Genomic DNA, 94011 nt, shown 5'->3' on the forward strand with positions numbered 1-94011 from the left:
AAGTGCATCTTTTTCTTTTAATACTTCTACCCGAAAAGTCGCAATTGTCGCTGATAAATATTCCTTGCGAGTGGTAATTAAAACCTGAAAGCGTTTGTCTTCTTGCGGTGGTAAATAATCCCTAATTTGCTGATAATCCCGCACATCATCAAAGATAATTAGGACATTTCCCGCTAACCAGTTTTGCCAACAATAACGAATTTTTACGTCTAATTCTCCCTCATCCGGTAAAGTTAATTTGAGATGTACCCGCGCAAAATCTAAAATAGAAGTACCGATAAAACCGCCGTCACTCTCTGCCACATTTAACCAACATATACCCCCGGGATAGGCTTTTTCTCGCCATTCTTGCCAGCCAAACTGTCTGGCTAGTTCGGTTTTACCTATGCCTCCCATTCCCGTTAAGGTAGATATAGCAAGCTTTTGGGATTGTTGTAATTGCTTTTTTAAGTCAATTAATTCCTGATCCCTACCAACAAATTTAGGGATATTACTATTAGATAAATTGTGAGGATGTTGTTTAACCTGTTCCTTAACAGGCGGCTGCAGTCAGGTTTTATTGATGTTTATATTTTCTGCTTGATAAACTTCACTAACCTGACCCTGATTCTGTAAATTTTGACCTCCAGAATTAGCCTGGTTCATACTACTACTATCCTGAATTTTCAAGGATTGAATTTCTGTTGCTAAACCCTTGACTTTTTCGGCGAAATCTGCTTCATCATTCATGGCAACCTTTAAATAATCTGCTACTTTTTCTAGATCAGTTTTTGACCCTTTTTCAGCAGCTTGTAAAGCTTTTTAAGCATTAGGATTAGCTTTAAGTTTATTCCAGATGATTTGCCGCAAAGTATTAATTTTTTCTAGAGCAGCTTCGGTAAATTTTTCTACAGTAGTCTGAAATACCAAAGCAACAATTGTCGCCACTGTTATCGGTTCCATAGATAAAATCGGGGTGATGAGGGTTAACTTATTTATCGGGTTTTTGGGGGTATAAGTTGCCAACAATTAAACAACTCTTACCCCCATCATAGAACTTGTAATTTCATTTAGGCGGGTACTTCAATTTTACCCTGTCCAGCTAATCCAAAAGCGGCGTGAACCACTTGTAGGGCCCTGACTCCATCTTCCTGATTCACCACACAACTGATTTTTATATCAGAAGTAGCAATCATCAAAATATTAATTTTCTCCTTTGCTAAAGCTTCAAAAAAGCGTGCTGCTACCCCCGGTTGTCCTTCCATTCCCGAACCAACAATGCTCACTTTGGCCACATCATTATTAACCACCACTTCCTGTAAACCCAAACTTTCCGATAGTTCTAAGAGGATTTTTTGGGCTAAATTAGCATCAGCTTGGGGTAAAGTAAAAGCGATATCCCGTCGGGGAATACCATCGACAATGCGACAGCGTTGGGATTGAATAATCATATCAACACTGACATTTTTTGCCGCTAAAACCGAGAAAATTCTCGCCGCCATCCCGGGGCGATCGGGGACGTTACGAATGGCCATTTGGGCCTGATTATTATCTAGGGCCACTCCCCGTACTGGGACTAAATTTTTAGGGATTTCGCAATGAGCAACTTTAGCAGAATACTCCACTTGAAAAGCATCACAAAGGACTTTAATTGCTTTTTCTCCGTCCGCTTCATCGATGACACAACTGACTTTTACTTCAGAAGTGGAGATCATTTCGATATTAATTGCCGCTGCGGCCAAAGTGCTAAATATTTGGGCAGCAATTCCCGGCCGGCCGATCATACCGGCGCCGGTAATGGCGATTTTAGCGGCCCCGGATTCGATGATCACTTCCGCTTCCTCTGTATTAGTGGGATGGGAACGTAAAACTGGTGCGATCGCTTCGGCCACGGATTGGGCTTTTTTCAAGGCATTTCCCATCACCGTAAAGGCGATATCGTTGCTGTCACCCTCGTGAATCGATTGAATAATTAAATCCACGTCCACCTGTTGATGGGCAATTTCCCCGAATAAACGGGCAGCGATACCGGGACGATCCGGAACCCTTAAAAGGGCGATTTTCGCCTGATTACCCTCAAATTCCACCGCATCCACTGCTTTTGTCAATTCCAATCCTTGCAGGGTGCGCGGTTTCGGTGCCGGGGATGTCACCCAAGTACCCGGATCCTCTGTCCAACTGGAGCGGACAACCAAGGGAACCCCGAAGTTTTTAGCGATTTCCACCGCTCGCGGGTGGAGAACTTTCGCCCCTAAACTGGCTAATTCGAGCATCTCATCGCAGGTGATTTGGTCTAAAAGACGCGCTTCGGGGACTAAACGGGGGTCAGTGGTGAGAATACCGGGTACATCGGTGTAAATTTCGCAAAAATCGGCTTTTAAGGCGGCTGCTAGGGCCACGGCCGAGGTATCGGAACCACCGCGCCCTAGGGTGGTAATCTCTAATTGATCGCTATCGCTAACACCTTGAAAACCGGCGACCACAACTACTTTACCCTCCGATAGATGACGGGAAAGGCGATCGGTTTTAATTTCTAAAATACGGGCCCGACTATGTTCGGATTCCGTGACAATTCCCACTTGAGCGCCGGTTAGGGAGATGGCCGGTTGTCCGATTTCCTCTAGGGCCATACTCATCAAGGCGATCGTTACCTGTTCCCCCGTGGATAATAACATATCCATCTCCCGGCGCGAGGGTTCGGCGGCGATTTGTTTGGCTAAATTGACCAATCCATCGGTGGTTTTACCCATGGCAGAAACGACCACCACCACGGTGTTTCCTGCTATTACCGTATTTTTGACCCGTTGAGCGACCGATTGAATGCGTTCCACGGAACCTACCGATGTACCACCGTATTTTTGGACAATTACAGCCATAGTTGTCAGCGCTAGAGACTTTCTATCTTTGTTCAATCTCCAACTTATCAAAATTCCTTAACGATAAGTGGTTTTGGTTAACATTCCTTATGTTTTATCAAATGCCGACTATCTGAATTAATCTTTAAGGAGGCAGTCCGAGCATTTGTACTAAAATGTCAATACTCAGTTTAAATACAGTACATTTATGCTATTAATAATATTTTGGCTCTCTTAGGTTTGGTGGGTATTATGTATTCTAAGATATAGTCCTGCTGGCGAGTGAATGGAACGAACCACAAAGACACAGAGGACACGAAGATTGATCGCTACTTATTTCTGCGTTTATTGCGTTTATTAGGTGGGTATTATGAAAGATATTTTAATGTTAGATACAGTAATAATTATCAATTCTGATCCCCCCGCCTATCGGCACCCCCCTTATCAAGGGGGGCAGGGGGGATCGAATCTTTAAGAGCAGCAAATAAATAATTAGCTAAAGTTACTCCATCTACTCCTAATTCTGTCCTTTCTTTGGCTGCTAAAATGCCAGCTTGAGCGTGTAAATAAGCCGCTAATGCGGTTGCTTCCGGGGCATTATCCGGCATTTGGGTCAAGAATCCGCCGATTAGTCCTGTTAGGACATCACCGCTACCACCTCGCGCTAGAGCGGAGGTACTTTCGGGGATTATATACATTTTCCCTTCCGGGGAGGCGATTATAGTTCTGGCTCCTTTTAATAAAACAATTGCACCACTTTGTTGAGATGCTTCTTGAGTGATATTAATCCTATCTTGAGAACCTGATAAGTTAGGAAATAAGCGTTTAAATTCTCCCCAATGAGGCGTTAAAATTGTCTTATTCTGGCGAGATGATAATTTTTCTATACCGAATTGAGCCAAAATATTTAAAGCATCGGCATCGAGTATAATCGGTTTATCACTATCTAAAACCTGTTCGATAATAGCAGGATTTTCTGTGGTTAATCCAGGACCACAGGCGAGGACATGATAATTATTTAATTCTAGGGGAAGTTCGGCAATAGCTCCCGTGGCAGTTTCGGGACAATCGATAATTAATGCTTCTGGTAAATGACTAATTAATAAAGATTTAAGGGCAGCAGGAACGGCAATAGAAAGCATTCCCACACCACTACCTCGCGCTCCTAATCCGGTGAGAATTGCCCCCCCCGCATAACGACGAGAACCACAGATAATTAATAAATGTCCCTGCTGATATTTATGGGTAAGGAGAGGACGGGGTAAGGGTAAATAAGGGCGAATTAGATCGGGATTAACCCTTAGAATTGGCTGTGAATCTTGTAAAATTGTTTCTAGGTCAAGGGGACTAATTCCGATATCAATTAACTCCACTTTACCCAGATAGGGTAGGGCTAAATCCTGGAAAAAAGCTCGCTTCCAGAGTCCCAAACAAAAGGTATGAGTGGCTTTAATTGCCGTGCCTAAAACCTCTCCGGTGTCGGTGTGAATTCCCGAAGCAATATCGATACTAATTACCGGTTTTTGCCAACTATTAATTTTATCGACTAATTCGGCAATCTCTCCCGATAAAGTCCTTTCTAAACCAAAACCGAAAAGACCATCGATAATTAACTGACAATCCTCTAAAGATTCTAAAGTTTTCTGAAAAATTAAGCCTAAATGCTTGACATAATTAGCCTGTTGTGCTGTTAAATCCTTGAGTTTGGCGATCGGACAAAAAAGAGATACTTGATAACCAGCGAGATGTAATTCTCTAGCAATCACGAGAGCGTCGCCGCCATTGTGACCAGGGCCAACGATAACGCCGATTTTGGGGAAATTAGCCAAAGAATAGGACTTTTTAAGCTGTTGTGCCGTTAACAGGGCTGCCTTTTCCATCAAAGCGGCCACAGGCATACCGGAGGCAAAAATTGCCCCTTCAATGCGACGCATCTGCTCGCTATTAACCACGTTTAACCGATAATTGTAGCTCATTGCAGGGATAAATTGCCTGTTAACAGGTCTAGATAACTTTTTTGCCGAAAAACTGCCAATTAGCCCGCATTTTCACCAGCTAAAGGCTGGGTTGGGTGATAATAGCCAGATCATTCTGTCTAGTTTCCGCTTGACGGTGAGCAGTGGATATATTAATTAAGTAGGTAGGCGTTAAAAACTATCAGATGCCCCCCTTATTAAGGGGGGATTAAGGGGGGATCGGCACCCCCCTTATTAAGGGGGGATTAAGGGGGGATCGAACCTAAAATCCATTTTTAATTTAATTATAACCAGCTACTTAATATTATCATTTTATAGGATAATTGTCTTATGCCTATCACTGCCGCCCAACTAAAAACTATTGTTACTGGCGATGAGTCCGCTAGAGCCGAATCTCTGCGAACGATCCTTAACTATCCCGTACTAGAAAGGGACTCCCAAGGGTCAAGGTTTTGGTATTTGCGTCCGGGGGGCAACCCAGAAGATGCCGCAGAAACTTGTCCTATTGCTGTTGGTTTTTATCAGGAATTAAATCGAGGAACAGACCAAGAAATTAAGCAGTTTCTCACTTCAGAGCCACAGCAACAGGAAATCTATGGTCACTATATTGGCAGAATTGCTGAGGATCAACCTGTCATGTATTTACTTTTCCCATTTTCCCCTTTTGAAGAGGAGTTAGGGGGAATTAAAAATCAAGCTAGAGTAGCTTTTATCTTACCCACTGAGGGGGGATTACGGCAGCGGGGGATTCAAACTTTTGCCTTTGAGGATGAGGATTTAAGGGCGAGGTTAGCACGGTTACATTGGGATGAATTAGCAGATAAAATTCTTGAAAAAGCTCTTAATTTAATCCCGCAAGTTGATTGGATTTTCTATAAACCTGCTGAAACTGCTCAGGAGTTAGCCCACGAATTAGCCGCAGTTACCCAACGCATTGAACGGGCGATACCTGATGTTTATAGTCAGGAAAATCAAGGGGGTTATTTACATAAATTATTAGAGAGTTTTCGGAAAGAGTTATTGCCCAATCTCAAGCTAAATTCTGAGGATCAGAAAGATTATAGTTTTAGTGATATTTACGCTCAAACTATTGCTTATGGTTTGTTTACGGCGCGGGTATTTAGTTATGTCAAGAATCCGAAACGAGATTTTAATCGCTACCATACCTGGCAAGAATTACCAGAAACTAACCCTTTTTTAAGGCAGTTATTTAAAGATGTTTCCCAGCGTCCGGCGGCGGAGTTGGGGGATGAGTTAATTGATAGTATCGGTGAGGCGTTTGGCATCCTCAGAGCGGCAAAAATGGAGGCAATCTTAACGGATTTTCGCAATAAGATGAACCGCGAGGATATTGTTATTCGCTTTTATGAGGACTTTTTAGCGGCTTATAAGCCTCAAATGCGGGAGAAAAGGGGGGTTTATTATACTCCTGAACCTGTGGTGTCTTATATAGTGCGTTCCGTTGATGAGTTGATTAAGGATAAGTTTAATAAACCGTTGGGAATTGCGGACCCAGAGGTGATGATTCTTGACCCTGCTTGTGGGACGGGGACGTTTTTATTATGGGTATTTCAGTTGATTCATAAGCGGTTTGAGGAGAATCCGGTCGCGTTGACGGCAGGGTTAGCAGATAAGTCTTGGTCGGGGTATGTTTCGGAAAGGTTATTACCTCGGATTTTTGGCTTTGAATTGTTGATGGCTCCCTATGCAATTTGTCATCTAAAGTTGGGGTTATTTCTGGAGGAGACAGGTTATCAGTTTGCGAGTGGCAAGCGGTTAGGGGTTTATCTGATTAATACTTTAGAGGATATTAAGTTAAGGGAAGAAAAGCAGCAGTTAACTTTAGCTTTCCCCCAAATGGAGGAGTTAATAGCAGAGGAAGCAAAAGCAGGTTCTCGGATTAAGAAAAATGAACCGATTATGGTTGTTATTGGCAATCCTCCCTATTCTGGTCATTCGGAAAATAATAATGAGTGGATCAAAAATTTAGTTAATGATTATTACTTTATTGATGGCAAGGGTTTAGGTGAGAAAAATACGAAATGGTTACAGGATGATTATGTTAAATTTATCAGGTTTGCACAGTGGCGAATTGATAAAAGTCAAAAGGGAATTTTAGCTTTTATTAATAATCATGGTTTTTTAGATAATCCTACTTTTCGAGGCATGAGACAACAGTTAATTAATACTTTTGATGAGATTTTTATTTATGATTTACATGGTAACAGTAAGAAAAAAGAAACCGCTTTAGACGGTAGTAAAGATGAAAATGTTTTTGATATTCAGCAGGGGGTTAGTATTGGTATAATGGTAAAAAGCATGGATGTAAGTTAACTCATGGCTTTGCTTGATCCTAAGACGGTTATTTCTCCAGCTAAATTGAAAGATTATCTTTTAGTGTTATTGCCTAAAGATGATAAATCACAATATTTAGCTCAAGCTGGTTATAATCAAGATAATTGGGTACAATTAGAAAAAGATTTAAGAGAGCAAATCCTTACTTTAGAAGCAACTCCTACCACTAAAACTAAATATGGTCAAAAATATGAAATTATTGGTAATTTAAGAGGAGTTAATAATAAGATTCTCTCAGTCAAAACCATTTGGATGGTTACACCTACTGAAACAAAATTTGTTACTTTATTTCCGTTTGAAGGAGGTTAGAGCATGAAATTTAGTTTATTTACCCAAGTTCGTTTAATTGAAGATTTACCTGAGTATGGTTTAAGTCAGGGTGATTTGGGTACTATTGTTGAACATTATCCCAATCCTGAAGGAGAAGATGGTTATAGTTTAGAGGGGTTAATTCCTCTAAATACGGTAGAAGTGTCTGAATCTCAAATTGAGTTGGTGTCCATGGGGATAACGAAAAAACAAGCAGTTTCTTTTTAGTGTTATTTTTGTATGACAAGTTCGGTAGAACCCAAATATGTTCTAATATAATGGAGTAAAAATATGAACCTTTTGCTAGAGATGAAGCAAAAGCAACAAGTGATTTAGATTTATTAGTAGAATTTCAAAGAAAAGTTACCTTTGATAAATATATGGAAGTTTTTTTTAGAAGATAATTTGGGTTTGTCTGTAGATTTAGTAACAAAAAAAATGTTAAAAACCCAAGTTATTAACTCTATCAAAGAGGAGGCTATTTATGTCTCGTAGTTTAAAGCTATATTGTGATGATATCTTAATTAGCGGTTGGGGGTTTATTTAATTAACACTCTAGAGGATATTAAGTTAAGGGAAGAAAAGCAGCAGTTAACTTTAGCTTTACCCCAAATGGAGGAGTTAATAATAATCATGGCTTTTTAGATAATCCTACTTTTCGAGGCACGAAACAAAAGTTAATTAATACTTTTGATGAGATTTTTATTTATGATTTACATGGTAACAGTAAGAAAAAAGAAATTTGTCCTGATGGTAGTAAAGATGAAAATGTCTTTGATATTCAGCAGGGGGTTAGTATTGGTATAATGGTAAAAAGCTTAATGACACCATGAAGCTACCGAACCCTGAAGGAGCTATACTAGGAGATAAGCTAGAATGTTATTGTTTGAATTTTCAGCATAGCGTAGGCAAGTATAAAGCCTTTCGGTTAAACTAATGTTTGTATTGTTTATCAGTGGGGTACACTAATGAATACAGTTGAATTAAAACAAGCAAAAAATCAATTTAATGATTTATTGGAAGCTGTCCTGAAAGGTGAAGAAATTATTATTACAGAAAATAATCAACCTGTAATTAAATTAAGTCCTGTCAAGTTAGCCAAGAAACCACCGCGTCAACCCGGAAGTGCTGCGGGAAAAGTTTGGATAGCCGATGATTTTGATGCTCCTTTAACTGATTTTGCAGATTATATGTAATTATGCTCAAAGTTTTAATAGATACTCATGTATTTCTTTGGTATGTCACTAATAATAAACAATTGCGAGATAACCATAAAATTATGATTAATGAAAGAGAAAATCTGGTTTATCTTAGTCAAGCTAGTATTTGGGAAATAGCTATCAAATATAGTCTAAGAAAATTAACTTTTGATACACCTTTTCGAGAATTTATTGAGTCACAAATTCAGATAAATGATTTTCAGATTTTGCCTCTTAATTTACTACATTTTGAACAAGTAGCTCAATTACCTTTTCAGCATCAAGATCCTTTTGACCGGATGATTATTGCTCAAGCAATAGCCGAAAATGTTCCTGTTATTAGTTATGATCAGGTATTTGATTGTTATATAGTTAAACGTTTATAAAAAGAGGAGGTTTAATCATGGCTAAAATCTATCACGCTCATTTATACGGTTTAAGAGAAGATAAATATCAAATATTAAAAGAAAATACGGTTAACTCTACTAATTTTCATGAGGTTAACCCTCAATCTCCTTTTTATTTGTTGATTCCTCAAGATACTGATTTATTTGGTGAATATGAACAAGGATTTAAACTAACAGAGTTTATGAACGAATATTCTTTGGGATGTCTTACCAAAAGAGATAAATTAGTAATTAATTACTCTATTAATTCAGTAAAAAAACAAATCGCCAGTTTTCTTGATCCAGAGAAAACGGACAATCAGTCTGCACAAGAATTTAATTTAAGACTTGTTGATAACGATATGTGGAACACAAATATGGCAAGAAAATCTGTAGATGTTAATCAAATAGTTAAATATATTAAATCCGAGTGTTTTAGACCGTTTGATAATAGATTTATTTTTTATCACGAAAAGTTTGTTGCTCGTTTAAATCGTCGTATTATGCAACATTTAGATCAGAAAAAGAATATAGCATTAGTAACTGTTCGTCAGTTAGCTTCATTACCATTTGAGCATATATATGTAACTGATAATCTTACCGATCAACATATTATCTCTGTTAGAACAAAAGAAGGGGGGGTAATTTTTCCCCTCTACCTCTACCCAGACTCCGATAAAGCTCAAGAACTCCAACAAGAAAAACGTCCCAACTTCTCCCCAGACTTTCTCAAAACCCTAGAAACAAAACTCGGTTACTTACCTACACCAGAAACAATCTTTTACTACATCTACGCCGTCTTTCATTCTCCCACCTATCGCAGCCGTTACGCCGAATTTCTCAAGATAGACTTTCCCAGAGTACCCCTCACCAGCAACGATAACCTATTCCGTCAACTCGCAGAATACGGAGAACAACTGGTACAGCTTCACCTGATGACATCTCCTAAACTTGATCCTCCCTTAGCCCCCTCTTCAAAAAGGGGGGGAGTGGAAGCCCCCCTTATTAAGGGGGGTTGGGGGGATCTATCTTTTGTGAGTAAAAGCGATAGAATTGTAGCGGCAGGACATCCCAAATATAGCAAAGGAGAAGTCCACATTAACAAACAAGGAGACTGTTTTAGAGGAGTACCTGAAGCAGTTTGGAACTTCTATATTGGCGGTTATCAAGTTTGTCAGAAATGGTTAAAAGACAGAAAAGGACGCACCCTATCAGATGAGGATATACTGCACTATCATAAGATAGTAGTAGCCCTAGCCGAAACCATCAAATTAATGCAGTTAATCGATGCTGCGATTCCGGGTTTTCCTATTGAGTAATTAAGGAAAAATTATCATGAATAATATCGAAATTAAGCAAAAAATAAACGAAAAACTTGACCTACTAAACACAGAAGAATTAACTCTGATCGACAATTTATTAAATCAGATTACCTCTTTTATCACAACAAAAAAAACTCTGAATATTCCAGCAAAAGATGGTTTAGACAATGAGGATCCTTTAGCAGACTTAAGAAATAGTGATTTTATTGGTTGTTTTGCTGATGAACCAGATTTAGCGGCAAAATCAGAGGAAATCGCCCAAGGTATTTTGTCCAGAAAAGATATTGGGTAATTATGATTATTGCTGATACAGGTTTTTTTGTTGCTTTAGGGAATAAAAACGATAATTTTCATGCCAAAGCCAAACAAAAACTTGTCACATTAAAAGAGCCATTAATTACCACTTATCCAGTGGTGGTAGAAACCAGTTATCTTCTTTGGGAAAGATGCGGAAATGATGCTCAATTCAAATTTATACGTCAATTAACTCAAGGGAGTATTAAAATTTTTCATCTAGAAAATATTCATTTAGAACGAATGCTAGAATTAATGATAAAATATTTGAATTTGCCAATGGACTTAGCTGATGCTTCTTTAGTAGTATTAGCTGAAACAATTCAAGAGAACAGAATATTAACCACAGATAGGCGAGATTTTACTGTTTATCGTTGGCTAAATAATCAAACATTTGAACTTTTACTTTAAGAAGAGATGAAAATGACAGCGATTGAATTACAAAGAAAGGGATTTAAGGCTTTAGTTGATGCTTTAGGTATTGTGGATGCTATGCGCTTTATTCATCAATATGATAGCGGTAGTGGTGATTATACCAAAGAGTGCCATCAGTGGTTAGATCAGTTAACAATTGATGATTTCCATAATTATGTTCGACAAAAACGCCAAAGCCAAAAATAAATAAAACCGCTAGGGACGCACCCTATCAGATGAGAACATACTGCACTATCATAAGATAAAGGAGATGATTAGATTATGACTGCTACTGTTATCGATATTGGAACTTTAATTATTAGTAGCCCTGAAACTTGTGGTAATCGGCCTCGCATTGCCGGGACGCGAATCACAGTTGGGCGTATTGCAACGCTATGGAAACAAGGACTTAATGCTGAAGCGATTCAAAATGAATATCCCCATATAGAACTGGCAAAAATTTATGCCGCTTTAGCTTATTATCATGCTAATCGAGAAGAAATTGAACAACTTTTGGCTCAAGACCAGACAGATTATCAGCGATATAGTCAACTTTATTCACAGTCGCCAGGTTCTCATTCATGACCCAACTGAGGCTATATCTGGATGAAGATATGATGTCACACTCGTTAGTTCAAGCTTTAGCTAATCGAGGTGTCGATGTAACGACTGTCTTAACAGAGGGTCGAGAGGGTTTGAGTGATGAGGAACAATTAAAATGGGCAGCGTCTCAAAACCGTGTTATTTGCACAGCCAATGTTGCTGATTTTGTGCAATTACATATTCAATTCATTGAGACTAACGAAACTCATAGGGGAATTTTGATTATTCCTCAACAGCAGTACTCAATTAGTCAATGCTTGCGGGGTTTAATGACATTCATCTCTGCTTATAAGCCTGAGTCCGTAACCAACCAAATTTACTTTTTAAGTAGTTTCTTGATATCCCCATGACCCAAATCTACCACAGACACCTCTACTGCACCCGCGACAGCAATTATGACTGGTTACTGCATCATGTTCACTACTACTATATTGGCGGTTATCAAGTCTGTCAGAAATGGTTAAAAGACCGCCAGGGACGCACCTTGTCAGATGAGGACATATTGCACTATCATAAGATAGTGGTCGCCCTAGCCGAAACCATCAAATTAATGCAGTTAATCGATGCTGCGATTCCGGGTTTTCCTATTGAGTAAATTTAGATTGATAAAGGATAAAAAAATGACAAAACAATTAACCGTTATTTTTGATGGTAAAGTCTTTCATCCTGAGACAGATATAGACTTAAAATCTAATACCCGTTACCTTATTTCCATCGTCTCAGAAGCAGAAATACCAGAAAAACCTTCAGGAGATGCTTGGGACATTTTAGAAGATATGGCTGGAACTATTGAAGCCCCAGAAGACTGGTCAAAAGAACATGATCATTACCTTTATGGAACACCGAAACGAGAGGTAAATGATGAGTAAAGAAAGACTGTTTATCGACACAGCATTTATTCAAGCAGTTCTGAATAAGCAAGACCAATATCATGCCCAAGCCTTAAAATTATTACCTAAGGTTAAAAATGCCTTAGAAGTTTGGACTACTGAGGCAGTTTTAATGGAAGTAGGGAATGCTTTAAGTACATTTAATCGTCAAAAAGCTACTAATTTTATCAAACAATGTTACCATACACAAAACATGAGAGTTGTCAATATTAGTCCTCAACTTTTTCATCAAGGATTGACTCTTTATGAATCTCGATTAGATAAAAACTGGGGATTAGTTGATTGTATTTCTTTTGTTGTTATGGAGCAACAACATTTAACCGATGCTCTAACGACTGATCGTCATTTTATCCAAGCAGGGTTCCAAGTTTTATTAGTTTAGTAAACCTTTAATAATATTTCACATACCGAGGGAGATAAGGAGACATATCGATAATTTATTAAATCAGATTACCTCTTTTCTCATATCTTGGCGGTTATCAAGTTTGTCAGAAATGGTTAAAAGACAGAAAAGGACGCACCTTGTCAGACGAGGATATACTGCACTATCATAAGATAGTAGTAGCCCTAGCAGAAACCATCAAATTAATGCAGTTAATCGATGCTGCTATACCTAGTTTTTCCATCAAGTAAATATAGTCAGCAAGATTTATGCTCGAAACCGTAATCCAAGACTTGATAAAACAACAACGCCCCTACTACCACCCTCAAGGGGATTACATCAAAGGAATTAATAATAACTATTGGCTGATTTTTAAACATCGAGATGCAGAGAACCTTTTACAAAATATAGTGAGTTTTTTGGGATTAAAAAAACATTCTACCTATAAGCTATTTCGGATAGATATTAATATAGCCCATATCTTTGAATATACCCCCAAACGAGAGGGGAATATCCCCAGCATTGCCTTGCTACGCACCAGTAAATTAACCATTATTGAACAATTCTTAAACCTCGAAAATGCCAGCAAAGAAGAAAGCTTAATTCGTGGAACATTTATCGAAATAGAACATAAAAAAAGACGTAGATTTAATTTACCCGAACAGCTAGACAAATACAATCAATTTATTGCTGCCTATTTAGAACGTACTAAAATCTATAGAAGAAGTACCGCCTACTTTAATAGTGGAGTTCTCAAACTTTATGAAGAACCTCTTTTTAATTTAGTCTTAAATGAAGGTCAGATTAAACTCTTAATGGACTGGCAAGGCTTCACCAATAAACGAGATGTTCAAGAATTAGAAAAACTCCACAACCCCGAATATCGTCAACAATATATTACCCGAACTTTAACCGAATGTTTACAAGGACTAGCTGATAAAACCTTTAGCAGTACCACTATTCTAGCGGAATTAGTTAGGTTGGGAATCCTTACCATCAAACTTGTTAAAATGCAAGAAACTAGAGGTATTTATCATAAAAAAACAGGGATTTTAACCGATAGTTTAGGTAACTCTATTTTACATGAAGGCTCAGATAACTTCACTGGTGCTGCTCATAGTAGTAACGCCGAGAGTATCACCTTTTTATATTACTCAGACTCCTTAGATTTAGAGACAATTCAACAGTCAATAATCGAATTTGACCAAGAATGGCAAGAGCCAGAATTAAGCTTTGATTTAACTCAAGAATTTTTGCAACAAGTCTTAGCAGAAAAACAGCGCCGACAACAACAAATTCAACCTCAAATAGAGACAATTAGTCCTCAAGAATTTCCCGCAGGCGCAACTACAAATATTAAAATTAAGGGTAAAAACCTAGACAAAATTGAAGAAATTGAGATTCCCGATAATCCCTTAATCGCAGTAGAAATAGAGGAAAAACAACCCCATCTCCTAACAGGAACTGTCACCGTTGATCCCGAACATCCCTCCACTTCTTTAAAAACTTTTAGAGTCAAAGAGAAACAGGGAACTTATCAGATTACGCCAAATCAAGCCCCAACTATTAAACAAGAAATAACCTTACCTGAATGGGAAGAAATAGCCGGATTTAAACAAGCGATTGAACTAATCCTACAGGGAAAACAGGGAACCCCCGATGATTTTCTCTACTGGTTAGCCCAACAACGCCCCCACCTGCTCAACATTCAATCCAGTAACATTTTAGATCGACTGGTTAATCAAGACATCCTGTTTGAACATCAAAAATCCGGCGCACAACATTGTTTGAGAGTCATGCAGAACTTTGGCGTAGTGGTTTGTGCCGATGCGGTAGGCTTAGGAAAAACCCGCCTTGCGGCTGCGGTAACAAAACTCTACCTAGAAGAAAATCCTCAAACTAAAATTGCCATTATTGCTGCCAAAAAACTCCACCCGAACTGGGAGAGAGAAATGGCAGAATTAGGATTGATCGCCAAGAAACACTACGAACTCTACAATAAAAACCTAATGAGTCGTGGCGGCGATCGCTTTTATGATGAATTTACCCGCCATGGGGGTGCGGCAGATTTAGTCATCATCGATGAAGCTCATGAAGGCATCCGTAACTATAACAACCGCATCCATAAAACCTGCCTGCAAATTAAAGAACACGATCGCCAGATTGAAAGACAAAGATATTACCTGCTCCTGACGGCAACCCCTTGGAACAACCGCCGCGAAGACATCTATAACATCCTTTCTCCCTTTCTCACCCGTCCCGAAGGCTTCCAAGAATTAGGCTTTCCCCCCGAAGTCAAAGAATGGTTTGCCAGCCGAGAAATAGGAATAGAAAACTTTACCGATACCACCAATATTTTCCGGCGCACCTATCGAGAACTCTTCTTACAGCGTACCCGCAAGATGTTGAGAGAAGCCACCCCAGACTTACAACTCTATGCCCAACGCCTTGCCCAATGGCTGCCCGTCCAATTTGAACCAGAAACCGAACAAGCATTAGAACGGATCTTCAGTCAGTTTGAAGATAATCTGTTTATTCCCTTTGCCGACCCGATCCGTTACTTAACCAGCACAGTGGAACAGCGTTCTTTACTGAAAAACCAGCGCCGGATGTTTTTACAACGGGCAGAGTCTAGTATGTATGCTCTACGACGAACCATTAAAAACTTTAGCGATCGCATTTCCTTACTCAAACAGCAACTCGAACAAGTCACCCCGGATGCCGAAGGGTTAAAACAATTTCTCTTACAACATTACAAATTTCAAGCTGAAAAAACAGGAAGAGAAACCGACTGGTTGGGGATAGAAGAAAATGGGGATGAGGATTATTGGGAAGACGAAGAAGATGAAGAAGAAACTGACAGCAACAAAGGGGAAAAACGTCAACAGTTACGCCGCTCTATTGACCTAGCCACCGATAAACTGAAAAATAATCCCCTAGAAGCTAAAAATATCTATAACCGCATTCTCGCTGACTGTCATAGTGATTTAGAGCAACTACAGCAGATTTCAGTCCTCTTAGCCAATGAATTTGTCACCGACCACAAACGACAGCAAGTTAGCCGGAAAGTCATGGAATTAGTTGCTGATGGTCACAAAGTTTTACTAATTTCTACTTTCTCCGATACCGTCATTGATTACTACCGCTACATGAGCCAAAATCAGGTCATTGCCTCCAAAGGAATTGGCATGGCAATGGGCAGTCACAAACTTTACTACATCGATGAAAAATCGGTTAAGATTGCGCCAAACAACGCCCTCAAAGGAAACAACCAGCAAACCGGACTCCAGCGCCAACAATTATTCCGTTTATTTGCCCCCGAAGCCACTTGTAAAAACCCGAACGAACGCCCTTTACTAGAACAGGAAATAGCCGTCCTCATCGGTTCAGAAACCCTCTCCGTCGGTCAAAACCTGCAAGATGCCGACTATCTAATTAACATTGACCTCCCCTGGAATCCCATGGTCTTGGAACAGCGCATCGGCAGAATTGATCGCCCCAAATCCCATCCTTGCCAATATATTTACATCTATTACGCCAACAGTGAAAGTCAACTACTCAGACAAGCGGGCCGACTAGCTAACCTGAATAAGAAACTAATTGGGGAACTAGCCAAAGATGACAAAATTCCCCATATCAGTAATGTAGAGGAGTTGGGCGCTTCCGTTTATGGCGATACCTACTTTGACGATCAAATTCTCCCCGGTTATATTGACTTCATCCACAGTCTAATTAAAGCCCGACAACTCGAACAAGAAAGTTTTCAAGAACAAACCTATCAAAAACAAGAAACTAGCCGCAACCTCTACAGTCAAAACGAGCTTTTGCATAGTGAAGAATTGCGGAAGCTCTACGAAAGATTAGGAGAAAAATATCAGCCCAATCCCCTAACTATCGGTCAATTTACCACCTCGGAATTACCCACCAGTGTGGTCGCCTTGACTCTCGATTACTTTGACCCTAATGGTCAACAAATTCCCGAACAAAATCAACTAATTTATTGGAACGATCTAAGCAGAGAAAATGATGGTTTGGGAGTGGCAATCGCCACAGCTTTCAAAACTCCTCAAGCCAGCCAGATTGTCCCCGCGAAACCAATCATTAACCTAGCCCAGCAGCTTTATGAACAACTGGTTCAAGTTAAACAAAAATTAAGCCAAGACCTAGAAGAAACTGCTATTTTAGAAAATATCCAACTCAATTCAGAACGACTAAGTAGGATTCAAAAGCGCATCCAAACTATGTCAGCTTTTCCCGCCAACGTTAACCGAAAAATGGTTAAAAATACCCTAAATAAATTGAGCCAAGCTAAAGGAACAAAGAAAGTGCAAAAACTGCTCAAAGATTACACTGACGGTGAACCAAGCCAACTCGATGATCAAAAATTTATTCTGGGGTTGATTCAGGGTACAGAACAGCTTAATTTACTGACCTTTGATACTGCTAAACCTTCCAGTTTAAAACTTTCTCTTTCAGCCATGTTACTGAGAATTTGGCTCTTCTAGGTTCTGTGTGATAAGTTTAACTTACTATATGATCGATCGATCTTTGTGTCCTTTGTGTCTTTGTGGTTCGCTCCACTCCCTCGCTAGGAGTAATGTATCTTAGAATACATTTTACCCACCAAACCTAAGAGAGCCATGAGGCAAGGAGCAAGGTTTTCTTTTCACTGATTACTGTTGACTGAAAAGACTCCCCCACAGCCATCTTACTCCGGGGAAAATCGCTATAGAATAGATAAAAAAGAGAATTGCGAGGAAAAAACTCTGTCTTTTAACCCGATTGTCATTCCCCCTTCCCCGGAAAATCCCGCTCGCTATCTAGTGATCATGCTGCACGGTTGGGGTGCAGATGCCATGGATCTGGCCCCCCTTGCATCGATGTTGGATCTGGCTGATTGTCAATTTTTGTTTCCTAATGCTCCCTTGGATCATCCCCAAGTGCCGGGGGGACGCGCCTGGTATGCGTTAGAAACCTCCGATTATCAAGGTTTAGCCGCTAGTCGTCAACAGTTGCACGATTGGATTATTTCCCTAGAAGCAACTACCGGCATTCCCCTAGAGCGGACTTTTTTGACCGGTTTTTCCCAAGGGGGAGCGATGACCCTGGATGTGGGTTTATCCTTACCCTTGGCGGGATTGGGTTCCCTGAGTGGTTATCTGCACGGTGAACCCCATCCCCAGGGTCCACAAAATGTCTTAATTGTTCATGGTAAGCAGGATCCCGTCGTTCCTATCGCTGCCGCTCGTCAAGCCAGGGATTTACTGCTTGGTTTGGGGGTTAACGTCGAATATCACGAGTTAAATATGGGCCACGAAATCCCGATTCCGGCGCTGACTATATTACGCCAATTCCTCCGCAATCGTCTGGAAACTGCATGAATAATGCTCGTCAGCTGGCTTTGCTGATTTTACGCGATATCGATCGCTCCTCCGCCTATCCCGATCGCGCTCTTGATCGCCATTTGTCCGCTAGTTCCTTAAATTGTCTTGACAAAGCCTTGACAACGGAGATTGTTTATGGTACAATGCGCCGACAAAGAACTTTGGATGCGCTGCTCGATCGCCTGGGGAAAAAAACCGCAGCCCAGCAACCCCCAGATTTACGGCGAATTCTCCATATTGGTCTTTATCAACTGCGCTATCTCTCCCAGATTCCCCCATCAGCGGCGGTGAATACGGCGGTAGAATTAACTAAAATCAGTCATTTAGGCAAATTAGCGGCGGTGGTTAACGGAATGCTGCGGCAATATCTCCGTTTAACTGCTAATGGCGACGATCCTTTACTTTTACCGGAAAATACCGCTTCTAGATTGGGTATTCTCCACAGTTTCCCCGATTGGTTGGTGCAATTGTGGTTAGATCGCTTTAGTGTTACGGAAACGGAACAACTGTGTCAATGGTTTAATCGCTCTCCTGACCTCGATATTCGGATTAATCCCCTGAAAACTAGCCGAGAAGCCCTAGAAAATGAGTTAGAATCAGCCAATATAACTTTTCATCATCTTAAATTACCTCTAGCTTGCCGTTTAACCTCTGGTTTAGGCAATATTGAGCGTTTAGAGGGATTTCGAGCCGGAAATTACACCCTACAGGATATTAGCGCCCAATTAGTCACTTATCTACTCGATCCCCAGCCCGGAGAGACAATTATCGACGCTTGTGCGGCACCGGGGGGAAAAACCACTCATATTGCCGAATTAATGGGCGATCAGGGTAGAATATTAGCCTGTGATCAAACGCCATCCCGTTTAAGACAGTTAGAAGCCAATATTAAAAGATTAGACTTAAAAGCGATCGAAATACATCTAGGGGATAGTCGCGATCGTCCCCAGTGGTGTGGCATCGCTGATCGTGTACTAATCGATGCTCCCTGTTCAGGATTGGGAACCCTGCACAAGCGTCCTGATATACGTTGGCGACAAACACCGGAAAATTTACCTGTACTAGCCAAACGACAGGGGGAACTTTTAGCCTCGGCTGCCACTTGGGTAAAACCGAAGGGAATCTTAGTTTATGCCACTTGTACTTTAAATCCGTTAGAAAATGAAAGAGTGATCGAGCAGTTTTTAGCCGCTCATCCCGATTGGAAAATGGCCACTCCTGACTCTAATTCATGCGTCTCAGAATACTATACAGAAACGGGAGCGATCGAAGTGTTACCCCATCGACATAATCAAGACGGTTTTTTTATGGCTAAGTTAGTCAAGGAAGTGTGGGATGAAAAATAAACAATTACTGAAAATTCTCATCGGTGTTGCTTGGATTGATGGTGTCATTCAACCATCAGAAAGAAATTATTTACGACAGGTAGCTGTGAGGGAAAAACTTGATGATGATCCGGAGATAAAACCACTATTATCGGAACTAAAACCAGTTAAAACCAGTGAATGTTATCGATGGTTAGAGTCCTATTTAGGCGATAATCCTAGTCCAGAAATCTATCAAGATCTACTAACATCGATTAGCACTTTAATCTATAGCGATGACGACGTGGACGTACAGGAAGCGAAATTATTAACCAAAGTGCAGAGTTTTGATCCGACTCACGATAGCCATCGATCGATTTTAGATAAATTAGTGACGGGAATTCAGAAATTGTACCACAGGGCAATTAATGAAAGTAATTAAGGAGTAGCTATCAGTGATGAGCAGGTCAAAAAATTCCCCGATAAAAACTGATAGCCGCTCCCTAGATTTTAGGTAATAACTGTGGGTTGTTCCCGTCCAGTAGATTGACGAATTTGACCGATTTCTTCAGCTAAATCAATTAACGGCTGTAGGGCCTTTTGGGTGTCGATATCGTGTTTACTTGCGTCCGGTTCATAACTTTCTAGATAAACCCGGAGAGTTGCTCCTTTAGTTCCCGTACCGGATAGACGATAAATAATCCGAGAACCATCGGTAAAACCAATGCGAATACCTTGATTTTTACTCACACTACCATCCACGGGATCCGTATAGCTAAAATCATCGGCATATTCCACTTCATAGTTACCAAATTGTTTACCCTTAAGGTCTAAAACCAGCTTCTGGAGACGTGCCATCATCTCTTTTGCCGGTTCTAAGGCGACTTCTTCATAATCATGACGAGAATAGAAATTACGACCAAATTCTTGCCAATGACTGCGAACAATTTCCTCTACAGATTCCCCTTTAACTGCCAAAATATTTAACCAGAAAAGAACCGCCCATAAACCATCTTTTTCGCGAATATGATTGGAACCCGTGCCGAAACTTTCCTCACCGCAAAGGGTTGCTTTCCCCGCATCTAACAAATTACCGAAGAATTTCCAACCGGTGGGAGTTTCATAACAGTCAATTCCCAGTTTAGCCGCTACGCGATCGGCCGCCGCACTGGTGGGCATCGATCGCGCCACTCCCGTGATACCATTTTGATAGCCCGGTACTAGATGAGCATTGGCTGTTAGTACCGCTAAACTATCACTAGGGGTAACAAAAAAATTCTGACCGAGGATCATATTGCGATCGCCATCTCCATCGGAAGCAGCCCCAAAATCGGGAGCCTCTTGACCGAAGAGAATTTCTACCAGATCATGGGCATAGACTAGGTTAGGGTCGGGATGACCCCCACCAAAGTCCTCTAAGGGAATACCATTTAATACTGTACCCTTGGGCGCGCCTAAACGCTGTTCAAATAGAGCATAAGCGTAGGGACCGGTTACCGCATGGAGAGAATCCATGCACATTTTAAACTTACCAGAAGTGAGTAGGGTCTGAATGCGATCGAAATCAAAAATCTTTTCCATCATTTTGACGTAGGGAGTGACCGCATCGATCACTTCCACATCCATAGTTCCCAGTTTAAAGGAACCGGGGCGATCAAGATTAATATCGGCCCCTGAGAGGATTTTATAACTGCTAATCACCTTAGTCTCGGCATAAATTGCATCGGTGATATTTTCCGGGGCCGGTCCGCCGTTAGTAATATTGTACTTAATGCCAAAATCCCCCTCCGGACCGCCGGGGTTATGACTAGCGGAGAGAACAATACCGCCAAAAGCGTTATTTTCGCGAATTAACCCAGAAATAGCGGGAGTGGAGACAATACCATCGGTTCCCACGAGGATTCTACCGATACCGTTAGCGGCAGCGATTTTCAGGATAGTTTGAATAGCTTGACGGTTATAATAACGACCATCTCCACCGACGACTAAGGTTTGACCCTCGATACCGTCTAAAGTATTGAAGATAGCTTGAATAAAATTTTCCAGATAATGGGGTTGTTGAAAAACGGGAACGGATTTTCGCAATCCAGAAGTCCCCGGTTTCTGGTCACTAAAGGGTTTTGTGGCAACAGTTTCAATCGTCATAGTCTTTTCTTGATAGGCCGACGCAATTGTAAACTTAAGTATATAGCAGTAGGTTGACAGCCAAGAAATCGGGTAAGAAAGACAACGGTTCTATTGGGTTTGGTGAGTGAGTGGAAGGAACCACTCCAGACACAAAGGACACAGAGATCGATCGCTCCTATATAATTTAAACTGGTCGCAACGCGCTCGCTACGCGAGATCACACAAAGAATAAGAGAGCTAATCTAAGGATAGGGGGTTAAGATGGGTCTTAGCCGATAAATGAACCAGATTTGGGGGTATAAACCCCCAATAATAACCAATTTTAGCTATATCGCTTAATCGGCCCCTTCAATCGGTGCAAATCCCTGACGTTGAATATTCTCGCTGATGTGACGAGGTTCGAGGAATTGCAAGAGATAATCGGGACCCCCTGCTTTGGAACCTACCCCCGACATCTTGAAACCCCCGAAGGGTTGACGGGAGACAATCGCACCGGTGATTCCCCGGTTAATATAGAGGTTTCCCACTTCAAATTCCTGCATAGCTCGGTTAATATGGGCAGGAGTGCGAGAATATAAGCCACCGGTTAGAGCATAGTCGGTTCCGTTAGCTACAGCTAAAGCTTCCTCAAAATTGCTCACTTTGATAATTGCCACCACCGGACCAAAAATTTCCTCCATCGCTATTACCGCATCAGGGGGAACATTCTTAAAGACGGTGGGACTGACGAAATAACCTACCTCTGGAATCGGCATCTCTAGAGCCAATTCTGCCTCTTTTTTACCAGTTTCGATGTATTCCCGAATTCTTGCTTGAGCTTTCTCGTCGATAACCGGTCCTACTTCCGTACTCGGTAAATCCGTCGGCCCGATATTGAGGGACTTGGTAGCCTCGACAAAGCGATCAACAAAGCTATCATAGACGCTTTCCAGAACGATTATCCGCGAACAGGCCGAACATTTCTGGCCGGTGTAGCCAAAAGCGGACTTAACCGCACCGACAACGGCCTGATCTAAATCGGCACTCTCATCGACAATTAGGGCATTTTTGCCGCCCATTTCGGCGATAACTCGTTTTAGGTGTTTTTGACCCTTTTGCACGATAGAGGCATCTGTATAGATGCGACAGCCCACTTCTCGTGAACCGGTGAAGGCGATTAGGTGAACATCGGGATGGCTAACTAAATGCGCCCCCACCTGGGAACCTTTACCCGGGATATATTGGAAGACTCCGGCAGGAATACCCGCTTCTAGGAGAATCTCGGCAAATTTCGCCGTAATCACCGAGGAAGTCTCGGCAGGTTTCAATAGCGTGCAGTTACCAGCTACTAAAGCCGCTACTGTCATCCCCACCGCAATGGCTAGGGGGAAATTCCAGGGGGAAATCACTAAAGCAATACCCCGGGGTTGGTAGGAATAACGATTATTCTCGCCTGCTACGTCGAAATTATGCCCTAAATCCAGTCTTTCCATCTCGGAGGCGTAATAACGGCAAAAATCGATCGCTTCTGACACTTCCGGATCCGCCTGTTGGATAACTTTGCCCACTTCCAAACAAATCCAGGCCGATAACTCGTGTCGTCGCGCTTCCATCAAATCTGCCGCTTTTCGCAGTATTTCGGCTCTTTTTGCCACTGGAGTGCGTTTCCAAGCGGGAAAAGCCTGTTTAGCCGCTATGATCGCTTTTTCTGCCTGTTCTACCTCAATTAAGCCCACTTTTCCCACTATTTCCTGCGGGTTACAGGGATTAACGGAATTAATTTGAACATTGGTGGCGACGTATTCGCCGTTAATTAGGGGTAAATAGGTCTTACCGAGGGAATTTTTGACAAAAGTAAGGGCTTGACTCGCTTTATTTCGTAATTGCTCGTTAGCATAATCTGTATCGGGGGCATTAGGAAAACCGGGGATAATCGGGTTATCCTGGCCTAAAACCCGGGGGGCTGCGATTAAATCTTCCACGGGACGATCCTCCAAATTTTGCCGCAGGAAGGAACTATTAGCGGTATTTTCTAATAAACGGCGGATTAGGTAGGCCATACCGGGTAAGAGTTGTCCGTAGGGGGAATAAACCCGCACCCGATGACCCCGCTTCACTAACGCTTTGGCTAATTGGTCGCCCATGCCGTACAATACCTGCATTTCAAAGCGACGACGGGGAATTTCTAAACTTTCTGCGATCGCACAGGCCAAGGCTTGCGATCGCACGTTATGACTACCGATGGCGGCGTATAAATATTGATGATTTTCCAATAATAACCGCGTCATCCGTTCATAATTGGCATCGGTGGCCGATTTTTCGTTATATACCGGCTGTGGCCAATGATTTTGCCGAGATTTAATCGTTTCCTGATCCCAGTAAGCACCTTTGACTAGCCGGACAGTAAGGGGATAACCGCGCTTTTTGGCCCAATTAATTAAATCTTGTAAATCTTGGGCAGAATCTCTTAAATATGCCTGTAGGGTGATGCCAATATCGGTACGACTGCGAAATTCTTCTTCTAGGAGTAATTCTTTCAGGATAGCCAGGGTGAGGTTTTTATAAACGTACTGTTCCATATCAAAATGGACTGCCACCCCTAACTCCTGAGCGCGTCGCAACAGTAGGCGAATGCGATCGCAAACTTTCTCCTTACTGCCAATCGGATCTATGGGATCAAACTGAGAATAAAAGGCAGTTAGCTTGACAGAAACCTGCACTTGTGGTAATAAGTCGCCGTCCGCTTCATCAATTTGGCTAACTTTATTCCATTTGGTTGCTTCTTGAGCCAAATGGGTCATTAAATCCAGATAACTTTGTAGATAAACTTGGGTTTCCGCTTCAGTAATTACCGCTTCACCGAGGAGATCTATGGTAAAAGCCATTTTTTCCTTCCGCAGACGGGTGACAGTGCGAGTAATTTGCCCTAGGTCTTCCCCGGCGATATACTTACGAGCTAAGGTTTCTACGGATTTACTGATCAGACTGGCGGCCGTTTGAGCGGGTAGGGAGTTAGGATCACTAAAGTTGAGGATACTTTTCAGCGCACTGGGCAGTTCTACGGAAGCATCACCGAGGTATTGTTGGAGATGATTAGCGATCTCGGCATTACTGCGTAAAGCGGGTAAACAATCAATAAAACGGAATAATTGTACTCGTAAATTGGGGTTAGACATGGCCCAATCGAGTAATTTATCATCCCAACGCATTTGATCCTGTAAAGCAGACCAAAGACCTTTTTTTTCCCGAGTTTCGGCTAAAAGTTGTCTAGCGATCTCTTGGGTTTTAGTTTCGTAGTTTTGAGTTGAGTCGATTTGGATAACCACGGTGATTCAAGTAAAAAAAATTATCAACGGGATTCAGCTTTCAGCAAGCTACCGTCAGCCTTCAGCCTAAAATTCAGTTTTTGAGCTTTTTCAGCTGATTGCCGCTCTTAATGGCTCTTTTCTCTGGTTTATATTCTTACCGAAGGACTAATCAAAGCTAATAGCTGATCGCTTTTGCTGAACACTCTATTGTACTCGATCGAGCGGGGAAGTGGGGGTGTGGGGTGTGGGGTGTAGGGTGTGGGGTGTGGGGTGTGGGGGTGTGGGGTGTGGGGTGTGGGGAAGTGGGGAAGTGGGGAGAATAAATAAAAATAATCTCCTGACTACTGACTACTGATTACTGATTACTGATCACTGATTACTGATACCCGATAGTCCTTGTGTATTGTCGAAGCGTTTACTTATAATAACTTTAAAAAGATTTTCGGGATCATCGGTAGCCCTATGGCAAAAATTGAAACGAGAACAGAACCCATGGTTTTAAACATGGGACCCCATCACCCTTCGATGCACGGAGTTTTGCGCTTAATCGTCACCCTTGACGGGGAAGACGTGATTGACTGTGAACCCGTGATCGGTTATCTTCATCGGGGCATGGAAAAAATTGCCGAAAATCGCACCAATGTCATGTACGTTCCCTACGTTAGTCGTTGGGATTACGCCGCAGGGATGTTTAATGAGGCGATTACGGTCAATGCTCCCGAAAAATTAGCCGATATCGCCGTTCCCAAACGAGCGCAATATATCCGGGTGATTATGTTGGAACTCAACCGCATCGCTAACCATTTACTCTGGTTAGGCCCCTTTATGGCGGATGTAGGCGCACAAACTCCCTTTTTCTACATTTTCCGGGAACGGGAGATGATTTATGACCTCTGGGAAGCTGCCACGGGAATGCGGTTAATTAATAATAATTATTTCCGTATTGGTGGCGTGGCGGTAGATTTACCCTACGGATGGGTGGATAAGTGCGAGGATTTCTGTGACTATTTTGACCCCAAAGTGGACGAATACGAGAAATTAATCACTAATAACCCGATTTTCCGCCGTCGTATTGAAGGGATAGGCTGCATTACCAGAGACGAAGCGATTAACTGGGGTTTATCCGGTCCGATGTTGCGCGCTTCTGGGGTGAAATGGGATTTAAGAAAAGTTGACCATTACGAGTGTTACGACGATTTTGACTGGGAAGTGCATTGGGAAACCGCCGGCGATTGTTTTGCTCGTTATCTGGTGCGGATTCGGGAAATGCGCGAATCGGTGAAAATTATCCGGCAAGCACTGAAAGGTTTACCCGGTGGTCCCTACGAAAATCTGGAAGCAAAACGGATGGCAGAAGGGAAAAAATCAGCTTGGAATGATTTTGACTATCAGTATATCGCCAAAAAAGTCGCCCCCACTTTTAAGATTCCTAAAGGTGAACATTATGTGCGCTTGGAAAGTGGTAAAGGGGAATTAGGTATCTTTATCGTCGGTAATGATGATGTTTTCCCTTGGCGTTGGAAAATTCGGGCCGCCGATTTTAATAATCTTCAAATTCTGCCCCATATCCTCAAAGGGGTAAAAGTCGCCGATATTATGGCGATTTTAGGCAGTATTGATATTATTATGGGGTCAGTTGATCGCTAAATCTCCTTCAGGGTGGGTTATCTTATTAACTCACCCTCGTTTTGGTCTAGTCTCATGAAAAAAGCACATCGGCCTTTATTTCAGGTAATGTGCTTCAATCCCTAGTATTTATCTTCCTTAGTGGGTGTGAGTCTTTTTCCCCGCTTCCAATTGAACCTCAGTAATAGGGGGAAGAATCTTGCTTTCGGGAATCTTTAACTCCCCCACCTGAACACCCAAACTAGCCAAGGCAGTTAAAGTGGTGATGATGCGGCAAATCACGTCAATGTCCGCTTTATGTTTTTGCCAGAAATTTTCCTTTTTCATAGATTTTGCTCCTGTCGCCTTAGGGCTTGTTTTTTGAGGACAAGTTGATTAAAATGCTTTCAGCAAATGCTGGCAAAAGGGGATCAAAAAGTGGATCAGATCGTAGGTTGACGTTTGACGAGATTTATGTTAAGGTCTGGCGAAATCAGATTATCGGATGAAGATGTAGAAACCCTTCGTAAGGCTAAAGATGCTTATAAGGGAACCTATTCTTGTGCTTCGGAGAAAACAGAGAAAATATTAATAGAAGCAAGTCGATGGTTACTTGAGGCATTTCTCGAAGAATACCGTAGTCAAACAAAAACTTCCAGTTATACCATTCCATTAAATGTCTTGAAAGCTTGGATGACAGAATCTCAGCCAAAATCTAGAGCAACTAAAGAGGTTTTAAAACCAAAGGGTAAGAAATTGTACTTACAAAATGAATCGGATTTTAAAAGATTTGAAAATGAGAAGAAAAGCGAGTACAGAATTGAAGATATTAATGATAATTCAATTCATTTAACCTTAGAAGATATTAATGGTTTATTAGATTCGTCTATTTTAAAGGTAATTGGCATATCTGGAGATAGTTTGCGGTTTTGTACTGAAAAAAAATATGGACTAGGAAAAAAAGGGCGAACCTCTAAACAGTCTTATATTGTTCAAGCTTATTGCGAAGTATTAGGCCTAGATTTTGAAAGCTTACAATGTTGTCAACTTCATCATCAAAACCCAAAAGATCAACGAACAAATAATGGGAAGATTTATGATATTTTAACAGAATTTAATTACACTAATCTAGTAAAATTTACCAGTTCAATAGCTGCTAAACCTTTACGAGAAGGCAGTATTTATATTCCCCCTTGTCCTCATACATATCGTTTTTGGTGTTTACATCGTTTACACAAACAACTCTTTATCACTAATAATTTGCCCGTTAAACATATTGTTTTTAAATTTCAAGGAGATGGTCAGGAAGAATGGGATAGCTATAGTCTTCATGAACATTTTTTAAATAATTCTGGAGGAATTAAAAATTTAAAGACTAATAATTTTTGTTTGATTTTTGAAGGAATTGATTGTGCAGACTTTTCCCGTTTAAAAGACATTGATTCATTTTGGCAAAACTTAATTACCAACGCTCGTAAAATACAAAATAGTCCCATTCCGGGCTTTTTATTAATGATTTGGTTAGATTATGGAAAAAGTAATGATTGGAGAGATAAGGACAAATTATCAGAATTAAGTCCTATTCACCGCTTACAGATTGACTCTTGCTTTGAAAAACGGTCTTTTCAGGAAATTATTCCTACTTTTGCTCAACAACTTCAGTTAGGTTGTGACTTACAGGATGAAACCACAGAATTATTTAAATCTACCTTGCAGGAATTATGGCAAAATAGCAATGAAGGCAACATAGAAGACACACTGAAAGCTTTTTATCAACAATTTCAAGTAAAATTATCGGACGCAAAGAAATGGCTAAACTATCCTTAACTTACACGGGAGAAATTCAACCTAAATCGGATCTTTATTATGAACCGATTCAACAGAAAATTTATCCCTATGACGCAGGTGATGAGTTAATAGAAGTTGTTAACTTGGCTATTGAATTGGGAATGCCTTTGTTACTAGAAGGTGAGCCGGGATGTGGCAAAAGTCGTCTAGCTCATGCCTTAGTTCATGAATTTAATAATGGTCAGCAAAGTGGTCCTATAAAATATTATGAGTGGATAGTTCAATCTACAAGTAAAGCGGAAGATAGTCTCTATCAATATGATTATATTGGCCGTTTACAAGCTGCTCAAATTAGCGGAATTTTAAGCCAAAAAGAAATAGAAGAATCTTCTTCTGAGCAAAAAAATCCAGCTACTTCAAAGCAAAAAAATCCAGCTACTTCAAAAGATTGGGTTGATTTACAACCCTTGGGTAAAGCATTTAAACAAAGTAAAGATAAGCAAGAACAATCGGTAGTATTAATTGATGAAATAGATAAAGCAGATCGAGATTTTCCTAATGATTTACTTTTAGCCATTGAATCTCGTCGTTTTTTCATTAAAGAAACAGGAGAATTAATTCAAGCAAATGATCAAGCTTTTCCTCTGATTATCATTACCAGTAATCAAGAAAAAAACTTACCCAATGCTTTTCTGAGACGTTGCATTTATCACTATATTGAGCTACCCAACCAAGAAAGATTAAGAAAAATATTAACCGAACGGTTTACCGACGCTGAACAAGAGGTTATCATCAAAGCAGTGGACCGTTTTCAGGAAGTGAGAACATCACAAGACGAGACTAAATCTGAAGGAGAAAAAAAAGTTAGCACCAGTGAATTAATAGCCTGGTTTAAATCGTTGCTCAAGTACAAACCTGAAGAAATTATCGCCAAATTAAACGAGGACAAATTACCCCACGCTAGTGTTTTACTAAAAAGCCGTACCGATTTACAAGATTATGGAACAAGAGGTTAAAAAAGCCAATGAAATCCCCCCTACTTGACCTATTTTATCACCTCAGAGACGAAGAAGGATTTCTGCTGTCTATTGAACAATATTATCGGGTGGAAAATTACCTAATTCAAAAACTCGCCAATGATTCTGATATTGCTATTCAAGAAAATCCCAACTTAGAGAATCCTAAAATTAAACTTCTTTGTCAAGCTTTATGGGTTAAATCCCCGAAAGAAAAAGAAAAGTTTGATCAGGCCTGGACAGAGATGCTACAATTCCAACCAGAAATAAATATAGAAATAGCCAAAAAAACACCTATTCGCCATCCAGAAGAATCGATTAGCAAAATCATAAACCCGATGGATGATAGGGAATCTCCCTCATTAGAAATTACTCCTTCTGGGGATACACAAATAGCACCGGAGACTTCATTTCCACAAATTGCCACAGCTATTGAAAAGCGAAAAAAAATCACCTCCTTAGATAATCCTGATTATTATCCTATTGGCATCGCTAAGTTACAAGAAAGTTGGCAGCAACTGCGTCCATTACCCCTAGAAAGTCCTCGACAAACTTGGGATCTAAAAGCTACGGTGATGGCAACGGCTAAACGAGGTTTTTTTGATCAAATAATTTACCAAAAGAAACAACTTTATCGCCGAGAAATTATTATTTTTATTGATTGTTCTGACTCGATGATTCCCTTTGCAGGATTTGGTCGAATAATGAAGCAAACTTGGGCAAATGTTCCCCATTTTTACTTTGATAATCTGATTAGAGACGAGGTTTTACGACAAGAAAACGGTTGGGAAAGTCAATCTTTAACCAAAGTTCTCTCTAACTATTCTCCGGAAGTAACCAGTTGTCTAATTCTTAGTGATGCGGGTGCCGCTAGAAAACGTTATGTAGAAGAGCGCTTGAGTGCAACAGAAACCCTTATCCGACGATTTAGCCGAAGATTTAGCCGAGTCGCATGGTTAAACCCTTTACCCTATTATCGATGGTATGGGACAACTGCGATCGATATTGCTGATTTAGCTGAAGATATACCCAATTTTTCCATGTTTGAACTAACCACAGAGGACTGGGAAAACTTGATAACATGGCTAAAAGAAGAAGCTATCCCACCCCGTCATTTATTTAATCCTAATCAGTTTCAACAAGGGGATAATTGGGATGAGGATGAAGATTTTTTTAGCGCAGAAAGCCGTTTAAGATTATTTGAAAAAGAAAACGAACTAAACACCATAGAACTAGCGAAAAGAGCGGCATTTCCCCTTAGTTTATCCCCTAATTTACTTTATTATCTGCGTCAACATCAAGATAAAAATAATCAAGCTCCCTGGTATGCGATCGCTGATATTTTACTCTCCAGTTTAGTCCGCAAAATAGATCGAGAACTTTATGAAATGTCTCCCGATGTTCGTAAACTACTATTAGAAAAATTAACCCCAGAGGAACTCAAATCTCTGGCCTATCAGTTACAAACCTATATTCAGGAACAAATCGGTGATTATTGCTCACAATCGGTTTATTGGCAAAATCAACAATGGTTAGCTCTTGCCTACCTAAAACCCAGTCAAGCAGTCAATGAAATCAAACAGGTACTAGCAGAAGCTATCAAAAATAATAACCGAGTGCGTCTTGTGAGATTGACAGCTTTATTAAAAAATCTATCGGCTGCTTTAGCCGATTATGAACCCTTGTTATTGCTTAATAAACCGATTGCCGCCTATTCTAGAGGGGATTTAAACACCGTTGGCAATGTCCTTCAACTTTTCCCAGAAGACGAAGGAACCCTACAAAAACGTTTAATAGACAAAGTAGCCGCTATTGTTCCCTACAATGAAAACCTTTTTACCGCAGAAACGGTATTGGTTAATAAAACAGGCCAAGTTATCGAGAGAAAACCTGTTAAAGCCTATTTTTACGATGAAAAGCTTGCAGAAGTTGGCAACCGGAAAAAAGCTCAAAACTATATCCGCATGATGTATATTCCCCAAGGAGAATTCTGGATGGGAACGGAAGATGAGGAAATCGAAAGACTGGTTAAAAAATTTGATTCGAAAGTATTTACAAGGGAAAGACCACAACACCTAGTCAAAGTCCCCGCTTTCTACATGAGTCAAACCCCGATTACCCAAGCTCAGTGGAGAGCGATTGCCGCAACTGCTAAAATAGACATCGACCTAGAGACAAACCCCTCTAGCTTCATAGGGGATGAGCTACCCGTAGAAAGAGTCAACTGGTATCAAGCAACAGAATTCTGTAAACGACTATCAAGGGAAACAAAACGGGAATACCGACTTCCCAGTGAGGCAGAATGGGAATACGCCTGTAGAGCGGGGACAAAAACACCCTTTCATTTTGGGGAAACCATTACCGGGGAATTGGCTAACTACAATGCTGGCTATACCTACGCAGGGGAAGCGAAGGGAGAATATCGACAACAAACGACTCCCGTGGGACAGTTTCCCCCAAACGCTTTTGGACTGTACGATATGCACGGCAATGTCTGGGAATGGTGCGCCGATACTTGGCACGATAATTATGACGGTGCGCCGACGGATGGCAGTGCTTGGATAGAAAATGGGAATGATAATCGTTCTCCGTTGCGGGGCGTTTCTTGGTACTACTATCCGTATTACTGCCGTTCTGCTTTCCGCGACAACAACGCCCGCCGCGTCTACTACCACTACTTCGGCTACGGTTTTCGGGTGGTGTGCGGTGCTGGGAGGACCCTGTAACCCTTTTTCTCTTTTTTTCCCTTTTTTTTCCCTTATTCCCTTTTCCGGAATTTTTTTGGGAAAGTTATAGAACAAGTGTATTAGTTTGGGAGTTAGGGACTTGCGTGGGAATAATATCCCAATCGATCGGAGGGCGCAAGCTTTGCGCCCCTACAGTAACGGATTTTGTCCACAATGTAGGGGCGAACTGCGTTCGCCCACCGGCAATAATCGGCCCACCGACAATAATAATCGTCCCACCGGCCGGTCGATTTTGTAGGGGCGAACTGTGGTCAGTGAGTTTATCGAACTGCGTTCGCCCACCGGCAATAATCGTCCCACCGGCAATTATCGGCCCACCCGTTTTTGGGGAATTTGGGGGGAATTTGGGTTATTTGGGCGCACGCGATGCGCCCCTACGGGTTTTTGGGGGAATTTGGGAATTTGGGCGCACGCGATGCGCCCCTACGGGTTTTGGGGGGGTTGGGCGCACGCGATGCGCCCCTACGGGTTTTGGGGGAATTTGGGTTATTTGGGCGCACGCGATGCGCCCCTACGGGTTTTGGACGCAGCGGAAGGCGAAAAACCCCCGCATCAAGTTAATCTAGATACCTTTCGAGAAAAAATTTTTTTGTACAGGGAGTCCTTAAAATAGAAGAGGGAAACCAAAACCAAGTTGCTGGTATTTTTCCTCTGGGCATGGTGGCGCAGTTTATAGAATTTAGCTGGAATTTATGAATCATTTTCTGCATTCTTTCACTGTTTTTCCTGATTCTGCCCGAAAATCTCGCTCTTACTCCCTCGGTAAACTGCGACGACCCTTAATCTTCCTGTTTACCGTCGGTTGTCTGACTAGCGTGGTCGGTTATCGTTTCTATAATCAGCCGAAATTGGCCGTCGGGACTATTTCCCCGGTTACGATTATCGCCCCCGAAGATGCCCGTTTTCAAGACCAAGAAACCACCGCCCTCAAACGCCAAAAAATTCGGGCTGGACTGCTTCCCCGGCTGAAAAGAGACCCCCAAACCACCGACCAGATCGAGCGATCGCTGCGAGACACTTTAGAGCAATTAAGTCAAATTCGCCCAATTCTGCGAAGAAATTCCATTTTAATGGGCAGGACTATTTCCAACGCCACAATGGAAACGCTGCTCACCTTTTCTGCCCCTCAATGGTCAACTCTACAAAGCCGCCTCAACTATGAAGAATCTTTTACAAACCTCTTGACAAAAGAGCAGGAATATGCTGTTAGCGAAATTCAAGCCTATCGTCAGCGCGTGACGAAGGGAAGCTTTGAGCAATTTATCGATCGATTGGAGCAATTACGGCAAATAAAGGGGCAAACCAGCCAAAATTATCAGCATTCCAGCTTAAATAAACTCAAATACGCCGATCTGATCACAGTGGCCCAAATGGGCGATCGAGAGTGGCAAAACCTAGAAAAAGCCATCCTGCAAGCGAGTCGCCGGATTTTGGTGCAAGGCATTCCCCCGGGGATTTCCACCAGTCACCTAGAGGATACCATCGCCGTGCAGATTAGCAGCGATCGCCTAACCCGTCGCCAGCAGCTTTTAGCCGAAAATATCCTTCTAGCGGCCCTGGAGGGAGAAGCGAACCTGATAGAAGATCGGGAGGCAACCAAAGAACAAGCCGCTAAAGCGGTGGAAGCGGTAGATATGGTCATGTCTAGCGCTCAAACCGGTCAAATTATCGTTAAAGCAGGCGAAAAAATTACTCAAGCTCAGTTTGTTCTCATCGATGGCTTTGGTTTGAGCGAACGGGGCATTAACTGGATGGGTTTAGGGTCAACGGCAATCCTTGTCACCAGCGCGATCGGGACTTTTTGTCTCGTTGCTCAGCGTCTCCATCGGCCTCTGCGTCACCGGGATTTTCTTCTCTTGGGTTTACTAAGTTTTACCACACCGATCCTAGCGATCGCCAATATTCCCTTTACCAATCTGGCAGCGGTAGGTTTATTAGTCAGCAGTTTCTACGGCCCGACTCTGGCCGTCACCCAGGTCCTCTTAACTGCCGGTCTTTCCCTATTCAGCATCCAAGGTATCAGCGCCGATTTAATCGCGGGGACGATAGGGGGACTATTAGCGGCTATGATAGCGGGAAAATTGCGTTCTAGGGATGAATTATCGCTGCTAGGGATGGGAATCGGAGTCAGTCAAGGGGGTGTTTATCTGCTCACTTACCTAATCGTTAGTGCCACGGCCAGCACGATCATCTATACTCTACTACCCACGGCGCTCGTCTATGGTCTATCGGGGATAGCTTGGACGGTAATCGCCCTAGGATTATCCCCCTATTTGGAACGCTGTTTCGATGTGGTCACTCCCATTCGTCTGGTGGAGTTGTCCAATCCTAATTGTAGTTTGCTCAAACGTTTGGCCACGGAAGCACCGGGGACTTTTCAACATACCCTTTTTGTCGCCTGTTTAGCTGAAGCGGCCGCCCGAAAACTGCACTGTAATGTGGAATTAATTCGCACGGGGACTCTCTATCACGATATCGGGAAAATGCACGATCCTCTCGGTTTTATTGAAAATCAAATGGGTGGCCCGAATAAACACGATGAAATTAATGATCCCTACGTCAGCGCCGAGATTATTAAAAAGCACGTTAGTGAAGGGTTAGTCATGGCCCGCAGACACGGTTTACCGCGAGTCGTCCGCGATTTTATTCCCGAACACCAAGGTAATCTCTTAATTTCCTATTTTTATCAGCAAGCTTTGCAAAAATCCGCCCAAAATGGTCAAGAATTCGTCGATGAGGCGGCCTTTCGCTACGATGGTCCGATTCCCCAATCGCGAGAAACGGCGATCGTTATGTTAGCCGATAGTAGTGAGGCCGCTTTGCGATCGCTGAAGGAGGCCTCCCCAGAACAAGCTATGGATATGATCAAAAAGATTTTTCAGGCCCGATGGCGCGATCAACAATTAGTAGATAGTGGTATTCGTCAGGAGGAATTACCAATTATTGCCGAGGTTTTTGTGCAAGTTTGGCAACAATTCCACCATCAACGCATTGCCTACCCGAAAGCAGTTTTAGAAGTCTCCTCAGCCAAAAAAATATGAAAAAAGATACTTGGCTAAATCCGTTACAATTTCTCTACGAACAAGATGAACATCTCTGGTTGACTGAAACAATTAAACTTCTCAAGGAAAATCGTCTAGCTGAGTTGGATATTCAACATTTAATCGAGGAGTTGGAGGCTTTGAGCAAACGGGATAAAAATCGAGTTGAGAGTTTTTTAAGACAGATAATTATTCATCTTTTGTTGTGGCAATATTGGTCAAAAGAATTTGAATTAAATCATCGGCATTGGCAAGGAGAAATAGCCACTTTTAGAGTGCAGCTAAATGGATACTTAAGCACAAATTTAGAAAAATATCTCCTAGATAACCAAGAAATAATCTATCAAGATGCCGTTTTTATTGTTGGGCAAAAAACTGAAATATCTCCTCACAATTTCCCTCTAAATTGTCCCTATTCTCTTGAACAAATGCTTGATAGGCATTGGTTGCCAGAGCGAAATTAGTTAAATCCCACAGCTAAAAATCAAGGATAATTACCAAAATGCTCCTAATTACTCTCAACGAAAATACTTTATCTTTATCTCCGGGCAGTCAAGTTATTTTTCCGCATCAGACTTGGGAAGATTACGAAAGATTACTGAGTTTACGTCTCCAAAAAACCTATCCCAAACTCTATTTTAATCGCAAAACTCAAGAAATTCGGCTTATGTCTCCCTTACCAAGTCATGGCAAACGTATCAATCTTTTAAGTGATTTAGTAAAAATTATCCTTCGTCGTCAAGGCAAAGACTGGGAATGTTTTGATCCAATTACCTTGAAAATTCCGGGAGAAGCAGGAGTAGAGCCGGATACTTGTTTTTATATTGATAATAGAGAGGCAATTTTAGGCAAAGAGAGAATTGATTTAACTGTTGATCCTCCTCCCGATTTAGCTATAGAAGTGGATTTTACTTCCCTGACTGATGTAGGAGCCTATCAATTGCTGAAAATACCCGAATTGTGGGTTTATCGTCGGGAAGAATTAAAAATATATTTGTTAATAGAAGACAGTTATCAAGAAAGTGAAAATAGTCGTCTCTTTCCTGATATAAATATCAAGAAACTTTTCCCCTATTATGTAGAATTAGGCTGGAATCAAGGTTCTAGTCTTGCTTTACGTCAGTTTGAAGCTTTAGAGAATTTTAGTTAAAACACTTTTTGTATAAAAGTGAGCTTAATCCCCCCTGCCCCCCTTAATAAGGGGGGTGCCGATAGACGGGGGGATCTGACAATCCAAAAATAATTATCAAAATGCTACTAATTACTCTCAACGAAAATACTTTATCTTTATCTCCGGGCAGTCAAGTTATTTTTCCGCATCAGACTTGGGAAGATTACGAAAGATTGCTGAGTTTACGTCTCCAAAAAACCTATCCCAAACTCTATTTTAACGGCAAAACTCAAGAAATTCGGCTTATGTCTCCCTTACCAAGTCATGGCAATCGTGTTGATACATTAAGGGATTTAGTAAAAATTATCCTCCGTCGTCAAGGTAAAGACTGGCAATGTTTTGATCCGATTACCTTGAAAATTCCTGGAGAAGCGGGAGTAGAACCAGATACCTGTTTTTATATTGATAATAGACAGGCAATTTTAGGCAAAGAGAGAATTGATTTAACTGTTGATCCTCCTCCCGATTTAGCTATAGAAGTGGATTTTACTTCTCTGACTGATGTAGAGGCTTATCAATTGCTAAAAATCCCCGAATTGTGGGTTTATCGTCGGGAAGAATTAAAAATATATCTGTTCATAGAAGATAGTTGTCAGGAAAGCGAAAATAGTCGTCTCTTTCCCGATATAAATATCAAGAAACTTTTTCCCTATTATGTTGAATTAGGCTGGAATCAAGGTTCTAGTCTTGCTTTACGTCAATTTGAAGCTTTAGAGAATTAGAGACCTAAAAGTGCGATGTCAAAAAATAATTGTAATTATATCAAACCGGGGACTTTCCGATAGATAGAAGCGATCGATCCCCGGAATCCTACACTGGTAAATTCTACCTCATCTCCCGCTTCATAGATCTGTTCTTGCCAAACTCCCGAATCCTCGCGACGGTGACATTCAATTTTCATCTGGTTTTGATGAATAAGAATGTATTCTTTTAGGGTGGGACAGGTTTGATAATCGCTAAATTTATCACCCCTATCAAAGGATTCCGTAGATTTCGATAATACTTCAATAATCAGAACGGGATAGAGAATAAAATCATCGGTATTGTTAATCTCTCTCTCGTCACAAACCACCGTAATATCGGGATAATAATAACAATTTGCCTCCTCTAACCGGACTTTGATATCGGAAGTGAGAACAAGACAGGGACTATCATCGAGATGGATACTCAATAAAGTAGCTAGATTTGTATTTAAGACAATATGGGGCTTTTTTGCGCCTACCATCGCATAAATCCGTCCTTTTCGGTACTCGTGCTTGATCGGACTGACTCTTTCCCCTTCTAGATACACTTCTGGAGAGACATAAAAAAAATTAGGATTCGTCACCATCGTCCCCATGCTCCCTATCCTCGAATAACTAAATTATAGCCTTTGGGAATCATCGCTCTTGGACTCAATCTCGCTAGACTTATAGATCATTGATTGTCACTTGTAATATTTGTATTACAGTTATGTGACAGAATAGAGATAACGACTCTCAAAGAGACGTTATTTAGGAATGAATCCCGAAAACGATTGATATCCATAGGTTTGCCAGAATGTCCAACGCTAAAAGTTACAAAGATACCGTTAATTTGCCTCAAACTGACTTTGATATGCGAGCAAATGCCAGCAAACGTGAGCCAGAAATCCAGAAATTCTGGCAAGATGAGCAAATATACGAGAAATTAGCGCAAAATAACCCCAAAGAATTATTTATTCTCCACGATGGTCCACCCTACGCTAACGGGTCACTGCATATCGGTCATGCTTTAAATAAAATTCTCAAAGACATTATCAATAAATATAAACTGCTGCAAGGCTACAAAGTGCGCTATGTGCCTGGTTGGGATTGTCACGGGTTGCCGATCGAACTAAAGGTTTTACAAAGTCTCAAAAGCTCGGAAAAAGAGGGTCTAACCCCTTTGAAATTACGTCAGAAAGCCCACGATTTTGCCCTTCAAACGCAAAAAGAACAGTGTGAAGGTTTCAAAAGGTATGGAGTCTGGGGAGACTGGGAAAATCCCTATTTAACCCTACAACCTGAATACGAGGCCGCTCAAATTGCCGTATTCGGAAAAATGGCCCTAAAAGGTTATATTTATCGGGGACTAAAACCGGTTCACTGGAGTCCTAGTTCTCAAACCGCTTTAGCTGAGGCAGAATTAGAATATCCCGAAGGTCACACTTCCCGCAGTGTCTATGTTGCTTTTCCGATTACGTCAGTTTCAACCCCAGTTTTAACGCCATTTTTGCCTAATTTATCCGTGGCTATCTGGACGACTACCCCCTGGACTTTACCCGGGAATTTGGCCGTCGCATTAAACCCAGAATTAAACTATTCAGTGGTAGAAACTAGCGAGTCTAATTATCTAATCGTAGCGACGGATTTAGTCGAAAAATTGGCCGACACTTTTAACACAACTTTGACGATTAAAGCAACGGTTAAAGGTCTGGAATTAGAACATACTAAATATCGTCATCCTTTGTTTGACAGAGAAAGTGCGATTCTCATCGGTGGGGATTATGTCACCACTGATTCCGGTACCGGATTAGTTCATACGGCCCCTGGCCATGGTCAGGAGGATTATATCGTCGGTCAACGTTACGGTTTACCGATACTTTCTCCCGTGGATGATAAGGGAAATTTCACCGCAGAAGCGGGACAATTTGCGGGTTTAAATGTCCTAAAAGATGCTAATGAAGCGATAATTTTAGCACTGACAGAAAAGGGTGCCTTACTCAAAGAAGAAGCATATCAGCATAAATATCCCTACGATTGGAGAACCAAAAAACCGACAATTTTCCGCGCAACGGAACAATGGTTTGCTTCCGTGGAAGGATTCCGGGAATTAGCTTTAGAAGCAATTGATTCGGTGCGTTGGATTCCCGCAACAGGTAAGAATCGCATCACTTCTATGGTCAGTGAAAGAAGCGATTGGTGTATCTCTCGTCAGCGCAGTTGGGGGGTTCCTATTCCTGTTTTTTATGACGAAGAAACGAATGAACCTCTGTTAACGGAGGAGACGATTAATCACGTTCAAGCTATCTTTGCAGTCAAGGGTTCTAATGCTTGGTGGGAGTTATCGGTAGAGGAATTGTTACCTCCCAGTTATCGCGATAATGGTCGCAGTTATCGCAAGGGAATGGATACTATGGATGTGTGGTTTGATTCTGGTTCTAGTTGGAATGCGGTGGCTAATGCTCGACCAGAATTAAGTTATCCTGCGGATATGTATCTAGAAGGATCGGATCAGCATCGGGGATGGTTTCAATCGAGTTTATTAACCAGTGTGGCTGCTAATGGTATTGCTCCCTATAAAACGGTGTTAACTCACGGTTTTGTTTTGGATGAACAGGGACGAAAAATGAGTAAATCTCTGGGTAATGTCATCGATCCTAATGTGATCATTAATGGGGGTAAAGACCAGAAAAAAGAACCCGCTTATGGGGTGGATGTGATTCGGTTATGGGTGTCCTCGGTGGACTATACCAATGATGTGAATATCGGTCAAAATATTCTTAAACAGTTGGTAGATATCCGTAATAAAATCCGTAACACTGCCAGGTTTTTACTGGGGAGTTTAAATGATTTTGATCCCGTTAAAGATGCGGTAGCTTATGAAGATCTACCGGAGATCGATCGCTATATGTTACATCGTATCTCGGAGGTGTTTACGGAAGTTACGGCAGCTTTTGAAAGTTTCCAATTTTTCCGCTTTTTCCAGACGGTACAGAATTTTTGTGTTGTCGATTTATCTAACTTTTATATCGACATTGCTAAGGATCGTTTATACATTTCTGATCCTAATTCTTTCCGTCGTCGCAGTTGTCAAACAGTTTATGCTATTGCCTTAGAAAATCTCGCTAAAGCGATCGCTCCTGTCCTGTCTCATCTAGCGGAAGATATCTGGCAATTTCTCCCCTACAAAACTCCTTATTTATCGGTATTTGAGTCAGGATGGCTAAACATCGATCCTGCTTGGAATAATCGCGAATTGGCCGATAAATGGGCCAAATTCCGGCAGCTACGCACCGAAGTTAATAAGGTGATGGAAACTGCCAGAAATGATAAGGCGATCGGTGCTTCTTTAGAGGCAAAAGTTTTACTTTATGTTCCCGATGAAACCTTACAACAGGAGTTAGAATTATTCAACAATTGTGATAGTTTAACGGGGAATAAAGTTGATGAATTGCGTTATCTATTTCTCTCTTCCCAAGTGGAATTAGTCAGTGATATTAGCGCGATTCAAACCGCAGAATATAAAGGAGAATCGGACTTTGTTTCGGTGGGAATTGTCAAAGCAGACGGCGAAAAATGCGATCGCTGTTGGAATTATTCCACTCAAGTGGGAAAATTTGCCGATGATCCCACTATTTGCGAGCGCTGTAATGCCGCTTTAAAAGGAGAGTTCTAAGCTAAATTAAAAGGGTGCTTTATTGTCGAATAAAGTACCCTTTTAACTGTGAAAATTTTATAGATATTAGGACGGATAAAAATTATGGTTAATTATCTCAGTCAAGAAGAGAAATTACTAGCAGCCGAAGAAGAAAAGTATCTAGAGGAAGAAGATGATGTGGATTTTCCTCCTGTAGATATTATTGCTTACAATGAGCAGCGATCCTGCTCTGATCTAGTTAGAATGTATCAAAAAAAACAATTGGTTATCGATCCAGATTTTCAAAGAGATGTGGTATGGACTGATCCACAACAAACTCGTTTTATTGATAGTTTAATGAAACAGTTACCGATTCCTAGTATGTGTATTAGTCTTGACTATAAGACAGATAAACGCTATATCATCGATGGATTACAACGAATTAGTACCATCGTCAAATTTTTAACTACTGAAAATTGGAGGCTATCAAAATTAGCTGATGTAGATTCATCTATTTCTGGAAAAACAGTTGAGGAAATAAAAACTCAGCATGAAGAATTATATGAACGCGTAGAAAATATGACTATTCCCATCACCATGATTCGCTATGACTCCAGCAAAAAAGCTCATAATAATTATATTTTTACCATTTTCCATCGCTTAAATACTGGTGGAGTAAAACTCAATAATCAGGAGATCAGAAATTGTATCTATAATGGCGAGTTTAATAGTTTTTTAAAAAAATGCGCTCAATATGAAAACTGGCTTTTGCTGATGGATCGAAAGCAGAAAAAAGCATCTCGGTTTGAAGATGAAGAATTAGTGCTTCGTTTCTTTGCTTTTTATGATGGATACCAGAACTACAAGGGGAAATTGACCAGATTTTTAAATGATTATATGTATAAACATAGATTGGCTCATGAAGATTTTATTCAAGATAAAGATGAATTATTTAAGCAAACTGTTGACTTGATTTATGATAGAATCTTCAAAGAGGAACCTCTCAAAACCAGTAAAGTTATTGCTGAGGGAGTTCTGTTAGGAGTTGCCAAAAATTTAGATACTTTAGTCAATCTCTCCAATGGTGAATTACAAGACAAGTATTCTAGATTAATAAAATCTGAACCATTTTTAACTGAAAATTTATCTAGTGGTATGTATCGAAAAGATAAGGCTTTAGAGAGAATTAATACATCTATCAAAATTTTTTCATCTACTGGTAATGATTACTAAAGATTATTTACTCAAGACGTTAAACTGGCTTGATCAACTCCATGATGACCCTACAGCTGATAATCAAAAAACTTCTTCTTATTCCAAACTAGCTCTTATAGAATTATGTGGCTGGATCGAGGAAACTATGGATGATATAGTTTTAAGATGTGCTAAACGATGCTTAAAGTCCGAAGCTAACAAAAAATTCATCGATAAGACTATTAGTGGTACTCATAGTTTTGAATATGAACCTTTTAGAAAAATGTTGATGATGGTTATTGGTTTAGCAACATTAGAAAAAATCGAAAAAAAGTTAGAAAAAACTGGTAAAATTAGTGCTTTAAAAGGTTATCTTGGTAATCTAAAAGATAGTCGCAATCGAGCGGCTCATACTCATACTAAAGGTACTTTGAGAACTTATGACGCTCCTTCTAAAACTAAACGTGATTTTGATAAAATATATGGTTTGTTAAAAGAGTTAGATGCAGAATTGCAACGTCATATGAATAATCAGGTCATCCGTACTGATAAAGCTCCGGCCCCTGTGGGTCCCTATAATCAAGCGATCGCCGCTCCTGGTCCTTTTCTCTTTGTTGCGGGACAAATTCCCCTAGATCCCGTCACGGGTGAAATCGTCTCCGGGGAAATTAGCGCCCAAACCGAACAAGTTATGGCCAATCTAGAGGGCATTTTAACCGCTGCTGGGGCTAATTGGTCAAATGTGGTGAAAACTACCGTCTTTCTCTCGGATTTAGCCAATTTCGGGGCGATGAATCAAGTTTATGCCCGTTATTTCCCCCCGGAAACTGCCCCGGCCCGGGCCTGTGTGGAGGTGGCCCGTCTTCCCAAAGATGTGCTAGTGGAAATAGAATGTATTGCCGCTTTAGCCTAAAAATTAAGGTGGGCAATGCCCACCCTAACCTAATCTCTCTCTAGACCACCAAAGCCTCTAGAATCGTCTTATTGTAGATAATTCGCCCTACAGTAGTACGCACATACTGAGAAATTATCTCACCATCCTTCTCCCGGGTTTTGCGCTCCCGATAATATTTCCAGATGCTGCCATCGGGGAGAGTTTCCGTTTCCAGGACTTCCTCATCGGGTTTATTGGTTTTCACCTTTTCTCCGACCGGTAAACGCAACCACACAGAAGCGTGTAGATCCACCAATCCCTGATCGAAAGAGCGAATAGCGTCATCCATGCTGGCGAAATAACGACCCCCACCCTTTTGGGCCTTGGGATTTTCGGCCGTGAGATAATAACAACCCAAAACCATATCCTGAGAAGGGGCAACAATCGGGCGACCGGTCGCCGGTGAGAGAATATTATGACAAGCTAACATCAATAATCGCGCTTCCGATTGTGCTTCCAGGGAGAGGGGAATATGTACAGCCATTTGGTCCCCGTCAAAGTCAGCGTTAAAAGCGGGACAGACGAGGGGATGTAACTGAATCGCCCGGCCCTCCACTAGGATCGGTTCAAACGCTTGAATGCCCAAACGGTGCAGGGTAGGAGCGCGGTTTAACATCACCGGGTGTCCCGTGATCACTTCATCCAAGACGTGCCAAACATTGGCATCCCCCCGTTGGATCATTTTCTTGGCTGCCTTGATATTATTGACGATGCCTAATTTAATTAAACGATGGATAACGAAGGGTTGGAACAATTCGATCGCCATTTCCCGGGGTAAACCGCATTGATAGATCTTCAATTTCGGACCGACAACGATTACCGAACGTCCCGAATAGTCCACCCGTTTACCGAGGAGATTTTGACGGAAACGCCCCTGTTTACCCTCGATAATATCCGATAAAGACTTGAGGGCGCGATTATTGGCCCCCACCACCGTGCGACCGCGACGACCGTTATCAATTAAAGCATCGACGGCCTCCTGTAACATCCGTTTTTCGTTACGGACGATAATTTCGGGGGCGAGAATTTCTTGCAGACGGGATAAACGGTTATTGCGGTTAATCACCCGACGGTAGAGATCGTTCAGGTCAGAGGTGGCAAAACGGCCGCCGTCCAACTGCACCATCGGGCGTAAATCGGGAGGAATCACGGGAATTACGCTTAAAACCATCCATTCTGCCTGAGAACCCGTGGCGATAAAGTTATCGATTACCCGGAGACGTTTAATTAATTTTGCCCGTTTTTGCCCCTTACTTTCGACAATTTCCGTCCGCAGTCTTTCCGCTTCTTCTTCCAGGTTAATTTCCTGTAAGAGTCTTTGGATAGCCTCGGCCCCGATACCCACTTCAATGCCGACTAATTCCGAGTCCTCCGCGTAGATTTCTTCTTCGATCTCTAACCATTGATCTTCGCTGAGGAGTTGTTTATAACTAAGATTGCCGGCATTACCCGGATCGAGAACCACATAGGCATTAAAATAGACGATTTGCTCCACGTCCCGCAGGGGCATATCGAGCAGGATACTGAGATAACTGGGAATACCTTTGAGATACCAAACGTGGGTGACGGGGGCAGCTAATTTGATAAAACCCATGCGATGACGACGTACCCGCGACTCGGTGACTTCCACCCCGCAACGTTCACAGACAATTCCCCGGTGACGGACGCGTTTGTATTTACCGCACCAACATTCCCAGTCTTTGGAGGGGCCAAAAATTTTCTCGCAGAATAACCCATCCATTTCCGGTTTAAGAGTCCGATAGTTGATCGTTTCTGGTTTGGTTACTTCTCCGACGACTTGACCGTTAGGTAGGGTTCTTTCTCCCCATTGCCGAATTCTCTCGGGGGACGCTAAACCGATTTTGACGTAATCAAATCTTTGATCTGTTGGAGTCTTCATTCTGAATTTTTTACTATGGGTAATGATTCTGGGATAAGCGATCGCTCTCGCGTTCTCGATGCCCCGATGACAACTATTAGGCAGAAACGACGGTTAACTCAGTCACTTTTTCTTGGGGTCAAACTGGCCCGATCGAGTCCGGGACATTACATTATACAATTTTTCTAGTTCGATCGACCATTAAGTGATATTTTCCCAGATGGTGATGCTGCCGTCGGCCGCGGCCGCTGCTAGGTGACAATAATCGGGGCTGAGAACTAAACTGGAAATTGGCGATGATCGCTCATTGGTGGCGCTGAGAGTTGCGATCGCCTGTTGAGAATTGGCTAACCAGATTTTAATTTCTCCGTCGGTTCCCCCGGTAAATAACCACTGACCCTCCTCTGCAAATACCAAGCTTGTCACCTGACCATTATGGGCATTAATCACCCGAATTGGCGCAAAATGACCGCTTTTCTCCTGGTCGTATTGCCAGATTTTCACCGTCCCATCCACACAACCGGCGGCAATAATCTGACTATCGGCAGCGATCGCCAGACTCTGCACCGAAGAAACGTTACCTGATAAGACGGCGATTTTTGCTCCCGATCCCAATTGCCAGAGGGTGACAGTGCCATCACCTCCAGCTGCGGCGATAAAATCTTGATTAGGAGCCACTGCTAGGGCATAAATTGCCCCCAGACTGTCATAGGAGCTAAATTCTTCGTTTTCCTGCTCTAAATTCCACTGTTTTAGGGTTTGATCGTAACTACCACTAACCAAAAAATGCCAACGGGGGGCAAAATCTAGGCCGTGAATCGAACCGAGATGACCGAGGAAAATTTGATTTAATTCCAGATTACTGCCATCCCTGGCTAAAGTCCATAATTTAACGGTTTGATCGAATCCCCCCGTCGCTAGATGATAATCGCCGTTTCCGGTCACTGCTAGGGCTAAAATGCCCTGATCATGAGCTTCCACCGTATTAATCAGGGTTCCTCTCGCAAAATCCCAGATTTTTAGGGTACGATCCCAACTAACGCTAATTAAAAACCGTTGATCCTCGGTAATTGCGATCGCTGTAATCATTTCCCGATGGGCGCTCAGACGGCGATAATAGTGCCAATGGGGGACAGGGGGGGAAGTGGGAGTTAAATTAAGGGCAGGTAGGGTGATTTGTGGCTCATTTTCCGCTTTTATGGCGTTAATATCTGCTGATTCTTCCTTAAGCGGCAAAATCTCTCTTTGTAAGCGACTGTAGGATTTTTCCAGATGTTCGATGCGTTCCAGCAGCGCGTTACGGTTGATGTATTGAATAATTTGATTGTAGGACTGTTCGAGGGCGAGAATATTCTCCTCTAATTCTGCGACCGCACGGTCGTTATCGCTGGCCGCTGCGGGATCGAGGGACTGTATTTGGGCCGATAAAGCTTCTTTTTCTTCTTCCCACTGCTCCTGTAAATGACCGGTTATCTCGGTTAAGCGTTGAAGTTGCCTGGTTCTTTCTCGGAGACGATTGAGAATATTCAACCCGAAAGTCACGACTAGGAGGAACAAAGGCAAAAACCCCGCACCCATGGCGATAAGGGTAAGCAGGGTTAATCCTAGGGCGATATATTCCGCTAATTCTAGCCCATGGAGGCGATGGTCGGTCATTTTGCAGTTACCGGTAAAGGGATTTTGATCATCTCCTGATTTCAGACTCATGGTAACGCTAATTGCCGCCTTGGGATTGACTAAAATTAATTTTTAAGCAGGAGTTAAGACTTTTTTCTTAGTTTCTATCGGTGCGGTTAAAGCGGATTCTAAATCGGCCTTCCCTAGTCTTGCTTCCAAAATTTTCAGCACTTCCCGTCCAAAATCATCGGGATTTTGTCGCCATGCTTGCAGACAAACTTCGCCAAAGAATGACCCCAAAGGTTCGGGATTCCAGAGCAGTTTTTTGGCTGTCCAGGGCATTAAACTCATGGGATCATAGTCGGGTTTAATAATTTCCTTTTTGAAGGCGTATTCTTCTAGATGGGTGTGGGGTTGTAGTCCGATAAAAAAGATGGCTGGTTCCACTTTATCGACTCCAAAAATATTTTCTAATTCCCGATGATAGGTGATAGTTTGACGAATAGTTTCTAGGGTTTCATCAATAACATTAAAGGAATAATTTACCGAAACTAGATCATTAAAACCTGCCGCTTTTAAGTCTCGACAATTTTGCAGAACTGTCCGCAAATTATAGCCCATACGCATTTTTCGGACTAATTCCTGAGAACCACTGGTGATGCCGATTTCAAAGTAGTTCATGCCTGTTTTTACCATTAAATCGCACAGTTTTGGGGTAAGATTATCGGCGCGAATATAGGCAGCCCAATGGATATCTTTCATCCCATCGGCGAGGATTTTTTCTAATAGTTCTTCTACATCGTTGATAAATTTTCTGGTGGGGATAAATTGGGCATCGGTAAACCAGAAATTGCGAATGCCGCGGTCGTATAATTGGCGGATTTCCTTAACTACTTCATCGGCGGGATTAATGCGTACTTGTTTCCCTTCGACGACGGTATAGATGCAGTAGCAGCAGTTATGGGGACAGCCGCGCTTGGTTTGCACCCCGATATAAAAGTCGTTTTCTTGGAAATAGTAGGAAAATTCCGGCCAAATACTGGCGATGTAATCGTAGTTACAAGCGGATTTTTCTAAGGGGGTGGGGGATTCGTGGATTAAACGCGGCCGGGGTGTGGTTTCTCCGACCACATAACAACGTTCATCGCTAAAGTCCCGGCCGGAGAGGAATTTTTCTAGCAGGGTTTCCCCTTCTCCCACTGATACAATTGTTCCTGTGGGCAGTTTGGTTTTTAGTTGTTCGTAGAAAACACTGACGGCACCACCCCCGACGATAACTCGCGCTTCGGGATGGTATTTTCTGGCCCGCTGCAACCCTCGGCGAATTAGTCCCTGATTGCGCCATAATTCCCCGTAGTAGGCTGTTGTCACCTTTAAACCTCCTAAAGCACCTCGCAGCTTGATTAGGGGGTTTTTAGCGTAGTAAAATTCAAAGGCGTTTTGTAGGGGATTACCACCGCGACCACCGACGGGGGCATATATTTGAATATCCCGCCAGGAGAATACTAGCAGGGTGGGCTGAAATTCGTCAACACAGCGATCGAGTGCCTGGTTAAAGTCTAAGGGGGGGACGGTGCCAAGGTCAAAGATCCTTTGTTCGATGTCGGGGAAGAGTTTATGAACGTGGTCGGAAAGATAAACCACACCGATGGGGAAAATGGGGTTACAGGGGAGTCTAACGTAGAGGATGCGTTGTGCTTGCGGTTGAGTCATGAGATTTCTGAATGGGACGGGGACGCATTCTGAGTAATCTTAATATAACTTAACTTTGTCTGGCTTGTCTGGCAGTTATCAGTTATCAGTTATCAGTTATCAGATGTGAGTTTTCAGTTCACTGTTTACTGTTTACTGAAAAGCTTCCCACACCCCACACCCCACACCCCACACCCTACACCCTACACCCCACACCCCACACCCTACACCCCACTTGCGTCTAAGGTTAAACTTTAATTCCTAGTACCTGTGTATGGGTTCCCCGTGCTTGGGTGACACCGATGGTTCTTTCCGATGCTTCAATCATCGGCCGACGCAAACTAACAACAATAAATTGCGCTTGTTGTGCTTGTTTTTGAATCATTTTGGCCAATTTCTCCACATTTGCCCCATCTAAAAACATATCCACTTCATCAAACGCATAAAAGGGAGAAGGACGATATCTTTGTAGGGAAAAAATAAAGCTTAAAGCGGTTAAAGATTTTTCACCTCCAGACATGGAACTTAATCGCTGTACGGGTTTTCCTTTCGGATGGGCCACCAGATTTAAGCCACCATTAAAGGGGTCATTTTCGTCTTCTAATTGCAAGTAACCGTCGCCATCGGACAGGGTGGCAAATATACTCTTAAAGTTTTCGTTAACAGCAGTAAATGCTTCCTGAAAAGCATTAAATCTGAGGGTGGTAAAGTTTTCTATGCGTAAAAGTAGTTCGGTTCTTTCTCCTTCTAGAGTTTGCAGTTTTTCTGATAGTTCATCTAATCTCTCTTTGGTTTTTTGGTGTTCTTCTAAAGCTAACATATTCACAGGTTCTAAAGCTTCCAATTTCTTTTGTAACTGCCGAATATCGCTTTGAATTTTCTCGAAATCTCGCTCGCTTTCAGGAATTTCAGGCAAGGGATTGGGTAAGTCGCTTTCTAGTTGACTAATTTCTGTCTGTAAAGTGGTTAGTAATGCTTGTCTTTCCTCTTGATTGTTGACTAACTTTTCCGATTGCCAGATAGCCTGTTGTTGTTGGTTTTGTTGTTGTCGCAAAACTGTCTCTAACTGGTCTCTTTTTTGCTTGGTTTCCCCTAGTTGTCGGGATAATTGCTGTAAAGCTTGATTGATTTCTAAAATATGGTGATCAAGTTTTTCTATCTCCAGATTACCGATATTTCTCTGATTAACTGCATCGGTAATTATTTTCTCAATCTCAATAATTCTATCCGCAGACTCTTGACTTTTTTCCTCTAGTCTGATTTGTTGATTATGTAAATCTTTTAACTGTTCGCGGACTGTAGCGAGGTGATTTTCTTGGGTTTGTAACTCTAATTCTTGAGCGCGAATTATTCCCTGTACCTGTTGCCATTCGCTATGGGTATGATTGGCCTCTAAAGCAGTTAATTTCTCCTGTTCTTGCTGTAAAGATAACTCTAACTCAGGAATTTCTCTGGTTAATATTTCTAACCGTTGACGAGAAATAGTAATTTCCTCTTGCTGACCCGATAATTGACGGGTTAAATCCTCTTTTTCTGTGGTTAAACGTTGTAAATCCTTGCTTAATTGTTGTAGAGATAATTGATTTTCCCGATGACTTTGACGGGTTTCGGTTAACTGTTGGGTTAACTGACTGATAAGATTATTAACTTGAGTAATTTTTTCTTCGTTGCGGGTAAGAATGCGATCGATTTCTGCTAATCTTTCGCGTAGAGATTCCGCTTCACTAGACTCCTTCGGAGAAATTTTACCAAAACGCAGCCCCGATCGCGTCGGTTGGCTGCCTCCGGTCATAGCGCCAGTCATCTCTAATAACTCGCCATCCAAAGTAACGATGCGATATTGATTGATATAATAACGGGCAGAATCTATATCCTCGAAAACCACCGTACTGCCAAAAATATAGTTAAAAACCTCCCGATACTGGGGTTGAAACTTAACCAAATTCACCGCTAAATCCAGATAACCCCGCGCATGACGCAGAGAGGAAATATCCTGGGGACGGGGAGGACGAATTTTATTCAGGGGTAAAAAAGTGGCCCTACCGATGCGACGCTGTTTTAGCAAGGCAATTCCGGCGGCCGCAACGCTATCATCTTGGACGACTACATGACCTAAACGACCTCCGGCGGCGATTTCCAGAGCAATTTGATAACGTTCCTCTACTTCGCCCAATTGTGCCACTAATCCGCAGATTCCGGGCAAATCTGACTGTAATAATATTTGAGTGGCATAGGTTCCCTGGGCCTCCTGTTGCGCTTGCTTGGTCGCTTCCAGTTTATCTAATTCCCTCTGTTTGTCCCGTTGTTCTTTTAGCAGACGTTTTTGGGTGTCCTGACTGATAACGCGATTTTGTTCGGCAATGGTGAGTTTTTGGGCTAAATTTTGGATATAGGGTTCCGCTTGATTAATTTTTTGTAATATTTCTTGACTTTCTTCTGTTTTTGTGCTAATAACTTGCTCTAATTCTTGCAGACGTTGACCAGCTTCTACTATATTAGTTTGCAATCGATCGCATCTTTCGGTCAATTGGGCTCGTTGGCTACGGTAGGGGTTTAATTGTTCCTGAAGACGGGTAATATTGCGGGAAAGGTCACTTTGTTCTTTTACCCAAGCTTCTGACGCTTCCGCGAGACTACTTGCTTGCAGACGATGGTTTTCTAGGGTTTCCCTTGCGGTTTGAGTTGTCCGTAGGAGATTGGGTAAAATTGCAGTTTCTAAACGGCTTTTTTCAGCAGTAATCTGGTTTAATTCGAGATTGTAGCGATTAATTTCCTCTAAAAGTCTGGTTTTCTGTGCCTGAGATTCTTTTTCGAGGTTTTCTAACTCTTTTTGTCGTTGTTGCTGTTGTTGTCGTTTGGCCTGTTGACTCGCTAATCGGGAAGTCAGGGACAGGTGTTCATCTTCCCCAAAAGCTTTAACCTGTTGATTGAGTTTCTCTAATTCTTGACTATTTTGGGCGATTTGTTGGGATAAATTGGCGATAGTTTCCGTTAAAACCTGTTTTTCCCTTTCCCCAGCTTGAATTTGTCCTTGTACTTGCTGGCAGCGCTGCTGGAGATTTTGCCAATGGAGGACAATTTCCCATTGTTGCTTTTCTTGGACTTGGGCCTTGAGTTTTTGGTATTTTTCGGCTTTAATGCGATCGAGTGCTAATTTCTCCAGAGATTTTTGCAATTCTGTGGCAATAATTTGGCAGCGTTCTTCCCTTTCTTTAACCGAATCGATATTCTCCTTAGTTTTCTCAATTTTGCGGTCAAATTCGGCTACTCCTGCCAATTCGTCGATAATTTCCCGTCTTTCCTTAGCATTCATGCTGATAATTCGGGTTACGTCCCCCTGTAACACCACGTTGTACCCTTCGGGATAGATGCGTAAACGGTTTAATTGGTCGTGAAGTTCGCTAACCGTACAGGTTTCCCCATTGATATAGTAGGTAGAAGTATAGCTGCCACCCTTAGCCACTTTTAAGCGTCGGGAAACCGTCCAATCCCTATCGGTTGCGTCAGGAATATCGGCAATATCAAAAGTCACCGAAACACTCGCTTCTGAGCTATGACGTTGACTGTTATAGCTGTGATTGACTAAATCCGGTAATCTTTCGGCCCGCATTCCCTTGGAAGTAGCTAATCCCAAGCAAAATAGCAATGCGTCGAGGATATTCGACTTTCCCGAACCATTTGGACCAGAAACCACCGTAAACCCCGGTAAAAAGGGTATAGGAGTCGTTCCCCCGAAGGATTTGAAGTGTGAGAGTTCGACCTTTTTGATGTAAACCATGGCAATAAGCAAAAAGTAGGCAAGCTATCAGCTGTCAGCTGGAATCGATAAGGGATAACTCCGGTTTATCCTTGACAATATCCTCAGACTTGACCGGAGATGAGTTTGATTAGTTGCGTAGTTGGAAAATTTTATGACAACACCCTTATAGAAAAATATAGCTGATAGCCCCCTTAGATGGCTTGAATCCATTCCTTGACTTGGTACTCTGTCCAGATGCCATTTTGCCAGTAGGGATCCGCTTCGATTAATTCTCGCACTTCTGACTCGCTGGCTGCCTGATAAATTGCGAAAACTTGGCTTAAATCTGCCGTTGGTCCGATAGTAACGAGAATTCCCCGTTCTTTCTGTTGATTTAATCCCTCTAGATGCGCTTGACGATAGGGTGCGCGTTTTTCCAGCACGTTTTCACAATAACTACCCCAGACAACAAATTTCGGCATATTTGACCTGTACTCTCTTGATCTGTTGCTATTCTACGATCGAATCGTCAATCAGACTAAATCGCTATAGAAAAGTGGCAAGTGGCAGGTTTTTCGGTTATCAGTCAACAGTCATCAGTGAACTGAACAGTCAAATCTGATAAGTAATAACTGCAATAGTTAATTTTTGTAAAAAGTAGTTGACAAATTGCCAGTGCTTTAAAGTGGGATTTATGTCACTTAACTTCTTGTTAACAGCCTAAACTTCTATGGTTACTGTTGAACTTATCCAATAGACTGGGGCTGTTAAGTCAAAGTTGCGATATTAAAGGAGGCAACGATATGAACGTAATTATCGAGTGGAATGACGTTTTTTTAGAAACTATTCGGAAAATTGGTGGCGGTCCGACACCGATTGCCCGGGCGGGGGCGATGTTACAGGTGGCGATGTTTAACGCCATTAATGCCCTTTCGGGGAATTTATACAGTCCCTATCCTAGCAATTTACAGTTAAAGCCTGATCCCGGTACTTCTCCTGAAATAGCGGCGGTTTATGCGGCCCATCGTATTCTTAGCCGGATTTATGTCAATCTGACCATGACTTTTAATACTGCTTTGGATAGATCCCTGCAAAGATTAAACGTGGTTAAGATGTCCGATGCCGATACCAAAGGTAAAACCTTTGGGCAGGCCGTGGCCGATTCGATTCTCACCCTGCGTCAGAATGACGGTTCTGGCCAACCTCCCCTGTATAAACCGGGTAATCAGCCGGGGGATTGGCGACCGACAGGATCCGGGGATGCGGTTGCCCCCCAATGGCCAGACGTGACTCCCTTTGTCATGACTTCTGGTAGTCAATTTCGGCCACCCTTTCCGGGTAACTATGCTAATACAATCGACCTTCTCCGTAGTCCTGAATATGCGGCCCAGTTTAACGAAGTCAAACTGTTAGGGGCGGCCAATTCCCCTGTGCGTACTGCTGAAGAGGCTATAATTGGCTTTTTCTGGGCGAATGATGTGGATGGAACCTATAAACCCCCCGGCCATCTGTTCCGCATTACCCAAATTGTCGCCCAACAGCGAAATTTATCTCTACTGGAAACAGCGCGTTTATTTGCCCTAGTGGGTTTAGTCATGGGTGATGCCGCTATTGTCGCTTGGGATGCTAAGTACCGGCTACCGATTAATCTCTGGCGACCAGAAACAGCGATCCGTCTGGCCGATCAAGATGATAATCTTTTAACCGAAGCTGATCCCAATTGGCAACCCCTATCAATTAATACCGCCGGTCAGCGTTTTAGTCCCGCTTTCCCTGCCTATGTTTCTGGTCATGCCACTTTTGGGGCGGCCCACGCTGGGATTATGCGTAATTTCTTTGGTACTGATAACGTCACTTTTACTGCCGACACGGACGATCCTAACGCCGAGGGGATTAAACGCACCTATAATAGTTTTAGTTCGGCGGCTTTGGAAAATGGTCGCAGCCGTGTTTATCTGGGAGTTCACTTTCAATGGGACGGTGACCACGGTTTCTGGTCGGGTACACAGTTGGCTGATTTTGTCTATGCCAGAGTTTTACAGAGAGTTTAGGTAGAGTAATCGATAAACTACGCCTACCCATTAGTTTGAGGTAGGCGTTTTTGGCTCTTCTAGGTTCTGTGTGATAAGTTTAATACCAATTCTCCAAAGTCTGACTACAGAAGTTTAATCCCCCTAAATCCCCCTTAAAAAGGGTGACTTAAATTCGATGTGTAGTTTTCATTTAGAGAAATGGTATAACTTATCATAGGATCGATCAATCTTTGTGTTCTTTGTGTCTCTGTGGTTGATCCCGAACCCTTCTGGGATAAAGATTTAACCAGACTAAACCAAGAGAGCCTATTTATTTTTGACTGCGAGCAAAAATTTCTTCAAACCAATTAATAGCTCGATTTCCTAAAGCTTCTAGGGAATATTTTTGCTCCACTACTGCACGACAAGAATATCGATCGATCCGGTCTAAATTTTTAATTCCCGTAACTAATCCCTCGATACTATCGGGTTCAACTAAAAAACCAGTTTTTCCATCTTCAATAATTTCTACCGGACCACCACGACCATAGGCAACTACGGGAACACCACAGGCCAAAGCTTCAATAGCTCCGTTACCAAAAGCCTCAACCCAGCGCGGGGTCATCAACAGGCCAAAACAGTCCCCTAGCTCTTTTTGTAGGCTCCTGGTGGGCAAAAACCCACGATAATCGACTAAATCGAAACTATAGTTATCCTGTAAATTTTGCCAGTAGAGAGGATCGGAAATATGACCGAAAACGCGTAAAGGTACGCCCAACTGTTGACAAGCGGCGATCGCATCTTCTAGAGCTTTTTCCGGGGCAATCCGTCCCACCCAGGCCAGAGAGGGGGACGGATTGGCCCGAAACTGATACAAAGATACGTCTAAACCATTAGCCAAACAGCGATAGGGGGGAGATATTGAGAAAGTTTCTGCTTGGACGACGGTGTGAAAAGCGAGTAAATGGGGAAAACTGCGGTAGGTTTTTTGAATAATATGATCCATCGCCAAAGAAACGGAAGCCATGCTGACTAAATGGGCGACGGGAGTAGCAAAAAAAGGAGTGAGATAAAAAGGGAGCCAATCGTAGGCAAAATTAACAATTAAATCGTACTCATTTTGTACCTGTTGGGCGTAGTGCCACATATTGGCCAAAACGGCATTTTCGGGCATTAAAATCGGGGCTTCCCTGCCTTGACTTTGGGCGGAAATCTGGGCATTTCCTGCTATAGTAATCAAGGGGATATCATGCAATTGCGAGGCTTCTGGAGCCACTACCCGCACCGCGTACCCTTGCTTATTCAGAGTGCGAGCGAGATTATAAATAGTTAGTTCTACGCCACCGCCGTCCCCCGATCCCAAAAATCCCACGGGGGTGGAGATAAATAACAGTTTTCGACTCAATTTTGCACCTCAGTTGGGTGTAGTTTCGGTGAAGGTCGGTGTGGTGTCGGTGAAGGAAGTATCCTGTACATCGTCATCTTCTGGTTCACCAGTAGTTTCTAGGGGAGCAATATCTAAACGGGGAGCTAATTGCAGATTTAACTGTCTAACTGCCCAGCGTGCTGTTTCTTGCACTTCCTCATCGGGATCATCGAGGGCATGACAAATTAATTGACTGATCTGAGACATGATATCGTAGAGTCTGGTTAAATCCCGAATGGCATTTTTCCGCACCTGGGGATTTTTATCCTGGAGAGAGATAGCCAAAGCTTGGTTCATCGGTCGCAGGGAGCGGGTGCAGATTTGAGCGAGAGCTTCTAGGGTTAAACTGCGTTCGTAGGAATCTCCATCCACCATGCTATCGACTAAAGGCTGCATTGCCCTAGAATCGGACACCTGTGCCAGCTTCCAAACCGCCCTTCTACGGGTACGGGGATCGTTATCGCGAAGACTTTCAATTAAACGCAAGATTAAATCTACGTTCGGGATGCGGGAGGTAGCTTGTACGGGCAAAGAAGGGTCGAAATCCTCGTCACCACTGCCATTAATGTCACTGTCAGTTTTGGTGTCTGCGCCGAAGGGATTGCCATTGCCCCTGGAAAAGTTGTCGAGTGGGTTTTTAGGATTGGCGTAAGTTGTCTTTTCGCGCCGTTTTGAGGCTTTGCCCTTGGGACGATATTGGAAGAAAAGCGATAGTAAAGCTGCCAATAAAGCGATGGATAACAGGGCCGAGCCAGCAATTAATGGTATTGGTGAAGCCGCATTTTCGGCGCCAGCGTTGGCAGCCCTGGTGGTTTGACCTAGATACTTCTTCGTATTAGCGATCGCATTTTGAGCAGAGGGGTCGTTCGGAAGTTGTGCCAGAGCTTGTTGAAATTTTTCCACGGCGAGTTGATAATTCTTTTGGCTTTTGGCCTCGTAACCAGCTTTCATCAACTGCTCGTAAGTGGCGAAAGTCTGGGTTTGCTCTAACCCAGGTGAAGTTTGAGCGTTAACCTTGGATAAAACCTGAAAATCATGACCCCAACTGCTCACACCGATAGCTAACAACAATAAAAAATTAGGTTTGATCATAGAATTTATGTAACTGCTTGGGGGTTGGTAAAAGTATGATAGCCTAAAAGCTATAGATGGGAGGCACTCAACTCCAGAGATGGGTCATAGACTAGGATGATTGGGAAAAGCCCCCGGTCAGCGTCAGGCCAATAGTGCCGCTGCTGGGATCGGAGATAGAGTCCACTGTTTAACGCTGAGGGATTATCTGTGAAAAACTGGCTCAATTAAGCTTGTACCGGAGTTTTGTGCCAGGTTCGGCCTTGAATGGTCGTGTGTAATTGCCAATTAGCTACGATTTCTGGATAATCGCCCCGATAGTGACCACCTCGGCTTTCTGCCCGTAATAAGGCACTTTCCAGAATTAAGTCGGCGATATCTAGAAGATTTAATGTCTCGATCGCTATTCTTATTTCTAACTGCACCGAGGGACACAAAAATAATTGTCCTTTGTCGGGGAGAAGATTCTGGAGAAATTGGCCTATCTTTAAGGAATGTAACTGTTGTTTCCACTGTTGCACCCGTAGGATAGCAATTTCTAACTCATTTTGAAATCGGCAAATTCCCGCATTTTCCCACATTAAAATCGGTAATTCTCTCCGTACTTTTTGCCAGTCTTCCTGTTCTTCCTGCCAGTTTTCCGCAATTTCTAAGGGTTTTTCGGGTCTTTCCCCCAGAAAGTTTTCTGGCTCCAGACCTATTGCAGCTAAACTTGCCGCAAAGACAATACATTCCAAGAGAGAATTACTAGCTAAACGATTAGCCCCGTGAACACCTGTACTAGCGGCTTCGCCGATCGCATACAAACCAGATAGAGAAGTGCGGGCGTTTAAATCTGTGGCCACTCCTCCCATCCAATAGTGAGCGGCGGGGGCGACCGGAATCACATCCTCAAACACATTAATGCCCCATTTTTGACAGATGCGGATAATATTGGGGAAACGATAACGCAGACGCTCCGGTTCGATTGGTCTTAAATCTAGATATACTTTGGCATGGGCGGGATCGTCGGAGGTTTTCTGCAAATGGCTAAAAATCGCCCGACTCACCACATCCCGGGGGGCCAATTCTCCGGCCCGATGATAATCGAAGACAAAACGCCGCCCCAGAGCATCAATTAAATGCGCTCCTTCGCCGCGCACCGCCTCACTAATTAAAAACCGCGGTGCCCCCGGCACAGTCAAAGCGGTGGGGTGAAACTGAAAAAATTCCGGGTCGCGAATCACTGCCCCAGCACGCCAAGCGAGGGCGACTCCATCCCCCGTGCTAACGGCGGGATTAGTGGTTTGGGCATAGACTTGACCACCGCCTCCCGTAGCCAGAATGACTGCCTGCGCTCGCAGCCAACAGAGATGATCTTGATGGAGCAGACAAATACCTTGACAGCGTTGCCCTTCCGGATCAAGCCAGAGTTTCAGTGCGATCGCTTGGGGAATAATGGTAATATTGGGGCGCTCGGTCACTTTTTCCATCAGGGTACTGATGATCGCTCTCCCCGTGCGATCGGCCGCGTGCAGCACCCGGGCCTGGGAATGGGCAGCCTCAAGAGTGCGGGCTAAGTCATCTCCGGAGCGATCAAAACTAACTCCTAACCGCAGCAAATCAGCGATCGCTTGGGGGGCCTTCTCGACTAAAAACTGCACAGCATAGCGATCGCATAAGCCCGCTCCGGCTTTCAGGGTATCTTCTAAATGGAAAACGGGGGAATCTGCCGGGGAGGTGGCTGCCGCAATTCCTCCCTGCGCCCAATCACTAGCCCCAGTTTTTAAATCTTCTTTGGTAATTAAACCCACCTTTAAGTTAGGGGGTAAACACAGTGCGGCATACAATCCCGCCGCTCCCGATCCCACCACTAACACATCTTGATAACTCGGCAGTTGCGAGGAAACGACCATGTAGGAGTTAATTGATAAATTCTATTTATTCTAGCATTTCATTTCTCTATAGTTCTGGCAAAAATCGCCAGTCTTTCCCTTGGGGCAGTATGCCAGATTCTTTCTTTTGCCTCTTGCCTTCAGAAGCTGATCACTGAAAAAGGTGAGCGATCGCCCACCTAGAAATTTTTTTAAAACCGTAATTAACTAGATTTAGTAAACTCCGGGGTTAAAACGGTCATCACCCTCGATAAATTCTTTAGAAGGCTCAGTAACGGTAAATTTCTCCAGATTAGCCTGTAAACGCTCTTTTTGAGTGGCCGAGAGTCCGGGGATATTGAGGACATCTTCCACTTCTTCGTAGGGGGCGTTTTTGATGATTTTACCGGCTAAATTGGGATAGAACCCTCTCAAGTCCCGGAAATCGCGAATATCACTGTTATTGAGGTCGATTTTCGCCCCAAATTCTGTGGTTAGTTTGGCATCAGCCGCATTTAAGACCGCCACAGGATGAGAAGGAAGGGCGATCGAGGTGAGATTGAGAGCTTGAGCGGGAACTTTGCCCCAAAAACTCCCGATAATCAAGGCAATTACCGCCAGCAGACGAACAAGATTCTTCATTGCAGTTGTGGTCTCCTAAAACCAAGGCAAATTAACGATCAGGACAAGAAATGAAGCCGTCAGCTTTCCGACTAGGCATAGGGTGGGGAATTGGGATTTGCCACCGCAGCCTAGCTATTAGCTGAACGCTGATAGCTAGTTAAAAAAGTTATATCATGCCATTAGACCAGATCTTGACACTCTCCGCACTTTTCGGGCGGAGATTCTTGGGCTGAATCTTGCCTCTACTAGCAAAGCTAATTTTGGTCTTACAGTTTCATGTCTAGTCAGACTACACCTATAAGGCAAGCACTCTCAAAGACTACTCCCCAAGCGTAAATTTCTGTGTGTCCCACAGTATTTAATTGTTTGGCGTTCTGACAGTTTGGACTTAATTAAACACCATTGACTGTTAGAAATTTTGAGATGACGGAGTAGGACATTTAACTTGTTTCCTCACGTTCTCACGGTCAGCAACCTACGAGCATTCTAGCACAAAGTCGTCCTAAAAGGACGGGGTTTTCAACCCAAATTTCCGATAACCCATTTGGCCGTACTAGGGGAAGGATTTTGGGGGTTGGGTGATGGGGGAGCCGGGAGATCAGTGAACTGATAACTCAAATCTGATCCCTGATCCCTGAAAAGGCTGATGGCTAATGCAATTATTACAAATCCCTAAAATTATCAATGAAGAACAGCACTCCTATGGCATCATAGACTGTTGCTTGTCTTGAAATACATAATAAGGAAGACACAATTATGGCTCTCCAATTGGGTGATATCGTTCCAGATTTTACACAAGATTCTAGTGCAGGTCCGATTTCTTTTCACCAGTGGGTAGGAGATAGCTGGGTGGTGCTGTTCTCCCACCCGGCTGATTATACCCCCGTTTGTACCACGGAATTAGGTACGGTGGCTAGTCTTAAGTCAGAATTTGAGCGACGCAATGTGAAAGTGATCGCTTTGAGTGTCGATAGTGCCGAATCCCATCGGGGTTGGATTAATGACATCAACGAAACTCAAAACACTACCGTTAACTATCCGATTATCGCCGATGGCGATCGCAAAGTGTCGGATCTCTACGGCATGATTCACCCCAATTCCCTCAATAATCTGACGGTACGTTCGGTGTTTATTATCGATCCCAACAAAAAATTACGTTTAACCATTACCTATCCTGCCAGCACGGGACGCAATTTTAACGAGATCCTGCGGGTAATCGACTCCCTGCAGCTCACCGATAACTATCAAGTGGCTACCCCGGCTAACTGGACCGACGGCGGCGATTGTGTGGTGGTTCCCTCTATTCCCACTGAAGAAGCTCGCAGCAAATTCCCCAAAGGAGTTGAAGAAATCAAACCCTATCTACGCATGACTCCCCAACCTAATAAGTAATTAGGGTTTGCTAATCGGTGAACCAGATACTGGAAAACTGACAATCCGAAAACCAAGAAATCGTCAGGGAGGGTTAGCCATCCGTTTTAACGGATGCTACCCCTGGCAACAGGGGATTTATCTCCCTATATCATTTATTGGTTTGATTGTCAATAGATTTTTTCCTAGTTTCCCTAGATGTGTTACCGGCAGTAGTGCCGAAAAGCAATTTCTTGGCTGGGTTAAAGACAATTCATCGACATCTATCTTAACCATAAGTTAAATTAATATTTAATAAAAATCGGCTTAAGACGAAAAAAACGATTAGCATTATAGCTCCAAATGCTTAGTAGTGGCTAGTTTGACTAGATTGTAGAGGGATGAAATTATCTAGAGATCGAGCAAGTATCCTCAAGAATTCTGGGTTAGATATATAAGTAAATTTTATTTTAAGTTTATTTAAGACTGTCATTACTAATGCAAGGCTGAGTCAGGCAGATTTTCCCGTAGTATCAAAAATGAAACTCGCTCACATCGTTCAATCTGACGACGAGCGAGAGGCAATTATAGAGACTGCCGCTTTCACTAGCATTTAATTAAGAGGAACAACCGATGCCAACTTATAAAGTCACCCTGAAAACACCCGATGGCGAGAGTACAATTGAGAGTACAATTGAGGTTCCCGATGATGAGTACATTCTCGATGTAGCTGAAGAGCGAGGACTGGACTTACCCTATTCCTGCCGCGCAGGAGCTTGCTCCACCTGTGCAGGTAAACTTGAATCTGGTACTGTCGATCAATCCGATCAATCCTTCTTAGATGACGATCAAATTGAAGCGGGTTATGTCCTCACCTGCGTCGCCTATCCCACCTCTGACTGTGTGATCCTCACCCACCAGGAAGAAGACGCTTTGAAGTAATCTCTCTCCAGATCGTCAGAAAATTCCCGTTAGAGCCATGGCTTTAACGGGAGTTATTTTATGGCTCAAAAATTTTTTTCCCTAAACACTTGTGGGTTTTAGCTAAGGGTGCTATGATTGTTAATCGTGGAATTAATGGGTCGGTGCCCGAGTGGTTAATGGGGGCGGACTGTAAATCCGTTGGCTACGCCTACGCTGGTTCGAATCCGGCCCGGCCCACCACGATCAATGCCCGTGTAGCTCAGTGGTAGAGCACACCCTTGGTAAGGGTGAGGTCATGAGTTCAATCCTCATCACGGGCTTTCTCTTCCCTGCTCATTCTCAATAAACCGTTGAAGGATGAGATTAAGTAGGGTCTCCTGAATAAATCTAAAAACCTTGTTGGATAATATTTTTAGGCTTTTTTGAAATCAAAAAGTACCGGCCATTGGAGGGATCGGGGGGTAAATTTAGGGACTTTTTCCCTGAAAATTAGGTAATTTACCCGATGAAAATGGGTAAAACCCCACACCCCACACCCCACACCCTACACCCTGCCCCTAGGAAAAACTTTTTCAGCAGACCCCAATTAGTCCTCGATCGCCTAAAATAGTCAAAATTAACTTATTTGTTGGCTCATGTCTCCCCTCGACAACATCGCTAAACTGTCTCACCTCACCCGCAGAGATGTTCAGAAAAATTGGTTTATCGCTACAGCAGCGGGAAAACCAATTCAACCCGTCACCCTCAATGAAAAACAATACATTATTTGGCCGGCCGGCAGACAAATCCAATATCTAACTCAAAAAATTATTGTCCCCGAACATTTAGCCGGTTATCCTTTAGCGGGAATGGAACTGAGATTAATCCTAACTTGGTGGGCGGAAGATGTCAAAATTTATGTTAATAATCAATTTATCCAAGCAGGAGACCTCTTTGATTCTTCCACGCGCATTTTACTTTCTAACTCGGTCTCTACTGGTCAAGAAATCCTTGTTACTCTGCGTTTAGTCAGTCCCAATCATGATATTGGTGGTTTGATGAAATCGCAGTTAATCTATGAATATAGCCAAGCGATCGATCCTAGTTTTGTTGCTGATGAATTGACCATTCTCCATAATTATCTACAAACTTTTTATCCTGAAAACTTAGCGGCTTTTATCGCTACTCTCGATAATATTGACTGGGATAATGTCACCAACAAAGATAGATTTAATCAATCCCTAGAATCAATTCGTCAATCCCTGCAACCCCTCGCTCAACCTCTCAAAGAACGCAGTTTTCATCTTCTCGGCCACGCACATTTAGATATGGCTTGGTTGTGGCCGTTGGCAGAAACTTGGCAAGTGGCAAAAAACACTTTTATCTCGGTTTTAAACCTGCAAAAATATTTTCCTGCCCTCATATTTGGTCATTCTAGTCCCCTAATTTACGAATGGATAGAAAAACATCATCCTGACCTATTTCAAGCAATTCTAGAGGCATATAAAGGGCAATGCTGGGAACTTTTAGGCGGGATGTGGGTAGAACCAGAAGTCAATTTAATTTCTGGGGAATCCCTATTTCGACAGCTGCTTTATGGACAAAAATATTTTCAAGAAAAATTTGGACAAATCACTGAAACTGCTTGGCTGCCGGATACCTTTGGTTTTCCCTACCAATTGCCACAAATTCTTAAATCCTTTGGCATCAAATATTTTGTAACTGGGAAACTACATTGGAATGATACGACTAAATTTCCCCACGGTTTTTTTTGGTGGCAATCTCCCGATGGCAGTAAAATTCTTTCCCTAATGTCTCCTCCCAATGTTGCTGGAGTTATGGATACTAATCCAATTATTATGACCGATCATGCTCTCAATTGGGAACGGCAAACCGGCTTAAAAGATATTTTTTGGCTGCCCGGTGTTGGCGACCATGGCGGCGGTCCGACTCGTGATATGTTAGAAGTGGCCCAACGTTGGCAAACATCTCCTTTTTTCCCCCAGTTAAAATTTAGCCAAGCAACAACTTATCTGGACAGTCTCGAGACAAGTAATCTCCCTATCTGGGATGATGAATTATATCTAGAATTCCATCGGGGTTGTTATACCACTCACTCTGACCAAAAAGCCTATAATCGTTACTGTGAAATCCTCTTGTATCAAGGAGAATTATGGTCTTCTCTGGCTAATATCTTACTAGATATTCACTATCCGAAAGTCGAGATAGAATCCGCTTGGAAAAAGGTTTTATTAAATCAGTTTCATGATATACTGCCTGGTACTTCGATCCCCGAAGTATTTAGGGATGCTAATCAGTTATGGCGGCAAGTTATCACTACAGTTGAAGCAATTTTAGATCAAGCTTTACAGGCAATTGCTAATCAAATTAATTTACCTAATCCCCCCCATCCCCAAGCAAAACCTTTTCTAGTTTTTAATTCTCTTAACTGGGAAAGATTTCAGGTTATCTCTTTAGCTATAGAATCTGTAAATTGTTCAGTTTATGACTGGGATAATTGTCTTTGTCTTTCGCAATTATCCCACGACAATCAGCTATTATTTCTCGCTGAAAATATTCCTTCTGTGGGTTATAAGTTATTTTGGTTAGTTCCCAATCAGCAAGCAACCGAGAAAAATTTAACTAACTGCCAATTTATTTTAGATAATGGCTTGCTTAAAGTTACTATTAACTCGGAAACGGGGGATATAGATAGTATATTTGATATAATTAATCAAAAAGAAATCCTACAAGCTGCTGGTAATCAATTACAGGCATTTAAAGATCAAGGACAATATTGGGACGCTTGGAATATCGATCCGAATTATCAACAATATACCTTACCTAAAACAGTATTAAAATCGATCGAATGCTTAGAATGTGGTCCCTTGCGCTGGCAGATTCGCGTGATCAGAAATTTAGCTGATTCGGAATTTTGTCAAGATTATATCTTAGAAAAAGATTCTCCTATTCTCGAGATTAAAACTATTGTTAATTGGCAGCAAGAACATACTTTAGTAAAAACCGCTTTTCCTCTCACCCTAAACAGCGATTTTACCACCTATGAAATTGCCTGTGGTGCGATCGAGCGTGATCACGAACCAGAATCGCCAAAATGGGAAGTTTACGCCCATAAATGGGCGGATTTAACCGATACAGAGGCAAACTACGGGGTAAGTCTTTTAAATAATAATAAATATGGCTATGATGCTACTAACCAGCAACTGCGATTAACTCTGTTGAGAAGTCCCCGATGGCCCGATCCCGAGGCAGATCTGGGTAAACAAGAATTTACCTATGCAATATATCCCCATCAAGGTAACTGGAAAACGGCGAAAACTGTCCATCACGCTTGGCAGTTAAACTCACCTGTCAACGTTATTTTTATTAATAATTCTTCTCGATCAACCCAGTTGCCACCCGTGGCACAATGGTTAAAATTCTCGGCCGATAACTTAATTTTAATGAGTTTCAAACAAAGTGAAACATCCCCTCAGAGTTGGGTAATGCGCGTCTATGAATGTCAGGGAGAAAACGCTGTTATCGATTGGCAAAATCAATTACAATTAACAATAAAAGAATCGATCGATGGTTTAGAAAGAGCGATCGATCCTATGGAGCAAATTTCTCCTTGGCAGATAGCCACATGGTTATTAAAGAATTAATCTTCGTGATCTTCAAAAGGATCGCTTAATTCTGCTGCCGGCGGTCCAAAAGCGGTATAAAGAGCTAAAGCGGTAATTCCTACCAAAGCGGCAGCGATCGAAACACCCAAAATTGTTGCAGTTTCCATAAAATAAAATTTGCTTAGATACAGTCTGTATCTTATCTTAACAAAATATAACCGATCTCGCAGCCGATAACGATCGCTAATCTGGCCGGTTGCATTGCTGTTATCTCATGCCCGATAATGCTGAAAGGATCGACTAAATAGCGATCAAACCAAACTAGAAGAATTATTATGAAGAAACTCCTACAGGGACTAGAAAAGTTCCAGAGTGGTTATTTTGATGAACATCGGCAATTATTCGAGCAACTCTCCCACGGACAAAAACCGAGAATCCTGTTTATCACCTGTTCCGATTCCCGTATCGATCCTAACCTAATTACCCAAGCGGAGGTGGGGGAATTATTCGTAATTCGTAATGCGGGGAATATAATTCCTCCCTACGGAGCAACCAATGGTGGTGAAGGTGCATCTATAGAATATGCTATCAACGCTCTCGGCATCGAGCAAGTGATTATCTGCGGTCACTCCCATTGTGGAGCGATGAAAGGTTTGCTAAAATTGCAGAGTCTGGCCGATGAAATGCCTTTAGTTTACGATTGGTTAAAACAAGCAGAAGCTACTCGACGTTTAGTTAAGGATAATTACAAAGAATTAGAAGGGGAAGAACTGATCGAGGTGACAGTAGCAGAAAATGTTCTCAATCAGTTAAGTAATTTGCAAAGCTATCCAATTATTCGTTCCCGATTACATCAGGGTAAATTATCTCTACACGGTTGGATTTTTCGGATTGAAACTGGTGAAATTTTAGCCTATGATCCCATCCTACACGATTTTGTCGCTCCTCATAGTAAAATTGCCCATGCCGAAGCAGCAGACAATTTACCCTCTAGTCGTCATCTTCCCAATAGTCATCCCTTCAAGATTTCTGAGGATTATATCAGGACTCACGCGGAGGTAAAAAAAGCGACTCCTGCGGTTAATACTGTGGCCAAAAAGAATGGCTCCTCAACCCAAAAACCGGGCTATACTTATTTAGAACCCTCCCAAGCTGATCGCATTTATCGCGGTTCGAGAAGTTAATTAGGGATTACAGAAATTCTCTAGAGATGTGTCTATCAACGTCTCTAGAGTGGCAATTAAACGATAACTGCTATACTCCTCTATGGCTTCCCCAAAAGATTTTATTAGTCCCGTCAATTCCGAGCAAGAGTTAGTCTATCCTTTTCGGAACTATCTTAACTATCTGCACGCAAAATACTCTGATTTACAGACGGGTCATATCGCCGATTATATTCCGGAATTAGCCCTAGCAGCTCCAGAATGGTTTGGTATTTCTGTAATTAGCACTGATGGTCAGATTTTTGAGGTGGGAGACTGTCAGCAAACCTTTACAGTACAATCGATTTCTAAAGCTTTTGTCTTTGGATTGGCCCTAGAAGATCACGGAAGGGAATACGTTAATAGTAAAGTCGGTGTTGAACCCACCGGAGAAGCTTTTAACTCGATTATTCTCGATGAAAAAACCAATCGTCCCTATAATCCTATGGTTAATGCTGGTGCGATCGCTACCACGGATTTAATCACCGGACAGAATGCCACCGAAAGGCTAAAACGTATTTTAGAAATGTTTAAACGCTATACTGGCAGGGATCACGAGATTAATGTCCCCGTTTTTCTCTCGGAAAAATCCACCGGCAATCGCAATCGGGCCATGGCTTATCTGATGCTAAATTTTGGCATGGTCAGCGATAAAATTGAAGAAACCCTCGATCTTTACTGTCAACAATGCGCCATTCTCGTCCATGCTCACGATTTAGCCCTCATGGCTGCTACCTTAGCTAATGGGGGTGTCAACCCAATCACGGGAATACGGGCGATCGATGAACACTACGTTCAAGATGTGATCAGTGTTATGCTTACCTGTGGAATGTACGACGCTTCGGGAGAATGGGCCTATCGGGTAGGATTACCAGCAAAAAGCGGTGTCGGTGGCGGAATTACGGCAGTAGTTCCCCATCAGTTGGGAATTGGGACTTTTTCGCCCCTTTTAGATGAAAAAGGCAACAGCATCAGAGGAGTGAAAATTTGTCAAGATATTTCAGAGGATTTTGGTTTACATTTATTCAATGTGGCTAAACCAGAACGAGATTTAAAAACATGGCTTGAAGGCAATAGTTGATACCACCCCCTACTTCCCTCTCCCCACTCCCCCATTTCCCCATTTCCCCACACCCTACACCCCACACCCCACACCCCACACCCTGCCCCCAGGAAAAACTTTTTGCCGCAAACCCTACTTAGCTGTCCCCGACAAGAGCGCCTAACGGCCCTGGGAAATTAATTTGGCCAGAGGTCTGTGGAAAAAAATGTCATAAACCTCTTGACAAAAGCAGCGGATTGTGTGTAATATAAATATTGTGTGAGGAGTATAAGTTCAGCATAAGAGGAACCTTTGGGGTCGAAACACGGCAAGACTCCCAGAGGTTCTTCTTTTTCACTTCCTTATTGGCTCAAAGTCAGCCATAAAATCAGGTTTTACCCGATCGCTAGTTTTTTCTCAATTTATCCCTTCTAGGTCTGTTGCTGCTTACCAAGAGCAACAGGTCAAAATTTTGCCGAAGAAACTGCACAAGAGAAGTGTAATTGCTCGTAAAATTGGGAATTAAGTACAAGGGCAATCCTATGGCAGATAACAATAACGGTAACGGTGGCTTATTCTTCGTCGGGGTTTTAGTAGGCAGTGCGATCGGAGTAGCGGCGGGTTTATTAGTAGCGCCGAGATCTGGAAAAGAAACCCGTCGAATTCTGCGAAAATCCGCCCAGGCTTTGCCTGAATTAGCCGAAGATCTGACCACGACGATGCAATTGCAGGCCGATCGCCTATCGGAATCGGCCCGGCGTAATTGGGATGATACTTTAATCAGATTAAAAGAGGCGGTGACAGCCGGAATCGAAGCTAGTCAAAGTCTAGCCACAGACAATCCTTTCCCCGACTCGCAAGAATCCCCCCAAGGCGATAATCAACACTCGAATCACTACTAAATGACCGAACCTATTTTCTGGCTAGGATGTTCTTTACTGCTAGTCGCCGTTAGTTTAACGGCGGTTTTCATCGCCGCTTTACCTGCCCTGCAAGAGTTAGCCCGGGCAGCCCGCAGTGCCGAAAAATTATTCGATACCCTCCATCGGGAATTTCCCCCGACTCTAGAAGCAATTCGCCTGACAGGGGCGGAAATCAGCGAATTAACCGACAATATCGATGAAGGGGTCAAAAGTACCCGCCAAGTTGTCCAAGGAGTCGATCGCAGTCTCGGTAGTGCTAAAGCTGGTCTTAGCAAGCTCGATCGTGGCAGCCGTCGCCTCTTGATCGGTTTTAAAGTCGCTTGGAATACTTGGAAACGCAGTTAAGGAGATGGGGAATTATGAATTATGAATTATGAATTATGAATTATGAATTATGAATTATGAATTATGAATTGGGAAATGGGGGAGTGGGGAGATAGGAGAATTTCAACTAATACCCCAAAACCCTAAAACCCCAACTCCCTAAAACCCCAACTCTCAACTCCTAACCCCACCAACAAACTTTTTCAGCAAACCCTAAATATTTGTAAACTTTTTCGTCTAAGTTACCTTTCTGTGGTAAGCAAATCTTTACTGCTCCGATTTGGGGGTTTCTTGGGAGGTGTCATCGTTGTTGGTTTTTGGTTCTTGTCCTTTAAAAGTAGGGATAAATCGCGACAAAACTTCAAAAAGCTGATTAAAGGTCGTTTGATTGATTTTACCCGTCAAGAGCAATAACACAAAGACAATAAAAGCAAAGATAAAAATAATTGTCAAAACGCTGGTAATATGCTTTGAATCTGGCACAAAATGGGCAATCACCGCAACTATACAAGCAACCACAGCTAAAACCAGCAACAAAGCGAGACTAGGTTTCAGGAGATTGGGAGTTTCTGGCGTTTTGGGACTCATAGGGCGATTTTCTCGGCTTTTGCGGCCACGTTCCTCCCTTTCGTGGAGATATCTTTCTCTTTCTGTCTTAGATTCCACCCCTTCTAAGATATCGCGGATATTATATTTGCCGCGCAAACCGGGGAGAGTTGCTTCGACGACACCTTGGCGATCGAGTTCTATCAGATAGAGATAATCGACGGGAACTTCTACCCCGGTCGGTTTTTCCCCTTGCAATTCTCGAATCACTAACTTTTCCTGTACGGCTAAATTAGGGATAGTATCGTGAATTTTCTGAAAATCTGCCCTAATAATAGCTAAAAGCGCATTAGCACGGGAACCCTGGGCTTTTATGCTGATGTAGTTATCTTCCTCGTCGGCACGCACCAAAGCTTTATTAAGATCCATTGTCAGAACCACACCACTACGCCAACGCATGGTTTTATAGATCATCCGGTGATTACGGACGATAAAGCTGGAAATAATTCTGCCGGGCAGGATATCATAACGGTACTGGAAGTGTAAAGGTGCGTTTTCGTAGATATCCACATCCGGTTCATCGATGGGTAGAAGATCGGTGATTAGATAGCGATCGGGACTGTAACCATCAAGGGGAAAACAGAGTTCAAATTTTCCCATCAAATCCATCAAAAATCGGCGTTTATTTTCGGGATAACGTTGGGGTTGTTTGAGAATATTTGCCAGATCTGGCAGTGAAAGAATGCCTTTTTTTTGCACCATCAAATCGTGATTATTGAGAATATCATAAACACCGCTAGTTACCCATTCCGGGTTCAGGACATTGGTTTCATTCAGTCGCGGATCATCTTGGTAGTTGAGGACAATACCGAGATCGTGGAGAAACTGCACTAAACTTTTTTGATCGCTGGCCTCTTTAATCTTGGCTTTCTGACACATTTCCTGATACTTTTCGTAGGAAATAAAGTCATAAGTCTTTTGCATCGTTTCTAGTTGAGTTTTGATCTCAAACCAACTATTAGGGAATGGATCTTTGATATGGGGAATAGCATCGATTTGAGAGGCGATTTCCTGCACAAGTTGCTCGATTCCCGCACCGGTTTTACAGGAAGTGGCGATTAGCTTGGTGATTTGGGGATATTTTTTCCGGAGGGTGCGGATCTTAACTTGCGGGGGATTTTCATCGGCACAATTACCCACGATAATCACGGGAGAATTGCCTCCGTAGGTTTCAATGAGTTTTAACCAGTATTCCAGACGGTTTTGCTGTTCATTTTTGCGGTTGTCGAGGACAAGCAGATAAAGACTGCGTTTAGTCAGAAAAAACTGATGGGTGGTTTGCATCACTTTCTGACCGCCAAAATCCCAGAGATTGAGGCGAATATCGGGTTTTTGGGGCAGTTGCCACTTTTCAAGATTAATGCCGGGGGTCTTGGGTTCTCCAGAATTAAAGGTATTGTGCAGTAACCGCTTTAACAGGGAAGTTTTCCCCACATCCCCCTCCCCCACCAATAAAACTTTAAGCTCATTAAGAGGGCGTTTGGCTTTATTCTTGAGATAACTAAAAATCGCCTGCGGGTTGCCATTATCCCATATTATTTCACCCCATCCCTGACGAATAATTTCCGGGGGAACGTTGGTAATCGGGTTATTTTTGAGGACTAATCGCTTCAGGTTGACTAGGTGAGTGAGCGCTTCTGGTATCTCCCTGATTTGGTTATTGCTGAGGTCGAGGTCTTGCAGGGAGGTGAGTTGAGCGAGCGCTTCTGGAATCTCCCTGATTTGGTTATCGCTGAGGTCGAGGATTTGCAGGGAGGTGAGGTGAGTGAGTGCTTCTGGTATCTCGCTGATTTGGTTATCGCTGAGATAGAGGAATTGCAGGGAGGTGAGGTGAGCGAGTGCTTCTGGAATCTCCCTGATTTGGTTATCGCTGAGGTCGAGTTCTTGCAGGGAGGTGAGTTGAGCGAGCGCTTCTGGTATCTCGCTGATTTGGTTATTGCTGAGACGGATGTGCTGCAGGGAGGTGAGTTGAGCGAGCGCTTCTGGTATCTCGCTGATTTGGTTATTTCTGAGGTTGAGGTATTGCAGGGAGGTGAGTTGAGCGAGTGCTTCTGGAATCTCCCTGATTTGGTTATTTCTGAGGTAGAGGTATTGCAGGGAGGTGAGTTGAGGGATTTCGGGGGGAATTTCTGTTAAGTTTTTGTCGGACAGATCCAACTCCCCCGCTCTTTCGTCCTTTGCCTGTTGAATTAACTCTAATACTTCCTGTGCTGTCATTGACCATCCCCCCGCTACTATATTTACTCCATTTTGGCAAAAGATCCAGTTAATGCCACTGGTTGAGACCTCATCAGCTTGAGTTGAGTTTCTGGAGAGTGAACTGAAAACTCGCATCTGATGACCGATAAGGGACTTGCGTGGGAATAATATCCTAGCCAGAAAATCGCTCTGTAGAAGAATCAGGCCGGCCAGATGGCATATTATCAAAGCGCAAGTCCCTTAGCTGCGGGGACTCTCAAAGGCTCTCCCCCTACTTAGGGTGATCAGCAAACCTGGGCGATCGGAGGGCGCAGGTTCCTTGCGCCCCTACAGTAACGGATTTTGTCCACAATGTAGGGGCGAACTGCGTTCGCCCAAAAGGTACATTAATGTAGGGGCGAACTGCGTTCGCCCAAAAGGTACATTAATGTAGGGGCGAACTGCGTTCGCCCAAAAGGTACATTATCAAAGCGCAAGTCCCTAACTGGGTGACTAAAGTTGAGAATTCCCTTAAGATAAAGTAAATAAGTGTAAAGAAACTGAAAGTTAGCCTACACCCTTGCTGAAAAAATTCTCATTGTCTAGAAGTGCTATGCTCAATCGTTTTTGCCGAGGAATCTCGATCGCTCTTGTAATTGGTGTCATTAGCTGTCTGGGTTGGATTATCTGCCCGGATCAAGCTCTAGCGGTGAATAATCCCGAATTACTGCCCAATCAAGCCACTCCGATCGTTGATTTAGCCAATTATCTACCCGCAAAACAGGAAGAGGCATTAATCCGAGATATCGAGACATTTCAAGGGGAAACGGGCTGGAAAATGCGAGTTTTAACCCAATATGACCGCAGCCCCGGCCGGGCAGTGATTAATTTCTGGGGATTGGATGATAAAAGTATTCTCCTAGTGGCCGATGGTCGCGGCGGTAATCTACTATCTTTTAGTATTGGTGATGCCGTCTATGAATTTTTACCCCGCACTTTTTGGATCGAATTACAGGCCCGTTTCGGCAATATGTATTTTGTCCGGGAAAATGGCGAAAATAACGCGATCGTACAATCCTTAGACACGGTAAAAGGTTGTTTAGTTAAAGGTGGTTGTGCGGTAGTCCCCGGTTTACCGAGGGAACAGTGGATCCTAACTTTAATTACCTCAATTGTCGGTGGTTTAGTCTTCGGGTTTGCCGGTATTCCCCGCAAAGAAGGACAGGTTTTCGCTTGGCAATGGGTTTTAATTGTCTCTCCCCTCTGGTTTATCCTCTTTGTTGCTTTTGGCATCGGACCGGTGGTTACTCGCACCAGTGAATTACTGCCCCTTTTCCGCAATTTAATCGGTTTTGCCCTCGGGGTTTTAGTCGCCTATCTTTCCCCTCGTTTTAATTCCCTCAACGCCTCAAAAACCTAAGAATTAGGGGCTTGTCAGTGATCAGTGATCAGTAATCAGTAAACAGAAAGTAGCGAAGTTTTTAGCTATAACTGATAGCTGACGGCAGCCCCTCATGGTTCGATCGATCTAGCTCTGTTACAATTAGAAACATTGTGGAGTGAGTGAGATAACGTTTATGTGGGTCAATACTCAAAGTGAGATTATTAGTAAGGTTTTGCCGCCAGCAGTACGTCTGTTCTTAAGAACGCAAGTAGAACAGATAGAAGATTTAGAAATGCAGCTGCAAGGTCATGATCGGCAAATTTTGCGCGGTTATATCCCCGGGGTATTTTTAGCCGTGGGAAAAGCGATTTATCAGGGTTTACATCTAGGTAAAGCGCAATTAAGAGGGGAAAATATTCGTCTTAATATCGGGCAGGTTTTGCGAGGGAAACCCCTAAAAATTTTGGAACCTATTCGGGTTAGCGGTGAGGTGGAAATTAACGAGCAGGATTTAAATAATTCGATCGCCTCGACTATTTTAATTAATGCTTTTGCCGATTTACTAATTTTTTCCCTAGAAAATAACGGAATTGTTAACGCCAGAGAAATTATCTCACAACAGCGTTTTAACTGGAAAAATGTTCTCTTAAATCAGGGTTATTTCTCTCTTCTCGGCTATAGAGAAACAGGTGCGGAAGTAATTTTTAGCGCTGATATTACCCTAGAAGATGCCCGCACTTTAGGGATTATTCCCCGACAATGGCAAGGTTTAGCCCCAGATTTATCTATTGATTTGCAACCTTTTACTGTCGATTTAGGCAAAGATGTGGAGATTAAATCTTTTATTCTCGACGATAAAACTCTTTTCTGTCAGGGAAGTTTTTTGATTTTACCTTAAAAATAAACGGGATGATTCCGGTGGGTTAACTTAGTTTAACCCACCTAATTAGGGCTTGCTGAATAAATCTAAAAACCTTGTTAGATTAAGGCTTTTTCAGGGGGAAAATTCACACCCCACACCCTACACCCCACACCCCACACCCCACACCCTGCCCCCACCAACAAACTTTTTCAGCAGACCCTAATTATTACCCCGGATTCTGTGCAATTAAAATAACTGTTTGCATTAGTCCGACTAGAAGACCAAGAATACCACCGAGATTAACAATTCCCTGTAATTCCTGTTTAACAATGCCTTGAATAGCATTTTCCAGATCGGCCGGGGAAGTGGCATTCACCCGATCGCGGATCACCTGATCGATGTTGAGAATTGGGATAATTTGGGCGACTAATTTCTCTAAATCTTCCTCTAGATAACGCTCTAAAATTAACGCTAACTCTTGACTAATTACCCCTAATGATGTAGTCATTGACTCCGAAGATTGCAGACGATTAATAATTAAATTAGCGATTTGATCCCAGTCGATCGTTTGTCCAAAATCTTGCAGAAATTGTTCGCCACTTTCTTGAATATAAATTCGCACCGTATCCCTAGTGGTTTTACGCAATTGTCTGACGGTGGAGATAGGTAAATTTTGCAAAGAGATACCTTGTAACCAGTTTTTCAGACGATTACGCATCTCTAAAGATAGTAATAATTCTTTGATTCTGGTATTAGCTAAATCCTTTTCATCAAGGCAAAAAGTGCGTAAGCGGGCCAGGGCATTGCGTAAACCGAATAAATTGGCTACTACCCAATAGGTTCCACTGGTTTTTTCCCGAAATCCTTCATCGATAACTTGAATATTGCGATCGGTTAAAAAATCGATTAAAGCTAGACGGATAACATCAGCAGGTAGGACGGTTTCTAATAGCCAATCGGAGAATTGTCGCGCCTGTTGTTCACTGAGAGAAAATTCCAAGACTAGGCGATCAAAAATTTGATTGATCTGTTTTTCTAAAAAATCCTGCCGTCGGGCTAAAACTTTTAGTAATTTCGCTAAAGATTCCCCGAATAAATCGTGAAGAATCGCCGCCAAAATCTCGGCGGTTTTTGCTTGCCGATCGCCTTTTATTTGTTTTAAAGCTAATTGTAACAGCCAGAGTATCGCCCCCTGTACCCTTTCCGTGTCGAGGAGTCGTTTAGCCAGTTTTTGTAGTTCTTCGGGGGTTAACAGGGAACCCATGATCGTATCCGATACCCGGACAGCTAATCGATCTTGATTGCGAGGAATTAACCCCGGAGTGAAGGGAAGAGGACGCTTACCGATATAAATCGCCTTGTAGGGACGAAATAGCATTTTTATGGCTACATCGTTCGTAAAATAGCCAATAATTGCCCCCGCGATCGGCGGTAATATCCATGTCCAAAGAGTAGGGAGATTCAATTTAGCAGCAAAAAATAAACGGAAATGTCAGTAGGTTATTTCTTCAAGACTAACACTCCCATCAGTCCTGCTAGGAGTGGATAGTGAACAGCGCTGGAAAATCCCGACTGATAGCCTAATTTTACCTGTTCTGGGCCCCGGGGAAAGCGATCGATACTGGGACTAATATAAGCGTACTGGTCAGTTAAACCGTAACGCTCGGCAGCGGGAACGACGATATGATCGAGATACCAGTTTTGGAATAGTTTGGCGATGGTTTGGGTGGGTTGATGGAAGTCCAGAATCGCCGCTTTAGCACCCGGTTTGAGGACTCGGTATAATTCCCCCAAACATTGGGCAATATCGACCACATTGCGTAATCCATAGCCGATAGTGGCACAATCAAAGCTAGAATCGGCAAAGGATAAATTGAGGGCATCCCCTTCCATCCAGTTAATATTAGTGGCGCTAAAACGTTGACGGGCGATTTTTAATTGTTGTGGGGAAAAATCTAGTCCGATCACTTGGCCGGTTTTACCCACTTGTTTTGATAATAGGTTAGTCAGGTCGCCGCTACCACAACAGACATCGAGGGCAAAATCCCCTTTTTCGGGTTGACACCATTTGACTGTCATTAATTTCCAGATATGGTGTAATCCTAAACTTAATTCCTGATTGAGGCGGTCATATTCGGGAGCGATCTGATCAAAAATTGCTTGTATTTCTGTGGAGTTAGGTGAGGATTGATTGGACATTTTTATAATATAGCACCAGAGAAAATCCCAGATGAAGTTATGTCATTCTATCCTATCTCCGCCCACGGAGATAAGCTGTTGACCATCTACAGCAGTTATCTTCATGGTGGGGAACAGTGACTTAGATTACACTTCATCTATGTGATCATCTCCCGGCCGCAGTTCGATCGAGAGGCCTTCCCGGGCGAGAATAGTTTCAGGGAAAATCTTTCTTACCTGTTCCCCAATGCGATCAAGAAAATCGTCATTATGGGCGGGATCATGATGAAATAGAACTAACTGCTTAACTTGCGATGCTTGAGCGATTTTGACTGCCTGCTGCCAAGTGGAATGACCCCAACCCACCTTAGAATACTGAGGATCGTTGTATTCCTCATCGGTGTAGGTAGCATCAATAATCATCACATCCGCTTGCTGGGCTAAAGCCAGAACGTTATCATCAAAGCGATCGGGAAAATGTTCGGTATCGGTAATATAAGCTGCCGATAAACCCTGCCAATTTACCCGATAACCCACCGCTTCCCCGGGATGATTTAAAGGACGGGTTTCGACGCTGACATCGCCGTAGTGGAGGGTTTCGCCCATTTCTAGATCATAAAATTCTAAATCAGCCCGCATAATCTGCAAAGGCACGGGAAAATTAGGATGTGACATCTGATCGTGTAATGTTTGCTTGATGGTTGCTCCGTTGGCAGAGGGAACCCCATAGATTTTAAAAGTATTGCCCCTGATAAAAGCAGGGGTAAAAAAAGGAAAACCTTGAATATGATCCCAATGGGAGTGGCTGAAAAATAAATGGGCTTTCGCTGGACTTTCTGCCATCAAAGACTGTCCTAGGATGTGTAACCCTGTACCACCGTCAAAAATTAATCTTTCTCTACCGACTTGCATCTCCACACAGGAAGTATTACCACCATAACGAACGGTTTCCGAACCTGGACAGGGAATACTCCCCCGTACTCCCCAAAATTTAATCTGGAAGCAGTTGTAGGGCATATCAGAAGTTTCTCTACTTGTGCTGATGGGCTAATAGATCAGATTAGCACTCTTCCACAATTAAGGCAGTGACTTCATTCCTAACAGAACGATCTATGATTGAGGGTGAGGATCGTCACTTTTGCAAGAGCATGGATTTACAGAAATTCTTAGAAAAACTGCCCCAACAGTATCAGGATTGGGGATCGGCTTTAATGTCGCCTATTTCCGAGCAATTAACCCTTTTAAGCCAAAAAACTGCCTCTTATCCTGATCGCAATCTCTTTCCCCTGCTCAATCTAGCCGTTGCCTGTCTGCAACCAGACGAGGTTTACTGTCAAATTGGTTGTTTTCGTCGCGGTAGTTTAGTCGCCGCTTTCTGCCATAATAGCGATCGCTGCGGTTATGGCGTAGAAGCCTTTTTTAAATACGATCCATCGGGAGAAAAACTAACTGTATTATCTCAAGATTGAGTTAGTTGCTTTTGGGTATAAGTGAGGAAAGATTAGCAAAAATTGCCCGCACTTGTGGGGATATTTTTTCCCTTTGATTGATTAAATAAATACTAACAAGGGTTAAAGATACCCCCGCCCATTGCAATACACTTAACATCTCACCGAGGAATAAATTCCCGAAAGTGAGGGCAAAAACCGGAGTTAAAAAAGTCAAAGAACTTAAACTGGTTAAATTGCCTTTGGCGGCTAAATAAAAGAATATTCCATAGGCGATCGCACTACCAAAAATCGTGGCATAACTTAAAGCTAACCAACCATTTAAATCTACATTTTGCCATTGATGGGATTCGGTGAAACCTGAAGCTAAAAATAGCGGCAATCCTCCTAAAATCATGTGCCATCCGGTGGCGCTGACGGGATCCGCATGACGACAGACAAACCGGATTAACACTGTTCCCACCGCCATGGATAGGGAAGCCAAAAGCATCAGCATTTCGCCGCTATTTAGTAATTCCTGCCAGCTAAAGTCAATATTTACCGCTTTTTGTCCAAAAAAGTCATAAAACCATTGATCGGGCAAGCCGATTAAACTAATTCCCCCAATCCCTAAACCCAATCCTAACCATCCCCAGACACCGATAACTTCTTTAAATAGCCAACTGGACATTAAAGCCACCGCTAGGGGTTGGGAGTCAATAATTACCGATCCTAACCCCGCCCCGGTGCGATTTAATCCCAATGCCAGAAAACCTTGAAAAAGAGTGCCATCCATGAGAGCAAAAAGGGCAATCCATAGCCATGCTCGCAGGGTTTTGGGCTGAGGACGACCTAAAAACCAAGCTACCATTAAAACTAACATTCCGGCGGGAACAAGGCGAATTCCCGCCATAAATAGGGGGGTGGTGTGGGGGATAACACCCTTCATCGCTACCATCGCTGTTCCCCAGAGAAAAAACGGTGAGATAAGTAAGAGGGGCGAGGATTTCTTTAAATCTAGGTTTTCCATAGGTAGCGATCGAGTTTTGTAGATAACAAATTTCCCTAATTGTATAGTAGAAACTGGGGATCAGCCCTTAATTCTCCTGACTTTCTTTTAACTGATTTTCCTCTAAATCTGTTATTGGTTTTTCTTCCCCGTAACTGATCCAGATCGCAATCATCCCAGCGATAGGAATGGAGAGAAAAACCCCTAATAATCCCGCAATTCTTTCGCCGATAAAGAGGGATAAAAACAAAATTACTGGGTTTAATTCTAGGGCATTGCCCATAACTTTAGGGCGAATAATATTATCTTGAATTTGTACCAAGACAACACAGACAATAAAAGCTTTAACGGCAATTGTTAGTCCTTGGGAGGTAAAAGTCAAGATAGTTACCAACAAAATGCCCAGGGTTGCCCCGATACCCGGGATAGCATCGATAACACCAAGAATACCCGCTAAAATTAGCCCATATTGAATTCCCAATAGGGAAAAACTTAAGAAACTCGTCACCGATAAAAAGAGCATTAATAACAGTTGCCCGCGAATAAATCCCAGAAAACTTTGTCGAAAAGACTTGGCAAAACGCTCCCGGTATGCTGGGGGGAGAAGCTGCAAAAAACCTCGCCAGAGTTTATCACCGTCGATGAGCATATAAACACTGATCACCGCCCCGAAAACGCCAGTAAAGACGCTGGAAAAAACTCCCTGTACGATCGATAAACCCGTGGCTAAACCAGTTTGTAGGGTTCCCACCATTTTATTCAAATCTAATCGATCGAGAAAGTCTTTAAAGGGTAAAAAATCTTGTTGACCCAAGGCATCGGTAAGATTGAATAGTAGTCCTTTCCCCTGACTAACTGCTTCTAATCCTATGCCTGTGACTAATCTAAATAGGAGGATAAAAGCTACTATGGTGGTAATAGCAATGGCTAGTCCTCTCGGTAGATAACGAGATAACCAAACCACGGGATAATTTAATAGAGCAGCCAGGATCGCTGAACCAGTAAAAATAGCGATTATCCCGTAGAAATAGTTAATTAAGATAATCAGACTCCAGCCACAACCAAATAATAATAGATAGCGCACTAGAATCGAGTTATTCAGAGTTTTCCAAAAGGAGCTAGAAGGGGTCATAAATCAAGCCAGAAATAGGATTTTAGCATTTAGAATTGTTTTAACAAAGCTTCCCGCATGACCGAGACGGGGACGGGTTGACCTAACCAGATTTCTAGCGCGATCGCTCCCTGATTAACTAACATTTCTAACCCATCAATAATTCTTATCCCTCTAGTCTGGGCCAACCGGAGAAATTTGGTCGGTCGGGGATTATAAATTAGATCGTAGGCGATCGCCGATGAGGGCAAAAGGTCTAATAATTCTAACTCAACTGGGGATTGTTCGCCCTGGGGGGACATTCCGATGGGGGTAGAATTAATCAGGAGTTCTGTGGTGGGTAGCATCCCCTCTAATTCGTCCCAGCCATGCACTTCTAGGAGGTCATAGAGGCTGGTATTCGCCCAACTTTCTTTAAAAGGATCTAATTTCTTTTGATTGCGTCCTACCACATGAATTTCGCCACAGCCCAACTGGGCGCAAGCCACCACTACCGCCCGGGCAGCGCCGCCATTGCCTAAAATAACTGGATTCACCTGACTCCAATCTTTGTCAAGGGATTTCAAGGGTGCGAGAAAGCCATCCACATCGGTATTTGTTCCCTGCCAGCCGGTTTCCGTGCGCCAGACGGTATTAACTGCGCCTACTAGCTTTGCTTTCTCCGTAATTTGCGATAATAAGGGAATAATTGCTAATTTATGGGGAATTGTGACGCTAAAACCCTGTAGATCGATGGCGGACAAACCAGCGATCGCAGTTGCCAAATTTTCCGGGGCGATCGGTAGGGGAAGATAAACATAATTTAGCCCCAAGGCATCGATAGCGGCATTGTGCATGGGGGGAGAAAGAGTATGGCCGATGGGATCGCCGATTACGCCTAATAACTTGGTTTTTCCGTTAATAATGGTCATAAAAAAAGGTGGGCTTTCCCCACCAAAGTTTGATATCAAGGGTGGCCAATGCTCACCTTACTATACTAGGGTTTGCTGAAAAAGTTTTTCCTGGGGGCAGGGTGTAGGGTGTGGGGTGTGGGGTTTTACCGATTTTGAGGGGGTCAATTACCTAATTTTCAGGGAAAAAGTCCAGGGATTTTTCCCTCGATCACTCCCATATCCATTACTTTTTGATGGCCAAAAGGTCTAAAAGTTTTACCCAACAAGGTTTTTAGATTTATTCAGCAAACCCTATACTATTTCTTGATTTCGCGGGCCATTTTCAGGAAAGGATTGATATTGTCATCGTTAGCGCGACGAACGTTATCATTAGCAGCGTTAGCCTTACTATTAGCCTCGGAAGTCGCCGATTTTGCCACAATACCGTTATCGGTGACTTTGCTGACTTCCATGGAAGAAATCTGTTTAATCGATTCGCCACCCTTTTTATTCGAGGCAGTTTTCGGGAAAGTACGTCGGATCGTGATCGGTGTCCGCATAAAGTCGATATTACCGAGAGTTTTAGCGTCATCGGGTTCCAAGTAAAAAGCCTCTTTCGGTTCCGGTGCGCTCATATCCATCGGTTCATCGACGTATTTCGTCTTATTGCCAAACAGGCCAAAGAATCCAGCCATTTTCTCGCTCTCCTAAATAAATATATTTACCATAAATTGCTGCTGATTGTTAAATCATATCAATATTTATGACAAAAAGCCAGGTAGGGTGTGCTGAATAAGTCTGTTGGTGGGGTTAGTAGCCGGTCATCAGTAGCCGGTCGTCAGTATTCAGGAGTCAGTATTCAGGAGTCAGTATTCAGGAGTCAGTATTCAGGAGTCAGGAGATTATTTTTATTTATTATCCCCACACCCTACACCCCACACCCTACACCCTACACCCTACACCCCACACCCCATCACCCCATCACCCCATCACCCCATCACCCTACACCCCACACCCTACACCCTACACCCTACACCCTACACCCTACGCCCTACACCCTACACCCCACACCCCACACCCCACACCCCAATCAACGCTGTTCTAACCTACGACTGGCTAGGGACATAGAATAACAGAAAATCCAGTAAATAAACGCCAAAAATAGATAAACCTCTGGATAATCGCCGATAAATTTCGGATTAGCTAAAACCGAGCCTGCCATACCCAAGAGGTCCACCAGTCCCACGATCGCCAGTAGAGAAGTATCCTTAAATAAACTGATAAATTGACCAACAATAGCGGGAATGACCGCTTTTAAAGCTTGGGGTAGAACGATCAATAATAAAACGAAAATCGGTTTTAAACCCAAAGCCCTGGCCGCTTCAATTTGACCTTTGGGAATCGCTTGTAAACCACCCCGGACATTTTCGGCCAGATAGGCTGCTGCAAAAAGGGTAAATCCGGCGATCGCTCTGATCACCCGTTCTGGTCTGGTCCCGGCGGGTAAAATTAAAGGTAACATCACCTGAGCCATGAATAAAATTCCCAACAAAGGTAAACCGCGCAATAATTCGATATAACCAATAGATAGCCAACGAATTGCCGGTAATTCACTCTGTCTCCCCAGGGCCAATAATACCCCCAAGGGAAAAGATAAAATCATACTGGCGATCGCTACTAATAAAGTTAAGATTAAACCACTGAGATCATCGAGGGGAATTGCCTTTAAAAATAATCCTCCCAATAGTAACCAAGCGATTAAAGGTAAAGTCAATAACCAGAGCAATCCCCACCAGCGTTGGAGAAAAGCGGGGCAATTCGGGAAGCGACCCCGGTTTAATTGCCAAGAAAACAGCGATAAAGCCGCAATTATCGTTAAAATCAGCCAAATTCGCCATATTGACTGTTCTGGATAACGACCGACTACGAATAAACCGATATTTTCCGTCACTACAGCCCATTTTGCCCGATTTATCGACCAATCAAGAAAACTTAAGCCACCCCAGAGGCTGAGAAATAGACCCGCAAGGGTTAAGATGACGTTGTACCAAGTGTTAAAGAGATTTTTTCTTAACCAGAGTCCCATAAAATTCCCTAACCTCCCCAGTGGTGATCATTGTACTTTTTCAGTACAATGGTGCTATTAGAAAAATTCAGACTGATTTTCGACCATGAACAGTTGCATTTTAATGGCTAAAATTGTCCGTCGTCCCGAATTACGTTATACCCAAGATAATCAAACTCCCTACGCTCAAATGTTAGTCGAGTTTTCCCCCAATCGTGCCGAGGCAACCCCAGCTAATTTAAGGGCCGTAGCTTGGGGAAATTTAGCCTCAGAAGTCGCTCAGAACTATAATGAAGGCGATCGGGTAATTTTAGAAGGTCGTCTCTCGATGCAGACGATCGATCGTCCCGAAGGTTTTAAGGAAAAACGGGCCGAATTAGTCATTAGTCATCTCTATCATCTTGACGGCAGCCTGAGTAGCGGTGAAATGGCAGCCCCGACTCCAGAAAAAGTCGTGCCAATCAATACCCACAAATCGAATAAAACTGAGGTGGAAAAACCCGTCGCACCTGTCTCCCCCGGGGACTTCGAATACGACGCATCCTATGAACTTTCTAATCCTTCCGCTTGGCAACCTAGCGACACATCGGTGGAGGAAAATTTAGACGATATTCCTTTCTAAGTACCCCAACAGAATTAATGGCTCTTCTCGATTTTGTCTGATAATTTTTGCTTATGGAATCGTGAAATGCTGATCGGGCAAGACTTTCAGCACTATTTTGACGGATATTCTATCAGTATAGACCTCGTTTCCACACAGAAACCAGAAGAGCCAAAGCTTTAACTGAGATATGGCAGGCTAGAAGAAGTAAGTATTAGCGCGTGAGGATGTCTCAATGCAAATTACCCTAAACCTACCGGATAACCTCAGCCAAGCCGAAACCTTTAACCAGGGTGACTGGCTCCGGGAGATTGCCATTGCGCTGTTTCAGCAAGAGCGGATTTCCCTCAGTCGCGCCAGTAAAATTGCCGGGATGGAAGTCATGGACTTTCAAAAACTGTTGGCAGATCGCGGTATTTGTGTTCACTACGATGTAGAAGACTTTGAGCAGGATGTTCAACATCTGCGCGATCGAGGCTGGCTATGATCGTCGTCAGCGATACCTCCGCCCTTGCCAATCTAGCGATTATCGATCATCTCTGGTTGCTAGAGTCAATTTACCAAACCGTTATCATTCCAGACGTTGTTGCTAGGGAACTAGCAGCCGCAAGCAATCCCATCATTCCAGCCATTCTCCAAGTCGGTTGGATTCAACCCCAACCCCTCACCAACTCCGAACTCGTTAACCAGCTTCAGCAAGAACGAGGATTGGATGCTGGAGAAGCGAATGCCATAGCCTTGGCCCTTGAGCTACAAGCTGATGATCTGCTCATTGATGAACGCTTGGGGCGGCAAGAAGCCCTGCGGCTAGGGCTGTCTATCATTGGTATTCTGGGCATTCTGCTCGTTGCCAAACAAAGAAGCCTCATCCCTCAAGTTCAACCTGTTATGGATACCTTGATTAGCCAAGCTGGTTTTCGTGTCAGTTCCCAGCTATATCAGCGTGTCTTAGCTTTGGCTGAAGAACTTTAGTAAAGGATAAGCCAAGATAGTCTGTGGAGTCGGTATCGATCGAAACTATCGTCTCCCATACCAATGGACTCATCCTAGTTTAGTAGGTTATCTATAAATTTATAAAAACTCAATCCCTCTCTTGCCCAAGATTACAGAGCCTAAAATCCAATAGGACGGTTATCAAGAGTCCAAATAGTTGTGTGAAAACTGTTTGAGAAATTTGTCTTCGATCTTTAGCATACTGAACTCAGATGAGCCGTATATTTATACGGGGAAAGTTCAGGTATGTACCCCAAAATAGTCCTACTGATCAGTAATTTTACTTTCAGCGAGAATTTCTTGAAGGACGGGGGATAAATTGCTAGTTAAACGGCCGGCTCGAATAAATTCAGCGTAGGTATCAGCTTCGATATCTAGGAGGGTTTCCCGAAGTTGTTCCATTGTCAATAGCTGTAATTGGGGATAACTATCGTTGAGAGATTGTATTTCCGCTTCTACGGTCTTTAACTTTTCTTTGACGAGATGCTGCTCATAACTAAAGAATTCGGGGGCAACATCGGGAGATTTATCTAACTTAGAAAGATAGTCTAAAACCCTTTTTAAAGCTACCCGTCGGGCTAAAAGTTCTGCATAGTTTTCTCGAATTGGTTGATCACCGATCAAGTCTAATCTCGATAGGAAAGTTTGAATAGTTAATCCCTGAACCAACAGGGTAAAGAGAACAACTCCGAAGACGATATCGATGATATCCTGACGATTGGGAAAAATAACCGGCACACTTAAAGCTAGGGCAATAGAAACGGAACCGCGCAAACCTCCCCACCATAAAACCGTTTTTTCCCGCCAATTAATTTTAGTTTCCATCAAGGCATTACTAACAGTTGCCAAGGCAAAGGTAGCCAGAAAACGGGCCGCCACTACGGCAGCGATCGTGATAAAAATTAAATTGAGATTATCGGCTAAACTGGAGAGACGAATCTGATCGCCGATGAGGAGAAAAACGATCGAATTGACAAAAAAAGCGAGAAACTCCCAGAATTCCGTGACTAATAGCCTCGTACGGGGACTCATGCTGATTCTAGAGCCAAAATTACCCAAAATAATCCCCGTAGTCACCACTCCGATTACCCCCGAACCCCCGAACTCCTCGGTTAATAAATAAGCACCGTAGGCGGACACAAGAGTTAAAGACTGTTCCACTAGGGGTAAATCGAGACGTTGAGTCAGATAGGAAATACCAAAACCCACTAAACAACCCACTGCCACCCCGATACCGATAAAAGCGGCAATCCGGCTAATGGTTGTCTCTAAGGATAGACCACTAGCACCGAGGGGAATTTCCACCAAAAGAGCGAAAGCGACCACAGCGACCCCATCATTAAATAAGCTTTCCCCTTCCAAAAGCACGGTGAGTTTTTTACTGGCCCCTAATTCGCGAAAAAGAGCGACAACAGCGACGGGATCCGTAGAAGAAAGGCTTGCACCCACTAATAATGCCGTAAATAGGGGTAAATTAGTCAATTCATCTAGGGTAAAACCAACCCCGAAAATCGAGATAATTACGCCGACAATAGCGAAAAGACTGACGGGAATCCAATTATCCTTCAGATCTCGCCAGCGCGTATTCCAAGCGGCTTCAAATAGCAAAGGGGGCAGAAAAATTTCTAGAATCAGTTCGGGGGATAGGTTCACCAGACGGATATCGATAAAAGCTAAACCTAAACCGACTATCACTAACAATAGGGTGTAAGGAATTTGGCGAAACCAGCTAAAAATCCTCGAAACCGTGGCCACACTCAGGGAAACGGACAAAACAATTAGAAATTGTTCCAAATTTTGCTTAATGACTTCATCAGTAGCGGATTCTAAACTCATTGGGTGGGAGGCAATCGGTGAGCGGACGTGCAAGAAAAGAACAATCTAAATTATTATTACACTTTAGAACCAGTGATTTTTTCTCCTAAACCCAAGTTTTTCTGCTGGCAATTCCTTTTATCTATGTCCTTGACTATGCCTCAGTCTGCCGAGTCCTCCACGGGTGAGGATTTACCCCTAGCTATCTCACCCAGTAACGAGCAGTTAGAGAGTATTAATAGCTATTTAAACCTGATTTTGGCGGCTTTAGTCTCTCTAGCTAATTTAGACTCCGAGTCTATCACCCAAGCAGCCCAAGAATTAGCCTTAGATGCAGATACAAGCGATCGCCTAGTTGCCCACCACTGGCAACCCCAGTCAAAACTTTCCCTCGCGGACATCCGTTCTCTAGTTCTCCTCCTCTGTCATTTGGCCCAAAAAAAGCAAGAGTTAATCCGTCGCGCTGTAATTCTCTTGGAACAAGTGGGAACTCAAGGACAAGAACCAGTTAAAACCACACTTTTGGGCAATTATATTGATAATTTTCGCTTAAAATACCCAGAAATATCGGAAAATAATCTCAGCGATTCTAGCCTTGCTTCCCTAGCCTGGAAATTATTAATCGATTTATTGTTCTACAGCAGCCCCCGCAGTCATCTCCTTCTCTGGCACACCCTTTTAGCAAGTAAAAAGTAAAAAGCCTATCAGTTATCAGTTCTCAGTTATCAGATGTAAGTTTTCAGTTCACCGATTACTGTTTACTGTTTACTGGACGGCTACGCCGTGCCTTTGGCAACACTGAAAAAAAGCTTCCCAGTTCATAATTCATAATTCATAATTCATAATTCCCACCGATAACTAAAAATGAGTAATCTAATTCGCAAATATACACCCCCCACCTGTACCCTAGAAATTTGGGGAAATAGTTCGCCTCTAGCGGTTTGGCTGGGTAAAAATGTCTTAAAGGATGCCCACTTTCAATTGCGCTTTGATGATCCTAGATTGAGTGAGGAAAAACAGGTGACGATCAAAGGCGATCGCACACAATTACAACTCCTAGGGGAAATTGTCGCTAATTATGTGCAGAATTTACTCTCTAGTCCCGTTTCTACCCTCTCTTTCGTGGCTAGTGGTTCCCCCGAAAGCCATCTCCCCTCCTTACCCTCTCTCCGTTGTCAGGGACTTCTGCAGCATCAATTATTTTTAGGTTCCCTGCTAACCGATCAGGATAAACAGGAGATCGAATTAACCACATCGCAATTATTCGATCTAGCCAATGCTTTAGGGGAGTATAACCATGAAAGCCCCCTAATACCCCCTTTAATTCGCCAGAAAACCCGAAAAAATGCCCTGATCTGGACGGGATTAATCGCCTCAGCCCTAATAACTATCGGGGGAATAGCGATCGCATTTTATCAACAGCAACAAGTGGCCAACAATGATTTAACCATCGATCCCAATAGTGCCAAGATTCCCCAACCCTTGCCAACGCTGCCTTTACCCCCCACGGGAACAGCCGCCCCAAACCCGCAGTTACCGGCAAATTTGGGCAATAAAACCCCTTTACCGCCACCGCCCCCCGTGGGAACCGTTCCAGCCCCAGTTCGTCCCTCTAGCGTCCCCCTGGTGATTCCGCCGTCCACTTTACCGCCGCCACCAGTCACAGGTTCGCTTCCCGGCGGCACGGCGATCGTAATTGAACCGAATAATCAGAACATCCCGATTACTGCCCCCCCCGTCACTGGCGCTCAGGGTACAAATGCACTGGCAAATCTTCCCCCCACCACGATGAATCCGAGTCCAGCACCGCCAAAATTGCCCAATTTACCGCCTCTAAGCCCTGTTAACCCCGAAAATGTCAATTTAGACCCCAAACCGTCCACAAGTACCGCTAAAGCCCCAGAGACGAACTTACTAGATACAATTCCCCAAGTGGCAGAAACCAGAGAATATTTTCAGTCCCGTTGGCAACCCCCGGAAAGTCTCAAGCATACTCTAGAGTACCGTTTGGTCTTAAATCAGGATGGTTCCCTAAAACAGATTATTCCCCTGGGACAGGCGGCGAAAATCTATCTCGATCGCACTAATATGCCCCTGCTTAATCAACCTTTCGTGTCTCCCCTCGATATCTCTGGTAATCCCCAATTGCGTCTAGTTCTTGGTTCTGATGGTACGGTGCGGACCTTTATGGAACAGTAATAGGCTGTACTGCATTTAATTTACAATAATCTCGTCGGCGCTGTCGGGTTGGTTCATTTCCGTTAGGGTTTGCCAACCTGATTGCCAGAGATTCGCGTCTTGCAACTGTTTAGCATTAATCCAGAAGCGGACGGTCGGATCGCAGGAAGCGACTAATTCGGCAAAAACCCATTGACCGCGATTTTGACGATTGACCACTTGAAAATGTCGCCAGCCCCATGTTTTTTGTTTTGCCGTCCATTTTGACCCCAAGAGATGGGGATACTTCTGTTTTTTGGGCATAAAAGTTAAAACACCTGAGTGCGGGATAGGCTAAAACCCTTATATTATCCTAGTTTGCCAACCCGATTCTTTTCCAGAAGCCAAGGAGAGGAAAAATGATCGGGGCGCTTAAGTGCGCCCCAGTTTTGGCTAATAACCGCGCCAAACACCAACCAAAACCCCTTGCACCTGTACTTGTTCAGTATTGGCTGTAATTGGTTGATATTTTTGATTGGAGGGTTGGAGAGTGATGATTTCGCCTTCTTGGTAGAAACGTTTTAAAGTAGTACCGTGGCCTTCGACTCTAGCGGCGACGATTTCCCCATTGGACACCCCTTCATTGCCTGTGAGAGAACGCATAATCACCAGATCCCCATCAGCAATATGATCCTCGATCATACTGTCTCCGGAAACGCGGAGAGCATAACAGTCTTGACTGCGTTGCAACAGGTTAGAAAGATCGAGTTTTTCTTCCACATCGGTGAAGGGTTCCACTAAACCACCAGCAGCGATCGCGCCTAGAACAGGTAAACCTTGCACTGGTTGTTTGAGAATCCGCAGGGTGCGTGCTTTTCCTTCTGTCCAATCAATATAGCCTTTGGCGCGTAAACGTTCTAAACGGCTTTGAATCGGTGCGGGAGAGCGTAAATTCATCGCTCGCATCATTTGCCGGATGGAAGGGGCGTGCTGAGTAGTGCGAATGTACTCAATTAGCCAGTCGTACAACTCCTGTTGCGCTTGAGTAAGGGATTCGAGGTTAGTCATGATCTATTTTCCTATCCTTGGGTTAAGATAATTTGTACTTTAGTTCATTTGTGTTTAACCTAGTACATCTTAACTTCATCGGCTGACTAAATCAACTGGTTATTAGATCTCTTGCAAAAATCAAAAATTGTCGTGCTTGGTTAGGAGACTCCGAGACAGGAGACTCCGAGACAGGAGACTCCGAGACAGGGGATTATTTCTATTTATTCTTCCGACACCCCACACCCTACACCCCACACCCTGCCACCACCGAAAAACTTTTTGCCGCAAACCCTAATTAATAATTCATAATTCCTTCTCCCTGCTCATAGACAGTCTTAACGAGTAATTTAGATAGTCAACAGCTTATCTTCTGACCTAGCACTTTTTTTTAAAAAGTATCATTAATTTTTATCTCAATTCTGAATATTAATTAATCCCAGGGTCGGTTGCTGGCAAACTCAGCAGCGTATTAAGAAAAAATAACGAATTGCTAGAAAGCCCAGAATCTGGATAATGATCGAGGTGGAGACAGAAAAATTGCTCTACTTAAGCCTGTCTGCCGTAAGCGTCCAATAGTAGATAGGGAGTCAAAAGCGACGCTCAAGAAAATCCTTCGGTTGTCAGGGAAACGAGAGGATATTTAGTGCGAAATTGAGCCGTAAAAAAACTTAAAATCCCGACAAATATCGTAAAAACTAAGGGGAACACATGACCACAAAAACCTATGCAACCATAGATGGTAACGAAGCTGTTGCACGCGTTGCCTATCGTCTCAGTGAAGTGATCGCTATTTATCCTATCACTCCCTCCTCGCCTATGGGTGAATGGTCCGATAGTTGGGCAGCCGAACGCAGAGCTAATCTCTGGGGAACCATTCCTTCCGTAATCGAAATGCAGAGCGAAGGTGGGGCAGCGGGAACCCTGCACGGAGCGCTACAAACAGGCTCTTTAACTACTACTTTCACTTCCTCCCAGGGATTATTATTAATGCTCCCCAACTTCTACAAAATTGCGGGGGAATTAACCTCTTCAGTAGTCCATGTGGCAGCCCGTGCTTTAGCAGCCCAAGGGTTGTCAATTTTTGGGGATCATAGTGATGTCATGTCTGCCAGAAGTACGGGTTGGGCTATGTTAGCGGCTAATTCCGTTCAAGAAGCTCAAGATCTGGCGGCTATTGCCACAGCTACCACCCTAGAAACGCGGCTTCCTTTTCTGCACTTTTTTGATGGTTTTCGTACCAGTCATGAGGTGCAAAAAGTCGAATTAATTAGCGATGAAACTCTCAAAGAACTGATCGATGAAGACCTAATTATTGCCCATCGTCAAAGAGCTTTAACTCCCGATCGACCGGTGTTACGAGGCACGGCACAAAATCCCGATGTTTATTTCCAGGCAAGGGAAAGCGTCAATCCTTTCTATCATGCTTGTCCCGATATCACTCAAAAAATTATGGATCGTTTTGCCCAATTAACAGGACGGCAATACCATCTCTATGAATACCACGGTGCGCCCGATGCCGAAAGAGTGATTATGTTAATGGGATCGGGAGGGGAAACCGTCCATGAAACCGTGGATTATCTCAATCAAAATGGGGCTAAAGTTGGGGTTTTAAAAGTTCGTCTCTATCGTCCCTTTGCCGCCGAAAAATTACTGGCAGCTCTGCCCACCACGGTGAAAAAAATAGCCGTTTTAGATCGCTGTAAAGAACCCGGTGCTGGGGGCGATCCGCTATATTTAGACGTGGTAAATGCCTTTATGGAAGAGTACGAAGGCAAGCTGCCGAAAATTGTGGGAGGACGCTACGGTTTATCTTCCAAAGAATTTACTCCAGCCATGGTTGCTGGTATATTTGATAACTTAAGTCTCGACAAACCGAAAAATCACTTCACTATTGGTATCGTTGACGATCTTACCTTTTCCAGTCTGGAATATGACCGCAGTTTTTCCACCGAACCAGACAAAGTAGTGCGGGCAGTTTTCTACGGTTTAGGTTCCGATGGTACGGTGGGAGCTAACAAAAATTCAATTAAAATTATCGGTGAAGATACTGATAATTATGCCCAGGGTTATTTCGTTTACGATTCCAAAAAATCTGGGTCTGTCACCGTTTCTCACCTACGCTTTGGCCCCCATCCGATTCGCTCTACCTATTTAATCACCGATGCTAACTTTATCGCCTGTCATCAGTGGGAATTTATCGAACAATTTGACCTGCTAGAAACCGCTAAATCGAACTCAATTTTTCTCCTGAATAGTCCCTATCCACCGGAGGAGGTGTTTAGTCACTTACCCCGCCATCTCCAGCAAACTATCATCGATAAAAATCTGCAAGTTTATACGATTAATGCCACTCAAGTGGCCAAAGAAGCGGGGATGGGCAGTCGGATTAATACCGTGATGCAGGTGTGTTTCTTTGCCCTAGCGGGGGTTTTGTCGCGGGAAGACGCGATCGCACAAATTAAAAAAGCCATCCGCAAGACCTACGGCAAGAAAGGCGAAGAAATCGTGCAGATGAACATTAAAGCCGTGGATTCTGCCCTAGAACACCTCTATCAAGTCTCAATTCCCGCCACTGTCACCCCCGAAGCTTTTGAATTAAGACCACCGATTCCCGACACTGCACCCGCTTTCGTCCGAGAAGTCCTCGGCAAAATTATCGCCCGTCACGGGGATGAATTGCCCGTTAGCTCCCTTCCCAACGATGGGACCTATCCCACCGCCACTAGCCAATGGGAAAAACGCAATATTGCCCAAGAAATACCCGTTTGGGATGCAGATGTCTGTGTTCAGTGCGGTAAATGCGTTCTTGTTTGTCCCCACGCCGTTATTCGCTCGAAAGTCTATGATGAGGTCGAATTAGCCACCGCTCCAGAAACCTTTAAAGTCGCTAATGCCAAGGATCACGACTGGAAAGGGCTAAAATTCACCATCCAAGTGGCCGCCGAAGATTGTACCGGTTGCGGTCTCTGCGTTGATGTTTGCCCCGCTAAAAACAAATCGCAACCACGTCTAAGAGCGATTAATATGGCTCCCCAACTGCCCCTGCGGGAACAGGAACGAGTTAACTGGGATTTCTTCCTTAATTTGCCTAATCCAGACCGATTAAGCCTAAATCTCAATAAAATTAACCATCAGCAAATGCAGGAACCTCTCTTTGAGTTTTCTGGCGCTTGTGCCGGTTGTGGTGAGACTCCCTACGTTAAATTAGTCAGTCAGCTATTTGGCGATCGCATGATAGTGGCTAATGCCACCGGTTGTTCATCTATCTACGGAGGTAATTTACCGACAACGCCCTGGGCAGTTAACGCCGAAGGTCGCGGGCCGGCCTGGTCGAATTCCCTCTTTGAAGATAATGCCGAATTTGGCTTAGGATTCCGAGTTTCCATCGATAAACAGGCAGAATTTGCTGCCGAACTGTTACAAACCCTCGCTAGTGAAATCGGAGAAAGTCTAGCGGCAGATATTCTCAATTGTCACCAAGTCGATGAAGCGGAAATTTACGAACAACGGCATCGGGTAGAGGCCCTAAAATCCCGTTTAGGGGAATTAACCCCGACCACGCAGGTGAAAATGTTGTTATCCGTGGCCGATTATCTGGTCAAGAAAAGTGTCTGGATTGTCGGGGGTGACGGTTGGGCCTACGACATCGGTTATGGTGGCTTAGATCACGTTTTAGCCAGTGGTCGCAATGTCAATATTTTGGTCATGGATACGGAAGTTTACTCGAATACGGGCGGCCAGTCCTCGAAAGCTACTCCTCGCGCCGCCGTAGCTAAATTTGCTTCTGGTGGCAAACCCAGCCCGAAAAAAGACCTCGGTTTAATGGCCATGACCTACGGTAACGTCTATGTGGCCAGCGTGGCTATGGGGGCAAGAAACGAGCAAACTATCAAAGCTTTCCTAGAAGCGGAAGCTTATAACGGGCCATCGTTAATTATCGCCTATTCTCACTGTATTGCTCACGGGATCAACATGACCACCGCCATGAACCATCAAAAAGAAGTGGTGGAAAGCGGTCGCTGGTTAATGTACCGTTATCATCCCGATTTAGCTAAAGAAGGCAAAAATCCCCTACAATTGGACAGCCGTGCGCCTAAGCTTACCGTAGCGCAAACTCTCTACTCGGAGAATCGCTTTAAGATGTTGGCCACCAGTAAGCCGGAGGAAGCTAAACGTCTGCTCAAAGAAGCACAAGCAGATGTGGATACGCGCTGGCAAATGTATCAGTATTTAGCAGCAAAAGGTACAGGGAGCAACGAATAGTTATGAATCTACACACTACTTACATGGGTTTGCAATTGCGATCGCCGCTAGTCATCGGTGCGGCCGCACCCTTGAGCGAGGATATCGACAATATCAAGAGAATGGAAGACTTCGGAGCCGCTGCCGTGGTTTTACACTCCTTTTTCGAGGAGCAGATTAAACACGAAAGACTGGCTCTACACCATCATTTTACCCACGGAGCCGAGAGTTTTGCGGAAGCTTTGACTTATTTTCCCGAACCAGAGGTTTTTCACGTTGGTTCCGACGAATATCTCAACCATATTCGCAAAGCCAAAGAAATGGTCGATATTCCCATTATTGCCAGTCTCAACGGTGAGACCTCTGGGGGATGGTTGGAGTATGCCATTCAAATTCAACAAGCGGGCGCTGATGCTTTGGAGTTGAATGTTTATTATGTTCCCAACGACCTAGAATTAACCGGAAATCACGTCGAACAAAACTATATTGATATCCTCAAAATTGTCAAATCGGAGGTATCAATTCCCGTCTCGATGAAGTTAAGTCCCTACTTTAGCAATACGGCCAATATGGCTAAACAATTAGCGGAAGCAGGGGCCGATGGGTTGGTATTATTTAACCGTTTCTATCAGCCGGATATCGACTTAGACACCTTGGATGTTCACCCTAATATTATCCTCAGTAATCCCCAAGCAATGCGTTTACCCCTGCGCTGGATTGCCATGCTTTACGGTCGTGTAGCGACGGATTTTGCCGCTACCAGTGGTATTCATAACGCCATCGACGTGATCAAAATGATGATGGTAGGGGCAAAAGCGACCATGTTAGTTAGTGTTTTATTACGCCACGGTTTGGAGGAAATTACCAAGATCGAACAGGGTTTATTGCATTGGTTGGAAGAAAATGAGTACGAATCGATCGAGCAGTTAATTGGCAGTATGAGTCAAATGAATTGCCCAGATCCGACTGCTTTTGAACGGGTACAGTACATGAAAGCTCTGCAAAGTTACGAACCTGTTTGGAAACGTTTTCAAACCACCAGTAAATAAAAGTGGGAAGTGGGGAGCTTTTTTCAGTGTTGCCAAAGGCACGGCGTAGCCGTCCAGTAAACAGTAATCAGTAATCAGTGAACTGAAAACTTAAGTAGGTAGGCGTTAAAAATTATCAGCCACCCCCCTTATCAAGGGGGGCAGGGGGGATCGGCACCCCCCTTATCAAGGGGGGCAGGGGGGATCGGCACCCCCCTTATCAAGGGGG

General features: G+C 43.2%; 79 protein-coding genes, 2 tRNA genes and 2 pseudogenes. 52 read left to right on the forward strand and 31 right to left on the reverse strand.

Annotation, left to right across the window (positions count from 1 at the left end):
* The 5 genes from IM507_RS10680 to IM507_RS10700 all read right to left on the reverse strand — a co-directional run.
* On the reverse strand, positions 1–456 hold a 456-nt coding region (locus tag IM507_RS10680; RefSeq protein ID WP_287637005.1), incomplete at its 3' end, for an NB-ARC domain-containing protein.
* A gap of 93 nt (positions 457–549) precedes the next feature.
* Positions 550–729 carry a hypothetical protein gene (locus IM507_RS10685; RefSeq protein ID WP_259679030.1) on the reverse strand — a complete coding sequence of 60 codons (180 nt, stop codon included), beginning with the start codon at positions 727–729 and terminating at the stop codon, positions 550–552.
* A 72-nt stretch (positions 730–801) separates the two neighbouring features.
* Positions 802–1005: a hypothetical protein gene (locus IM507_RS10690; RefSeq protein ID WP_259679031.1), complete on the reverse strand. Its 204-nt coding sequence runs from the start codon at positions 1003–1005 to the stop codon at positions 802–804.
* 44 nt (positions 1006–1049) lie between these two features.
* Positions 1050–2855, reverse strand: coding sequence for an aspartate kinase (locus IM507_RS10695; protein WP_069475262.1), 1806 nt, complete (start codon positions 2853–2855; stop codon positions 1050–1052).
* A 386-nt stretch (positions 2856–3241) separates the two neighbouring features.
* On the reverse strand, positions 3242–4810 hold the full coding sequence (locus tag IM507_RS10700; RefSeq protein ID WP_069475263.1) for a bifunctional ADP-dependent NAD(P)H-hydrate dehydratase/NAD(P)H-hydrate epimerase: 1569 nt from the start codon (positions 4808–4810) through the stop codon (positions 3242–3244).
* A 330-nt stretch (positions 4811–5140) separates the two neighbouring features.
* On the opposite strand from IM507_RS10700, the gene IM507_RS10705 reads away from it, so the two are divergent.
* The 20 genes and pseudogenes from IM507_RS10705 to IM507_RS10795 all read left to right on the forward strand — a co-directional run bounded on the left by IM507_RS10705 (position 5141) and on the right by IM507_RS10795 (position 20094).
* A complete protein-coding gene (locus tag IM507_RS10705; protein WP_069475264.1) occupies positions 5141–7144 on the forward strand; it encodes an N-6 DNA methylase in 2004 nt (667 codons plus the stop codon).
* A 3-nt stretch (positions 7145–7147) separates the two neighbouring features.
* Positions 7148–7474, forward strand: coding sequence for a DUF6883 domain-containing protein (locus IM507_RS10710; protein WP_002749521.1), 327 nt, complete (start codon positions 7148–7150; stop codon positions 7472–7474).
* Positions 7475–7477: 3 nt separating this feature from the next.
* Positions 7478–7702, forward strand: coding sequence for a DUF4926 domain-containing protein (locus tag IM507_RS10715; protein WP_002735184.1), 225 nt, complete (start codon positions 7478–7480; stop codon positions 7700–7702).
* A 300-nt stretch (positions 7703–8002) separates the two neighbouring features.
* A pseudogene (locus IM507_RS23680) lies at positions 8003–8307 on the forward strand (N-6 DNA methylase); the annotation flags it as partial.
* Between the two features lie 135 nt (positions 8308–8442).
* Complete coding sequence (locus IM507_RS10720) at positions 8443–8670, forward strand: type II toxin-antitoxin system Phd/YefM family antitoxin (protein ID WP_002742618.1); 228 nt, start codon at positions 8443–8445, stop codon at positions 8668–8670.
* A gap of 2 nt (positions 8671–8672) precedes the next feature.
* Entirely contained in the window at positions 8673–9059 is a 387-nt protein-coding gene (locus tag IM507_RS10725; protein WP_287636979.1) for a type II toxin-antitoxin system VapC family toxin, read from the forward strand.
* A 17-nt stretch (positions 9060–9076) separates the two neighbouring features.
* Complete coding sequence (locus tag IM507_RS10730) at positions 9077–10378, forward strand: type ISP restriction/modification enzyme (protein ID WP_069475265.1); 1302 nt, start codon at positions 9077–9079, stop codon at positions 10376–10378.
* A gap of 16 nt (positions 10379–10394) precedes the next feature.
* The gene (locus IM507_RS10735; RefSeq protein ID WP_002736884.1) at positions 10395–10673 is read left to right on the forward strand and encodes a hypothetical protein; all 279 of its coding nucleotides are present in this window, start codon (positions 10395–10397) and stop codon (positions 10671–10673) included.
* A gap of 2 nt (positions 10674–10675) precedes the next feature.
* The gene (locus IM507_RS10740) at positions 10676–11086 is read left to right on the forward strand and encodes a type II toxin-antitoxin system VapC family toxin (RefSeq protein ID WP_002737382.1); all 411 of its coding nucleotides are present in this window, start codon (positions 10676–10678) and stop codon (positions 11084–11086) included.
* A 12-nt stretch (positions 11087–11098) separates the two neighbouring features.
* A complete protein-coding gene (locus IM507_RS10745; RefSeq protein ID WP_002735268.1) occupies positions 11099–11296 on the forward strand; it encodes a hypothetical protein in 198 nt (65 codons plus the stop codon).
* A gap of 75 nt (positions 11297–11371) precedes the next feature.
* A complete protein-coding gene (locus IM507_RS10750; RefSeq protein ID WP_002736907.1) occupies positions 11372–11674 on the forward strand; it encodes a DUF433 domain-containing protein in 303 nt (100 codons plus the stop codon).
* On the forward strand, positions 11671–12042 hold the full coding sequence (locus IM507_RS10755) for a DUF5615 family PIN-like protein (RefSeq protein ID WP_002775970.1): 372 nt from the start codon (positions 11671–11673) through the stop codon (positions 12040–12042). The genes IM507_RS10750 and IM507_RS10755 overlap by 4 nt, the downstream gene beginning before the upstream one ends.
* The gene (locus IM507_RS10760; RefSeq protein WP_002792387.1) at positions 12039–12287 is read left to right on the forward strand and encodes a type ISP restriction/modification enzyme; all 249 of its coding nucleotides are present in this window, start codon (positions 12039–12041) and stop codon (positions 12285–12287) included. The genes IM507_RS10755 and IM507_RS10760 overlap by 4 nt, the downstream gene beginning before the upstream one ends.
* Positions 12288–12312: 25 nt before the next feature.
* Entirely contained in the window at positions 12313–12561 is a 249-nt protein-coding gene (locus IM507_RS10765) for a hypothetical protein (protein ID WP_002737385.1), read from the forward strand.
* Positions 12554–12964, forward strand: a complete 411-nt coding sequence (locus IM507_RS10770) for a type II toxin-antitoxin system VapC family toxin (protein WP_069475266.1) — start codon at positions 12554–12556, stop codon at positions 12962–12964. The genes IM507_RS10765 and IM507_RS10770 overlap by 8 nt, the downstream gene beginning before the upstream one ends.
* A gap of 140 nt (positions 12965–13104) precedes the next feature.
* Positions 13105–13215, forward strand: coding sequence for a hypothetical protein (locus tag IM507_RS10775; RefSeq protein WP_242028700.1), 111 nt, complete (start codon positions 13105–13107; stop codon positions 13213–13215).
* A gap of 18 nt (positions 13216–13233) precedes the next feature.
* Entirely contained in the window at positions 13234–17469 is a 4236-nt protein-coding gene (locus IM507_RS10780; RefSeq protein ID WP_287636980.1) for a helicase-related protein, read from the forward strand.
* A 282-nt stretch (positions 17470–17751) separates the two neighbouring features.
* Positions 17752–18345, forward strand: coding sequence for an alpha/beta hydrolase (locus tag IM507_RS10785; protein ID WP_353847179.1), 594 nt, complete (start codon positions 17752–17754; stop codon positions 18343–18345).
* Positions 18342–19694 (forward strand): 16S rRNA (cytosine(967)-C(5))-methyltransferase, encoded by a 1353-nt coding sequence (locus IM507_RS10790; protein ID WP_287636982.1) that lies wholly within the window; start codon positions 18342–18344, stop codon positions 19692–19694. Before IM507_RS10785 ends, IM507_RS10790 begins: the two co-directional genes overlap by 4 nt.
* Positions 19684–20094 (forward strand): tellurite resistance TerB family protein, encoded by a 411-nt coding sequence (locus tag IM507_RS10795; RefSeq protein WP_190537247.1) that lies wholly within the window; start codon positions 19684–19686, stop codon positions 20092–20094. Before IM507_RS10790 ends, IM507_RS10795 begins: the two co-directional genes overlap by 11 nt.
* A 68-nt stretch (positions 20095–20162) precedes the next feature.
* Here the strand turns inward: IM507_RS10795 and IM507_RS10800 are convergent, their stop codons facing one another.
* Both IM507_RS10800 and pruA read right to left on the reverse strand, forming a co-directional pair.
* A complete protein-coding gene (locus tag IM507_RS10800; protein WP_069475270.1) occupies positions 20163–21797 on the reverse strand; it encodes an alpha-D-glucose phosphate-specific phosphoglucomutase in 1635 nt (544 codons plus the stop codon).
* Between the two features lie 317 nt (positions 21798–22114).
* Positions 22115–25084, reverse strand: a complete 2970-nt coding sequence (gene pruA, locus IM507_RS10805) for an L-glutamate gamma-semialdehyde dehydrogenase (RefSeq protein WP_287636983.1) — start codon at positions 25082–25084, stop codon at positions 22115–22117.
* 444 nt (positions 25085–25528) lie between these two features.
* Here pruA and IM507_RS10810 point away from each other — a divergent pair, with 444 nt between their 5' ends.
* Positions 25529–26713, forward strand: coding sequence for an NAD(P)H-quinone oxidoreductase subunit H (locus IM507_RS10810; RefSeq protein WP_002754423.1), 1185 nt, complete (start codon positions 25529–25531; stop codon positions 26711–26713).
* Between the two features lie 117 nt (positions 26714–26830).
* Here IM507_RS10810 and IM507_RS10815 read toward each other — a convergent pair whose 3' ends face one another.
* Positions 26831–27019: a hypothetical protein gene (locus IM507_RS10815; RefSeq protein WP_287636984.1), complete on the reverse strand. Its 189-nt coding sequence runs from the start codon at positions 27017–27019 to the stop codon at positions 26831–26833.
* A gap of 126 nt (positions 27020–27145) precedes the next feature.
* Here IM507_RS10815 and IM507_RS10820 point away from each other — a divergent pair, with 126 nt between their 5' ends.
* From IM507_RS10820 to IM507_RS10855, 8 genes are all read left to right on the forward strand, one after another.
* Positions 27146–28498: a hypothetical protein gene (locus tag IM507_RS10820; RefSeq protein ID WP_287636986.1), complete on the forward strand. Its 1353-nt coding sequence runs from the start codon at positions 27146–27148 to the stop codon at positions 28496–28498.
* Positions 28480–29475 (forward strand): AAA family ATPase, encoded by a 996-nt coding sequence (locus tag IM507_RS10825; protein ID WP_002737534.1) that lies wholly within the window; start codon positions 28480–28482, stop codon positions 29473–29475. Before IM507_RS10820 ends, IM507_RS10825 begins: the two co-directional genes overlap by 19 nt.
* 8 nt (positions 29476–29483) lie before the next feature.
* Entirely contained in the window at positions 29484–32201 is a 2718-nt protein-coding gene (locus IM507_RS10830; RefSeq protein WP_287636987.1) for a formylglycine-generating enzyme family protein, read from the forward strand.
* 268 nt (positions 32202–32469) lie between these two features.
* Complete coding sequence (locus IM507_RS10835) at positions 32470–32835, forward strand: hypothetical protein (protein WP_287636988.1); 366 nt, start codon at positions 32470–32472, stop codon at positions 32833–32835.
* A gap of 79 nt (positions 32836–32914) precedes the next feature.
* Positions 32915–35263, forward strand: coding sequence for an HD family phosphohydrolase (locus IM507_RS10840; protein WP_123230438.1), 2349 nt, complete (start codon positions 32915–32917; stop codon positions 35261–35263).
* Positions 35260–35727, forward strand: a complete 468-nt coding sequence (locus tag IM507_RS10845; protein WP_123230439.1) for a DUF29 domain-containing protein — start codon at positions 35260–35262, stop codon at positions 35725–35727. The genes IM507_RS10840 and IM507_RS10845 overlap by 4 nt, the downstream gene beginning before the upstream one ends.
* 38 nt (positions 35728–35765) lie before the next feature.
* A complete protein-coding gene (locus IM507_RS10850; RefSeq protein WP_123230440.1) occupies positions 35766–36413 on the forward strand; it encodes a Uma2 family endonuclease in 648 nt (215 codons plus the stop codon).
* Between the two features lie 101 nt (positions 36414–36514).
* Entirely contained in the window at positions 36515–37156 is a 642-nt protein-coding gene (locus IM507_RS10855) for a Uma2 family endonuclease (RefSeq protein WP_123230441.1), read from the forward strand.
* Between the two features lie 35 nt (positions 37157–37191).
* Here IM507_RS10855 and IM507_RS10860 read toward each other — a convergent pair whose 3' ends face one another.
* Positions 37192–37764, reverse strand: coding sequence for a Uma2 family endonuclease (locus IM507_RS10860; protein ID WP_123230463.1), 573 nt, complete (start codon positions 37762–37764; stop codon positions 37192–37194).
* A 209-nt stretch (positions 37765–37973) separates the two neighbouring features.
* Between IM507_RS10860 and ileS the strand changes: the two genes are divergently transcribed.
* The 3 genes from ileS (at position 37974) to IM507_RS23685 (ending at position 42900) form a co-directional block, all read left to right on the forward strand.
* Positions 37974–40832 (forward strand): isoleucine--tRNA ligase, encoded by a 2859-nt coding sequence (ileS, locus tag IM507_RS10865; protein ID WP_287636991.1) that lies wholly within the window; start codon positions 37974–37976, stop codon positions 40830–40832.
* 84 nt (positions 40833–40916) lie between these two features.
* Positions 40917–42026 carry a DUF262 domain-containing protein gene (locus tag IM507_RS10870; protein ID WP_287636992.1) on the forward strand — a complete coding sequence of 370 codons (1110 nt, stop codon included), beginning with the start codon at positions 40917–40919 and terminating at the stop codon, positions 42024–42026.
* A 484-nt stretch (positions 42027–42510) separates the two neighbouring features.
* Positions 42511–42900 (forward strand): RidA family protein, encoded by a 390-nt coding sequence (locus tag IM507_RS23685; protein WP_002754393.1) that lies wholly within the window; start codon positions 42511–42513, stop codon positions 42898–42900.
* A 40-nt stretch (positions 42901–42940) separates the two neighbouring features.
* On the opposite strand, the gene IM507_RS10880 is transcribed toward IM507_RS23685, so the two are convergent.
* The 5 genes from IM507_RS10880 to IM507_RS10900 all read right to left on the reverse strand — a co-directional run bounded on the left by IM507_RS10880 (position 42941) and on the right by IM507_RS10900 (position 52330).
* Positions 42941–44821, reverse strand: coding sequence for a DNA-directed RNA polymerase subunit gamma (locus IM507_RS10880; RefSeq protein WP_002737004.1), 1881 nt, complete (start codon positions 44819–44821; stop codon positions 42941–42943).
* 180 nt (positions 44822–45001) lie between these two features.
* Positions 45002–46507 (reverse strand): WD40 repeat domain-containing protein, encoded by a 1506-nt coding sequence (locus IM507_RS10885; RefSeq protein ID WP_123230443.1) that lies wholly within the window; start codon positions 46505–46507, stop codon positions 45002–45004.
* A gap of 42 nt (positions 46508–46549) precedes the next feature.
* Positions 46550–48130, reverse strand: coding sequence for a photosystem II high light acclimation radical SAM protein (locus IM507_RS10890; protein ID WP_287636994.1), 1581 nt, complete (start codon positions 48128–48130; stop codon positions 46550–46552).
* 226 nt (positions 48131–48356) lie between these two features.
* A complete protein-coding gene (smc, locus tag IM507_RS10895; protein WP_123230445.1) occupies positions 48357–51887 on the reverse strand; it encodes a chromosome segregation protein SMC in 3531 nt (1176 codons plus the stop codon).
* 173 nt (positions 51888–52060) lie between these two features.
* Positions 52061–52330 (reverse strand): YciI family protein, encoded by a 270-nt coding sequence (locus tag IM507_RS10900; protein ID WP_002736230.1) that lies wholly within the window; start codon positions 52328–52330, stop codon positions 52061–52063.
* 321 nt (positions 52331–52651) lie between these two features.
* Between IM507_RS10900 and IM507_RS10905 the strand changes: the two genes are divergently transcribed.
* Positions 52652–53899 carry a vanadium-dependent haloperoxidase gene (locus IM507_RS10905; protein WP_002737873.1) on the forward strand — a complete coding sequence of 416 codons (1248 nt, stop codon included), beginning with the start codon at positions 52652–52654 and terminating at the stop codon, positions 53897–53899.
* 292 nt (positions 53900–54191) lie between these two features.
* Here the strand turns inward: IM507_RS10905 and IM507_RS10910 are convergent, their stop codons facing one another.
* The 4 genes from IM507_RS10910 to psbU form a co-directional block, all read right to left on the reverse strand.
* Positions 54192–55265, reverse strand: coding sequence for a glycosyltransferase (locus IM507_RS10910; RefSeq protein ID WP_069474661.1), 1074 nt, complete (start codon positions 55263–55265; stop codon positions 54192–54194).
* A gap of 9 nt (positions 55266–55274) precedes the next feature.
* Positions 55275–56378, reverse strand: coding sequence for a HEAT repeat domain-containing protein (locus IM507_RS10915; RefSeq protein WP_002737329.1), 1104 nt, complete (start codon positions 56376–56378; stop codon positions 55275–55277).
* A 206-nt stretch (positions 56379–56584) separates the two neighbouring features.
* On the reverse strand, positions 56585–58252 hold the full coding sequence (gene nadB, locus IM507_RS10920; protein WP_130757638.1) for an L-aspartate oxidase: 1668 nt from the start codon (positions 58250–58252) through the stop codon (positions 56585–56587).
* Between the two features lie 192 nt (positions 58253–58444).
* A complete protein-coding gene (psbU, locus tag IM507_RS10925) occupies positions 58445–58852 on the reverse strand; it encodes a photosystem II complex extrinsic protein PsbU (protein WP_002735501.1) in 408 nt (135 codons plus the stop codon).
* 738 nt (positions 58853–59590) lie between these two features.
* On the opposite strand from psbU, the gene IM507_RS10930 reads away from it, so the two are divergent.
* From IM507_RS10930 to IM507_RS10950, 5 genes are all read left to right on the forward strand, one after another.
* Positions 59591–60226, forward strand: a complete 636-nt coding sequence (locus IM507_RS10930) for a peroxiredoxin (RefSeq protein ID WP_002735346.1) — start codon at positions 59591–59593, stop codon at positions 60224–60226.
* 591 nt (positions 60227–60817) lie between these two features.
* Entirely contained in the window at positions 60818–61126 is a 309-nt protein-coding gene (locus IM507_RS10935) for a ferredoxin (RefSeq protein ID WP_002736278.1), read from the forward strand.
* 137 nt (positions 61127–61263) lie between these two features.
* Positions 61264–61348 (forward strand) — tRNA-Tyr (locus IM507_RS10940).
* Between the two features lie 8 nt (positions 61349–61356).
* Positions 61357–61428, forward strand: a tRNA-Thr gene (locus IM507_RS10945).
* A 315-nt stretch (positions 61429–61743) separates the two neighbouring features.
* A complete protein-coding gene (locus IM507_RS10950; protein WP_287636995.1) occupies positions 61744–64752 on the forward strand; it encodes an alpha-mannosidase in 3009 nt (1002 codons plus the stop codon).
* On the opposite strand, the gene psbN is transcribed toward IM507_RS10950, so the two are convergent.
* Positions 64749–64880, reverse strand: a complete 132-nt coding sequence (gene psbN / locus IM507_RS10955; protein WP_002736132.1) for a photosystem II reaction center protein PsbN — start codon at positions 64878–64880, stop codon at positions 64749–64751. The genes IM507_RS10950 and psbN overlap by 4 nt on opposite strands.
* Before the next feature lie 168 nt (positions 64881–65048).
* Here psbN and IM507_RS10960 point away from each other — a divergent pair, with 168 nt between their 5' ends.
* The 4 genes from IM507_RS10960 (at position 65049) to IM507_RS10975 (ending at position 68225) form a co-directional block, all read left to right on the forward strand.
* Entirely contained in the window at positions 65049–65897 is an 849-nt protein-coding gene (locus tag IM507_RS10960) for a carbonic anhydrase (protein ID WP_002737349.1), read from the forward strand.
* 82 nt (positions 65898–65979) lie between these two features.
* Positions 65980–66996, forward strand: coding sequence for a glutaminase A (gene glsA, locus IM507_RS10965; RefSeq protein ID WP_002736106.1), 1017 nt, complete (start codon positions 65980–65982; stop codon positions 66994–66996).
* Between the two features lie 503 nt (positions 66997–67499).
* Entirely contained in the window at positions 67500–67859 is a 360-nt protein-coding gene (locus tag IM507_RS10970; RefSeq protein WP_287636996.1) for a YtxH domain-containing protein, read from the forward strand.
* Positions 67860–68225: a hypothetical protein gene (locus tag IM507_RS10975; RefSeq protein WP_002735843.1), complete on the forward strand. Its 366-nt coding sequence runs from the start codon at positions 67860–67862 to the stop codon at positions 68223–68225. It abuts the gene before it with no gap.
* Between the two features lie 246 nt (positions 68226–68471).
* Here IM507_RS10975 and IM507_RS10980 read toward each other — a convergent pair whose 3' ends face one another.
* The gene (locus IM507_RS10980; protein ID WP_287636998.1) at positions 68472–71027 is read right to left on the reverse strand and encodes a COR domain-containing protein; all 2556 of its coding nucleotides are present in this window, start codon (positions 71025–71027) and stop codon (positions 68472–68474) included.
* A 574-nt stretch (positions 71028–71601) separates the two neighbouring features.
* Between IM507_RS10980 and IM507_RS10985 the strand changes: the two genes are divergently transcribed.
* Together IM507_RS10985 and IM507_RS10990 are read left to right on the forward strand one after the other, a co-directional pair.
* Positions 71602–72408 carry a TPM domain-containing protein gene (locus IM507_RS10985; RefSeq protein WP_002736671.1) on the forward strand — a complete coding sequence of 269 codons (807 nt, stop codon included), beginning with the start codon at positions 71602–71604 and terminating at the stop codon, positions 72406–72408.
* Between the two features lie 157 nt (positions 72409–72565).
* Entirely contained in the window at positions 72566–73270 is a 705-nt protein-coding gene (locus IM507_RS10990) for an LmeA family phospholipid-binding protein (protein WP_123230451.1), read from the forward strand.
* Between the two features lie 190 nt (positions 73271–73460).
* On the opposite strand, the gene IM507_RS10995 is transcribed toward IM507_RS10990, so the two are convergent.
* From IM507_RS10995 to IM507_RS11005, 3 genes are all read right to left on the reverse strand, one after another.
* Positions 73461–74699 (reverse strand): DUF445 domain-containing protein, encoded by a 1239-nt coding sequence (locus IM507_RS10995; protein WP_002735083.1) that lies wholly within the window; start codon positions 74697–74699, stop codon positions 73461–73463.
* A 35-nt stretch (positions 74700–74734) separates the two neighbouring features.
* On the reverse strand, positions 74735–75433 hold the full coding sequence (gene ubiE, locus IM507_RS11000) for a bifunctional demethylmenaquinone methyltransferase/2-methoxy-6-polyprenyl-1,4-benzoquinol methylase UbiE (protein WP_287636999.1): 699 nt from the start codon (positions 75431–75433) through the stop codon (positions 74735–74737).
* Between the two features lie 126 nt (positions 75434–75559).
* A complete protein-coding gene (locus IM507_RS11005) occupies positions 75560–76429 on the reverse strand; it encodes an MBL fold metallo-hydrolase (RefSeq protein ID WP_287637000.1) in 870 nt (289 codons plus the stop codon).
* A gap of 131 nt (positions 76430–76560) precedes the next feature.
* Between IM507_RS11005 and IM507_RS11010 the strand changes: the two are divergent.
* Positions 76561–76878 (forward strand): annotated as a pseudogene (locus IM507_RS11010) (class I SAM-dependent methyltransferase); the annotation flags it as partial.
* Positions 76879–76882: 4 nt separating this feature from the next.
* Here the strand turns inward: IM507_RS11010 and IM507_RS11015 are convergent.
* The 5 genes from IM507_RS11015 to IM507_RS11035 form a co-directional block, all read right to left on the reverse strand.
* Positions 76883–77869, reverse strand: a complete 987-nt coding sequence (locus IM507_RS11015; protein WP_002738136.1) for a DMT family transporter — start codon at positions 77867–77869, stop codon at positions 76883–76885.
* Positions 77870–77936: 67 nt separating this feature from the next.
* Positions 77937–78980, reverse strand: coding sequence for an AI-2E family transporter (locus tag IM507_RS11020; protein WP_004156985.1), 1044 nt, complete (start codon positions 78978–78980; stop codon positions 77937–77939).
* A gap of 29 nt (positions 78981–79009) precedes the next feature.
* On the reverse strand, positions 79010–79870 hold the full coding sequence (locus IM507_RS11025) for a shikimate dehydrogenase (RefSeq protein WP_190537217.1): 861 nt from the start codon (positions 79868–79870) through the stop codon (positions 79010–79012).
* A gap of 278 nt (positions 79871–80148) precedes the next feature.
* On the reverse strand, positions 80149–80526 hold the full coding sequence (locus tag IM507_RS11030; RefSeq protein WP_002754350.1) for a hypothetical protein: 378 nt from the start codon (positions 80524–80526) through the stop codon (positions 80149–80151).
* A 395-nt stretch (positions 80527–80921) separates the two neighbouring features.
* The gene (locus IM507_RS11035; RefSeq protein ID WP_069474673.1) at positions 80922–81917 is read right to left on the reverse strand and encodes an amino acid ABC transporter permease; all 996 of its coding nucleotides are present in this window, start codon (positions 81915–81917) and stop codon (positions 80922–80924) included.
* 85 nt (positions 81918–82002) lie between these two features.
* On the opposite strand from IM507_RS11035, the gene IM507_RS11040 reads away from it, so the two are divergent.
* From IM507_RS11040 to IM507_RS11050, 3 genes are all read left to right on the forward strand, one after another.
* Complete coding sequence (locus IM507_RS11040; RefSeq protein ID WP_287637002.1) at positions 82003–82518, forward strand: single-stranded DNA-binding protein; 516 nt, start codon at positions 82003–82005, stop codon at positions 82516–82518.
* Between the two features lie 214 nt (positions 82519–82732).
* Complete coding sequence (locus tag IM507_RS11045; RefSeq protein WP_002754345.1) at positions 82733–82984, forward strand: UPF0175 family protein; 252 nt, start codon at positions 82733–82735, stop codon at positions 82982–82984.
* Positions 82981–83469 (forward strand): PIN domain-containing protein, encoded by a 489-nt coding sequence (locus IM507_RS11050; protein WP_123230457.1) that lies wholly within the window; start codon positions 82981–82983, stop codon positions 83467–83469. The genes IM507_RS11045 and IM507_RS11050 overlap by 4 nt, the downstream gene beginning before the upstream one ends.
* A 285-nt stretch (positions 83470–83754) precedes the next feature.
* Here IM507_RS11050 and IM507_RS11055 read toward each other — a convergent pair whose 3' ends face one another.
* Positions 83755–85326 (reverse strand): Na+/H+ antiporter, encoded by a 1572-nt coding sequence (locus tag IM507_RS11055; RefSeq protein ID WP_123230458.1) that lies wholly within the window; start codon positions 85324–85326, stop codon positions 83755–83757.
* Between the two features lie 135 nt (positions 85327–85461).
* Here IM507_RS11055 and IM507_RS11060 point away from each other — a divergent pair, with 135 nt between their 5' ends.
* Together IM507_RS11060 and IM507_RS11065 are read left to right on the forward strand one after the other, a co-directional pair.
* Positions 85462–86001 (forward strand): DUF3038 domain-containing protein, encoded by a 540-nt coding sequence (locus IM507_RS11060; protein ID WP_194014799.1) that lies wholly within the window; start codon positions 85462–85464, stop codon positions 85999–86001.
* Between the two features lie 168 nt (positions 86002–86169).
* Entirely contained in the window at positions 86170–87504 is a 1335-nt protein-coding gene (locus IM507_RS11065) for a DUF4335 domain-containing protein (protein ID WP_287637003.1), read from the forward strand.
* A 15-nt stretch (positions 87505–87519) separates the two neighbouring features.
* Here the strand turns inward: IM507_RS11065 and IM507_RS11070 are convergent, their stop codons facing one another.
* On the reverse strand, positions 87520–87786 hold the full coding sequence (locus IM507_RS11070; protein WP_002737176.1) for a TIGR02450 family Trp-rich protein: 267 nt from the start codon (positions 87784–87786) through the stop codon (positions 87520–87522).
* Between the two features lie 129 nt (positions 87787–87915).
* Entirely contained in the window at positions 87916–88530 is a 615-nt protein-coding gene (lexA, locus tag IM507_RS11075) for a transcriptional repressor LexA (protein ID WP_002737392.1), read from the reverse strand.
* Between the two features lie 690 nt (positions 88531–89220).
* On the opposite strand from lexA, the gene nifJ reads away from it, so the two are divergent.
* A complete protein-coding gene (gene nifJ / locus IM507_RS11080; RefSeq protein ID WP_287637004.1) occupies positions 89221–92775 on the forward strand; it encodes a pyruvate:ferredoxin (flavodoxin) oxidoreductase in 3555 nt (1184 codons plus the stop codon).
* Positions 92776–92777: 2 nt separating this feature from the next.
* Positions 92778–93803, forward strand: coding sequence for a dihydroorotate dehydrogenase-like protein (locus tag IM507_RS11085; protein ID WP_002754321.1), 1026 nt, complete (start codon positions 92778–92780; stop codon positions 93801–93803).
* Positions 93804–94011 lie beyond the last annotated feature (208 nt).

Source organism: Microcystis sp. M20BS1 (assembly GCF_020245305.1).
Taxonomy (GTDB): Bacteria; Cyanobacteriota; Cyanobacteriia; order Cyanobacteriales; family Microcystaceae; genus Microcystis; species Microcystis ichthyoblabe_A.

Excerpts from the sequence above, each read along its gene's own strand:
- IM507_RS10685 (WP_259679030.1), bottom strand. The coding sequence starts at position 729 with ATGAATGATGAAGCAGATTTCGCCGAAAAAGTCAAGGGTTTAGCAACA.
- IM507_RS10695 (WP_069475262.1), bottom strand. The coding sequence starts at position 2,855 with ATGGCTGTAATTGTCCAAAAATACGGTGGTACATCGGTAGGTTCCGTG.
- IM507_RS10700 (WP_069475263.1), bottom strand. The coding sequence starts at position 4,810 with ATGAGCTACAATTATCGGTTAAACGTGGTTAATAGCGAGCAGATGCGT.
- IM507_RS10705 (WP_069475264.1), top strand. The coding sequence starts at position 5,141 with ATGCCTATCACTGCCGCCCAACTAAAAACTATTGTTACTGGCGATGAG.
- IM507_RS10710 (WP_002749521.1), top strand. The coding sequence starts at position 7,148 with ATGGCTTTGCTTGATCCTAAGACGGTTATTTCTCCAGCTAAATTGAAA.
- IM507_RS10715 (WP_002735184.1), top strand. The coding sequence starts at position 7,478 with ATGAAATTTAGTTTATTTACCCAAGTTCGTTTAATTGAAGATTTACCT.
- IM507_RS10720 (WP_002742618.1), top strand. The coding sequence starts at position 8,443 with ATGAATACAGTTGAATTAAAACAAGCAAAAAATCAATTTAATGATTTA.
- IM507_RS10725 (WP_287636979.1), top strand. The coding sequence starts at position 8,673 with ATGCTCAAAGTTTTAATAGATACTCATGTATTTCTTTGGTATGTCACT.
- IM507_RS10730 (WP_069475265.1), top strand. The coding sequence starts at position 9,077 with ATGGCTAAAATCTATCACGCTCATTTATACGGTTTAAGAGAAGATAAA.
- IM507_RS10735 (WP_002736884.1), top strand. The coding sequence starts at position 10,395 with ATGAATAATATCGAAATTAAGCAAAAAATAAACGAAAAACTTGACCTA.
- IM507_RS10740 (WP_002737382.1), top strand. The coding sequence starts at position 10,676 with ATGATTATTGCTGATACAGGTTTTTTTGTTGCTTTAGGGAATAAAAAC.
- IM507_RS10745 (WP_002735268.1), top strand. The coding sequence starts at position 11,099 with ATGACAGCGATTGAATTACAAAGAAAGGGATTTAAGGCTTTAGTTGAT.
- IM507_RS10750 (WP_002736907.1), top strand. The coding sequence starts at position 11,372 with ATGACTGCTACTGTTATCGATATTGGAACTTTAATTATTAGTAGCCCT.
- IM507_RS10755 (WP_002775970.1), top strand. The coding sequence starts at position 11,671 with ATGACCCAACTGAGGCTATATCTGGATGAAGATATGATGTCACACTCG.
- IM507_RS10760 (WP_002792387.1), top strand. The coding sequence starts at position 12,039 with ATGACCCAAATCTACCACAGACACCTCTACTGCACCCGCGACAGCAAT.
- IM507_RS10765 (WP_002737385.1), top strand. The coding sequence starts at position 12,313 with ATGACAAAACAATTAACCGTTATTTTTGATGGTAAAGTCTTTCATCCT.
- IM507_RS10770 (WP_069475266.1), top strand. The coding sequence starts at position 12,554 with ATGAGTAAAGAAAGACTGTTTATCGACACAGCATTTATTCAAGCAGTT.
- IM507_RS10780 (WP_287636980.1), top strand. The coding sequence starts at position 13,234 with ATGCTCGAAACCGTAATCCAAGACTTGATAAAACAACAACGCCCCTAC.
- IM507_RS10790 (WP_287636982.1), top strand. The coding sequence starts at position 18,342 with ATGAATAATGCTCGTCAGCTGGCTTTGCTGATTTTACGCGATATCGAT.
- IM507_RS10795 (WP_190537247.1), top strand. The coding sequence starts at position 19,684 with ATGAAAAATAAACAATTACTGAAAATTCTCATCGGTGTTGCTTGGATT.
- IM507_RS10800 (WP_069475270.1), bottom strand. The coding sequence starts at position 21,797 with ATGACGATTGAAACTGTTGCCACAAAACCCTTTAGTGACCAGAAACCG.
- IM507_RS10810 (WP_002754423.1), top strand. The coding sequence starts at position 25,529 with ATGGCAAAAATTGAAACGAGAACAGAACCCATGGTTTTAAACATGGGA.
- IM507_RS10815 (WP_287636984.1), bottom strand. The coding sequence starts at position 27,019 with ATGAAAAAGGAAAATTTCTGGCAAAAACATAAAGCGGACATTGACGTG.
- IM507_RS10820 (WP_287636986.1), top strand. The coding sequence starts at position 27,146 with ATGTTAAGGTCTGGCGAAATCAGATTATCGGATGAAGATGTAGAAACC.
- IM507_RS10825 (WP_002737534.1), top strand. The coding sequence starts at position 28,480 with ATGGCTAAACTATCCTTAACTTACACGGGAGAAATTCAACCTAAATCG.
- IM507_RS10830 (WP_287636987.1), top strand. The coding sequence starts at position 29,484 with ATGAAATCCCCCCTACTTGACCTATTTTATCACCTCAGAGACGAAGAA.
- IM507_RS10840 (WP_123230438.1), top strand. The coding sequence starts at position 32,915 with ATGAATCATTTTCTGCATTCTTTCACTGTTTTTCCTGATTCTGCCCGA.
- IM507_RS10845 (WP_123230439.1), top strand. The coding sequence starts at position 35,260 with ATGAAAAAAGATACTTGGCTAAATCCGTTACAATTTCTCTACGAACAA.
- IM507_RS10850 (WP_123230440.1), top strand. The coding sequence starts at position 35,766 with ATGCTCCTAATTACTCTCAACGAAAATACTTTATCTTTATCTCCGGGC.
- IM507_RS10855 (WP_123230441.1), top strand. The coding sequence starts at position 36,515 with ATGCTACTAATTACTCTCAACGAAAATACTTTATCTTTATCTCCGGGC.
- IM507_RS10860 (WP_123230463.1), bottom strand. The coding sequence starts at position 37,764 with ATGGTGACGAATCCTAATTTTTTTTATGTCTCTCCAGAAGTGTATCTA.
- ileS (WP_287636991.1), top strand. The coding sequence starts at position 37,974 with ATGTCCAACGCTAAAAGTTACAAAGATACCGTTAATTTGCCTCAAACT.
- IM507_RS10870 (WP_287636992.1), top strand. The coding sequence starts at position 40,917 with ATGGTTAATTATCTCAGTCAAGAAGAGAAATTACTAGCAGCCGAAGAA.
- IM507_RS23685 (WP_002754393.1), top strand. The coding sequence starts at position 42,511 with ATGAATAATCAGGTCATCCGTACTGATAAAGCTCCGGCCCCTGTGGGT.
- IM507_RS10880 (WP_002737004.1), bottom strand. The coding sequence starts at position 44,821 with ATGAAGACTCCAACAGATCAAAGATTTGATTACGTCAAAATCGGTTTA.
- IM507_RS10885 (WP_123230443.1), bottom strand. The coding sequence starts at position 46,507 with ATGAGTCTGAAATCAGGAGATGATCAAAATCCCTTTACCGGTAACTGC.
- IM507_RS10890 (WP_287636994.1), bottom strand. The coding sequence starts at position 48,130 with ATGACTCAACCGCAAGCACAACGCATCCTCTACGTTAGACTCCCCTGT.
- smc (WP_123230445.1), bottom strand. The coding sequence starts at position 51,887 with ATGGTTTACATCAAAAAGGTCGAACTCTCACACTTCAAATCCTTCGGG.
- IM507_RS10900 (WP_002736230.1), bottom strand. The coding sequence starts at position 52,330 with ATGCCGAAATTTGTTGTCTGGGGTAGTTATTGTGAAAACGTGCTGGAA.
- IM507_RS10905 (WP_002737873.1), top strand. The coding sequence starts at position 52,652 with ATGAACGTAATTATCGAGTGGAATGACGTTTTTTTAGAAACTATTCGG.
- IM507_RS10915 (WP_002737329.1), bottom strand. The coding sequence starts at position 56,378 with ATGATCAAACCTAATTTTTTATTGTTGTTAGCTATCGGTGTGAGCAGT.
- nadB (WP_130757638.1), bottom strand. The coding sequence starts at position 58,252 with ATGGTCGTTTCCTCGCAACTGCCGAGTTATCAAGATGTGTTAGTGGTG.
- psbU (WP_002735501.1), bottom strand. The coding sequence starts at position 58,852 with ATGAAGAATCTTGTTCGTCTGCTGGCGGTAATTGCCTTGATTATCGGG.
- IM507_RS10930 (WP_002735346.1), top strand. The coding sequence starts at position 59,591 with ATGGCTCTCCAATTGGGTGATATCGTTCCAGATTTTACACAAGATTCT.
- IM507_RS10935 (WP_002736278.1), top strand. The coding sequence starts at position 60,818 with ATGCCAACTTATAAAGTCACCCTGAAAACACCCGATGGCGAGAGTACA.
- IM507_RS10950 (WP_287636995.1), top strand. The coding sequence starts at position 61,744 with ATGTCTCCCCTCGACAACATCGCTAAACTGTCTCACCTCACCCGCAGA.
- psbN (WP_002736132.1), bottom strand. The coding sequence starts at position 64,880 with ATGGAAACTGCAACAATTTTGGGTGTTTCGATCGCTGCCGCTTTGGTA.
- IM507_RS10960 (WP_002737349.1), top strand. The coding sequence starts at position 65,049 with ATGAAGAAACTCCTACAGGGACTAGAAAAGTTCCAGAGTGGTTATTTT.
- glsA (WP_002736106.1), top strand. The coding sequence starts at position 65,980 with ATGGCTTCCCCAAAAGATTTTATTAGTCCCGTCAATTCCGAGCAAGAG.
- IM507_RS10970 (WP_287636996.1), top strand. The coding sequence starts at position 67,500 with ATGGCAGATAACAATAACGGTAACGGTGGCTTATTCTTCGTCGGGGTT.
- IM507_RS10975 (WP_002735843.1), top strand. The coding sequence starts at position 67,860 with ATGACCGAACCTATTTTCTGGCTAGGATGTTCTTTACTGCTAGTCGCC.
- IM507_RS10980 (WP_287636998.1), bottom strand. The coding sequence starts at position 71,027 with ATGACAGCACAGGAAGTATTAGAGTTAATTCAACAGGCAAAGGACGAA.
- IM507_RS10985 (WP_002736671.1), top strand. The coding sequence starts at position 71,602 with ATGCTCAATCGTTTTTGCCGAGGAATCTCGATCGCTCTTGTAATTGGT.
- IM507_RS10990 (WP_123230451.1), top strand. The coding sequence starts at position 72,566 with ATGTGGGTCAATACTCAAAGTGAGATTATTAGTAAGGTTTTGCCGCCA.
- ubiE (WP_287636999.1), bottom strand. The coding sequence starts at position 75,433 with ATGTCCAATCAATCCTCACCTAACTCCACAGAAATACAAGCAATTTTT.
- IM507_RS11005 (WP_287637000.1), bottom strand. The coding sequence starts at position 76,429 with ATGCCCTACAACTGCTTCCAGATTAAATTTTGGGGAGTACGGGGGAGT.
- IM507_RS11015 (WP_002738136.1), bottom strand. The coding sequence starts at position 77,869 with ATGGAAAACCTAGATTTAAAGAAATCCTCGCCCCTCTTACTTATCTCA.
- IM507_RS11020 (WP_004156985.1), bottom strand. The coding sequence starts at position 78,980 with ATGACCCCTTCTAGCTCCTTTTGGAAAACTCTGAATAACTCGATTCTA.
- IM507_RS11025 (WP_190537217.1), bottom strand. The coding sequence starts at position 79,870 with ATGACCATTATTAACGGAAAAACCAAGTTATTAGGCGTAATCGGCGAT.
- IM507_RS11030 (WP_002754350.1), bottom strand. The coding sequence starts at position 80,526 with ATGGCTGGATTCTTTGGCCTGTTTGGCAATAAGACGAAATACGTCGAT.
- IM507_RS11035 (WP_069474673.1), bottom strand. The coding sequence starts at position 81,917 with ATGGGACTCTGGTTAAGAAAAAATCTCTTTAACACTTGGTACAACGTC.
- IM507_RS11040 (WP_287637002.1), top strand. The coding sequence starts at position 82,003 with ATGAACAGTTGCATTTTAATGGCTAAAATTGTCCGTCGTCCCGAATTA.
- IM507_RS11045 (WP_002754345.1), top strand. The coding sequence starts at position 82,733 with ATGCAAATTACCCTAAACCTACCGGATAACCTCAGCCAAGCCGAAACC.
- IM507_RS11050 (WP_123230457.1), top strand. The coding sequence starts at position 82,981 with ATGATCGTCGTCAGCGATACCTCCGCCCTTGCCAATCTAGCGATTATC.
- IM507_RS11055 (WP_123230458.1), bottom strand. The coding sequence starts at position 85,326 with ATGAGTTTAGAATCCGCTACTGATGAAGTCATTAAGCAAAATTTGGAA.
- IM507_RS11060 (WP_194014799.1), top strand. The coding sequence starts at position 85,462 with ATGCCTCAGTCTGCCGAGTCCTCCACGGGTGAGGATTTACCCCTAGCT.
- IM507_RS11065 (WP_287637003.1), top strand. The coding sequence starts at position 86,170 with ATGAGTAATCTAATTCGCAAATATACACCCCCCACCTGTACCCTAGAA.
- IM507_RS11070 (WP_002737176.1), bottom strand. The coding sequence starts at position 87,786 with ATGCCCAAAAAACAGAAGTATCCCCATCTCTTGGGGTCAAAATGGACG.
- lexA (WP_002737392.1), bottom strand. The coding sequence starts at position 88,530 with ATGACTAACCTCGAATCCCTTACTCAAGCGCAACAGGAGTTGTACGAC.
- nifJ (WP_287637004.1), top strand. The coding sequence starts at position 89,221 with ATGACCACAAAAACCTATGCAACCATAGATGGTAACGAAGCTGTTGCA.
- IM507_RS11085 (WP_002754321.1), top strand. The coding sequence starts at position 92,778 with ATGAATCTACACACTACTTACATGGGTTTGCAATTGCGATCGCCGCTA.